93 protein-coding genes (2 of these 93 only partly in view) are annotated in these 115,343 nt (G+C 68.7%); 41 read left to right on the top strand and 52 right to left on the bottom strand.

The features are described 5' to 3' along the window. The 3 genes in view from ACTHN1_RS14905 to ACTHN1_RS14895 are tightly spaced (at most 3 nt apart) and all read left to right on the top strand, a layout consistent with a single transcriptional unit that may run on beyond the window. Positions 1-124, top strand: the 3' end of a protein-coding gene (locus tag ACTHN1_RS14905; RefSeq protein WP_440471749.1) for an alpha,alpha-trehalose-phosphate synthase (UDP-forming). The gene continues 1,304 nt to the left of window position 1, outside the view; 124 of the gene's 1,428 nt are visible here — the last part of the coding sequence; the start codon falls outside the window, past its left edge; its stop codon occupies positions 122-124. Further along, complete coding sequence (locus ACTHN1_RS14900; RefSeq protein WP_440471717.1) at positions 121-1,176, top strand: glycosyltransferase family 4 protein; 1,056 nt, start codon at positions 121-123, stop codon at positions 1,174-1,176. Before ACTHN1_RS14905 ends, ACTHN1_RS14900 begins: the two co-directional genes overlap by 4 nt. A gap of 3 nt (positions 1,177-1,179) precedes the next feature. Next, positions 1,180-3,300, top strand: a complete 2,121-nt coding sequence (locus ACTHN1_RS14895) for an amylo-alpha-1,6-glucosidase (protein WP_440471716.1) — start codon at positions 1,180-1,182, stop codon at positions 3,298-3,300. A 3-nt stretch (positions 3,301-3,303) separates the two neighbouring features. Here the strand turns inward: ACTHN1_RS14895 and ACTHN1_RS14890 are convergent, their stop codons facing one another. After that, positions 3,304-5,271 (bottom strand): mechanosensitive ion channel family protein, encoded by a 1,968-nt coding sequence (locus ACTHN1_RS14890; RefSeq protein WP_440471715.1) that lies wholly within the window; start codon positions 5,269-5,271, stop codon positions 3,304-3,306. 249 nt (positions 5,272-5,520) lie between these two features. Between ACTHN1_RS14890 and ACTHN1_RS14885 the strand changes: the two genes are divergently transcribed. Then, positions 5,521-5,976 (top strand): RES family NAD+ phosphorylase, encoded by a 456-nt coding sequence (locus tag ACTHN1_RS14885; protein WP_440471714.1) that lies wholly within the window; start codon positions 5,521-5,523, stop codon positions 5,974-5,976. Between the two features lie 6 nt (positions 5,977-5,982). Here the strand turns inward: ACTHN1_RS14885 and ACTHN1_RS14880 are convergent, their stop codons facing one another. Then, complete coding sequence (locus ACTHN1_RS14880) at positions 5,983-6,141, bottom strand: hypothetical protein (protein ID WP_440471713.1); 159 nt, start codon at positions 6,139-6,141, stop codon at positions 5,983-5,985. Here ACTHN1_RS14880 and ACTHN1_RS14875 point away from each other — a divergent pair. Both ACTHN1_RS14875 and ACTHN1_RS14870 read left to right on the top strand, forming a co-directional pair. Continuing rightward, positions 6,140-7,465 carry a sigma-54-dependent transcriptional regulator gene (locus ACTHN1_RS14875; protein ID WP_440471712.1) on the top strand — a complete coding sequence of 442 codons (1,326 nt, stop codon included), beginning with the start codon at positions 6,140-6,142 and terminating at the stop codon, positions 7,463-7,465. The genes ACTHN1_RS14880 and ACTHN1_RS14875 overlap by 2 nt on opposite strands. Next, positions 7,458-7,670, top strand: coding sequence for a hypothetical protein (locus tag ACTHN1_RS14870; protein WP_440471711.1), 213 nt, complete (start codon positions 7,458-7,460; stop codon positions 7,668-7,670). Before ACTHN1_RS14875 ends, ACTHN1_RS14870 begins: the two co-directional genes overlap by 8 nt. Positions 7,671-7,704: 34 nt before the next feature. On the opposite strand, the gene ACTHN1_RS14865 is transcribed toward ACTHN1_RS14870, so the two are convergent. Beyond that, on the bottom strand, positions 7,705-8,061 hold the full coding sequence (locus tag ACTHN1_RS14865; protein ID WP_440471710.1) for a KGG domain-containing protein: 357 nt from the start codon (positions 8,059-8,061) through the stop codon (positions 7,705-7,707). 204 nt (positions 8,062-8,265) lie between these two features. Continuing rightward, complete coding sequence (locus tag ACTHN1_RS14860) at positions 8,266-8,547, bottom strand: hypothetical protein (RefSeq protein ID WP_440471709.1); 282 nt, start codon at positions 8,545-8,547, stop codon at positions 8,266-8,268. 234 nt (positions 8,548-8,781) lie between these two features. Between ACTHN1_RS14860 and ACTHN1_RS14855 the strand changes: the two genes are divergently transcribed. The 3 genes from ACTHN1_RS14855 (at position 8,782) to ACTHN1_RS14845 (ending at position 10,844) form a co-directional block, all read left to right on the top strand. Then, positions 8,782-9,918: a BON domain-containing protein gene (locus ACTHN1_RS14855; protein WP_440471708.1), complete on the top strand. Its 1,137-nt coding sequence runs from the start codon at positions 8,782-8,784 to the stop codon at positions 9,916-9,918. A 66-nt stretch (positions 9,919-9,984) separates the two neighbouring features. Beyond that, a complete protein-coding gene (locus tag ACTHN1_RS14850; protein WP_440471707.1) occupies positions 9,985-10,542 on the top strand; it encodes a hypothetical protein in 558 nt (185 codons plus the stop codon). 68 nt (positions 10,543-10,610) lie between these two features. Next, on the top strand, positions 10,611-10,844 hold the full coding sequence (locus ACTHN1_RS14845; RefSeq protein WP_440471706.1) for a hypothetical protein: 234 nt from the start codon (positions 10,611-10,613) through the stop codon (positions 10,842-10,844). Between the two features lie 18 nt (positions 10,845-10,862). Here ACTHN1_RS14845 and ACTHN1_RS14840 read toward each other — a convergent pair whose 3' ends face one another. Continuing rightward, complete coding sequence (locus tag ACTHN1_RS14840) at positions 10,863-11,945, bottom strand: SDR family oxidoreductase (protein ID WP_440471705.1); 1,083 nt, start codon at positions 11,943-11,945, stop codon at positions 10,863-10,865. A 258-nt stretch (positions 11,946-12,203) separates the two neighbouring features. Between ACTHN1_RS14840 and ACTHN1_RS14835 the strand changes: the two genes are divergently transcribed. The 3 genes from ACTHN1_RS14835 (at position 12,204) to ACTHN1_RS14825 (ending at position 13,774) form a co-directional block, all read left to right on the top strand. After that, on the top strand, positions 12,204-12,602 hold the full coding sequence (locus tag ACTHN1_RS14835; protein ID WP_440471704.1) for a hypothetical protein: 399 nt from the start codon (positions 12,204-12,206) through the stop codon (positions 12,600-12,602). Between the two features lie 29 nt (positions 12,603-12,631). After that, the gene (locus ACTHN1_RS14830) at positions 12,632-13,312 is read left to right on the top strand and encodes a UdgX family uracil-DNA binding protein (protein WP_440471703.1); all 681 of its coding nucleotides are present in this window, start codon (positions 12,632-12,634) and stop codon (positions 13,310-13,312) included. 282 nt (positions 13,313-13,594) lie between these two features. After that, positions 13,595-13,774, top strand: coding sequence for a hypothetical protein (locus ACTHN1_RS14825; protein ID WP_440471702.1), 180 nt, complete (start codon positions 13,595-13,597; stop codon positions 13,772-13,774). 14 nt (positions 13,775-13,788) lie between these two features. Here ACTHN1_RS14825 and ACTHN1_RS14820 read toward each other — a convergent pair whose 3' ends face one another. From ACTHN1_RS14820 to ACTHN1_RS14805, 4 genes are all read right to left on the bottom strand, one after another. Continuing rightward, entirely contained in the window at positions 13,789-14,346 is a 558-nt protein-coding gene (locus ACTHN1_RS14820; protein ID WP_440471701.1) for a GIY-YIG nuclease family protein, read from the bottom strand. Between the two features lie 7 nt (positions 14,347-14,353). Continuing rightward, positions 14,354-16,066, bottom strand: coding sequence for an ABC1 kinase family protein (locus ACTHN1_RS14815; RefSeq protein ID WP_440471700.1), 1,713 nt, complete (start codon positions 16,064-16,066; stop codon positions 14,354-14,356). A 69-nt stretch (positions 16,067-16,135) separates the two neighbouring features. Then, entirely contained in the window at positions 16,136-18,940 is a 2,805-nt protein-coding gene (locus ACTHN1_RS14810) for a PAS domain S-box protein (RefSeq protein WP_440471699.1), read from the bottom strand. 71 nt (positions 18,941-19,011) lie between these two features. Beyond that, positions 19,012-19,254 (bottom strand): hypothetical protein, encoded by a 243-nt coding sequence (locus tag ACTHN1_RS14805; RefSeq protein ID WP_440471698.1) that lies wholly within the window; start codon positions 19,252-19,254, stop codon positions 19,012-19,014. Positions 19,255-19,409: 155 nt separating this feature from the next. Here ACTHN1_RS14805 and ACTHN1_RS14800 point away from each other — a divergent pair, with 155 nt between their 5' ends. Further along, positions 19,410-19,559 carry a DUF3149 domain-containing protein gene (locus tag ACTHN1_RS14800; RefSeq protein WP_440471697.1) on the top strand — a complete coding sequence of 50 codons (150 nt, stop codon included), beginning with the start codon at positions 19,410-19,412 and terminating at the stop codon, positions 19,557-19,559. A 46-nt stretch (positions 19,560-19,605) separates the two neighbouring features. Here the strand turns inward: ACTHN1_RS14800 and ACTHN1_RS14795 are convergent, their stop codons facing one another. The 8 genes from ACTHN1_RS14795 to ACTHN1_RS14760 form a co-directional block, all read right to left on the bottom strand. Then, on the bottom strand, positions 19,606-20,205 hold the full coding sequence (locus ACTHN1_RS14795) for a NapC/NirT family cytochrome c (RefSeq protein WP_440471696.1): 600 nt from the start codon (positions 20,203-20,205) through the stop codon (positions 19,606-19,608). Positions 20,206-20,208: 3 nt separating this feature from the next. Next, complete coding sequence (locus tag ACTHN1_RS14790; RefSeq protein ID WP_440471695.1) at positions 20,209-20,793, bottom strand: nitrate reductase cytochrome c-type subunit; 585 nt, start codon at positions 20,791-20,793, stop codon at positions 20,209-20,211. Between the two features lie 10 nt (positions 20,794-20,803). Further along, a complete protein-coding gene (gene napA / locus ACTHN1_RS14785; RefSeq protein ID WP_440471694.1) occupies positions 20,804-23,296 on the bottom strand; it encodes a periplasmic nitrate reductase subunit alpha in 2,493 nt (830 codons plus the stop codon). Next, positions 23,293-23,607: a chaperone NapD gene (locus ACTHN1_RS14780; RefSeq protein WP_440471693.1), complete on the bottom strand. Its 315-nt coding sequence runs from the start codon at positions 23,605-23,607 to the stop codon at positions 23,293-23,295. Before ACTHN1_RS14780 ends, napA begins: the two co-directional genes overlap by 4 nt. Continuing rightward, positions 23,604-24,143: a ferredoxin-type protein NapF gene (locus ACTHN1_RS14775; protein WP_440471692.1), complete on the bottom strand. Its 540-nt coding sequence runs from the start codon at positions 24,141-24,143 to the stop codon at positions 23,604-23,606. The genes ACTHN1_RS14780 and ACTHN1_RS14775 overlap by 4 nt, the downstream gene beginning before the upstream one ends. A gap of 3 nt (positions 24,144-24,146) precedes the next feature. Further along, positions 24,147-24,314, bottom strand: coding sequence for a periplasmic nitrate reductase, NapE protein (gene napE / locus ACTHN1_RS14770; RefSeq protein ID WP_440471691.1), 168 nt, complete (start codon positions 24,312-24,314; stop codon positions 24,147-24,149). An 80-nt stretch (positions 24,315-24,394) separates the two neighbouring features. Continuing rightward, positions 24,395-24,952 (bottom strand): molybdenum cofactor guanylyltransferase, encoded by a 558-nt coding sequence (gene mobA / locus ACTHN1_RS14765; RefSeq protein ID WP_440471690.1) that lies wholly within the window; start codon positions 24,950-24,952, stop codon positions 24,395-24,397. A 10-nt stretch (positions 24,953-24,962) separates the two neighbouring features. After that, complete coding sequence (locus ACTHN1_RS14760) at positions 24,963-26,222, bottom strand: molybdopterin molybdotransferase MoeA (protein ID WP_440471689.1); 1,260 nt, start codon at positions 26,220-26,222, stop codon at positions 24,963-24,965. Between the two features lie 170 nt (positions 26,223-26,392). Here ACTHN1_RS14760 and hemN point away from each other — a divergent pair, with 170 nt between their 5' ends. The 3 genes from hemN (at position 26,393) to ACTHN1_RS14745 (ending at position 30,975) form a co-directional block, all read left to right on the top strand. After that, a complete protein-coding gene (hemN, locus tag ACTHN1_RS14755) occupies positions 26,393-27,793 on the top strand; it encodes an oxygen-independent coproporphyrinogen III oxidase (protein WP_440471688.1) in 1,401 nt (466 codons plus the stop codon). A 19-nt stretch (positions 27,794-27,812) separates the two neighbouring features. Further along, positions 27,813-28,568, top strand: coding sequence for a helix-turn-helix domain-containing protein (locus tag ACTHN1_RS14750; protein WP_440471687.1), 756 nt, complete (start codon positions 27,813-27,815; stop codon positions 28,566-28,568). Positions 28,569-28,701: 133 nt separating this feature from the next. Then, positions 28,702-30,975 carry a nitric-oxide reductase large subunit gene (locus tag ACTHN1_RS14745; protein WP_440471686.1) on the top strand — a complete coding sequence of 758 codons (2,274 nt, stop codon included), beginning with the start codon at positions 28,702-28,704 and terminating at the stop codon, positions 30,973-30,975. A gap of 97 nt (positions 30,976-31,072) precedes the next feature. On the opposite strand, the gene ACTHN1_RS14740 is transcribed toward ACTHN1_RS14745, so the two are convergent. After that, positions 31,073-31,324, bottom strand: a complete 252-nt coding sequence (locus tag ACTHN1_RS14740; RefSeq protein ID WP_440471685.1) for a hypothetical protein — start codon at positions 31,322-31,324, stop codon at positions 31,073-31,075. Positions 31,325-32,043: 719 nt separating this feature from the next. Between ACTHN1_RS14740 and ACTHN1_RS14735 the strand changes: the two genes are divergently transcribed. The 7 genes from ACTHN1_RS14735 (at position 32,044) to ACTHN1_RS14705 (ending at position 38,791) form a co-directional block, all read left to right on the top strand. Beyond that, positions 32,044-33,300 carry an NnrS family protein gene (locus ACTHN1_RS14735; RefSeq protein WP_440471684.1) on the top strand — a complete coding sequence of 419 codons (1,257 nt, stop codon included), beginning with the start codon at positions 32,044-32,046 and terminating at the stop codon, positions 33,298-33,300. Between the two features lie 4 nt (positions 33,301-33,304). Further along, positions 33,305-33,703 carry a SirB2 family protein gene (locus ACTHN1_RS14730; protein WP_440471683.1) on the top strand — a complete coding sequence of 133 codons (399 nt, stop codon included), beginning with the start codon at positions 33,305-33,307 and terminating at the stop codon, positions 33,701-33,703. Positions 33,704-33,838: 135 nt separating this feature from the next. Continuing rightward, on the top strand, positions 33,839-34,093 hold the full coding sequence (locus ACTHN1_RS14725; protein ID WP_440471682.1) for a DUF2249 domain-containing protein: 255 nt from the start codon (positions 33,839-33,841) through the stop codon (positions 34,091-34,093). Then, entirely contained in the window at positions 34,090-35,346 is a 1,257-nt protein-coding gene (locus ACTHN1_RS14720; RefSeq protein WP_440471681.1) for a hypothetical protein, read from the top strand. Before ACTHN1_RS14725 ends, ACTHN1_RS14720 begins: the two co-directional genes overlap by 4 nt. A gap of 138 nt (positions 35,347-35,484) precedes the next feature. Beyond that, complete coding sequence (ubiT, locus tag ACTHN1_RS14715; RefSeq protein ID WP_440471680.1) at positions 35,485-36,330, top strand: ubiquinone anaerobic biosynthesis accessory factor UbiT; 846 nt, start codon at positions 35,485-35,487, stop codon at positions 36,328-36,330. Beyond that, complete coding sequence (gene nadA, locus ACTHN1_RS14710) at positions 36,327-37,343, top strand: quinolinate synthase NadA (protein WP_440471679.1); 1,017 nt, start codon at positions 36,327-36,329, stop codon at positions 37,341-37,343. The genes ubiT and nadA overlap by 4 nt, the downstream gene beginning before the upstream one ends. Beyond that, positions 37,340-38,791 (top strand): L-aspartate oxidase, encoded by a 1,452-nt coding sequence (locus ACTHN1_RS14705; RefSeq protein WP_440471678.1) that lies wholly within the window; start codon positions 37,340-37,342, stop codon positions 38,789-38,791. Before nadA ends, ACTHN1_RS14705 begins: the two co-directional genes overlap by 4 nt. 133 nt (positions 38,792-38,924) lie before the next feature. Here ACTHN1_RS14705 and ACTHN1_RS14700 read toward each other — a convergent pair whose 3' ends face one another. The 5 genes from ACTHN1_RS14700 to ACTHN1_RS14680 all read right to left on the bottom strand — a co-directional run bounded on the left by ACTHN1_RS14700 (position 38,925) and on the right by ACTHN1_RS14680 (position 45,823). Next, the gene (locus ACTHN1_RS14700; RefSeq protein WP_440471677.1) at positions 38,925-39,812 is read right to left on the bottom strand and encodes a U32 family peptidase; all 888 of its coding nucleotides are present in this window, start codon (positions 39,810-39,812) and stop codon (positions 38,925-38,927) included. 3 nt (positions 39,813-39,815) lie between these two features. Beyond that, positions 39,816-40,814 carry a ubiquinone anaerobic biosynthesis protein UbiU gene (gene ubiU / locus ACTHN1_RS14695; protein ID WP_440471676.1) on the bottom strand — a complete coding sequence of 333 codons (999 nt, stop codon included), beginning with the start codon at positions 40,812-40,814 and terminating at the stop codon, positions 39,816-39,818. Continuing rightward, positions 40,814-42,370 (bottom strand): UbiD family decarboxylase, encoded by a 1,557-nt coding sequence (locus ACTHN1_RS14690; RefSeq protein WP_440471675.1) that lies wholly within the window; start codon positions 42,368-42,370, stop codon positions 40,814-40,816. The genes ubiU and ACTHN1_RS14690 overlap by 1 nt, the downstream gene beginning before the upstream one ends. A gap of 83 nt (positions 42,371-42,453) precedes the next feature. Next, on the bottom strand, positions 42,454-43,695 hold the full coding sequence (locus tag ACTHN1_RS14685) for an alginate export family protein (protein ID WP_440471674.1): 1,242 nt from the start codon (positions 43,693-43,695) through the stop codon (positions 42,454-42,456). Positions 43,696-43,735: 40 nt separating this feature from the next. Beyond that, the gene (locus ACTHN1_RS14680; protein WP_440471673.1) at positions 43,736-45,823 is read right to left on the bottom strand and encodes a TonB-dependent copper receptor; all 2,088 of its coding nucleotides are present in this window, start codon (positions 45,821-45,823) and stop codon (positions 43,736-43,738) included. Between ACTHN1_RS14680 and ACTHN1_RS14675 the strand changes: the two genes are divergently transcribed. From ACTHN1_RS14675 to ACTHN1_RS14650, 6 genes are all read left to right on the top strand, one after another. Next, positions 45,822-45,983: a hypothetical protein gene (locus ACTHN1_RS14675; protein ID WP_440471672.1), complete on the top strand. Its 162-nt coding sequence runs from the start codon at positions 45,822-45,824 to the stop codon at positions 45,981-45,983. The genes ACTHN1_RS14680 and ACTHN1_RS14675 overlap by 2 nt on opposite strands. A 76-nt stretch (positions 45,984-46,059) precedes the next feature. Further along, positions 46,060-47,118, top strand: coding sequence for a copper-containing nitrite reductase (gene nirK, locus ACTHN1_RS14670; protein ID WP_440471671.1), 1,059 nt, complete (start codon positions 46,060-46,062; stop codon positions 47,116-47,118). Between the two features lie 23 nt (positions 47,119-47,141). Further along, positions 47,142-47,903, top strand: coding sequence for a formylglycine-generating enzyme family protein (locus ACTHN1_RS14665; RefSeq protein ID WP_440471670.1), 762 nt, complete (start codon positions 47,142-47,144; stop codon positions 47,901-47,903). Further along, positions 47,900-48,484 (top strand): SCO family protein, encoded by a 585-nt coding sequence (locus tag ACTHN1_RS14660; RefSeq protein WP_440471669.1) that lies wholly within the window; start codon positions 47,900-47,902, stop codon positions 48,482-48,484. The genes ACTHN1_RS14665 and ACTHN1_RS14660 overlap by 4 nt, the downstream gene beginning before the upstream one ends. Before the next feature lie 38 nt (positions 48,485-48,522). Then, positions 48,523-48,981 (top strand): azurin, encoded by a 459-nt coding sequence (gene azu / locus ACTHN1_RS14655; protein ID WP_440471668.1) that lies wholly within the window; start codon positions 48,523-48,525, stop codon positions 48,979-48,981. 92 nt (positions 48,982-49,073) lie between these two features. Continuing rightward, positions 49,074-49,313, top strand: coding sequence for a hypothetical protein (locus ACTHN1_RS14650; RefSeq protein WP_141452760.1), 240 nt, complete (start codon positions 49,074-49,076; stop codon positions 49,311-49,313). A 15-nt stretch (positions 49,314-49,328) separates the two neighbouring features. On the opposite strand, the gene ACTHN1_RS14645 is transcribed toward ACTHN1_RS14650, so the two are convergent. From ACTHN1_RS14645 to ACTHN1_RS14555, 19 genes are all read right to left on the bottom strand, one after another. Continuing rightward, positions 49,329-49,763 carry a group III truncated hemoglobin gene (locus ACTHN1_RS14645; RefSeq protein WP_440471667.1) on the bottom strand — a complete coding sequence of 145 codons (435 nt, stop codon included), beginning with the start codon at positions 49,761-49,763 and terminating at the stop codon, positions 49,329-49,331. A 100-nt stretch (positions 49,764-49,863) separates the two neighbouring features. Then, entirely contained in the window at positions 49,864-54,189 is a 4,326-nt protein-coding gene (locus ACTHN1_RS14640) for a DEAD/DEAH box helicase (RefSeq protein WP_440471666.1), read from the bottom strand. Between the two features lie 344 nt (positions 54,190-54,533). Next, entirely contained in the window at positions 54,534-55,925 is a 1,392-nt protein-coding gene (locus ACTHN1_RS14635) for a sensor histidine kinase (RefSeq protein ID WP_440471665.1), read from the bottom strand. A gap of 63 nt (positions 55,926-55,988) precedes the next feature. After that, a complete protein-coding gene (locus tag ACTHN1_RS14630; protein ID WP_440471664.1) occupies positions 55,989-57,005 on the bottom strand; it encodes an OmpA family protein in 1,017 nt (338 codons plus the stop codon). A gap of 10 nt (positions 57,006-57,015) precedes the next feature. Continuing rightward, positions 57,016-60,378, bottom strand: a complete 3,363-nt coding sequence (locus tag ACTHN1_RS14625; RefSeq protein ID WP_440471663.1) for a hypothetical protein — start codon at positions 60,376-60,378, stop codon at positions 57,016-57,018. Positions 60,379-60,422: 44 nt separating this feature from the next. After that, positions 60,423-69,161, bottom strand: a complete 8,739-nt coding sequence (locus ACTHN1_RS14620; protein WP_440471662.1) for an SdrD B-like domain-containing protein — start codon at positions 69,159-69,161, stop codon at positions 60,423-60,425. 393 nt (positions 69,162-69,554) lie between these two features. After that, a complete protein-coding gene (locus tag ACTHN1_RS14615; protein WP_440471661.1) occupies positions 69,555-70,250 on the bottom strand; it encodes a response regulator transcription factor in 696 nt (231 codons plus the stop codon). 268 nt (positions 70,251-70,518) lie between these two features. Then, positions 70,519-72,012 (bottom strand): glycoside hydrolase family 47 protein, encoded by a 1,494-nt coding sequence (locus tag ACTHN1_RS14610; protein WP_440471660.1) that lies wholly within the window; start codon positions 72,010-72,012, stop codon positions 70,519-70,521. 25 nt (positions 72,013-72,037) lie between these two features. Next, positions 72,038-74,710 (bottom strand): beta-mannosidase, encoded by a 2,673-nt coding sequence (locus tag ACTHN1_RS14605; RefSeq protein ID WP_440471659.1) that lies wholly within the window; start codon positions 74,708-74,710, stop codon positions 72,038-72,040. An 80-nt stretch (positions 74,711-74,790) separates the two neighbouring features. Further along, entirely contained in the window at positions 74,791-77,040 is a 2,250-nt protein-coding gene (locus ACTHN1_RS14600) for a family 20 glycosylhydrolase (protein WP_440471658.1), read from the bottom strand. A 70-nt stretch (positions 77,041-77,110) separates the two neighbouring features. Then, on the bottom strand, positions 77,111-78,310 hold the full coding sequence (locus tag ACTHN1_RS14595; protein WP_440471657.1) for an AGE family epimerase/isomerase: 1,200 nt from the start codon (positions 78,308-78,310) through the stop codon (positions 77,111-77,113). Next, positions 78,297-79,298 carry a carbohydrate kinase family protein gene (locus ACTHN1_RS14590; protein WP_440471656.1) on the bottom strand — a complete coding sequence of 334 codons (1,002 nt, stop codon included), beginning with the start codon at positions 79,296-79,298 and terminating at the stop codon, positions 78,297-78,299. The genes ACTHN1_RS14595 and ACTHN1_RS14590 overlap by 14 nt, the downstream gene beginning before the upstream one ends. 7 nt (positions 79,299-79,305) lie before the next feature. Beyond that, the gene (gene fucP, locus ACTHN1_RS14585; RefSeq protein ID WP_440471655.1) at positions 79,306-80,613 is read right to left on the bottom strand and encodes an L-fucose:H+ symporter permease; all 1,308 of its coding nucleotides are present in this window, start codon (positions 80,611-80,613) and stop codon (positions 79,306-79,308) included. A 50-nt stretch (positions 80,614-80,663) separates the two neighbouring features. Continuing rightward, positions 80,664-81,743 (bottom strand): LacI family DNA-binding transcriptional regulator, encoded by a 1,080-nt coding sequence (locus ACTHN1_RS14580; protein WP_440471654.1) that lies wholly within the window; start codon positions 81,741-81,743, stop codon positions 80,664-80,666. A 112-nt stretch (positions 81,744-81,855) separates the two neighbouring features. After that, positions 81,856-84,318, bottom strand: a complete 2,463-nt coding sequence (locus tag ACTHN1_RS14575; protein WP_440471653.1) for a GH92 family glycosyl hydrolase — start codon at positions 84,316-84,318, stop codon at positions 81,856-81,858. Positions 84,319-84,519: 201 nt separating this feature from the next. Beyond that, on the bottom strand, positions 84,520-87,477 hold the full coding sequence (locus ACTHN1_RS14570; RefSeq protein WP_440471652.1) for a TonB-dependent receptor plug domain-containing protein: 2,958 nt from the start codon (positions 87,475-87,477) through the stop codon (positions 84,520-84,522). A 366-nt stretch (positions 87,478-87,843) separates the two neighbouring features. Next, a complete protein-coding gene (locus ACTHN1_RS14565) occupies positions 87,844-88,587 on the bottom strand; it encodes a copper homeostasis protein CutC (RefSeq protein WP_440471651.1) in 744 nt (247 codons plus the stop codon). Continuing rightward, positions 88,584-89,588, bottom strand: a complete 1,005-nt coding sequence (locus ACTHN1_RS14560; RefSeq protein ID WP_440471650.1) for a N(4)-(beta-N-acetylglucosaminyl)-L-asparaginase — start codon at positions 89,586-89,588, stop codon at positions 88,584-88,586. Before ACTHN1_RS14560 ends, ACTHN1_RS14565 begins: the two co-directional genes overlap by 4 nt. A gap of 49 nt (positions 89,589-89,637) precedes the next feature. Beyond that, positions 89,638-90,627, bottom strand: coding sequence for a glucokinase (locus tag ACTHN1_RS14555; RefSeq protein WP_440471649.1), 990 nt, complete (start codon positions 90,625-90,627; stop codon positions 89,638-89,640). A gap of 292 nt (positions 90,628-90,919) precedes the next feature. Between ACTHN1_RS14555 and ACTHN1_RS14550 the strand changes: the two genes are divergently transcribed. From ACTHN1_RS14550 to ACTHN1_RS14530, 5 genes are all read left to right on the top strand, one after another. Further along, on the top strand, positions 90,920-91,351 hold the full coding sequence (locus ACTHN1_RS14550) for a CopL family metal-binding regulatory protein (RefSeq protein ID WP_440471648.1): 432 nt from the start codon (positions 90,920-90,922) through the stop codon (positions 91,349-91,351). Positions 91,352-91,465: 114 nt separating this feature from the next. Beyond that, on the top strand, positions 91,466-93,283 hold the full coding sequence (locus ACTHN1_RS14545) for a copper resistance system multicopper oxidase (protein WP_440471647.1): 1,818 nt from the start codon (positions 91,466-91,468) through the stop codon (positions 93,281-93,283). Next, a complete protein-coding gene (locus ACTHN1_RS14540) occupies positions 93,280-94,326 on the top strand; it encodes a copper resistance protein B (RefSeq protein ID WP_440471646.1) in 1,047 nt (348 codons plus the stop codon). Before ACTHN1_RS14545 ends, ACTHN1_RS14540 begins: the two co-directional genes overlap by 4 nt. A 50-nt stretch (positions 94,327-94,376) precedes the next feature. Next, positions 94,377-94,667, top strand: a complete 291-nt coding sequence (locus ACTHN1_RS14535; RefSeq protein ID WP_440471645.1) for an EF-hand domain-containing protein — start codon at positions 94,377-94,379, stop codon at positions 94,665-94,667. 55 nt (positions 94,668-94,722) lie between these two features. After that, a complete protein-coding gene (locus ACTHN1_RS14530) occupies positions 94,723-95,292 on the top strand; it encodes a DUF411 domain-containing protein (protein ID WP_440471644.1) in 570 nt (189 codons plus the stop codon). A gap of 52 nt (positions 95,293-95,344) precedes the next feature. Here ACTHN1_RS14530 and ACTHN1_RS14525 read toward each other — a convergent pair whose 3' ends face one another. The 4 genes from ACTHN1_RS14525 to ACTHN1_RS14510 all read right to left on the bottom strand — a co-directional run bounded on the left by ACTHN1_RS14525 (position 95,345) and on the right by ACTHN1_RS14510 (position 101,194). Beyond that, positions 95,345-97,174 carry a 2Fe-2S iron-sulfur cluster-binding protein gene (locus ACTHN1_RS14525; protein ID WP_440471643.1) on the bottom strand — a complete coding sequence of 610 codons (1,830 nt, stop codon included), beginning with the start codon at positions 97,172-97,174 and terminating at the stop codon, positions 95,345-95,347. After that, the gene (locus ACTHN1_RS14520) at positions 97,171-97,863 is read right to left on the bottom strand and encodes a PepSY domain-containing protein (RefSeq protein WP_440471642.1); all 693 of its coding nucleotides are present in this window, start codon (positions 97,861-97,863) and stop codon (positions 97,171-97,173) included. Before ACTHN1_RS14520 ends, ACTHN1_RS14525 begins: the two co-directional genes overlap by 4 nt. Before the next feature lie 73 nt (positions 97,864-97,936). Then, complete coding sequence (locus tag ACTHN1_RS14515) at positions 97,937-100,675, bottom strand: TonB-dependent receptor (RefSeq protein ID WP_440471641.1); 2,739 nt, start codon at positions 100,673-100,675, stop codon at positions 97,937-97,939. 99 nt (positions 100,676-100,774) lie between these two features. Continuing rightward, a complete protein-coding gene (locus tag ACTHN1_RS14510) occupies positions 100,775-101,194 on the bottom strand; it encodes a CopL family metal-binding regulatory protein (protein WP_440471640.1) in 420 nt (139 codons plus the stop codon). Positions 101,195-101,323: 129 nt separating this feature from the next. Here ACTHN1_RS14510 and hutC point away from each other — a divergent pair, with 129 nt between their 5' ends. The 7 genes from hutC to ACTHN1_RS14475 all read left to right on the top strand — a co-directional run bounded on the left by hutC (position 101,324) and on the right by ACTHN1_RS14475 (position 110,884). Beyond that, complete coding sequence (hutC, locus tag ACTHN1_RS14505; protein WP_440471639.1) at positions 101,324-102,055, top strand: histidine utilization repressor; 732 nt, start codon at positions 101,324-101,326, stop codon at positions 102,053-102,055. Positions 102,056-102,057: 2 nt separating this feature from the next. Continuing rightward, positions 102,058-103,752, top strand: coding sequence for a urocanate hydratase (hutU, locus tag ACTHN1_RS14500; RefSeq protein ID WP_440471638.1), 1,695 nt, complete (start codon positions 102,058-102,060; stop codon positions 103,750-103,752). A 6-nt stretch (positions 103,753-103,758) separates the two neighbouring features. Beyond that, positions 103,759-105,285 (top strand): histidine ammonia-lyase, encoded by a 1,527-nt coding sequence (hutH, locus tag ACTHN1_RS14495; RefSeq protein ID WP_440471637.1) that lies wholly within the window; start codon positions 103,759-103,761, stop codon positions 105,283-105,285. Next, positions 105,282-106,211 carry a formimidoylglutamase gene (gene hutG / locus ACTHN1_RS14490; RefSeq protein WP_440471636.1) on the top strand — a complete coding sequence of 310 codons (930 nt, stop codon included), beginning with the start codon at positions 105,282-105,284 and terminating at the stop codon, positions 106,209-106,211. The genes hutH and hutG overlap by 4 nt, the downstream gene beginning before the upstream one ends. 80 nt (positions 106,212-106,291) lie before the next feature. Continuing rightward, positions 106,292-106,687, top strand: coding sequence for a heavy metal-responsive transcriptional regulator (locus ACTHN1_RS14485; RefSeq protein ID WP_440471635.1), 396 nt, complete (start codon positions 106,292-106,294; stop codon positions 106,685-106,687). Continuing rightward, positions 106,684-109,425: a heavy metal translocating P-type ATPase gene (locus tag ACTHN1_RS14480; protein ID WP_440471634.1), complete on the top strand. Its 2,742-nt coding sequence runs from the start codon at positions 106,684-106,686 to the stop codon at positions 109,423-109,425. The genes ACTHN1_RS14485 and ACTHN1_RS14480 overlap by 4 nt, the downstream gene beginning before the upstream one ends. Before the next feature lie 79 nt (positions 109,426-109,504). Beyond that, positions 109,505-110,884 (top strand): cation:proton antiporter domain-containing protein, encoded by a 1,380-nt coding sequence (locus ACTHN1_RS14475; protein WP_440471633.1) that lies wholly within the window; start codon positions 109,505-109,507, stop codon positions 110,882-110,884. Between the two features lie 182 nt (positions 110,885-111,066). Here ACTHN1_RS14475 and ACTHN1_RS14470 read toward each other — a convergent pair whose 3' ends face one another. The 6 genes from ACTHN1_RS14470 to ACTHN1_RS14445 all read right to left on the bottom strand — a co-directional run. Beyond that, positions 111,067-111,552, bottom strand: coding sequence for a hypothetical protein (locus ACTHN1_RS14470; protein WP_440471632.1), 486 nt, complete (start codon positions 111,550-111,552; stop codon positions 111,067-111,069). A 735-nt stretch (positions 111,553-112,287) separates the two neighbouring features. After that, on the bottom strand, positions 112,288-112,728 hold the full coding sequence (locus ACTHN1_RS14465) for an excinuclease ATPase subunit (protein ID WP_440471631.1): 441 nt from the start codon (positions 112,726-112,728) through the stop codon (positions 112,288-112,290). 31 nt (positions 112,729-112,759) lie between these two features. Beyond that, positions 112,760-114,001, bottom strand: a complete 1,242-nt coding sequence (locus tag ACTHN1_RS14460) for a beta-ketoacyl-ACP synthase (protein WP_440471630.1) — start codon at positions 113,999-114,001, stop codon at positions 112,760-112,762. Next, positions 113,998-114,732: a 3-ketoacyl-ACP reductase FabG2 gene (locus ACTHN1_RS14455; RefSeq protein WP_141452724.1), complete on the bottom strand. Its 735-nt coding sequence runs from the start codon at positions 114,730-114,732 to the stop codon at positions 113,998-114,000. Before ACTHN1_RS14455 ends, ACTHN1_RS14460 begins: the two co-directional genes overlap by 4 nt. Beyond that, positions 114,729-115,208: an ApeP family dehydratase gene (locus tag ACTHN1_RS14450; protein WP_440471629.1), complete on the bottom strand. Its 480-nt coding sequence runs from the start codon at positions 115,206-115,208 to the stop codon at positions 114,729-114,731. Before ACTHN1_RS14450 ends, ACTHN1_RS14455 begins: the two co-directional genes overlap by 4 nt. Further along, on the bottom strand, positions 115,208-115,343 hold the final stretch of the coding sequence (locus ACTHN1_RS14445) for a beta-ketoacyl-ACP synthase (protein WP_440471628.1). It continues 1,055 nt past the right edge of the window; the window shows 136 of its 1,191 coding nt (coding positions 1,056-1,191); the start codon falls outside the window, past its right edge; it ends in the stop codon at positions 115,208-115,210. Before ACTHN1_RS14445 ends, ACTHN1_RS14450 begins: the two co-directional genes overlap by 1 nt.

Below are 115,343 nucleotides of genomic sequence, written 5' to 3'. Positions count from 1 at the left end.
CCATTGGGCGCGCCGCTTCCTCGAAACCCTGCGTGCCGAACCACGGCTCCGTGGCGGAGGCGCCATGACCACCGCGCTTGCCGGACCGCGTTCCGGGGCGCTCACCGGAGATTCGCTACGATGAGAATTGCGCAGATTTCGCCCTTGCTCGAAGCGGTGCCCCCGCGCCTGTACGGCGGCACCGAACGGGTGGTGTCCTACCTGACCGAAGCGCTGGTGGCCGCCGGCCACGAGGTGACCCTGTTCGCCTCCGGCGATTCGCGCACCTCGGCCACGCTCGTGCCCGGCCGCGACCGCGCGATCCGGCTGGACGATTCGCCGCTGAAGTCGCCGGTGGCCGCGCACCTGGCGATGCTCGCCGACGTGGCGCGGCGCGCGCCGGAATTCGACATCCTGCATTTCCATATCGACCTGTTGCCGTTCCCGCTGTTCGAGCCGTTCGCGGCGCGCACGCTCAGCACGCTGCACGGCCGCCAGGACAAGAAGGATCTGCCGGCCTACTACCGGCGCTGGCCGGAATTCCCGCTGGTGTCGATCTCCGAAAGCCAGCGCAAACCGATTCCGTGGGCCAACTGGCTGGGCACGGTCTACCACGGCCTGCCGGAGGATCTGTACGCGCCGTCGCCGGCCCCGCGCGGGGACTACCTCGCCTTCCTGGGCCGGGTGTCGCGCGAAAAGCGGCTGGATCGGGCGATCGCCATCGCCCGCCGGGTCGGCCTGCCGCTGCGCATCGCGGCCAAGGTGGACACCCACGATCGCGTGTACTTCCGCGAAACCATCCGTCCGCTGCTGGATCAGGACGGGGTCGAATTCATCGGCGAGATCAACGACAGCGAGAAGCCGGCGTTCCTGGGCAACGCGCGTGCGCTGCTGTTCCCGATCGACTGGCCGGAGCCGTTCGGGCTGGTGATGATCGAGGCGATGGCCTGCGGCACCCCGGTCATCGGATGGCGTTGCGGCTCGGTCCCGGAAGTGGTGGACGAAGGCGTCACCGGCCATATCGTCGACTCGATCGCCGCCGCAGCCACCGCGGTGGAACAGGTGGATCGCCTGTCGCGCGCGGGGATCCGGGAAACCTTCGAGCGACGCTTCTCGGCGACCGCGATGGCCAACGACTACATCGCGCTGTACCAGTCCCTGCTCGCGCGTCCGGATCTGCGCATGGCCAAGGGTTGAACGATGGATTCCGCCGCCGACGCCGCCCTGTACACCCGCTATGTACTGAAGGACGGCGACAGTTTCCTGGTCGCCAACAGCTACGGCGACATCGCCGGCCCGGCCGAAGGCCTCTTCATCAGCGACACGCGGGTGCTGTCGGGCTACCACCTGCGGCTCGGCGACGAGGCGCCGACCCTGCTCAGCGCGGCGGTGACCCAGGACAACGTGCTGTTCGTCGCCCATCTCACCAACCGGGCGCTGTCGCCGCTGGACGAGGCCGGCACGCCGCAGGGCCTGATCCACATCAGCCGCAACCGTTTCCTGTGCCAGGAGCGGATGTACGAGCGCATCAGCTGCGTCAACTACGGCGAGCAGCGGGTCACCCTGCCGCTGCGCTTCCGCCTGGCGGCGGACTTCTGGGACATGTTCGAGGTGCGCGGCAGCCGTCGTCCGGCGCGCGGGCGCCTGATGGAACCGGAGCCCGGCGAGATCGGCTACGGCTTCCGCTACCTCGGCCTGGACGACGTGGAGCGCACCGCCTACATCCGTTTCTCGCTGCCGCCGCGATTCTCCGACGCCGGCGAACTGGAGTTTCCGCTGACGCTGGAACCGGACGAAGTCCGCGAGTTCTACATCGAGGCGGGCGCGGATGCCGGGGAACCGCCCTCGCGCGAACGCTATCGCTACCAGGCCGCCCTCGCCCGCCGGCGCATGCGCTCGCGCCAGCGCCGGGGCGCGCGCATCGTCAGCAGCGGGCCGCTGTTCGATCAATGGATGCGCCAGTCGCGTTCGGACCTGGCCCTGCTGACCAGCGATCTGGACACCGGCCCCTATCCGTACGCCGGCATTCCCTGGTTCTCCACGCCGTTCGGGCGCGACGCGGTCATCACCGCGCTGCAGACGCTGTGGGTGGATCCGGGGCTGGCGTGCGGCGTGCTGCGTTTCCTCGCCGCGCACCAGGCCAAGGAGGATGCGCCGTTCCTGGACGCGTCGCCGGGCAAAATCATGCACGAGACCCGCAAGGGCGAAATGTCCAGCCTGCGCGAGCTGCCGTTCGGGCTGTATTACGGCGGCGTCGACACCACGCCGCTGTTCGTGATGCTCGCGCACGCCTATTGGCGCCGCACCGGCGACGACGCGTTCGTGCGCGGACTGTGGCCGTCGCTGACCGCCGCCATCGGCTGGGTGGAACGGGTCTGCGACGGCAATCCGCTCGGCCTGCTGGACTATGCGCGCGGCGAACGCAGCGGCCTGAGCAACCAGGGCTGGAAGGACAGCGGCGACTCGGTCTTCCACGCCGATGGGCGGCTGGCGCCGGGGCCGATCGCGCTGGTCGAAGTGCAAGGCTATGCCTACGCGGCGCTGCGCGGGATGGCGGCGCTGGCGTCCATCGCCGGTGACGACGAGCCGCGCGCGCACGCCTGGGCGGCGCGCGCCGAACGCCTGCGGCGGACGGTGGAGGAACGGTTCTGGGACGAGGAACTGAAGTTCTACGGCCTGGCGATGGATGGCGAAGGACAACTGTGCCGCGTGCGCACCAGCAATCCCGGCCACCTGCTCTACACCGGCCTGGCGGCGCCGGAACGCGCCGCCGGCGTCGCCGCGCAGTTGCTGTCGTCCTCGTTCTTCACCGGCTGGGGCGTGCGCACCGTCGCCCGCGGCGAGGCGCGCTACAACCCCATTTCCTACCACAACGGCTCGGTGTGGCCGCACGACAACGCGATCTGCGCCAGCGGCATCGCCCGCGCCGGTTTCCGCGGCGGCGCGCCGCGCCTGCTGCGGGGCGCGTTCGAGGCGGCGGTGCATTTCGACATGCGCCTGCCCGAACTCTTCTGCGGCTTCTCGCGCACCCAGGGCGCGCCGCCGGTGGCCTATCCGGTGGCGTGCCTGCCGCAGGCGTGGGCCGCCGGCTCGGCGCTGATGCTGCTGCAGGCGTGCCTGGGCATCGAGATCGATGGCCGTCGGGACATCGTGGAGATCAACCAGCCCGAACTGCCGCCGGGCATCGAGGATGTCACGGTCAGCGATCTCCGCCTGGGCGAACGCCGCTTCGACCTGGCGTTCCGCAAGGTCGGCGAACGCATCAGCGTGTTCGCCGAGGGCGAAGGCGCGCCCGGCCTGGCCGTCAGCATCCGCCAGTGACCGTCAGGCCAGCGGCACCCCCGCCGCGGGCAGCCGGCGCAGCAGTTCGTACAACAGCGCGCCGCGCACCGCCGCTACCCGCCGCGGTCCCTCCACATAGACCGACAGATTGAAGAAGATCTTGTTGTCCTTCACCTCCTCCACCAGCACCAGCGGCTCCGGCCGCGGCAGCACGTCCGGATTGGCCTCGATCACCGCGCGCGCGACGGTGACCGCCTTCTCGACGTCGGTGGTGGCCGCCGGCAACGGCAGCAGGATTTTCACCAGCCCTTCGGCGCGGGTCAGCGTGCGGTTGCGCACCACCTTGGTGATCAGCTCCGAATTGGGCACCAGCACGGTGGTGCGGTCGGCCATGGTGATCTCGGTCGCGCGCACGTTGATGCGGCGCACGTCGCCCTCCGCGTCGCCGACCACCACCCAGTCGCCCACCCTGACCGGGCGCTCGGCCAGCAGGATCAGGCCGGAGATGAAGTTCTGCACGATCGCCTGCAGGCCGAAACCGATGCCCACGGTCGCCGCGCTGGCGATCCAGGTGATCTTGTCCAGGCCCACGCCCATCGCCGCCAGCGCCATCGACAGCGCGATCACCACGCCAGCGTAGCGGATCACCGACGCCAGCGAGGCGCGCATGCCCGGATCCAGCCGCGTGGTCGGCAGGTAGCGGCCATCGAACCAGTGTCCGAACAGGCGCGCGCCCAGCATCACCGCAACGAACACCAGCAGCGCCCGCAGGAGATCGCCCGCACCCAGCCGCAGCTGGCCGATCGCGATCACCGCCGAGCCCGGATGCAGGCGGCCGAACAGCTCCGACGGCCCCAGACCGTAGGGCGCCGCCAGCAGCACCAGCGCGCCCAGCAACAGCAGCAGCCGCACCGCGCCGAACACCAGCGCGCCGAACTGGTCGACCTTGCGCGGCTCCAGTCCCAGCCGCCACGCCAACACCCGGCCGGCGCGACCGTTTCCGCCCAGATACGCGTCGATGACATCGCCACTGGCGACCGCGAGCAGATAGACGAACACCAGCACCACGCCGCCCCACAGGGTCTGCCTGATCAGGAACGCGCCGGCCGCGTAATAGCCCGCCAGGGTCGCGGCCAGGCTGCCGAGGATGAGCAGCCAGCCGAGCAGGATCACCGCGCGCAGCAGAACCCGCTGGCGTCCCTGTGGCGCGGCCGCCGGATCGCCGCGCAGCGCCAGCCCCAACCGCGACCACACGCTCGCCAGCACCGCCGACAGGAACACCGTGACGAACGCGCCGCCGAGCTGCGCCGCCTGGCTGCCGGCCGGCAACCAGCGCGCCAGCAGGATGTCCGTCCAGGTCGCCAGCGCGACCGCTCCCGCGAGCAGCCACGGGACATGCCGCATGCGCGCGGCCACGTCGTCGGGAATATCCGGCAGGCGCAGGCCCGCGTCTCCGCAGGACAGCACGTTGCGGCCCAGGCTGAGCATGAACACCGCGAACACGCAGACGCCGGTCAGGGGTCCCAGCAGTCCCGGCAGCGGCGAATCCGCCGGCGCGCCCCAGGCGAGGATCTGCAGCAGCCCGGTCACCGCCACCGCGCTGAGCGCCGTCGCCGCCAACACCCGCAGCAATGCGGTCAGCGAACGCCGGACGCGGCCTTCCGGCAGTCGCGGCGACAGCCTGGCCAGCAGTCGCGGAACCGCCCACAGCGCGACCGCCCACAGCGGCAGCAGCGACAGCGCGAGCACGCCGACAAGTCCATCGGTCTGGCCGCGCAGATCGCGCCATGCGGCGGCGACATCGCGTTCGACCGCCGGCGCCGCCCACGCCCAGTCGCGCACCGCGCCGCGCCACATGCGACGGCTGTACATCGGCGCGCTGTCGCGCTCGCCCACTTGCTCCAGCACCTCGCGCGCGGTGGCCTGCACGGAAGGCGACGATGGCGCGGACTCCGGAAGCGCCGCCGGCGAACGGGCGGAGACCGTCGGGGCGCCGGCCATGAGCAGCATCAAGGCCGCCAGCGCGGCGCCGCGCCATCGGCGGACGAAGCGGGCGGAACACCGGATGCGGGAAGGCGTGGACGTGGTTGTCGGGGATGCGGTGAAGGCGCGCATGGTCGACCGGAGTTGGAGGATTTCGACCCTAACCGAGCCCGCGGACCCGCCATGTGAAAAGCGCGCGGCGATCTCCCGCCGCCATTGCACGCCGTCTTCGCGCCGGGAACACGATGATGGTCACCGCGATCCGGAGCAGATGCCATGTCGAATGACACCATCCCGGCCTTCGTGATGGTGGAGGACACCGTCATCGCCGAAGCGTTCACCGCCAGCGACCGCCCGGGCCGCTGGACCTCCGGCCGCCTGCCGGTGATTTACGCCGCGCGCTCGGCCGCGGCGGCGATGCTGGAGCACCGCGCGCACCTGGAAAGCACGCCGATCAACGATCTGAAGCTGATCGAAGCGCGGTTCCCCGTCGATTCGCTGCATGTCATCGAAGTCGGCGAGGACCTGCCGTGGCGCGAGCGTCCCTATCGCCCGGAAGTCCAGGCGCTGGGTGACGCCTGGCTGGCGGCCGGAAACACGCTGCTCGCGCAGGTGCCCAGCGCGCTGTGTCCGTGCGAACACAACCTGCTGATCAATCCGCGCCATCCCCTGTTCGCGCGGGCCAGCTACCTGCCGGCGCACCATTTCAGGATGGATCAGCGCCTCGCCTGATCGCCTTCACGGCGCCGCGACACGACAACAAGCGCGATCAGCGGTCACCTTCATGAACATCAACATCGCATGCACGCGCGCGGCGCATGTGGCCGCGCCCGCTTCGCGTTGCCCTAACAGCCATTCCGCGATGCTCGGCATCTGACGATCCACGAGAGTGAACATGGCGAATCCATGCTTTGCCATCGTCGACGATGACACCGAGTTCGCGTCGATGACCCTGGACCTGGCCCGGCGCCGCGGCTTCACCGCGCATGCCTTCCATGGCGTCGCCGACGCCGCGTCCTGGCTGGCCCATCATGATCCCGATCTGACTCTGCTCGACATGAACCTGCCGGACGGCACGGGTTTCGACGTGCTCGACCGCATTCCCGTGCAGCATCAGGGCCAGATCGTGTTCGTCAGCGGCAGCAGCGACATCGATCACGCGCGTCGCGCGGTGGCGTCCAGCGCCTCGGCCTATCTGGCCAAGCCGCTGCCGCCCGTCCGCCTGATGGGACTGCTCGACGACGTGCGCCAATCCCACCACGCGCGCGAGGCGGCGCGGCGCGAGGACGGCGCCGATGGCCTGCTCGGCGAGACCGCGGCCATGCACGCGCTGCGCCACGAAATCGCCCGCGCCGCGCCGCACGACGTCAGCGTGCTGCTGTTCGGCGAGACCGGCAGCGGCAAGGAACTGGCCGCGCGCGCCCTGCATGCGCAGAGCGGCCGCGGCGGCCGTTTCGTCGCGGTCAATTGCGGCGCCCTGCCCGCCGAGTTGCTGGCCAGCGAACTGTTCGGCCACGAACGCGGCAGTTTCACCGGCGCGGCCAACCGGCATCTGGGCTTTTTCGAGCAGGCCCAGGGCGGCACGCTGTTCCTCGACGAGATCGGCGACATGCCGCCGGCCCTGCAGGTGTATCTGCTGCGCACGCTGGAGACCGGCGTGGTCCAGCGCATCGGCGGCCAGGGCGAGGTGCCGATCGATGTGCGGGTGATCGCCGCCACCCACCGCTTCTCCGGCAACGGCTGCGCCGATCTGCGCCCCGATCTCTACTTCCGCCTGGCGCGCTATCCGATCGAAGTGCCGCCTCTGCGCGCGCGCCGGGCCGACATCCCGTTGCTGGTCAACGCCTTCATCGACCGGCTCAACCAGCGCAGCGGCCAGGCCAAGCGGCTGGAGGAGCGCTGCCTGCCGGCGCTGATGGCGCACGCCTGGCCCGGCAACGTGCGCGAGCTGGCCAGCGCGGTGGAACTGGCCTACCTGCGCAGCCAGGACGACGGCGTGCGTCCCCTGCCGATGGCGTCCTCCCGGACCGGCCTCGCGGGCGACGACGATCCGGCCGGCGTGCGTTTTCAGGTCGGCATGACCTTCGCCCAGGTGGAGTCGGAAATGCTGCGCAAGACCCTGGCGTTCCATGGCGGCGACAAGACCGCCACCGCCCGCAGCCTCGGCATCAGCGTGCGCACCGTGCACAACCATCTTGCCCGGAAGCGCGACCATGTCTGACTGGCAGCATGAACTGCGCAACGAACTCAACCTGATCCTGTACGCCAACTCCGTCGTGCGCCAGGCGCTCGCGGATGGACAGGCCGAGGATGCGCGCGCGGGACTGGATCGCATCGACGCGGCGGTCGTCCAGTGCGGCGCGCTGCTGGATCGCGCGGGGGCGAATGCGTCGCCGCGCGCGGCGCGCGCCATCCCCGAGAGTTAGGCGGCGCCGCGTTCCGCGCGTTCGCGGGGGTCATTCAATGCGGACGTCGCGCGGACATGCCGGCGTCCTCCGGCTCGGATCCGGCGGCTTCCTCGCCGTCCTTGTCCCCGCTCTGCGCCTGCTGCCGGCGGTTGGCGCCGCGCGCCTCGCCGCCGCGCGCGCCGATCCGCGCCATGTGCGTGCGGTCCTGGCTCACCACTTCACCGCCCTTGCGGCCCGCCTCGCGCGCTTCCTCGGAATCGAATTGATGGGCGTTTCCGCTCCGGTGGGCGGCGCGTCCGCCCTTGCGCGCGATCTCGCGCTGGCGCTCCGGATCCATCGCGGCGAAACCGCGTGGTTCACGGCGGCCGGGAGACGGACCGCGGGGGGAGGATGAAGAAGAAGCGTTCATGGCGTTTGCGTTCATCGCGGAGGGGCTCAATGACAACGGGGAACGGGACATGGGGTCGCCTTCTGTTGGAAAGGAAATGGCGCGCGGCGACCACGCCGCGGCCACAGCGTGCTCCGCAATGTCCGTGCCAACGGCGGAGCCCGCGCAGGGAGCGCTCCGGCGACGACCAGGGCGGAACAAGCTGCACGCCGTGAAATTTGTGCGTCAGGGTGGCGGCGCTCCGCCACGCTCGCGCTGGCCGCGATCGCGGATGCAGTCCGCCAGCTCGTCACCGACCTTGCCGTCGCAGTCCGTCGCCGCGGGCGGTGGCTGGGTCAACTGCACCGGCGCGTCGCGCGTCGCCGCCTTGTCGTCGCCCCCGGGGTCCACCGCCTCGCCCGGTGGCGTGCCGCTGCCGGTGCTGGAGGCGGGCACGTCGGCATCGTCGCGGCGGTCGCACGCCGCCAGGGCCAGCAACAGGCAGGCCAGCAGGCTCCATCGTTTCATCTCGCACCTCGTTTTCGCGTTGGCTCGCGTAGATCCGCGCAAGGCGCGTGCCAGTCGGCGCGCGCACAAACTTCGCGGCGGGGCAAAAGCTGCCTGCGTCGCCGGACGCGGGCGCGCGATGGGCGCGCACGCGCGCGCCCGCCGATGGCATGGCGTTTGCGTGATGGATGCGAAGGAGTCCGTCCAGAGCGCCATCGGCGTGGCGCGGCTCCGAATCCGCACAGGAGCAGGCAGATGGAAGACAACAGGCAAGTGGGCACCGAACTGAAGGCCGCGATAGGCGAACTGCGGCAACTGGCGACGCAGCTGGCGGACGCCAGCCGCGAATGGTGGCAGAACCGGAGACAGGACATGAACCAGTACAACCGGCAATACGGGCGGCAACAGGACGAACGGCATCCGCGGGACGAGCGCGACGCGCGCGGTTATGGCGAGGGTTACGCCACCGCCGGTGTGCAGCCCCGTCCGCGCCCGCGCGATTGGGAGGAAGGCCGATTCGGCGAGGACGAGTACGAACGCTGGGGCCGCGGACGCGAGACCGACGAGGACGTTCGCAGCCAGTACGACGGAGGACGCGGTGGACGCGGCGGCGGACGCGATAGGCACGGCGCCGGCCAGGGCCGTTCGGGCTTCAGCGACTACGGCGCCACCGGCCAGCGCGAATACGGGCGCGGGTTCGACGACAGCGATTTCACCGGCGGCTATCGCCAGGGCGACACCGAAAGCGGCTACTACGCCAATCGCGGCGAGTACAGCCAGGGCTATGGACGCGAGCGCGATCCCGGGCGGGTCTATGGACCGGAAGACTTCAGCCAGCGCTATGCGCAGGGCGACGTGTTCGCGGGCGGCGGTTACGGGCGCGGCGGGCGCCATGCGCGCGGCGCCGGCCTGGGTGACGACGGCCGCTACGGTGGCATGGGGCGCGGGCGGTCGTCATGGCGCGACGACCGCCAGGCCGGCGGCGCCGCCGGATTCGGCGAGTCCAATCAGGGCTTCCGTGGTCGTGGACCGCGTGGCTATACCCGCTCGGACGAACGCATCACCGAGGATCTCAACGAACGCTTCACCGACGATCCGTACCTGGATGCGGACGACGTGCAGGTCAGCGTGAGTGGCGGCGTCGCGACCCTGACCGGAACCGTGGAGCATCGCTGGATGAAGCATCGCGCCGAGGACATCGCCGATGCCTGCAGCGGCGTGAAGGATGTGCGCAACGAGATCCGGGTATCGCCCGCGCTCGGACGGATGCCGGACACGGGGCTGGAAACCCCGTCCGCCACCGGCGAGTCCGCCGGCCGGCGCAGCGGCGCGACGACCCAGCGTTCCAGCACCGGCGGCAACCCCTCGCCGACCGCAGGCAGCACCCACTGACCGCCCGCGCCGGGCGGCACGACAGGCACGGCCGTCCATCCGGGCGGCCGTGCGGAGGCATCCGGCATGAAGCACCGTACTTCGATGATCGCGTGGCTGGCGCTGGTGGCCGGCGCGGTCATGCTGCTGCGCCACCTGCCCCCGCGGCGCAACGACGACGGGGACGACACGCCCGCGGATTTCGACGATGACGCCTTCCTCGAGGCCGCGCTGGCGCTGGGCCTGCGCGAACGACGCCTCGCCGCCGGCATCCTCGAACACGCCGGCGACGAATCGCTGCGCGCCCTGGCGCGCATGATCCTGGCCCAGCACCAGAACGCGGATGGGGTGTGGGCCGGCCATGACACGGCCGGCGCGGGCGATGACGCGTCCACCCGGCTGCCGGGTTTCGATCCGGACGAATACGAGCGCCAAGCCGCGCTGGCGCTGCAATCGGTGCTGGACGAGGCGTGGCCGTTGTTCGACCAGGCGTCGCAGCGCTGCGCCCGCGACGATCTGCGCGACTGGGCCCTGCGCATGCTCGCCTGGCTGGAGGAGTCCGAACAGATCCTCGCGCCCATCCTGGAACAGTTGCCCCCCGAGCCGCCGGGCCGTCCGCAACCCAGTCCCGAGGGCGTCTATTGAGCGACGCAAACCGCCGGGCCCGCACCGCGTGCGGCCCGTTCCTTTTCCCAACCGACGGGAGATGTCCCATGGCCCGCTGCGACGTCTGTGGCAACGAGTACGACAAGAGTTTCACCCTCACCCAGCAGGGACGCACCGGCACCTTCGATGCGTTCGAATGCGCCATCCACGCCTTCGCGCCGCGCTGCGCGCATTGCGGCTGCATGGTCATCGGCCACGGGGTGGAAAGCGAAGGCACCATCTACTGCTGCGCGCACTGCGCCAAGCAGTCGGGTGAAAGCGGCCTGCGCGATCGCGCCTGAGCCGGCGCGGCCAGCCGGCTATCCGTATGGCCCGCCCATCACCGGCAACACCGCGCCGTTGATGTACGAGGCGGTGATCGGCGAGGCCAGGAACACATAGGCCGGCGACAGTTCCTCCGGCTGCGCCGGTCGTCCCATGTCGCTGTCCTTGCCGAACGTGGCCACCTTGTCCGCTTCCCGATCCGCCGGATTCAACGGCGTCCAGACCGGTCCCGGCGCCACCGCGTTGACCCGGATGCCGCGCGGCAACAGGTTGCTGGCCAGCGATTTGGTGAACGCATGGATGGCGCCCTTGGTCGCGGCGTAGTCGAGCAGTTCCTTGCTGCCGAACAATCCGGTTTCCGAACCGCTGTTGATGATGCAGGCGCCTTCCCGCAGGTGCGGCAACGCCGCGCGGGTCATGTTGAAGTAGCCGCCGATGTTGGTCTGCAGGGTTTCGGCCAGCTGCGCGTCGCTGATGTCTTCCAGCCGCTTGACGTGCTGCTGGAAGGCGGCGTTGTTGACCAGGATGTCGAGCCCGCCGAACACCTCCAGCGTGCGCGCCACCGCCTGCGCGCAGAACGCCGGATCGCGCACGTCGCCGCTGATCAACAGGCAGCGCCGTCCTTCGGCCTCGACGTGGCGCGCGGTCTCGCGCGCATCCTCGTGCTCGTCCAGGTAGACGATGGCCACGTCCGCGCCTTCCCGCGCGAACAGCACGGCCACCGCCCGGCCGATGCCGGAGTCGCCGCCGGTGATGAGGGCGCGGCGATCCTGCAGCTTGCCGCTGCCGCGGTAATCGCGGGCGAGGAAACGCGGCGGCACGTCCAGCTCGGATTCGTTGCCCGGCTTGGCCAGGTGCTGGCGGCTCAGCGGTGGCTCGGGCTGTCGCCGGCTGCCCGCCTGCACCGGTTTCTTCCCGGGCGAAGGCGCGCGCGCGTTCTTCTCCATCGCCTCCTCCTGCAGCCGACGCTGGCGTTGCGCGGTGGAGGCGGCCTTCGCGGACGACGAAGCGGAAACACCGCGACTCCTTTTCGTGTCTTTCGTACCGGCGTCTTTCGCGACGGAGGATTTCCTGATGGCGGATTTCTTGACGGAAGACTTCTTGGCGCTGCCTTTCATGTTCACTCCCGGTTACGCCAGCGCAGGGTCGAACGCGGCGTTTCTGCTGAACAAGCACGTTAGGGAGCGGCTCGTGAGCGCCGCGCCAAGGCGCGCTCTTCACGTGCTCTCCACTTCGCCGGAAATTTTTTCCGGCGGATGGAAACGCCTGCGTCCCTGCTTGCGCGATGCACGATCCAGGGTGTTGTTTCCAGTCAGTTTCCGATGGCATGTGATCTGCTATGTAACCGCATCCCCCAAGCAAACAGGATGCATGCCATGACCAAAGCCGTGCCGATGAAGCTTCCTTCGGACTTCACCTGGGTGGAAGCCACCTCCGACGACGCATGGAGCGGCGCGCGCCTGTTGCTCGATGGCTGCAGCGTGCTGGAGATACATCCGTTGCGCGATGGCTGGCTGGTGAGCGTGCAGTTGCACGACCCGCTCAATCCCCAGGCCAACGTCGCGGTGCGTTCGGTGGCGGCCGGCATGCGCTGGTCGGCGCGCTGGGCGCGCAGCCGGATTGCGCGCCTGCGGGTGTTGGCGGCGGCCGAACGCCGGCGCGCGCCCGTGCCGGTCGCGCCCATGGCGCCGCTGCCGCGTCCGCATCGCGAAGCGCCGGCGGTCGCCGTTCCGCAGGCCAGCCGGCACGCGGTGCATGAACTGGCCGACGCCTGAGCCGCGCCCGCGGCCGGCGCGCTGAGTCCATGCCGCGCGCCATCGCGCCGCCCCGGGTGCCGCTGGCCAAGCCGGTGGAGGCCGTTCCGGCCGGCACGCTGCGCCAGTTGCGCCTGCGCGCGGCGGATTGCCGGGCATGCCCGTTGTGGCGGGACGCGACGCAGACGGTCTTCGGCGCCGGTCCCGCGCGGGCCGCGGTCATGCTCATCGGCGAACAGCCCGGCGATCAGGAAGATCGCCAGGGCGAGCCGTTCGTGGGGCCGGCCGGGCAGCTGCTGCGCCAGCTGCTCGCGGAATGCGGGCTGGCCGCAGACGAGGTTTACCTGACCAACACGGTGAAGCACTTCAAGTTCCGCCAACGCGGCAAGCGACGCCTGCACCAGCGCGCCAACGCCGCCGAACAGGCGGCGTGCCGGCCATGGCTGGCCGCCGAGCTGTCGCGCCTGCGTCCGCGCTGGGTGGTCGCACTGGGCGCGATGGCCGCGCAGACGCTGTTCGGCAACGCCTTCCGCCTGACCCGTGAACGCGGCCGCTGGCGCGCGCTCGACGAGCGCACCGACGCCATCGCCAGTTGGCATCCCTCCGCCATCCTGCGCATGCAGGGCGAGCCGCGCGAACAGGCCCTGCGCGACCTGCGCGGCGATCTGCGCAAGGTCGCCGCGCGGGTGGCCGGCGACGTTCCTCCAACCGCATCCGGAGATGCCCCATGAAGCGCAAACCCGCCCCCGCCCCCGCGCGGCAATCCGCAGGGCGACCAGCAGAAAGCCCATACCCCCGATCGCCTGCGCAACGACGATGCGCGCTGGAAGGACCACGACCAGCCGGACGTGCCACGCGGCACCGGTCGCCGCGATCCCGAACGCGATTACCCGGATCCGCTCGGCACCGGCGATCGCAACCGGCGCTGAATCCGATCGCGGGACGTCGCCGGGTTCACGCCGGTACCACCGGCGCGGTTCCACACTGGCCTGGTCCTCCCACTGGAGACCGCCATGAACCGCGACCGCAAGGATCCCCCCGCACCGGAAGAAAACCGCGACGCGCCCGAAACACCGCACGAGGAACGCAGGCGCAAGCATCACGAAAGCGAGAACCAGGACGAGGCGCTGGAGGAAACCTTCCCGGCCAGCGATCCGGTATCGCCGTTCGTCCCGGCCAAGGCGCCGGATTGACCCGTTCAACCACTTCAACCACGAACGTCGCGATACCAGCGCGCCACCGCCGCCGGCATCCGCGTCTCCACCTCCAGCGCGAACGCGGCCTGTTCGTCGCAGGCATCGCGCAGCGAAGGCGCGAGCGGATGCAGCGAGGGATCGATGCCGCTTTCAAGCATGGATTGCCAGAGCGCATCGGCCCAGCCGTAGAGGGAATCGCTGCCGCGCGCCAGCGCCTGGCCCAGCCAGGGCCGGGCCGGATGCAGCGCGAACCCCTGCCCGGCCATCGCATCCATGTAGTCCAGCACCGCCCCGTGCGCGCCACGGAACCATTCGCTGAACCCGCCGGCGGCGCGCACCGACAACAGCGGCGCCGGCGCGTTGTGCGGTTTCAGCGAACGCTTGAGCGCGGTCTCCCACGACTGCGCCTCGGCGATGGCGTCGGCCTGCAGCAGCCAGGCGCGATCCAGGTCGAAGAACTCGAACCAGCGCGGCGCCAGGCTGCGCGCACGCGCGAGCGGATCGCGGGAGATGCCCAGCTTGATCAGGTCCTCGCCCGCGCAGGGCAGCAGGTAAAGGAAGGCGGTCACCGGGGCGTCAGCGCGGGGCGCGCTCCTCGCGCGAACGCGCGGTGCGGTCGCGTCGCAGCGCGCTGATCACGATGCCAACGCCCAGCCCCGCGCCCAGCAGGAACAGCAGCAGCGCCACCGTCGGGTAGCCCCACAGGGTGCTGCGGGTCTCCACCCGCATCATCAACGAGGACGCGACGATCAACGCGGCGGTCACCAGCCCGGCGGAGATCCGGTTGGCGATCTTCTGCAGGTTCTCCATCAGCCGCGATTCCTCCAGGCCCGCCACGCGCAGCTGCAGCTTGTTCTCGGCGATCAGCGACAGCGCGTCGGACAGCTTGCGCGGGCCTTCGCGCAGCAGGGTCTGGATCTCGATCAATTCGCTGGCGATGTTGGGCGAGGACAGCGACTGGCGCAGGCGCGCGCGGATGACGTGCTGAAGATGCCTTTCCACCACCGCCTTGGGATCCATCTCCGGCGCCAGGTGCCGGCAGACCGCATCCAGGTTGAGCAGCGCCTTGCCCAGCAGGCTCAGCTCCGGTGGCGTGCGCAGGCCGCAGGCGGTGGCCACCCGCACCAGTTCCAGCACCACCCGTCCGGACGAGGTGCTGCGCGCATGCGCGGTGTAGTGGCTGACCAGGTGGCCGACCTCGCGCACGAAACGCTCCTCGTCGTAATCCTCCAGCCGCGTGCCCATCGCGATGGCCTCGTCGGCGGCCTGCTCGCCACGGCCGTCGACCGCGGCGAACAGCAGCTTGAGCAGGCAATCGCGTCGCTTGGGCGGGATATTGGCGACCATGCCGAGATCGAACACCGCCAGGCGCCCGTCGCGGGTCACCCGCAGGTTGCCCGGATGCGGATCGGCATGGATTTCGCCGTGCACGAAGATCTGATCCAGATAGCCGCGCAGCAGCGCCGAGGCGAGCGTGTCCATGGCCTGCTCGGTGCGGCGGACGCCGGGAATCTGGTCCACCCGGATGCCTTCCACCAGTTCCATCGTCAGGACCCGGCGCCGGCTCAGATCGGCCACCGGCGCGGGCACCCACAATTCCGGGAACGGCGCCAGGTGCAGGCGGAAGCGGACCAGGTTCTCCGCTTCGGCCTGGTAGTCCAGTTCCGCCAGCAGGGTGCGGCTGAACTCTTCCAGCCAGTCGGCGAAGCGGACCCGCCGGCCGACATCGGTGAAGCGATCCGCGCCGCGGGCGAAGCCGCGCAACAGCTCCAGATCCCCGAGCAGTTGCTGGGCGATGCCGGGCTTCTGCACCTTCACCGCCACCGCCCTGCCGTCGCGCAGCCAGGCGCGGTGCACCTGCGCCAGCGAGGCCGAGCCCAGCGGCCTGGCTTCGAAATCGGAAAAGGCGTGGCTGAGGCGAACGCCCAGTTCGGCCTCCACCACCTCGCGCACCGCCTCGAACGGCACCGGTTCGACCTGTTCCTGCATGCGCTCGAAGGAACTGGCATAGGCCGGCGGCACGATGTCGGGACGGGTGGACAGCATCTGTCCGATCTTCACGAACGCCGGGCCGAGCGCTTCGAGATCATGCGCCAGCTCCTGCGGGGTGCCCTCGGCCGCGTCGGGGTCGGCGTCCTCCAGGCGGGTGTCCAGCCCGGAGAACAGTCCTGAATTCCGGTATCGGAACAGGAAGCGCAGGATCTGGCCGCGCCGCCTGCCCGCGCCCGGCGAAGGGTCGAGTTGCCTGGCCTGGGATTCCATGGGCGGATTCCTTGAACGGGACTCCATTGTCCCGGCCCGATGGCTACGCACGGTGAAAGCCGCCGCCGGCGCCGCCCGCCGCGCCGGGGGACGGACTCACGTGGCCTCCAGATACTCGCTCATCAGGCGGCGCAGCGTGGCCACCTCCACCGGTTTGGCCAGGTGCGCGTCGAAGCCGGCTTCGCGCGAACGGCGCTTGTCGTCCTCGTGGGTCCAGCCGCTCAGCGCCACCAGGGTCAGCGGCGCGTCCTTCCGCAACGCGCGCATGCGCGTGGCGGTTTCATAGCCGCTGAGCCCCGGCATGCCCAGATCCATCAGCACCATTTCCGGCGCGAATCCGACGAAGCGGGCCAACGCGGACTCGCCATCGTAGGCGACCGCCACCTCGTGTCCGGCGAACTCCAGATACTCGGCCACCGCGTCGGCCGCGTCGCGGTTGTCGTCGACCACCATGATCCGGTGCCGGCTGCGTGCTTGCATTTGCGGGTTCGCCATGTCGTCGTCTCCGGGTATGTCCGTCGTGATGAGCGGCAGTTCGACTTCGAACCGGCTGCCCTGCCCGATGCCATCGCTGTGCGCCGTGACCCGTCCGCCGTGCAGTTCGACGATGCTGCGGACCAGGGTCAGGCCGATTCCCAGGCCGCTCAGCATCTGCTGCTTTTCCTGGCGGATCTGCGAGAACAGGTTGAAGATTTCGCCTATGCGCTCGGCCGGCATGCCGACGCCGTTGTCGCTGACGGTCACCCGCACGCGATCCCCGACCCGTTCCGACGCCAGCGCGATCCGGCCGGGCGCGTGGGTGAACTTGGCGGCGTTGTTCAGCAGGTTGGAGAACACCTGCGCCAGCCGCACCGGATCGCCGTCGACCAGGCAACACGGCGGCGGCGACAGCGCGATGTCGAGCGTGTGTCCGGCCTGCTCGATCCACGGGCGGCTGGTGTCGATGGCGACCTTGAGCACCTCGTTGAGATCCAGCGGCTCGCGCCGCAGCTCGATGGTGCCGCGGGTGATGCGCGAGACCTCCAGCAGGTCCTCCACCAGCCGGACCATGTGATCCACCTGCCGCTGCATGCGGGTAAGCGAGCGCGCGAACGGCGCTTCGCCCGCCTCCACCAGCAGTTCCAGGGTGGTCCGCAGCGGCGCGAGCGGATTGCGCAGTTCGTGCGCGAGGATGGCCAGGAACTCGTCCTTGCGTCGGTTCTGCTCGGCCTGCTGTTCCAGCAATTCGCGCTGGCGGGCCTGCAGTTCCTTGAATTGCTGGATGTCGGTGGTGGTGCCCAGCCATTCGACGATGCGGCCCTGCGGATCCCTGAGCGGTCGCGAGCGGGTGGAATGCCAGACGTAGCTGCCGCTGCGGGCGTGACGCACCCGGTGTTCCACCGCCATCACCCCGCCCTCGCCGGCCTGCTCCCACGCCGAGAGGGTGGCGGTGCGATCCTCCGGATGGATCGCTTCCAGCCAGCCCAGCCCGACCGCCGCCGCCGGATCCTGCCCGGTGAACTGTTCCCATTGCGGGCTTGCCCAGGTCCAGTGGCCGCGATCGGAGGAACGCCAGACCAGTTGCGGAATGCCTTCGATGAGCGTGGACAGCCGCCATTCGCTTTCGCGCAACGCGCTTTCCACCCGCCGGCGTTCGGTGATGTCCTGCGCCACCGAAATGCCGCCGATCACCACGCCGTCGCGCCACAGCGGCACCGCCCCGAACACGATCCAGCGCTCCTGCCCGTCCAGGTAGATGTGGAAATCCACCGTAGGCGGCACCGTCTCGCCACGCAGGGCGCGCGAACTGGGATACTCCGCCGGCGACAGCAACCGGCCGTCGGCGTCGTAGGCGCGCCAGCGCGAACGCGGGTCCCGCGACGGCAGCACGTCGCCGACCAGTTCCTGCAACCGCGGGTTGGTCATCAGGTAATGGCCCTGGGTATCGAACAGACCGATGCCGACGGGTACGTGTTCGATCACCGCCGCCAGCTGCACCTGGCTCTCGCGCACCGCCTCGCTGATCCGGCGCCGCTCGCTGATGTCGCTGAACAGCACGCCGACCTGATGGCCGATGTCCTCCAGCGGGAACGCGTACACCTCGAACCAGCGTCCGCCCAGTCCCATCGCCTGCTTCTCGAAGCGTCGCGGCTCTCCAGTCCGCGCGACCTCTCCATACAGTTCGTACCAGGAGGGCTCCAGATCGGCGGCCACTTCGCGCATGCGGCGCCCGGCGACGTCGCTCAGGCCGGAGTGACGGGAAAAAGCGGCGTTGACCTCCATGAACCGGTAGTCATAGGCATGTCCATCGCCGTCGAACGCGACGTCGATGATGCAGAAGCCCTGGTCGATGGATTCGAACAACTGCCGGAACCGGGCCTCGCTGCGGCGCAGTTCCACCGCCACCCGCGTGCGCAGCACCGCCTCCCAGGTGCGGTCGCCGACGTCCCGCACCAGCGCCAGTTCATCGGCGGTCCATGCGCGCGGTTCGGCGTGGTGGACCGCCAGGATGGCCTTGAAATCGCCTTCCCGCACCAGCGGCACGCTGATGTGCGCGCGGATTCCGCTGTCGCGATACGTGCGTCGCTGCACTTCGTTGAGGCCGGCCAGTGCGTGCGTGTCGTCGCAGCTGAGCGATTCGCCGCGACGCATCGCCTCGCCGACCGAATCGCCGAACGCGTCCAGGCGATGCTGGCCGGTCAGCGCCGGCAGGCGCCCGCTGCTGTACTCCACCTGCAAGGCGAAACGCTCGCCGGCCTTGTCCATTTCCGCGTAGCAGACCCGATCGACGCCCAGATGGCGGGCCAGGTGCTCGGCGGCGAAAGCCATCACCTGGCGTGCGTCACGGATGCGGCGGATGCCATCCTCCAGCGCCAGCAGGACGGATTGGCTGCCCGCGTCGGGGCTGCGCGGATCCAGCATGGAACGGTCCCTTGTGCGATCGGTTCCAAGCTGTGGCAAGCCCGGTGAAGGCCATGTAGAGGCCGCTGGCTTCAGCCGCCGGCGGCCAGTCCCGGCCAGTCCGGATGGCCGCTGGAGTCGTACCACTGCTGCGCGCGCCGCAGCGCCTCGGGCTTGCTGAGGGAGGCGTCGGCGTAGAAATACCAGCGCGCCCCGCTGGCCTTCCGCAACTGCTCGTGGACCAGCCGGAAGCCCGCTCCCAGCGTGGCGCCGGCGTCCCCCTGCACCAGTTCGGCGTGCCCGGGCGATATCAGAAGTGAATAGGTGCCGCTCATGCCGTGTTCCTCCGGCGCACCTTATCGCACACCGGCGTCCTCGCCCCGTGCACGCGCTCTTCGCGCGATCCCGGCGGCAAACCCCATTGATTCAAGTCAATGCCGCGCGCCGCCATCCCGTTAACCTGCGCGCAGTCCATCCGGGGAACCGCCACATGCATCCGATCCTTCGCGAAATCCTGCTGGAGCCGGTCGGCTGGCTGGCCATCGGCGGCAGCCTGGTGATGTTCGGCATCGGCCTCTGGGTCAGCCTGTTCCTGCGCAAGAAGATGCGCGAGGAAGAGCGCCGCCGCGGCGGCAGGTAGGACCCGCCCGGCATCGTCTTTGGGGAAGCCGCAGCGGCTGGGGGATTCAGCCCTGCGGCACTCCGGTCATGTCCGGCAGGTGGTGGGCCACGCCCTTGTGGCAATCGATGCAGGTCTTCTTCTGCGTACCCAGCCACAGCTTGTGGGTCTGGGCCGCGCGTGATCCCTGCCGGGTCAGATCCATCGACGAGTAATCGTGGCAGTTGCGGCACTCCAGCGAATCGTTGGCCTTCAGCCGCTCCCATTCGTGCATCGCCAGTTCCAGCCGGTGGTCCAGGAACTTCTCGCGGGTGTCGATGGTGCCGAACACCTTGCCCCAGACTTCCTTCGACGCCTGCATCTTGCGGGCGATCTTGTTGGTCCAGTTGTGCGGCACGTGGCAGTCCGGGCAGGTGGCGCGCACTCCGGAGCGGTTGGAGTAGTGGATGGTCGTCTTCAGCTCCTGGAAAACGTTGTCGCGCATCTCGTGGCAACCGGTGCAGAAGGTCTCGGTGTTGGTCGCTTCCAGCGCGGTGTTGAAGCCGCCCCAGAACACCACGCCGGCGACGAAGCCGGCCACGGTCAGGAAACCCAGGCTGTAGTGCCGGCTGGGGACTCGCAGGGTGCGCCAGATGGGCAGCAGGCGTTGCTTGATCCGTTCCCACATGGCTCATTCGCTCCCCTGCTTGGCCGGCGCGGTCGGCGCGGCGGGGGTGGCCGCGATGACACTGTCGATGTCCTGGAAGTTGTTCGCCACCAGCGGCCTGGCGTCGGTCTGCACCACGTGGCACTGGTTGCAGAAATAGCGTCGCGGCGAAATGGTCGCCAGGAATTGATCGTCGCGGTCCATATAGTGGGTCACGCTCACCGGCGGCGCCTGGAAGGTCGCGGCGTTGGCGCGCGCATGGCACAGCATGCAGCGGTTGCTGTTCTTGTCGACCTGGTAGCCATCGATCGCATGCGGGATGGTCGGCGGCTGCATCGGGTAGGCGCGCACCCGCTTGATGTCGGTGTTCTCCACCCGCGCCATCGGTGGCGGCGCGCCTTCCTGGTCGACCGGCACGCCCCGGCGGAGGGCGTCGATCTGGCCGCCGGGCAGCGGCGCATCGATGGCCGGTCCGGGCACCGCCGGCGTGTCGGCGGTCGCCTGTGGCTCAGATGCGCGATGGCTGCCGAACATCCACCCCGCCACGAACACCAGCACCGCCAGGACCACCGTCAATCCCAAGGCAATCAGCAATGGCTTGTTGCGCATGGCGAATCTCCTAGACGGCCAGCACCTTGACGGCGCATTTCTTGTAGTCGGTCTGCTTGGAAATCGGATCGGTCGCGTCCAGGGTGACCTTGTTGATCAGCTGACCGGCGTCAAACCACGGCACGAAGATCACCCCGGGCGGCATCCGGTTGCGGCCGCGCGTCTCGATCCGCGACAGCATCTCGCCGCGCCGTGACACCACCTTCACCTCGTCGCCGCGCTTGAGCCCGCGATCGCGGGCATCGTCGGGATTCATGAACACCACCGCGGCGGGGAAACTGCGGTACAGCTCGGGCACGCGCATGGTCATCGAACCGGAATGCCAGTGCTCCAGGACCCGCCCGGTGACCAGCCACAGGTTGTACTCCTCGTCCGGCGATTCGGCCGGCGGCTCGTAGGGCAAGGCCCAGATCACCGCCCGGCCATCCGGGTTGCCATAGAACTGGAAGCCGGTGCCCGCCTTGACGTAGGGATCCGCGCCTTCGCGATAACGCCAGCGGGTCTCCTTGCCGTCGACCACCGGCCAGCGCAGGCCGCGCGCTTTGTGATACGCGTCGAACGGGGCCAGATCGTGGCCGTGGCCGCGCCCGAACGCGGCGTATTCTTCGAACAATCCCTTCTGCACGTAGAAGCTGAAGGCGGCCGACTCGTCGTTGGCGTAGCCCGGTTCGATGTCGGTGATTGGAAAGCGGTCCACATTGCCGTTGCGGTACAGCACGTCGAACAGGGTCTTGCCCTTGAACTGCGGATTGGCGGCCAGCAGTTCCGCCGGCCAGCACTCGTCGGTGGTGAAGCGCCTGGAGAATTCCATCAGCTGCCACAGGTCCGAACGCGCCTGCCCCGGCGCCTTCACCAACTGGTGCCAGAATTGCGTGCGCCGCTCGGCGTTGCCGTAGGCGCCCTCCTTTTCCACCCACATCGCCGCCGGCAGGATCAGATCCGCCGCCTGCGCGGTCACCGTCGGATAGGCGTCGGAAACGACGATGAAGTTCTGCGGATTGCGGTAGCCGGGCCAGGTTTCCTCGCGCAGGTTGGCCGCCGCCTGCATGTTGTTGTTGACCATCACCCAGTAGGCGTTGAGCTTGCCGTCCTTCAGGGCGCGGTTCTGTTCGACCGCGTGATAGCCCGGCTTGGGCTTGATGGTGCCGTGCGGCACCTTCCAGATTTCCTCGGCGTGCCTGCGGTGCTCGGGGTTGGTCACCACCATGTCCGCCGGCAGGCGATGGCTGAAGGTGCCGACCTCGCGTGCGGTGCCGCAGGCCGAGGGCTGGCCGGTCAGCGAGAACGGGCTGTTGCCCGGGGTGGCGATCTTGCCGGTCAGCAGATGCAGGTTGTAGACCATGTTGTTGGCCCATACCCCCCGCGTGTGCTGGTTGAAGCCCATCGTCCAGAACGAGGTGACCTTGATCTTCGGATCGGCGTACAGCTCGGCCAGGTGTTCCAGCCAGCCGCGCTCGACCCCGGTCATCTCCACCGCCTTGTCCAGCGTGTACGGCGCGACGAAGCGAGCGAAGGCGTTGAAATCGATGGCTTCGCCGCCGTTCGGGTCCTTGGCGTTCTTTGCCTTGATTTCCAGCGGGTTGTCCGGGCGCAGACCGTAGCCGATGTCGTCGTTGCCGCGCTTGAACGTGGTGTGCTTGTTGACAAAGTCCTGGTTGACTTTGCCGGTGCGGATGATGTGGTTGGCGATGTAGTTGAGGATGACCAGATCGGTCTGCGGTTTGAAAACGATCGGAATGTCGGCCAGTTCGAAGCTGCGGTGTTCGAAGGTCGACAGCACCGCCACCTTGACGTGCGGATGCGAGAGCCTGCGATCGGTCACCCGCGTCCACAGGATCGGATGCATCTCGGCCATGTTCGAGCCCCACAACACGAATGCATCGGCGGCCTCGATGTCGTCGTAGCAGCCCATCGGCTCGTCCATGCCGAAGGTGCGCATGAAGCCCATCACCGCCGAAGCCATGCAGTGGCGGGCGTTGGGATCGATGTGGTTGCTGCGGAAACCGGCCTTCATCAGCTTGTTGGCCGCATATCCCTCGAAGATGGTCCACTGGCCGGAACCGAACATGCCGATCGCGTCGGAGCCCTTCTCCTTGAGCACGCGCTTGAACTGCGCCGCCATCACGTCGAAAGCCTCGTCCCAGCCGACCTGCTCGAACTCGCCGTCCTTGGCGTAGACGCCGTTCTTCTTGCGCAGCAGCGGCATGCCCAGGCGGTCCTGGCCATACAGGATCTTGGACAGGAAATAGCCCTTGACGCAGTTGATGCCGCGGTTGACCTCGGCATGGACGTCGCCGTGGGTGGCGACCACGCGGCCGTCCTTGACCGCCACGTTGACGCCGCAACCGGTGCCGCAATAGCGGCACGGCGCCTTGTCCCATTTCAGCGCGGTCAGGTCACCCTCGGTCACCAGGTTGCTGCCGTCACCCGCCAGGGGCAGGCCGGCGGCGGCCGCGGCGGTGGCGACGGCGCTGTTGCGGATGAATTCCCGGCGGGTGCTCATGGCTGGACTCCGGCAAGGTTCGAATCGGGAGGGGTGTCCATCTCGGCCTCCAGCGCATCGCGCGGCTCGGCGTGGTGATAGACCAGCAATACGTTGAGCACGCCCGGCACCGCGCGCAGCTGATCGACGTGATCCATCACCGCGTAGCGGTCGGCGGATTCGCACAGCACCACGCTGCGGGTATCGCCGGGGATGGCCAGTTCCAGGTCCGCGTGTCCGCCGATCGCGGCCGCCAGCGCGGGCATGGCTTCACGGCGATGCTGGATCACGAAACTTGCGATGTGCAGTTCGTCGTCGCCGGGCGCGCTCATGCCGCAGATTCCTCGGACTGGTGCAGGTGGATGGCGTCGGTCGGGCATACCGCGACGCACGCGCCACAACCGGTGCAGGCATCGGCGTCGATGCAGGCGGCGCCGCGTGCGGCCGGCGGAATCAGGATGGCGGCCGCTGGACAGGCGTCGCGGCAACTGGCGCAGACCACGCCCCGCGCGCCGAGGCAGGCGTCATCGACGACGGCGCGTTGGATCCAGGGTGCGTCCTTGCCTTCATCGCGCAGCGCGCCCGGCGCGCAGGCGTCTACGCAGGCATGGCAGAAGCTGCATTCGCCGCGCTCCGGATCGAACACGGCCTTGCCCTTGCGCAGCACGAGCACCTGTTCGGGGCAGGCGTCGACGCAGGCGACACAGCCGGTGCAGGCGCGGGCGAACGCGCTTCCGGGCAATGCCCAGGGCGGACGCAGCACCAGTGGCGAGGGTACGCGGGCGGCGCCCGGCGTCCGTTCAGAACGGTCATCGCCATCCCGGCCGAACAGCAACGCGCGTCGCGACATCGTCCGTGCCGTGTCCATCGCTCAGGGTCCGGAAGGCGGGCCGGCGAACATCTGGTAGATCCAGACGAGGAATCCGTAGCCGGCGACGATCAGCACCGCCGTCAGCGGAAAAACGACCACGGTCAACAGCAGAAAGGCAAGGCGTTCCCGGGCCTTGCCTGCGACATCCTGGCGGGGCGGATGCTCCATGAGGCTCACCTGGCGGTTGATGGCTGGGCGAACTGCGCAGCGAGCCTAGCACAAACTTTCGCGCCCGAACGTGTCAGTGGTCAGTCTCCGCGGCGCAGCGCGTCCCATTCTTCCGGCGTGTTGCAGTTGATCAATCGCGCGTTCCTTCCCTCGACGTCGATGACGTCGCCCGCCAACGCCTGGTGGATGGCGCGCAGCGAACGCTGCGGCGGCGGCGCGATCGCCAGCGCCGCCAGCACCGCGCGGCTGCGGGGATCCAGCACCAGTCGCATCGGAAGCGGATGCCCGGCGAAGATCGCGCAATCGGCGGACGATGCGGCCAGCACGCCCAGCGTCGACACATCCAGCAACGGCATGTCCACCGGCACCAGCAACCAGACGCCATCGTCGAGCCGCGGCGCCAGTTGCGCGAGCGCGGCCGCCGGACCGCCATCGCGGACGACGTCCGGAATGGCGTCCGGATCCGGATGCGCGCCGCTGATCACCACCCGCGCCGCGCCGGCTTCGCGCAGGCGTTCGCGCATGTGTTCCAGCAACGTCCGGCCCTGCCAGGGCAGCATCGCCTTGTCCCGGCCCATGCGCGACGAGCGTCCGCCGGCCAGTACGACGCCGTTCCAGGGGGAAATCATCGCGTGCATGCCGCGCGGCTCATGCCGTCTGCGTCCAGCCCAGCGCATCGAGGTGGCCGGGCGGATACACCGTCACGATTTCACCGGGCGCGAGGCTGCCGTCATCGCCGTCCGCCGGCGGCAACACCAGCCATGCCTGCGAGACCAGGAACGGCCGCAGGCGGAACGATTCCTGGCGTGGCAACGGATGCACCGTCAGCTGTCCGCGCGCATCGCAGGTCACGCGCGCATGTAGATGCGTGCGCAGTCCGGGCCGCCGCCACGCGGGCCCGGCCAATGGCAGTCGCAGCGGGCGTTCGGCGGGCAGGCCCAGCATCGCCCGCAGCACCGGCTCGACGAAGAAGCGCAATCCCACCGCGCAGGAGGCCGGATTGCCCGGCAGGCCGACATGCAGCGGCCCCTCCGGCAGGCGCGCGGCCAGCAGCGGCTTGCCGGGCCGGATGCCGACGCCATGGAACAGCAGTTCGGCGCCGCGCGCGCGCAGGCTCCCGGGAACGAAATCGAAGCGTCCCTTCGACACCGCGCCGGTGCTGATCACCAGATCGACGCCGCGCTCGCGGATCCGATCCAGCGCGGCCGCGAACGCGACCGGATCATCGGCCACGCGTTCCTCCATCACCACCTCCGCGCCGGCCGCGCGCAGCCGCAGCCGCAGGAACGGCGTATTGCTGTCGTGGATGCCCGCGCCGTCGGCGATGCCGCCATCGACCAGCTCCCGGCCGGTGGCGATCAGCGCCACGCGTGGCCGCCGCACCACGGGCACGCGGGTCACGCCCAGCGCGGCCAGCAGCATGAGGCGGGCGGAATCGAGCCGCTCCGAAGCCTTCAACACCGGTTCGCCCTCGCCGACGTCCTCGCCGCGACGGCGGACGTTGGCGCCGGGCGCGGGGCTTTCACGCAGGCGGATTCCGATCGGCGGCGCCCCGGCGTCCTCGCCGGCGATCGCATCCACCCGCTCGACCGGCACCACCGTGTCCAGTCCCGCGGGCAGCGCCGCGCCGGTCATGATCTCCCACGCCCCGTCGCCGCCTTCTCCCGCCGGGACGCCGGCGGCGATGGCGCCGCGCACCGGCAGCTCGTGTCCGGCGGCAAGCGCGCGTCCGCGCAGGGCCAGGGCGAAGCCGTCCATCGCGGCGTTGTCGAATCGCGGCAGCGCCGCCGGACTGACGATGTCCGCCGCCAGCACGCGGCCATCGGCCTCGGCGGAGGCGACCGTCTCGCTGTCTCCCCTCGCCACCCCGCGCAGGAGGATGGCCAGGGCCTGCTCGTAATCGACCACGCCTGCTCCCTGGAAGATTGCCGTGTCCGTATACCCGTTCCCGGCGACACCACCGGCATCATCCGCGGGCAAGGACGCCGCATCCTCACATAGCTGAAGGGTTCCGGCCAACTGGCCGACGGTTGATTCAGGTCAAGGCGGCGGGGCCCGCCCCTGTCTAGCCTTGTTCCATGCCAGCCCTCTCCGCCCTCTTCGATCCCGAACTGCTCCGGCGCTACGACAAGCCGGGCCCGCGTTACACCTCCTATCCGACCGCGCCGCAATTCTCGGCGCAGTTCCAGGAGGCCGAACTGCGCGACGTGGCGGCCATCACCAACGGCGATCCGATTCCGCGCCCGTTGTCGCTGTACCTGCACATCCCGTTCTGCACCAGTCCGTGCTTCTACTGCGGTTGCAACCGCATCATCACCCGCGAGAAGGCGCGCGGCGACGCCTACCTGACCCGGCTGTACCGCGAAATCGCGCTGGTCTCGCCGCTGTTCGACCGCGACCGCGACGTCAACCAGGTGCACTTCGGCGGCGGCACGCCCAACTTCCTGTCGCCCGACCAGATCACCGAGGTCGTCGACGTCCTGCGCCGCCATTTTTCGTTCGCTTCGGGCACGGGCTTCGACTGCTCGATCGAACTGGACCCGCGCTTCATCAGCCCGGACGAGGTCGGTCAACTGGCCCGCGCCGGCTTCAACCGCGCCAGCCTGGGCGTGCAGGACTTCGACCCCGACGTGCAGCAGGCGGTCAACCGCGTGCAGGGCGTCGACGACACCCTGGCGATCATCGACGCCTGCCGCACCCACGGCATGCGCTCGGTGAATGTCGATCTGATCTACGGCCTGCCCCGGCAGACCCTGGCCGGGTTCTCCCGCACCCTCGACATCACCCTGAAGGCGCGCCCGGACCGGCTGGCGATCTACAGCTATGCACACCTGCCGGCGCTGTTCCGCCCGCAGCAGCGCATCCACGCCGAAGAGCTGCCCTCCCCCGAACAGAAGCTGGACCTGCTGCGTTGCGCGATCGACAAGCTGGGCGAAGCCGGCTATGTCTACATCGGCATGGATCACTTCGCCCTGCCCGGCGACGATCTGGCGCAGGCGCAGCAGCGCGGCGACCTGCACCGCAATTTCATGGGCTATTCGACCCACGCCGAGAGCGACCTGATCGGCCTGGGCGTGAGCGCGATCAGCCACGTGGGCGCCAGCTTCAGCCAGAACCCGCGCGACATCGGCAGCTGGGAACAGGCGATCGACAGCGGCCGCCTGCCGGTCTGGCGCGGCATGCGCCTGGACGAGGACGATCTGCTGCGCGCGGACGTGATCCAGCAGCTGATGTGCCACGGGCGGATCGATTTCGACGCGGTCGAACGCCGCCACGTCATCGACTTCCGCGACTATTTCGCCGACGCCCTGGCCCGCCTGGAGCCGTTGCAGGTCGACGGGCTGGTCGAGGTCGGTCCCCGGGAAGTGTGCGCCACCTCGCGTGGACGCCTGCTGTTGCGTATCATCGCCATGTGCTTCGACCGATACCTGCCCGCCGCCGCGGACACCGCGACCACGCGGTTCTCGCGAACCATCTGACCTCATCCGGGGCGTCCGCATGAGCTCGCCGGTCGTTTTCCCACGCACCGACGCCACCATCCTCTCCGACGACGGCGATTCGCTGACGTTCTGTTCCACCTGCGCGTTCTCCCAGGCCTGCCTCAGCGAGGGCATGGACAAGCGCGCGCTGATGGATCTGCATGTCCTGGTGGAGCATGTCGGCCCGCTGCAACCGGGCGAACACGTATTCCGCGAAGGCGACAGTTTCAGCGCCATCGCCGCGGTACGCGCCGGCACGGTCAAGACCTACCAAGTGGATCGCGATGGCCACGAGCAGGTCCTGGGCTTCCACCTGCCCGGCGAGGTGATCGGCCTCAACGCCATCCACGGCGATCGCTATCCCTGCAACGCGGTGGCGCTGGACACGGTGATGCTCTGCCGGTTCTCGTTTCCCAAGATCGCCCTGCTCGCCACCCGCCTGCCCAACCTGCAGCAGCACCTGTTCCGGCTGATGAGCCATGACATCGGCGTGGCCTCGCTGTTCGCCCGCGACAACAGCGCCGACGAGCGCATGGCCGCGTTTCTCATCGGCCTGTCGCGGCGGCTGGCCGCGCGCGGTTATTCCTCGCGCCGCTTCCAGCTGACCATGTCGCGCACCGATATCGCCAATTACCTGCGCCAGGCGCCGGAAACGGTGAGCCGGGTGCTTCGCCGGTTCGAGCGCGACGGACTGGTCCGCATCAAGCAGCGCGACGTCGAGATCCTCGACCTGGATCGCCTGCACGAACTGGCGTCCATGGTACTGCGCGACTGATACCCGGCGCATCCGGGCATTGATCCCCGCGACGCGCGCCGTCCGCACGCGAATGACATCGGCTTGACGTAGGTCATGGAGGGGATCCGGACGCGGGCGGAACATGCCTGTGGTTCCCACGGAGTCCCGCATCATGAATTCCACACGCAAGCTGTGGGCAGGGTTGGCCGCCCTGCTCATCGCCTCGTTCGCCGTCCTACTCTGGGTCGGCAGCGAAGTCCACCGACAGGCGCCGCCCCTGCCCGAACAGGTGGTCGATGCCGATGGCCAGGTTCTCTACACCCGCCAGGACATCGAGACCGGCCGCCAGGTCTGGCAGTCCATCGGCGGCCAGCAGCTGGGCTCCATCTGGGGCCACGGCGGTTACGTCGCTCCCGACTGGGGCGCGGACTGGCTGCATCGCGAAGCCGAGGCCATCCTCGACATCTGGGCCAGGCGCGAAGCCGGCGTCGCCGGCTACAAGGAGCTGGACGCCCCGACCCAGGCCGCCTACGCCAAGCGCGTGCAGGCGCTGATGCGTCCGAACACCTACGACGCCGCCACCGGCACGGTGACGGTCGATGCCGATCGCGCCGCGGCCATCCGCACCGTCGCCGCGCACTACGAGCAGTTGTTCGGCAAGGACCCGGCGATGGTCAAGCTGCGCGAGGCCTACGCCATGCGCAACGACACCGTGCCCGATGCCGGCCACCGCCGCCAGCTCACCGGTTTCTACTGGTGGGCCGCCTGGTCGTCGGTGACCCTGCGCCCCGGCGCGGAGATCACCTACACCGCCAACTGGCCGGCCGACGAACTGGTCGGCAACACGCCACCGCCCAGCGCGTTCCTGTGGACGGTGTTCAGCGTGCTGTTCCTGATCGCCGGTGTCGCCCTGCTCGGCTGGCACTACGCGGTCAACCATGGCGACGAACTGGCGCACGTGCTGCCCAAGCGGGATCCGCTGGCCGACATCAAGGTCACCCCGTCGATGCGCGCCACGGCCAAGTATTTCTGGGTGGTCATCGCGCTGTTCCTGGTGCAGATCCTGCTCGGCGCGATCACCGCGCATTACCAGGTTGAAGGCCAGGAAGCCTACGGTTTCGCCCTGGCCGACGTGTTGCCGTATTCGCTGACCCGTACCTGGCACACCCAGCTGGCGGTGCTGTGGATCGCCACCGCGTGGCTGGGCATGGGCCTGTACATCGGCCCGGCGATTTCCGGGCACGAACCGAAATTCCAACGCCTTGGCGTGAACTTCCTGTGGGTCTGCCTGTTGATCATCGTGGTCGGCGCGTTCGCCGGACAGTGGTTCGCGGTGATGCAGAAGCTCGGTCTGAAGCACAACTTCTGGTTCGGTCACCAGGGCTGGGAATACGTCGACCTGGGCCGTTTCTGGCAGTGGTTCCTGTTCATCGGCCTGACCCTGTGGCTGGTGCTGGTCGGCCGTGCCCTGTGGCCGGCGATGCGCAACGGCGGCGATTCGCGCTCCATCGTGTCGCTGCTGTTCCTGTCCACCGTGGCCATCGGCCTGTTCTACGCGGCCGGCCTGATGTGGGGCGAGCACACGCACCTGTCGATGGTCGAGTACTGGCGCTGGTGGGTCGTGCACCTGTGGGTGGAAGGCTTCTTCGAGGTCTTCGCGGTGGCGGTCATCGCCTTCCTGTTCACTCGCCTGGGCCTGCTGCAGGTCAAGTCCGCCACGATGGCGGTGCTGTTCGCGACCATCGTGTTCATGGCCGGCGGCGTGCTGGGCACCCTGCACCACCTGTACTTCACCGGCACCCCGACCGCGGTCATCGCCATCGGCGCCAGTTTCTCCGCGCTGGAAGTGGTGCCGCTGGCCTACGTCGGCTTCGAGGCGTACCACAGCTACCGGATGGGCAAGGCCACGCCGTGGATGCAGCGTTATCGCTGGCCGATCCTGTTCTTCATCGCGGTCGCGTTCTGGAACCTCGTCGGCGCCGGCCTGTTCGGCTTCCTGATCAATCCGCCGCTGCCGCTGTACTACATGCAGGGCCTGAACCTGACCCCGACCCACGGCCACACCGCGCTGTTCGGTGTGTACGGCATGCTCGGCATCGGCCTGATGCTGTTCTGCCTGCGCGGCCTCAAGCCGGACGTGGTGTGGAACGAGAAGCTGCTGAGGACCGCGTTCTGGTCGCTCAACATCGGTCTGGCCGGCATGGCCCTGTTCACCCTGCTGCCACTGGGCATCATGCAGCTCAACGCCGCGCTCAAGCACGGTTACTGGTACGCCCGCTCGGCCGAGTTCATGCAGCAGCCGGTCGTGGACATGCTGGTGTGGATGCGGGTGCCGTCGGACACGCTGTTCAGCGTCGGCGCGTTCGCCCTGGCCTGGTTCGTGTTCCGGCTATGGGTGGCGCCGCGCCGGGAAGCGCTGCCGGCGGCGGTGCCGGCGGAGGGCTGACTCACGGCGGTTTTCAAGCGCAATGAAAAAGAGCCGCGAAAGCGGCTCTTTTTTGGCTTATCGTTGCAATCCGACAAGGCGGCGGCGTTCCAACCTCTCAGTTCGAGCAGCCGCAGCCCCCGCAACCGCAGCCGCTCCGACGGGCGTCTTCCGGCACATCCTCGACCTGTTCGCCGACCGTGGACAGGATCTCGCGCACGCGCTCGGGCGAAAGCGTGGTGAGGATCGCCAGGCGCCCGCTGGCGGATTCGAACTGGACCTCCGCGTCGGGATCCCATTCGCGCAGGGCGTGGGTCATGGCACGGGTGCGTTGCTGGAGCGGTTCGTCGGTGTGTTCGGGAGCGGACATGCGGTTTCCTTGCTGAGTGTGGGCCGGGGCGAGCGCCCCGGTGCCGGCAAACGTACGCAGGCCCATGGCACCTGGCATTGACCCGCATCAAGCCGGATCGCCTCTTGCGACGCTCCCCGCCCCCTTCGTCAACTCCGTAGGAGCGACGTGGGTCGCGACCGCTTCCCCTGGACATCCGGGATCCATCCCCAGTCCACGGGCTTCCCAAGTCCACATCCATCCCAACGTCGCTTCAGTGCAAGCAGGAATCCATCGGGATTCCGGGCTGCCGCGAATGCTGGCCGGAGGTCAACATGGGTCCCCGCGTGCGCTGGGACGACGGTGTCGGGGTTCCTTTCCCACTCCATCGTTCCTGTCGTCCTTCCCAACGTCCTTCCCAACGTCATTCCAGCGCAAGCAGGAATCCATCGGGATTCCGGGCTGCCGCGAATGCTGGCCGGAGGTCAACATGGGTCCCCGCGTGCGCTGGGACGACGGCGTCGGGACTCCCTTTCCCATTCCATCGTTCCCGTCGTCATTCCAGCGCAGGCTGGAATCTATTGGGATCCTGAGCTCCCGCGAGCGCTGGCCGAACGTCAACATGGGTCCCCGCGTTAGCCGGGATGACGGTGCCGTACTTCATCGGCGGAACGGTGCCGGTGCGGATCCACCGGCGTTGATCCGCATTCGGCCTGATCCAGGTCAAGGAAGGTCCCGACACCGCGGCGCAGACTGCGGTCATGCGACCGATTCCCGTTTCCAACCATCCTCCGACGCCCGCCGGTCCTTCCGCCGGCATGTCCGCGCGCCAGTTGTTGCAGGCGCCGCATCGGCTGATGTTCTTCATCGGCGCCGGCAACGTGCTGCTGGCGATGCTGTGGTGGGCGGCGTGGCTGGCGTCGCAGTACAGCGGCGGCTGGCGGATGCCGGATACGGCGGTGCCGCCGGGCTGGCTGCATGCGTTCCTGATGCAGTACCTGGTGCTGCCGAGTTTCATCTTCGGTTTCCTGCTCACCGTGTTTCCGCGCTGGATGGGCCTGCCGGATCTGCCGCGCTGGCGGTATGCGCCGGTCGGCGCCGGGCTGATGGGCGGGCAGTTGGCGATCCTGCTGTCCACGCTGGGCTGGGAAGCCGGTTTCACGGTCGGCCTGTGGATGGCGCTGGCCGGCTGGCTGGCCGGGGTCGCCACGCTGGGCCGGTTGCTGCTGCGCGATACCGCGCGCACCTGGCACGCGCGTTCCTGCTTCGCCGCGCTGCTGCTGGGTTGCGCCGGGCTGGCGTGCTTCCAGGTGTTCGTGCTGACCGGCGACGCGTGGTACGCGTTCGCCAGCATCAAGCTCGGCGGCGTGGCGATGCTGCTGCCGATCTACCTGACGGTCGCTCACCGCATGTTTCCGTTCTTCGCCGCCAACGTGGTGCCCGGCTACAAGCCGTGGCGGCCGATGGCGTGGCTGGGGGCGATGTGGGGCTTCCTGCTGCTGCACCTGGTGCTTGAACTGCGGCATGCCTACCCCTGGCTGTGGCTGCCGGACGCGGCGCTGCTGATCGCCAGCGGCGTGGCGCTGTGGCACTGGTGGCCGCGCGGACGCATGCCGGGCCTGCTGGCAGTGCTCTTCATCGGTACCGCGTGGCTGCCCACCACCTTCGCGCTGTACACCGCGCAGAGCGTCATCTACCTGCTCACCGGGGAGTTCGTGCTCGGACGCGCGCCGATGCATGCGATGTTCATCGGATTCTTCGGCAGCGTGCTGGTGGCGATGGTCACCCGGGTGACCCAGGGCCATTCCGGGCGGCCGCTGAAGATGCACGCACTGGCCTGGTTCGCGTTCACCGCGTTGCAGATCGTCGCGGTGATGCGGGTGGTCGCGGAGATCGCGCCGGACGCGCTGTTCTGGCAGGTCGCCTCGGCGGCGGGCTGGTTGATCGCGCTGCTGCCGTGGGTGACCCGCATCGGGCGCATCTACCTGAGTCCGCGCGCCGACGGGCGACCGGGCTGACGCCGTGATCACCTTCTATCCCGACATCAAGCTGGTCCACATCGGCGCCGCGCTCACCAGCGGCACGCTGTTCGCGCTGCGCGGACTGGGGTTGTCGCTGGGCATGCGCTGGCCGCGGGTCGCGCCGTTGCGCTACCTCAGCTACACCGTCGACACCGTGTTGCTGACCGCCGCGATGATGCTGCTGACGATCCTGCCCGCCGGCGTGTTCGCCAATGGCTGGCTGATCGTGAAGGTCGGTTTCATCCTCGCCTATGTCGTGCTGGGCGTGCTCGCCTTCCAGCCGGCGCGCGCAAGGCTGTCCCGCGTCGCGCTGTACGCCGCCGCGCTGCTGTGCTTCCTGCAGGTCTACGGCATCGCGCGCGCCCACCATCCGATGGGCCTGCTGGCCCTGCTGGGGTAGTGCCATGAACGAAGCGTTGCTGCCACCGGATCCCTGCTCGCCCTGCGCGGGCTGGATACGCGAATCCTTCGACGCCGCGGGCGCGAGGTTGGACTGCCCCGCCGGCGAGGACGGCTCCAAGAATGAGGACGCGCCATGCTTCTGACCCGACTCGATCTGCGCGGACTCGCGCCGCCGGAACCGATGCAGCGGATCCTCGCCAGCCTGGAAACCCTGCCGCGCGGCGGGCGACTGGTCGCGTTCACGCCGTTCCGTCCGCTGCCGCTGATGTCCCTGCTCGATGCCTGGGGCTACGCCTATCGCGTGCACGAGTTGCCCGCCGGCGACGCCTGCATCGCCATCTGCCACGGCGACGATCACGCCGCGCTGGAACCGCCGCGGATCGCATGAGCGGGCTGGCGTTCGCCCAGGCGCCGCCTCCCGGCCAACCGCTGCGTTTCCTGCTGTCCTCGCTGGCCTGGGGCGCCGGCGCCGGACTGTGGCTGCTGTGGACCGGCGAAACCGCGCTGCTGACGCGCTGGGCGCCGCACACGCTGGTGTTGGCGCACCTGTTCACCCTCGGCGTGCTGGGCAACGCGATGATCGGCAGCCTGTTCCAGTTCCTGCCGGTGGCCGCCGGATGTCCGTTGTCGCTGCCGCGCCAGGCGAACTGGCTGCACGTCGCGCTCAACGCCGGGTTGCTGCTGTTGCTGTCATCGCTGGTTTTTCCGTCACGTGCGCTCGCCGGCGCTTCGTCGGTGTTGCTGGCGCCGCCGCTGGCCCTGTTCGCCGTCAGCGGATTGATCGCGGTGATGCGGGGAAGCGGCCCGCGCGCGCCGCGCCTGGGTATCGGCATCGCATTGGCGTCGCTGCTGGTCACCATCGCGCTGGGGCTGGCGCTGCTGGCCGCGCTGTCCGGGCTGTGGGCGCTGCCGCTGGACCGCATCGCCAATCTGCATGCCGCGCTCGGACTGGCGGGCTGGGCGCTCGCGCTGCTGGGCGCGGTGGCCAGCATCACCATGCCGATGTTGCAGGGGACGCGGCGGATTCCCGCCCCCTTGCTGCTGGCGTGGCTGTGCACGCTGCTGCTGGCGCTCGCCTGGACCGGTGGCGCGGCGCTGTCCGATCCATCCGGCCTTCCGGCGCGTGCGTTGGCGTTGCCCGGGCTGGTGTTCTGCATCGCCGTGCTGGTTCTGCAGGCGCGCGCGCCGCACCGGCGCAACCCGGTGCTGCGGCGTTTCTGGCAGGCCGGCTGCGTGGCCCTCGCCTTCGCCTGCCTGCTCGGTCTCGCCCCGGCCCTGTCCCCGCGCGGACTGCTCGCGCTCGGCGCGCTGGTGATCGCCATCGGCCTGCCACTGCTGGTGCTGGGCATGCTGCTGGAAATCGTCGGCTTCCTGGCCTGGATCGAACTGCGCCGTCGACATCCGCGCGGCGTGCGCGTCCCCGGCGTGGATCGCCTGCTGGACGATAAGCGCAAGCAGTGGCTGCTGCGCGCCCATCTGGCATCGGCCGGCCTGCTGTTGCTGGCCATCTGGCAACCCACCTTTACCCGCGTCGCGGGCGCCGCGCTTGCCCTGGCCTGGACCGCGAGCGGCGCGGCGGTGCTGGCCTGTTGGCGCGACGCGCTGCGCTTCCGTCCCCGGGAAACGGATCGCTCCACTTGATCTGGGTCAATGGCAGGCCCCGCCGCGCTGCCTAGGATGGGGTCACCGCAGAGGTGAGCCCGCCATGCCGCCGTTTGTCGCACCGACCATGCCGGGCTTGCCCGGTTGCCGCTATTGCCCCGTCGCGGGCGTCGTCCCGTGCTGAGCCGGATGGCCCTGGATGGCACCCGGGCGGCGATCGATCGGGTCGACGACGCCATGATCATCCTGCTGGGCGGGCGCCAGCGGCTGGCCGGGCTGGCGGGTCGGCTCAAGCGCCACGCCGGCATGGCGCAGACCGATCCGCTCCGCGAACAACAGGTCCATCAACGCGCCTGCCGGCTGGCGCGACGCAGCGGCATTCCGCCCGCCAGCGCCGAACGGTTGATGCGCTTGCTGATCGCCGAGGCCCATCGCTGGCAGGCACGTCCTTCCACCTTCACTTCCGAGCCGTTCCCTCCCATGGCAACCACCGGCACGTCGTCATCGCGCGGCGACTCCTCCACTTCCTCCCTGCTCCGCTGGCTTCCGCCGCCGCGACGGCTGCGTCCCTGGTTGTCACGCGTGCCGCGCTCCATGCGCGAACGGCTCCTGCTGCGGTTGCTCGCACCAGCCCTCGCCACACCGCAGGTGCGGCGGATCCTGGATTCCATCAACGGCCGCCGGCTCGGCATCGACGTGCGCGATCTCGATCTGCGCTGGGTGCTGGTGATGGAGGCCGATGGCCTGCGCCTGGCGGATGGCGTCGCCGAGGCCACCGTCAGCGGCAGCGCGACCGATCTGCTGCTGCTCGCCAGCCGGCTGGAGGACGCCGATACGCTGTTCTTCCAGCGCCGGCTGATGTTGACCGGCGACACCGAGCTGGGGCTGACCGTGCGCAACCTGCTGGACCGGCTGCCGTGGGAATCCTTCCCATTGGGTTCGCGCATCCTGCTCCAGCGCGGTGCCCGCGTGGCCCGCGACGCACGCCACGCCTACCGCGTCCATCACGGCGAGGTCGCATGAGCGCCATCTTCCAACCGCGCTGGACGCCGGATCTGGAAACGCGCTACGCGGATCTGACCGCGCGCGTCGGCGACACCGTGCCGTGCCTGGAATGGCCGCTGCACCTGCCATGGATCGACGCCATCCAGGCGCTCAAGCGCGAACGCGGCGCGGTGATCATGGCGCACAGCTACCAGTCGCCGGAGATCTTCCACGGGGTGGCCGACGTCACCGGCGATTCGCTGGCGCTGGCGCAGGCGGCGGCGGACTGCGACGCCGACATCATCGTGCTGTGCGGCGTCCACTTCATGGCCGAGACCGCGAAGCTCCTGGCGCCGCGGCGCACGGTGCTGATTCCGGATCCCGAAGCCGGTTGTTCGCTGGCGTCCTCCATCACCGCCGACGACGTGCGCGCGCTGCGTGCGCGCCATCCCGGCGCGCCGGTGGTCAGCTACGTCAACACCAGCGCGGCGGTGAAGGCCGAATCCGATGCCTGCTGCACCTCGGCCAACGCGGTGCGGGTGGTCGAGGCGATGAACGCCGACAAGGTGATCTTCCTGCCCGATGCCTTCCTTGGCCACCATGTCGCCGCCCGGACCGGGGTCGAACTGGTGTTGTGGGATGGCCGCTGCGAGGTGCACGAACAATTCACCGCGCAACAGGCGCGCCACACCCGCGAGACCTTCGGCGCGCGCCTGCTCGCGCATCCGGAATGTCCACCGGAAGTGCAGCGCGAAGCCGACTTCGTCGGTTCCACCACCGCCATGGGCGCCTGGCTGGAGCGCGAGCGCCCACGCCGCGTGGCCCTGATCACCGAATGCTCGATGGCCGACAACCTGCGCCATCGCTTCCCGGACGTGGACTTCATCAAGCCCTGCAACCTGTGCCCGCACATGAAGCGGATCACCCTGCCGAACATCCACGCCTGCCTGCGCGACCTGCGCCATCCGGTCGAAGTGCCCGCCGACGTGGCCGGACGCGCGCGCGCCGCGCTGGAACGCATGCTCGCCGTGGGCCGGGGCGAACGCGCGTGAGCACCGGCGTGCCGCCGCTGGTGGTGGTGGGCTGCGGCGTCGCCGGCCTGGCCACGGCGCTGTCGGCCGCGCCGCGCAGGGTGCTGCTGATCGGACGCGCGCCCGCCGGCATCGACTGCTGCACCGCGCTGGCGCAGGGTGGCATCGCCGCCGCCCTGGACAGCGGCGACAGCCCCGACGCGCACGCGCACGACACCCTCGCCGCCGGCGCCGATCACAACGACTACGACGCGGTCCGCTATCTGGTCGACAACGCGGTGATGGCGGTGCGCTGGCTGCAGGCGCAGGGCGTACCATTCGACCTGGAAGGCACCCGCTTCCTGCTCGGCCGCGAAGGCGGCCACCGTCGTCACCGCATCGTCCATGCCGGTGGCGATGCCAGCGGCGCGTCGCTGCTGCTGGCGCTGATCCGGGCGGCGCAGAACGCCCCGCACATCGACTGGCGGCCGCCGGCGATGCTGGACGCGCTGCGCGTCGGCGATCACGGCGTCAGCGGCCTGCGCCTGCGCCGGCAGGCGGACGCGCGCCCCGAGGAGATCGACTGCGCCGAGGTGGTGTTGGCCACCGGCGGCTGCGGCGCGCTGTTCGCCGCCAGCACCAATCCTTCCGGCGCCGACGGCAACGGCCTGGCGCTGGCGCTCGCGGCGGGCGCGCAGGCGCGGGACCTGGAGTTCGTCCAGTTCCATCCCACCGCGCTGTCGGTGGCCGTCCATGGCGCCCTGCCGCTGATCACCGAAGCGCTGCGCGGCGCGGGTGCGCGCCTGTTCGACGACGACGGCGCGGCGATCATGACCGGGCAACATCCGCTGGGCGATCTCGCGCCGCGTGACGTCGTCGCGCGCCAGGTGTGGCTGGCGCAGCAGGACGGACGGCGCATCTGGCTGGACGCCACCCACCTGCACGAAACCTGGCTGCTGCAGTTCCCCACCGTGTACGCGCTGTGCCGAGCGCACGGCATCGATCCGCGCGTCCAGCGGATTCCGGTCACGCCGGCCGCGCATTTCCACATGGGTGGCATCGCTGTCGATCTCGATGGCCGCACCTCGGTGGAAGGGCTGTATGCGGTGGGCGAAACCGCCTGCAACGGCGTGCACGGGGCCAACCGGCTGGCCAGCAATTCGCTGCTCGAGGGCGTGGTCTACGGCCGCCGCCTCGGCCAGCATCTGGGCAGCCTGCGCCGGCATGTGCCGGAGGGCGGCGGGCACTGGGTCGAACGGGGCCGTGAAGCGGACGCCGCAGCGCTGATCGGCCTGCGGGCGCTCGCCTGGCGTGCGCTGGGCCCGGTGCGCGAAGGCGCTCTGATGCGTGAAGCGCTGGACGAACTTGCCCGGGATGCCTCCATCGGTGGCAGCTGGCAGGGCCAACTGGTGGGCCGCCTGCTGCGGGCGGCGCTGGCGCGCACGCGCAGCCTCGGCGCGCACTATCGAAGTGACGCGCCAGCGGAGTGAATCCGGCGCGCTGAACGCGATGCGTTGAAGCGGATGCGTTGAACTGGATGCGTCGAGTTGGGGCGCGTTGAATCGGGCGTATCGACTCCCAGGAATCGAGATTGGCGCGCCGGATTCCGCGCCAGTCCCCTGCTCATCCGATCATGGGCGCGGCCAGCGACGCCCGCCCCGGCTTGCCGTGCCAGTAGCCGTTGCGCGCGCCCAGGCGCGGCGGTGGCAGCGGCGCATCCAGCATGCGCCGGAAGTGATCGACCATGTCCGCCATGTCGTCCTGCACCGGCGACAACCGCAGGATGTCCACGCCACAGGCGATCAGCTCGTCGCGTTCCGGCGCCAGATCGACGACTTCCATGCCCTGCACCTGCACGCCGTTGATGACCATGAAGGGCTCGCCCTCGCGGGTGGCCAGCGGCAGGCCGCCGGGGTGCTCGATGCAGCGGAAACCGCAGTCGTCCTTGGACACGTCATAGGCGCGCGCGGTGAAACAGCGCGCCGAATACGCCAGCGGCAGTCGCCCCCAGGCCAGCACTTCCAGCTCGGGCATGGGCGTGCCCTGCTCTGTCATCGCCGCGCGCAGATCCCGCAGCAGCTCGCGTCCCTGTTCCACCCCGGGCACCCAGCGCACCAGCCCATCCTCGATCAGCAGACCCAAGGCAACCTGGTTGTAGACGTTGAGGGTGGGTCCGGCCACGAACGGCAGGCCACGCTCGCGACAGACCTGCACGGCGGAAAGATCGTTGGCTTCCAGCAGGAAACGGCCGTTCTCCGCCAACCGGACGACCGTGGACAGTTCCGACTCGGCTTCGATCAGGGCCAGCGACGACAGCACGATCTGCTTGCCGCTGCCGGCCAGTTCCTCCGCCAGCGCCAGCCAGTCGCGCGTGCGCAGCTCGCGCCGCTTGCTGCACACGGTCTCGCCCAGGTAGAGGATGTCCAGCGGCCATTGCGCGGCCTGCCGGTAGAAAGACAGCACGCGCTCGCGCGGCCAGAAGTACTGCAGGGGTCCAAGACTGAGTTTCATCGTTCAATGCCAGGCGCGGTGGTACGGTCCAAGGGTGGTCTGCTGGCCTTCGGCGTGCGTGGACAGATCCGCCTGCCAGTCCTCGCGCATGCGCCAGTCCTCGCGTTCGCGCGCCTGCGCGTCGATGGCTTCGCGCCAGACCCGGGTCACCGTGCGCACGTAGGCCACGCCACGCTGGCGGCCCTCGATCTTCAGCGCCGCCACGCCGGCCGCGACCAGTCGCGGCAGCAATTCCAGGGTGTTGAGGCTGGTGGGTTCCTCCAGCGCGTGGAAGATTTCGCCGCCGACATCGTAGCGGCCCTTGCACACGGTCGGATAGCCGGCCGGTTCGGTCGCGCCGAAGCGATCGATGAGCATGCCGTTGAGGCGCACGCTGCGGCCCTGGTCGGCATGCTCCTCCCAGCGCACGAAACTGGCCGGCGAACACACGCCATGCCGGTTGGGCGAGGCGCCGGTGACATAGCTGGACAACTGGCAGCGGCCCTCGACCATGATGCACAGGCTGCCGAACGCGAATACTTCCAGCGGCACCGGCGAGGCCTGGCACAACCGCTCGACCTGCTGCACCGACAGCACCCGCGGCAGCACCGCGCGCGAGATGCCGAAGCGTTCATGCGCGTAGCGCAGCGCGGCCGCGGTGGTCGCCGAACCCTGCACGGACAGGTGCCGCGCCAGATCCGGATGACGGACCGAGGCGTAGTGCAGCACCGCCATCTCGGCGGCGATGATGGCGTCGGCGCCGAACGCGGCGGCCTGATCCACCGCGTGCCGCCATTGCGGCAGGCGCGCGCTGTCCGGATAGGTGTTGAGCGCCAGGTACACCTTGCGCCCGCGCGCATGCGCATAGGCGATGCCTTCGCGCATCTCCACGTCGTCGAAGTTCAGCCCCGGGAACGCGCGGGCGTTGGTCTGGTCGCGGAAGCCCGCGTAGACCGCGTCGGCGCCGGCATCGATGGCGGCCTTCAGCGCCGGCAGGTTGCCGGCCGGACATACCAGTTGCATCAGGGGGTTCTCCAGGCGGGGGAATGCCGGCGGCGCGCCGCCCGGGCATCGGGGATTTCCGGTCCGGCACCCTGTGCGGACTCGGCTTCCACGGTCCGGCGGATCTGTCGCCACAGCGTGTCCACGCGCCGCTCGACCTGCGGATCGAGGGTGATCGGCCGGCCCCATTCGCGCGCGCTTTCACCGGTCCATTTGCGGGTGGCGTCCAGGCCGAGCTTGGAACCGACCCCGGACACCGGGGTGGCGAAATCGAGATAGTCGATCGGGGTGTTCTCCACCAGCAGGCTGTCGCGCGCCGGATCCACCCGGGTCGACACCGCCCAGATCACCTGCGACCAGTCGCGCACGTCGATGTCCTCGTCGGTGACGATGACGAACTTGGTGTAGGTGAACTGGCGCAGGTAGGACCAGACGCCCATCATCACCCTGCGCGCGTGTCCCGCGTACTGCTTGTGGATGCTGACCACCGCGACCCGGTACGAGCACGCTTCCGGCGGCAGGTAGAAGTCCACGATTTCCGGGAACACCTTGCGCAGGATCGGCACGAAGATGTCGTTCAGCGCCATCGACAGCACCGAGGGTTCGTCGAACGGCGCCCGCCCCATGTAGCTGCCGTGGTAGATGGCGCCGCCGCGCAGGCGCATGCGCTCGATGGTGAGCACCGGGAAATGCGCCTGCGCGTTGTAGTAGCCGGTGTGATCGCCGAACGGCCCTTCCAGCGCGGTGTCGCCGGGATGGATGAAGCCTTCCAGCAGGATTTCGGCGCCCGCCGGCGCGTCCAGCCCGGTCAGCGCGCTGCGCCAGACCCGCGTGCGTGCGGCCCTCAGCAGGCCGGCGAATTCGTATTCGGACAGCGTGTCCGGCACCGGCGCGACTGCCGCCAGCAGGGTGGCCGGATCCGCGCCGATCGCCACCAGCACCGGAAAGGGCTTGCCGGGATGTGCGGCCTGCCAGCCGGCATAGTCGAGCGCGCCGCCGCGATGCGGAAGCCAGCGCATGATCACGCGGTTGCGGCCGATGACCTGCTGCCGGTAGATCGCCACGTTCTGGCGTTCCTGGCGGGTGCCGCGGGTGATCACGAGGCCGAAGGTGATCAGGCGGTCGATGTCCTCCGGCCAGCAGCGCTGGATCGGCAGCCGCCCCAGATCGACGTCCTCGCCTTCCAGCACCTGCTCTTTGAACGCCGCTTCCTGGACCACGCGCGGGGCCACGTAGGCCAGTTGCGCCAGCCCCGGCCAGTCGGCCAGCGCGCTGCGCAGGTTGCCGGGCCAGCGCGGCTCCTTGATGCAGGCAAGCAGTTCGCCGAGCTCACGCAGCGACGTCAGCGGCCGGCCATCCAGCGCCAGCTCGATGCGGCGGCGATGGCCGAACAGGTTGCCCAGCAGCGGATGTGCGGAACCGGCGTTGTTCATCAGCAACGCCGGCCCGGACTCGCGCAGGGCGCGCAGGCTCAGGGCGGTGCTTTCCAGCTCGGGATCGACCGGCGCGTCGATGCCCATCAGTTCACCCTGCCCGCCCAGATGATCCAGGAACTCGCGCAGATCGTGGAAAGGCATGCCGCGTCCGATGGCGGGAAGGAGGCGGCATTGTCCTCACGCCCCGCCACGGGCCACATTGATCCACGTCAAGCCGGCGCCGCTCAGTAGCTGTACTGCACCTGCACCCAGAACTTGTCGGTATCCACCGTGCGTGCGCCGTCGGCGCTGCGGTAGCTGGCCAGCTTGAGCAGTCCGTCGAGTCCCTTCACGCCGGGAATCGCGTGGCGCCAGGACAGATCCAGTTCGCGCCCGAAGCGGTGGCCGCCGCGATCGCTGCGGAAATCGTGGTACCACGCCTGCCACTCGCCGCCAGCGAGCGGAAGGACGACACCCGCATAGGCATCGCGCAGGCCGTCGGCCGGCGTGGTCAGGAACTGATCCGCCCAGCCCTGGAACGCGTGCTTGGTCGCCAGCGGTGTCTGGAACGCCTGGTTTCCCGCGCCGCCGCGACCGGCGCCCAGCACTTCGTAGCCGGCCTTCCACTGGATGGCCTGCCAGCGATAGCCACCTTCGGCCAGCCAGTAACGGCCATCCAGTTGCCAGGGATTGCCATCGAGCTCGCGCTGGCGCGCATGTTCCAGAACATAAGAGAACGCGCCGGCCTTGCCCTGCAGGCGCAGGCCGGTGGTGCGGCTGGACAGCGTGCCCAGCGGCGCGCCCGTCGCCACCGCGAGATTGTCCAGACCGAGGCGGTAGTGATACCCGATCGCGGTCAGATGGGGCGAGAACGCGTACTGCGCCTGCAACAGATGACTGTGCCCCTCGATGTCGGCGGGCGCGGTGCGGCTGATCGGACGGGTGTCGTCCGGGCCGAACACGCTGTTGATGTTGTCCAGGTAGGCGTAGGTCAGCTTCCAGGCCGGCGCGGGCGTCAATTCGATCATCGCGCCGTCGTAGGTCTGCTCGTTCTGACGCCAACCGACCCCGCCAACGAAACGCTGGTTGGACAGGTTGATGCGCTGCCGCCCCACTTGCACGTTGCCCCAGCCAGCGGTGTACCTCAGCAGTGCCTGGTTGACCTCGGTGCCTTCCGGATCGCCGACGGTGCTGTAGCGGCCGCGACCGTTGCGGGTGTCGTTGAAGCGCTCCGTACCCAGGTGGCGCACGTCGTCGATTTCAAGCAATCCCGACAGCCCGTGCCAGCGCGGCGTGCGATAGCCGATGCGGGTGCGCAGCGTGTGCGCCTTGGCGGTGTCGAGCGCGTTGTCCTGCTCCATCTGCTCGTAGCGGTAGCGCGCGTCCAGGATGACCTTGCCGGCGGCATCGTCCGGTGACGCGGCAAAGGCCGGCAGCGCGATGGCCAGGCAGGGAATGCCGAGCAGGCAGCGGATGTGGTGTTTCATGGAGTCCCCTTGTGGTTTTCGTGCGTGGCCATGGCCACGCTCAGTAGGTGAAATTGAGCTTCAGCCAGGCGGTGCGGCCGGGCTCGTTGATCCGGACCGGATCGGCCGGATAGCCGAAGGCGCTGTTGCCGCCGAGATTCAGGTGTTCGCTGTAGGCGCGGTCGAACAGGTTGTCGATGCCGGCGGTCAGCTGCAGGTGGTCGCTGAAGCGATAGCCGCCGTTGATCGAGAACACCGCGAAGCCCGCGCTGGGGCCGAGATCGCGGCCGACCACGTTGCCCTGGCCCGTGCTGACCCGGTGCTGGGAATCGACCAGGCGCAACAGCGCGCCCCACGACCAGCGTTCGTGCTCGCGACCGGCCGACAGCCGCGCTTCCAGCGGCGTCATCTGCGGCAACGGCGTGCCGCTGGCGCGATCCTCGCCCCAGGCATAGGCCAGCGAGCCGCCGAGCTTCCAGCCCGCGCCGGGACGCCATTCCACCCCGGCCTCGCCACCGCGGATGTCGGCGTCGATATTGCGCGCGCGGGTGGTCGCGCCCATCCCCATCATCCCGGGCAGGTAATCGAACAGGATGTAGTCCTGCATGCGGCCAGCGTAGACCGACACCCACGCATCGAAACGCTCGCCGCGGTATTGCAGGCCCAGATCCAGTTGGGTGGTGCGCTCGGGCTGGATGCCGGCGAAGGCGTTGACCGAACCGGCCGGACCGCGCCTGGGCGAGAACAGTTCCCAATAGTCGGGCATGCGCCGGGTGTGGCCGATGCCGGCGTATGCGCCCAGCTTGCCGGACATGTCGTACTCGTAGCGCACGAAGGCACTGGGCAGGCTTTCGCTGCGCGCCTGCCCGGCGGTGGGATTGGGCATCGGCATCATGCCGCCGGTGCTGCGACGCAGGTCCTCCACCCGCGCGCGATCCACACGCAGGCCGCTCATCACATGGTGCTTGTCGGTCAGATGCCAATGCGATTCGGCGAAGGCGCCGAAGGTGCGGAAGCGCGCATCCACTGTCCACGGTTGCTGCTGATAGGTACCGCGGCCCATGCCGCTGCGCTGGCGATGGCGGCTGTCGCGCAGATCCACGCCGGCGGTGATTTCCCAGTCGTCGCGCTGCCAGGTCGCCGCGACCCGGCCACCCCAGGTGCGGTGGCCGACGTTGCTGGCCATCGGCATGGGCATGCTGCTGGCCGGATCCGGACGCCGCAGCGTGTAATTGTCCATCACGTGGTCGACGTCGTTGAGGTAGAGGTTGGCCTTGACCGCGTCCAGCAGGCCACCGATGTCGCTCTTCTCGAAACGCAGGCCCAGGCTGTCGCGGCGGAAGCGCGAACCGTCCATGCCGCGGCCGGCATAGCGGGCCTGCGCATCGCCGGTACCGGCGCTCAACTCCAGCACGGTGTCCTCGTCCGGCGTCCAGCCCAGCGCGACATCGGTGTTCCACTTGCGCCACGCGGACGGCACTTCGTCGCCGTTGCCATCCTGGTAGTCGTCGGCCTCCGATCGGTTTCCGCCCAGCCGGAGATAGCCGGTGGCGTTGCCGGCGGTGGCGTCCACCACCTGATCGTTGCGGTTGCGGCTGCCGGCCAGCGCGCTGGCATTGACGCGCACGCCGGCGCGATCGAAGTACGGAATCTCGCGCTCGAAGCGCACCGTGCCCGCCGACGCGCCGCCACCCCATAGCACCGTCTGCGGCCCCTTGATGACGATCAGGCGGTCATAGGTTTCCGGCGCGATGTAGGACATGGCGTTGTCCATGCGCGAGGGGCACGCGCCGCTCAGCGCGCCATCGTTGGTCATCAGGTTCAGGCGTGATCCGAACATGCCGCGCAGCACCGGATCGCCGTTGGTGCCACCGCTGCGCAGGGTGGCGAATCCGGGAATCGTCTTCAGGTAGTCCGCGCCATCGCTGGCCGGCACCGGCTGGCGCGGCAGTTTCGGATCGGTGACGAAGGTCGTCGCCAATACCGGTGCCACGCCCACCACCACCACGCCATCGAGCTCGGTCGGCGCGACGGGTCCCGCGCCATGCACATGCTGGCCGACATCGTTGGGCGGCGCCTCGGCGGCCAACACCAGCGACGCCGGTGCGAGCGCGAGGGACAGGGCGACGGCAAGACAATCTCTACGCATGACACGACTCTCCGTATTGGTCGACGCCATTGTCTGGAGCCGCTCCAACGTTGGGATGCGTCAGGTTGTCGCAGGGACGGGTTCGTCGAAAGCGAACTTGATCCATGTCAAGCCGGATGAAGTTGCCGGTGTTTTTCGCCGAATCGAGGGCATCGATTGATGCAAATCAAGGCGACCACGAAGGTGGGACAACTAACGTTCTCCCATCGGCCAAAGGCCATGACAAGGAACGCGCCATGAAGCGCAAGAGCAACTCCCTGCTTTATTACGCCCTCGCCTGCGCGATGGGCGCCACCCTCGCCGGCAACGCCTTCGCGGCCGACAACGGCGCCCCCCAGGGCGAGCCGATCAAGGCGCTCCTGACCGCGCCGCCGATGGTGCCGCCGCCGATCACGCGCAGCGCGCCGGCCAAGGTCATCGTGGATCTGGAAGTGGTCGAGAAGGAGATGAAGATCTCCGACGGCGTGACCTACAACTTCTGGACCTTCGGCGGTTCGGTCCCGGGCAGCTTCATCCGCGTGCGCCAGGGCGACACGGTGGAATTCCACCTGAAGAACCACCACAGCTCGCACATGCCGCACAACATCGACCTGCACGCCGTCACCGGCACGGGCGGCGGCGCCGAGGCCACGTTCACTCTTCCCGGGCACGAAACCCAGTTCACCTTCAAGGCGCTCAATCCCGGCCTGTACGTCTACCACTGCGCGATGCCACCGGTCGGCATGCATATCGCCAACGGCATGTACGGCCTGATCCTGGTCGAGCCGCCGGAGGGCCTGCCGAAGGTGGACAAGGAGTTCTACGTGATGCAGGGCGACTTCTACACCGAAGGCAAGTACGGCGAACCCGGCCTGCAGCCCTTCAGTCTGGAAAAGGCCATCGACGAGCACCCGACCTACGTGGTGTTCAACGGCGCCGAGGGTTCGCTGACCGGCGACAACGCGCTGCAGGCCAAGGCGGGTGAAACCATCCGCATGTTCGTCGGCAACGGCGGCCCCAACCTGGTGTCCAGCTTCCACGTCATCGGCGAGATCTTCGACAAGGTCTACACGGAGGGCGGCAGCAAGTACCAGGAGAACGTGCAGACCACGCTGGTGCCGGCGGGTGGCGCGACCATCGTCGAGTTCAAGGCCGACGTGCCGGGCAACTTCGTGCTGGTCGACCACAGCATCTTCCGCACCTTCCACAAGGGGTCGCTGGGCATCCTGAAGGTGGATGGTGAAGCCAAGCACGACATCTACACCGGCCAGCAGTCCAGCAAGGAGTACCCGCAGGGCCAACCCGCGGGCAAGTGAGCGAAGCCTCAGTAAGGACGTCCATGTACCGGAGACTGCCCGCCTTGTTGCTTGCCTGCCTCGCCGTACCGGCGATGGCGGGTGGTCCCGGCTACGTGGACGTGCCGGGCGGGAGTTTCCGCTCGGCCATCCGCTACGAGGAAAGCGGCGACGCGCGAGCCGTCGCCGCCTTCGCCCTGATGGAACGCGCGGTCAGCAACGCCGACTTCGCCCGCTTCGTCGCGCGGCATCCGCAATGGCGAAGGGACCAGGTACCGGCGCTGTTCGCCGGCCCCGGTTATCTCGGCCACTGGGCAGAGGCCGCGGGCCCGGGCGCGGCGGCCGATGCGGACGCGCCGGTGGTCCAGATCAGCTGGTACGCCGCCGACGCCTACTGTCGCGCCCAGGACGCGCGCCTGCCGACCTTCCTGGAATGGGAATACGCGGCCGCCGCCGACACTCATCGCCGCGATGCCCGTGGCGATCAGGGCTGGCAGGCGCGGTTGCTCAACGACGCCACGGCCCGCGCGATCGATGCCGGCGACGCGCCGCCCAACGCCTACGGCATCCAAGGCCTGCACGGCGTGGCCTGGGAGTGGGTGGACGACTTCGCCACCCTGATGGGCGACAGCGACAAGCGCGGCGCCGACGACGGCGACAAGCTCAAGTACTGCGGCGCGACCGCACTGGCCTTCAACGACCGCCAGCACTATGGGGTGATGAAACGCTTCGCCCTGCTGTCGGCGCTGCAACCCGCCAACACCCTCGGCAATCTCGGATTCCGCTGCGCAAGGAGCCAGCCATGAAGATGCCCCTCTCTTTCCTCCTGCTCGGGCTGGCGCTGTTCCAGCCCGGCGCCCCGGCCGCCGCGCAGGCGTTGCCGGGAGATTCCCTCTACCAGCTCGACGCGAAGGTCACCGACCAGGACGGCAACGCGGGCCAGTGGCGTGATCTGCGCGGCCGCCCGCGCGTCATGTCGATGTTCTATACGAACTGCCACCTGATGTGCCCGCTCATCATCGAGAACGGCAAGGCGGTCCAGAAGCAGTTGACACCCGCCGAGCGTGCGCGCCTGGAGATGGTGATGATCAGCCTGGATCCCGCCCGCGACACGCCGCAGGCCCTGCGCGAGACCGCGCAACGGCACCGGGTGCCGGCGCAGTGGCGATTCCTGCAGCCCGGCGCCAACGACGCCCGCGCGATCGCCAGCGTGCTCGACGTGCGCTACCGCCCCCGCGAGGACGGCAGCATCAACCACACCAGCGTGCTGGTGCTGGTCGACGCGGAAGGCCGCGTGCTCGCCCGTTCCGAGGTCGCCAGCGCGATGCCGGACCCGGCCTTCATCGCCGCCGTCCACACCGCCCTGGCTGCTTCTCCCGCCCCTTGACCCTTCACTCACACCCCGCAACCACACAGGAGTTCTCCATGAAAATCGTTTCCGCTTCCCTGCTCGCCCTCGGCCTGCTGGCCGCCGCCGGCATGGCCCAGGCCGCCAACAACTGCACCGTCAGCCTGAAGGGCGACGACGCGATGAAGTTCGACCTCAAGACGGCGACCGTCTCCGCCAGCTGCGCCACCATCACCATCGAACTGGCCCACACCGGCAAGATGCCGGCCGCCGCGATGGGCCACAACGTGGTCATCGCCGCCGCCAAGGACATGGACGGCATCGCCCGTGACGCCATCAAGGCCGGCGTGACCAACCACTACGTGCCCAAGGGCGACGCCCGCGTGATCGCCTCCACCGCCCTGATCGGCGGCGGCCAGAAAACCCGGATCACCCTGCCCGGCAAGAAGCTGACCGCCGGCGGCGACTACAACTTCTTCTGCAGCTTCCCCGGCCACTCCACCTTGATGAAGGGCAAGCTGGTGGTGACGAAGTAACCCACCGGGGACAGGGGCGCCGGGGCCGGTTTGCCGGCGCTCCTGCTTTCATCGCCGTTCTTTCCTCCCACCCCTGACACTGGTGCCGCCCCATGGAATACCACATCCCCCTGCCCGGCCCGTCCGTGGATCCGATCACCATCGAACGGGTACTGCAGGAATTCGATCCCGCAGGCCTGGTCGACCTGGACGCCAAGGCCGGCAAGCTGCGCATCTCCACCGTGGTGATGGACATCGAACTTGTCTTCATCATGGAACAGGCCGGACATCCGGTGCGACTGACCCAGATCGAACGCATTCCCTCGGTGTGCTGCGGCGGTTGCAGCGGCTGATGGCTTCGCTTCCGCTTACCTATCCGGAAGCGGAGCGGGCTCCCCGGGAGAGATCCCCCGCAACTGATACCGCTGCCAGAAATGATTGGCCATGCGCAGCGCGGCGTCGTCGGCTTCGCGGCGCATCGCTTCGTTGCCGCATTCTGCGGTGGTCCGGCGGAACAGATCGAGCCAGCGCAGGAACGCCTGTTCGGTCAGGCCCGGCAATTCCAGGTGGCGGCTGACCGGAGCGCCGTGGAAGCGTCGCGTCCCCCGCAGCAACGCGGACCAGAACGCCACCAGCAGCGACTGGTGCGCGGCCCAGTCCTTGACGCGGGCATCGAAGATCGGCGCCAGCAGATCGTCCTGGCGCACGCGCGCGTAGAACGTCTCCACCAGCCTGGTCACCTCGGCTTCGCTGCACAGCCACGGCCCCGCGCCGCCGGCGTCCTCGGGGGAAGGAAAACGCATCAAAAGCTTCCTGTTCGGGGATCGTCCGGCACCGTAAGGCATCGCGGCGTCCCGCCCCATGATCCGGATCAATCGAACCGGGTTCGGCGAACGTGGAGGCTCAGGCGATCGCCGGCGGCTCGAACTCGACATGGCCGGGTCGCTGCAGGACGCGGTCGGCGTCCTGCGCTTCGGGCAAAGGCAGCGTTTCCAGGAACTTCACCTCGCCGCCGATCAGCACCGCGATCGCCAGGCCATCGCGATAGAGCACGCGCGAGCCCGGCACGCGCGCCACTTTCTCGCCCGGCAGCAGCGTGCCCAGCAGGTTGGCCGGATCGGTGGCGGCAATCGCCACCCATTTGCCGTCGGCGGGCCGGCGCCGGACCTGCCGCAAGGCCGCGACCGCTTCCGGCAGGGCGAACTGTTCGCCTGGAATTCCGCTGATGAAACGCCCGCCCCGGATCTCCCCGCGCGCTTCCAGGCGCTGGTAGACGCGCGCCAGTTCCCGCCACGGCGGCAACCACGCGGCTTCGCGTTCCAGCAATCGCCAGCAGACAACGCCGTATCGGCGCAGCAGCGTCCGCGCCACGTGCTCCACCGCTTCGGCCTGCGCGCTGCCGCTGCCGGCGGGCGCGCCGGCCCGGATCAGCGCCCAGCGGCCGGCGTCCTGGATGCCGAACATCGGCTTGCGCCGGCGATGGCGGGATCCGCCGTCGCGCTTGGACGCCGGCACCAGCAACGCGCGCAGGCCGCCAAAGCTGTCGCAGTGGACGCGCCCCCGCACGACCAGTTCGGCCAGCGCATCCTCCAGTTCCGTGCGCAGCAGATGCGCGCCGTCGCCGATTTCATCGAAGAACGAAGCGCCGTGCGCGCCCAGATGATCCACCACACGGCGCGCGCGCGAACCGAGATCCTCGTCATCCACCGGCGCCGGCGCCAGGCGCGACCACAGCGGCGCCTGCCGGCGCGGCAGCAGCAGGATCGGGGTGGCGCGCAGCGACACGTTGCCACGGCCACCGCCCTCGCCGGCGGGCGGCCGCAGGCGCGTCCACAGGGTGCGGCCGGCGGTGCACAGATCGTCCAGCCAATGGATGGCGTAGCCGCGCACGCGCGCCGGCAGCAGATCGGCTTCCCAGCTGGCGGCGGGCGCCTCGAATCCTTCCAGTTGCCCCAGCACGCCGGCGAGCGCCTCCGGACCACTGACCCGCTCGGCCTCGCTCAGATGTTGCCAATCGAACAGGAAGCGCTGGAAGTCGCGCGGTTCGACCGGTTCGATCTCGCGCCGCAACTGCTTGAGCGTGTAGCGGTGGATGCGCGCCAGCAGATGGCGCTCGCACCATTCTTCTTCCGTCGCGCCGGGCGTGAAGCGGCCCTGCATGACATAGCCTTCGCTCTGCAGCGCCAGCAGGGCCGGATCCACGTCCGCCGCCGGCAACGCCAGCGAATGCGCGAGCACGGACGCGGGCACCGGCCCCGACGCGGTCAAGCGGGCGCGCAGCAGTTCCCGCATCGCGCTCTCGCGCGGCCACTCCGCCTGGGCGTATTCCTCCGGCGGCTCGACCACCGGCGCGATCGGCGCCTGCGGAAACAGCGCACGCAGCATCGGCAACTGTTCGGTCGCCAGCCACAGGCCGGCATCGCCCGCCTGGAGGCGGGTGGCGCGTCCGTCCGCCGCCAGCGCCTGCAACCATGCCTGCCAACCGGGATTTTCCATCGCTTCGGCGGCGGTCACCACGCCCACGCCGGTCAACGCCTCGTGCATCTCGTCCGGATTGCGCGGCTGCGGCCAGGCTTCCTCGCGCACGGCCTGGATCGCGGCGGGATCCAGCTTGCCGAGATCGTCGGCGGATTCGGCTTCGCGATACAGCCGGCTCTGCACCGCCTGGGTGCGGCGTTCCTCCAGCGGCGCGTCGTCGAGGAAGGCGTACGGACGCGCGTTGAGCACCTCCGCGGCCAGCGGCGACGGCAGCGGCAGATCCCGCGCGACGACTTCGATCCCGCCTGCTTCCAGCCGCCGCAGCAGATCCAGCCAGCCTTCGGCGTCCATGGCTTCGTGCAGGCAATCGTCCAGGGTCTGCGCGACCAGCGGATGATCCGGAATCTCGCGCTCGCCGACGATGTTCTCCAGGCAGGCGACCTGATCCGGAAACACCGTCGCCAGCAGATCCTCGGACTTCATCCGCTGCAATTGTGGCGGCACCTTGCGGCCGCCGACGAAGCGCGGCAGCGCCAGCGCGGTGGTGGCGTTCCAGCGCCAGCGCACGCCGAACAGCGGCGCGTCCAGCAGCGCCTGCACCAGCACGTCCAGCGCCGAGGACGAGTGCAGGTAGCGCGACACCTCGATCAGCGGAAAGCTGTGGCTAGTGGACAGCGACAGGATGATCGCGTCCTCGGTCGCCGCCGCCTGCAGCTCGAAGTTGAACTGGCGGCAGAAGCGCTTGCGCAGGGCCAGGCCCCAGGCGCGGTTGAGGCGGCTGCCGAACGGCGAATGGATGATCAGCTGGGTGCCGCCGGATTCGTCGAAGAACCGTTCCATCACGATGCGCGACTGGGTCGGCAATTCGCCCAGCGCGGCCACGGCCTTGCCCAGGTAATCGACGATCTGGCGCGCGGCCTCCTCGTCGAATCCCATCTCCGCGACCAGCAGGCGCAGGCCTGCCGCCTCGCCGCCTTCGGCCAGCGCCCGCGCCACCTCCTCGCGCAGGCGCGCCACGCCCGAGGACAGTTCGTCGCTGCGGCCCGGCGCCTCGCCCAGCCAGAACGGAATGTTGGGCGGCGCGCCGCGCGCGTCCTCCACCCGCACCCGCCCCGGTTCCACCCGCAGGATGCGATAGCTGGCGTTGCCCAGCTGGAACACGTCGCCGGACAGGCTCTCGACCGCGAAGTCCTCGTTGACCGTGCCGATGGTGTGCGCCTCGGGCTCCAGGATCACCGCGTAGTCGCCGGTGTCCGGAATGGTGCCGCCGGACATCAGCGCGGTCATCCGCGCGCCCTTGCGCTCGCGCAGGCGCCGATGCACGGCGTCGCGATGCAGGTAACCGGCGCGCGGGCCACGACGGGTGCTGAAGCCGTCGGCGAGCATGCGCACCACCGCCGCGTAGTCCTCGCGCGACAACGACGCGTACGGCGCCGCGCGCCGGACCAGCGCATACAGCGCGTCCTCGTCCCATTCGCGGCTGGCGGTCTCGGCCACCAGTTGCTGGGCCAGCACATCCAGCGGCGCCACCGGGATGCGCAGCGCGTCCAGTTCGCCGCGGCGGACGCAATCCAGCAACGCGGCGCATTCGATCAGTTCGTCGCGCGACTGCGGGAACAGGCGCGCCTTCGGCACGCCGCCGACCGCATGGCCGGACCGGCCCGCGCGTTGCAGGAAGGTCGCGATGGATCGTGGCGAGCCCAACTGGCACACCAGATCGACGTCGCCGATGTCCAGGCCCAGTTCCAATGAGGCGGTCGCCACCAGCACCTGCAGATCGCCGCGCTTGAGCCGCTGCTCGGCGTCCAGCCGCGCTTCCCGCGCCAGGCTGCCGTGGTGCGCGGCCACGCCCTGCTTGCCCAGGCGCTCGCCCAGATGACGCGCGGCGCGTTCGGCCATGCGGCGCGTGTTGACGAACACCAGCGTGGTGCGATGCTCGCGCACCAGCGCCGCGACCCGGTCGTAGACCTGTTCCCACTGATCGTTGGACATCACCGCGCCCAAGGGCGTCGGCGGCAGTTCCAGCGCCAGATCGCGCTGCTTGCCGTAGCCGATGTCGACGATCTCGCAGGCGGGCGGTTCCGGTCCCTCGCCCGCGCCCACCAGGAAACGCGCGACCGCCTCGACCGGTTTCTGGGTGGCCGACAGGCCGACCCGCACCGGCGGCTGCGCGCACAGCGCCTGCAATCGTTCCAGCGACAGGGCCAGGTGGCTGCCACGCTTGCTGGCGGCCACCGCGTGGATTTCATCGACGATCACGGTGCGCACGGTGGACAGCATCGCCCGGCCCGAAGCCGAGCCCAGCAGCACGTACAGCGATTCGGGCGTGGTGACCAGCACGTGCGGCGGCGTGCGGAAGACCTTCTGGCGCTCGCCGGCCGGGGTGTCGCCGGTGCGCACGGCGGTGCGGATGTCCACGTCGGGCAGGCCCATCTCCGCCAGTTCCGCGCGGATGCCGGCCAGCGGGGCCTCCAGGTTCAGGTGGATGTCGTTGGACAGCGCCTTCAGCGGCGAGACGTAGACCACCGCGGTTTCATCCGGCAGGCCGCCGGTTTCCAGCCCGCGCCGCACCAGCTCATCCAGCGCGGCCAGGAACGCGGTCAGGGTCTTGCCCGAACCGGTCGGGGCCGCCACCAGGGTGTGGCGGCCGGACTGGATCGCCGGCCACGCGGCGCGCTGGGCCGGCGTGGGGCCCGGGAACGCGCGCCCGAACCAGCGGGCGACGGCGGGATGGAAGGAGTCCAGCGGCATGGCGGCGACGATACCGGGAAATTTCCCGGAAAACGGTGAAAACCGGAGGCTGAGGTGGTGCCGTTCGCAAGGGGATCCAAGCGCGCGGGGTGAATGGATGCCGTCCGATGTTTCGGTTCATCCATTCGGAAAAGCCGGCCAGTTCGCATGTTCCTTCCCCCCTCGGAGCGGGGGAAGGTGCCGAAGGCGGATGGGGGCAAGGGGGCCTGCGAAGAGCGCCCCCATCCGGCGCTGGCGCGCCACCTTCCCCCGCCTTGCGGGGGAAGGTACATGCAATTCCGCGTGCTGGAACGGCAGCTACCGCAGGGGGGAAGGAACTGGCGAGCGGCCTGGCGTCTTGTTGTTCAGTCCGCCGCCGGCAGTTCGATCCGGATCACCGTGCCTTCGCCGATCGCGCTGTCCACGCCGACGCTGCCGCCCGCGCGCTGCACCAGGTCGCGCACCACCGACAGGCCGAGGCCGGTGCCCTCGCCCGCCGGTTTGGTGGTGAAGAAGGGATCGAACACGCGCGCCCGCACTTCCGGGCCCATGCCGGTGCCGGAGTCGCGGAACACGATCGCGATGCGATCCGGTCCGGCGGTTTCCGCGTCCAGCTCGAAACGGCCGCCCTCGGGCATCGCATGATTGGCGTTGGCGGCGATGTTGAGCGTCATCAGTTCGAACTGGGTCCGATCCAGCCGGATCGGCGGCAGCGCCTCGCGCAGCGACAGGCGCACGTCGACCTGTGGATTGAACAGTTGTCGCAGCATCGGTTGCAGTTCGCGCAACGCCTGGCCGGCGTCGAAGGTCTCCGGCGCGGTGCTGTCCTGGCGACTGAAGGTCAGCAGCTTGTGGGTCACCAGGGTGGCGCGGCGCGCCGCCGATTCCACGCCCGACAGCGCCTGTTTGAGTTCCCCGGGATCCTCCGTGCGCCGGCCGCGCCCGGCATAGCCCAGGATCAGGGTCAGCAGGTTGCCGAAATCGTGCGCCACGCCGCTGGCCAGGCGGCCGACCGCTTCGACTTTCTGCGCATGAATCAACTGTTCCTGCGCGCGCTCGCGCTCGCGGCTTTCCTGTTCCAGCCGCCGGTTGCTCTCCACCAGCGCGTCGCCGCGCGCGTTGGCGTCGCGCAGGCTTTCGCGCAGCGCGGCGGAACTGCGGTCCAGCACCACCGCGATCATCAGGAACATCGCCGTGCGCGAAGCCAGATCGACCAGCAGCGCGTGCGCGTCGCCCTGCCGGCCGATGTCCACCCACATGCCGCCGCAGAACGCGATGGCGATGCAGCCGAACATGATCCACAGGGCGCGCCGGCCCACGATCAGGCCGGCGATGGCCATCCACAGCACCAGGATCGGTTGTTCGTACACCTGCGCGGCAAAACCGGTGGACAGGTAGGACGGCACCACGGTGACCGCGAACACTCCCAGCAGCAGGTAGGAAGCGCCGAAGAAGGCGCCGCGCCGCACCAGCCAGAAGCTGACCCCGGCGGCGGCGCTGACCGTCAGGCTGAACACCATGCTGGTGATCTCGCCGGGTCGCCAGGGAATGTCGATCGAGGCGCGGAAGATCCAGGCGACCGGCGGCAGTACCGCCAGCAGCAGCGAGATCACCTGGATCATCGGCGCGTTGCGGCGCGCCACCGGATCGGCGATCGGCACCTCGCGCAGCCATCGCAGGGGCCGCCGGAGCAGCGGGCCCAGCAGGGGAATGCGGCCCAGCAACGGGGGGCTGGCTGCCGATGGCGTGTCGGGCATGGTGATCCTCGTGATTTCCCGCCACGGCGACGCCCCCTGACATCGCCCCGCGGTGTGGCCGGATTATAGGCCGGAGGCGGGCTCCGGTCCGGCGCCGGCATGCAGCTTCACCTCCACCCGGCGGTTCGGGATCAGGCATTCGCGCAAGGCTTCGCGCGGCTTGACCCCGTCGCAGGCCTGCACCTGCTCGGTATCGCCGCGATAGCTGTAGCGGATGGCGTCGGCGGGCACGCCGTGCTCGACCAGCCACGCCTGCACGGTGCGGGCGCGCCGTTCCGACAGCCCCTGGTTGTAGTCGTAGCCGCGGCCCTGCAGGCGATCCGCATGACCGACCAGTTCCACCGATTGCAGGCTCAGGCCCTCCTCGCGCAGCCGCGCCAGTGCGCGTTCCAGGCTTTGCAGGGAATAGGCGCGGATGTCGCGGCGGCCGTCGCGATCGAACTCGAACAGCACGTTGGCGGTCAGCACCGCGTCGCGCGCCGGTTCACCGGCCACCACGCCGCACTGCCGGGACAGCGCTTCGGCGTCGCTGACCATGTCCTCGGCGATCTGGATGTAGGGCTTGGCGTGGCGCCACTGCTGCTGGTTGAACTCGTTGCCGGCGTGGACCAGTTCCACCTCGCCGCAGGCCACCGCCTGCTGCGCGCAGGTGAAACCGGGCGTGCCGTGGATCGCGCCCAGACGCTTCCACAGGTCCTCGCGCAGCCGCGCCGCGCCGTTGACCAGCGGCGTGTCGGTGGGCAGCGGCGAAACGCCCTGCTCCATGCCGACGATCAGCTTCTCCGATTCGGTCAGCGCTTCCTGCGGAAAGGCGCTGCGATCGTTGCGCGTGTATTCGTGGAAGGACACGTCCAGCCAGCATTGGGCCTTGGACAGGTGGTAGTCGCGTACCGGCCGGCCGGCGTCGTTCAACGCCTTGATGCGCAGCTGCGTCGCCTCGTAGCCGGACAGATCGGCATGGATGGCCTCGTCGGTGATGCGATCGCGCTCCGGGGTCAGCCGGGTCTGCTGCGCGCCGGCCGAGCCGGCCAGGGCTGCCAGCACGGCGGCGGTGATGAGTGTGGACTTGGTGATGGTCATATGGGGTTCCTCAGCGCACCGGATCGCGGTAGCGGGCGTCTTCCCTGCGGAAGAGGTCTTCGTCGAACTTGAATCGCAGGCGGATGAACGCGCCCTGCTGGGTGTACTCGTAACCGGTCAGATCCTCGTCGCCGCGGAAGCCCGTGGCGTTGTAGCCCACCGACAGCCACAGGTTCTGCCGCAGCAGGCGCCCGACTTCGACACCGAACGCGTACTGGTTGGCGCCGTACTGGCCGCGGAAAGTCGAGGCCAGCACGCCGATGTCCCAGTTCTCGGTGATGTCGTAGACCACCCGTCCGGACAGCAGCACCGCGTGGAAGTCATCGTTGACCCGCCCGGTGTCGGCGTAGAAGAAGCTGTCCTTCTGCCACTTCGCCGCCACCCGTCCGGTCAGCCACCACGGCCGCGACGGATGCCAGTCGGCGTGCGCGGACACGATGTGCGCGCTGGTGCGGATGTCCTGGCCGGTATCGGAACCGAAACCGGTGCCGTCCATGCCGCTCTCGTCCTTCTCCAGCTTGTACTCGTAGCGCGCCAGCGCGTTGATCCGGTTGGTGTCGGTATCGCGATAGGCCACGCCGACCTGGAAGCGGTCCTGCAGCACGTCGCCACGCGACGCGTACACGGTGCGCAACAGGTAGTTGCGGGCCAGCACGGTCCAGTCGCGATTGAGCTTGCGCGCGGCCAGGAACTGCAGCAGCGTGGTGTGGTAGGCCTCGTCGGTCGGGGTGTCGGCCACGTCGTCGGAGATGCGATGCTCCAGGCGGATGTTGCCGCGCCACAGCGGATTGGCGCTGTAGTCCAGGGCGATGCCCACGCCGGTGGAATCGCCGACATTGCCGGAGATCACGTTGGTGTGCTCCAGCGAGGTGTCCAGCCGCAGTCCTTCGCTCAGATCCCAGCGGTTGCGCATGCCCGACGCGGCCTGGATGTCGCGGCCGGCGATGGCGTCGCGCAACCGGTATTCCGAGAACAGCTGGGTATCGCGCAGGAAGCTGGTGTCCACGCCGACGGCCACGGTGTCGGCCTCGCGGCCGTCCTGGGTCAGCCCGTTGACGCCGCTGATGCCGGTCTGCTTCTCGTAGCGGCCATACAGGCGGCTGCGTTCGCGCAGCTGGTAGTCCAGGCCGAAGGCGACCCGGTTGCGATCCTCGCCGCGGATGTCCTGCTCCACCTCGCCGCCCAGGCTCAGGCGGTCGCTGGCGCGATAGCCCACGCCGAAGCGCAGCATGTCCGAGGACAGCTCGGTGCCGACCGGCAGGCCGCTGGCGACGTCGTTGGGATTGCCGCTGTTGATGATCGGCAGGCCGGTCAGCGGATCCAGCGGTTGCTGTCCGTAGCCCAGCGCGCCGCCGCCGGCGCCGGTGGCGTAGCCGCCGGACAGGCCGCCCAGGTTGCCGTAGCCGCTGTTGGTCGCCCAGGTGTAGTAGGCGCCGACGGTCTCGCGGATCGCGCGATAACCGAAGTCCAGGGTCAGCTTGTCGGTGGCCTTGATGCGCGTGCCGACGCTGCCGGCGTTGCGCTCGCCGCCATCGGGATTGCGATCCTCGCTGCGCAGGCCTTCGGCATACAGCTCGAAGCGCTCGTTCAGGCGGTAGCGCGTGGTCAGGCTGTACTCGCCGCGTCCGCCGTACAGCGGCGAGGACGGGTTGTTGAACTCCGGATCCGACTGGCCGGCGAACAGTTTCAGGTCCGCCTTCTCGCCGGCGTGCCCCAGCTCGACCCGCCAGGCGTTGCCTTCCACCAGTCCGCTCAGTCCCTGCAACGCGGGCGTGCCGTACTGGTTGATGGAGTTGGTGTTGACCTCGCTGCGGGTGCGCGCGGCCTCGGCCACCAGCCAGGTGTTGGCGCCGAAACGGTAGCCGATGTTGGCGCTGCCCATCTCGAAGCTGGCGAACGGATTGCGGTCGTCCACGTAGGAACCGCCGACCTCGCCGTTCTCGCCCAGCCGCAGCTGCGCATCGCCGCCGACCACCCAGAACTTCTCGGTGCCCTGGTCCAGTTCGTAGGTGATGCGCAGCGAGACCGGATTCAGGTCCGCGTCGAAGGACGGCAGGAAGCTGTTGAGCAGGATGCGGCCGGAGAACGGCTCGAAGCTGTAGTCGACCAGCCGGCCCAGCGGACGCACCGAGACGATGCGCGAGGGCTGGTTGCGATCGCGCACCACCACCTCGACCCGCTCGCTGCCTTCCAGCACCGCGTTGTTGCGCAGGCCGTAGGGGCCGCTGCCCTGGCTGGGCAGCTCCTCGATGACCTGGCGCAGCGAGTCCTCGATGGCGAACACGTTGCCGCGCACGCGCTCGTTCTCGAAGTGCCAGCCCAGGCCGGTGGCGGTGCGGTTGTAGGTGCCCAGCACGCGCTGGGACGCGCGCGCGCCGAAGTCCACGCCGGTCTGGGTGGCGATGTTGTCGCCGGTCTGGAAATCGCCGTACAGCAGGTAGCTGCGGCCCTTGTCCACGCGCACGTACAGGCGTTCGGCCGAGCGCGCGTCGAAGCCGCGCAGCGAGGCGTCGCCATAGACCGGATAGAACTCCTCCGGCTGGATGTCGCGGAGCAGGCGCGCGCGCACTTCCTTGTCCGAATCGTAGGCGGCGGTCAGCAGGTACTCGCCCTTGATCCGGCCCTTGACGAAGAACGCGGCGCGCGCGGCGCCGTTGGCCTTGCCGTTGTTGAACTGCTTTTCCCAGCGGCGGATTTCGCGCTCGAAACCATCGCCGCGCTGGCTGCCGTCGATCAGGTTGTCTCCCTTGCGGCGGAAGTTGATCACGCCCTCGATCAGGCCGGTGGCGATCATCTCGCGCATTTCCGGCACGAACCCGACCACGCCTTCGGCGGTCTCCCCGCCCGCGGTCACCCGCAGCAGGACATCCTGCGGATCGTGCGGCGCGAGCAGATCGAATTCGGCGCGGCCATCGCGCACCGGCAACTGCACGCCGGGCGTGACCTTGTCGGCGTCCAGCCGACCGGGGCCGAGTTCGTCGGTGCGGCCATCCGCCAGCTTGATGCGCCCGCCGGAGTTCTCGATGGTGGCGAAGGCTTCGCCGGCCAGCGGCTTGCCGTCGGCGCCATACAGCTGCACGACCACGTGCACCGGCGACTGGCCGTCGGCCGGCACACCGTCGCGGTCCACTTCCACCACCACCCGCTGCACGCCGGTGTTGACCCGGTAGTCGACGTTGCCCGGCTGGGCGAACAGCGGTTGCGAGGCGCCCTGCTGGCTCTGCGGCGACTGCGGGAACAGCGGCGTCGCCTGCCCCAGCACCGGGGTGAAGCGCTGGTCGCCGGAGACGCTCTGCGCCAGCGACACCGCCGGCAACAGCACCAGCGCGAGCGCCAGGCTCAGCGGTTTGCGGGAGAAACGTTCGGGACGCATGGGATTCCTGGCCTGGCGGGCGCGGACGGGACGCGGGGCGCGGTTCATGGCTGCACCTCCGTGCCGGCGGCGGGACTCGGGGCGGTCGCCCTCGGGTCCACGATCGGGCGCTGGTTCGCCGAGTCGGTGCCCTGCTGCGGGCTGCGCGGCGGCTTGCTTTCAAAGCGCAGCGGCGATTGGCCCGGTTCGGTTTCCGGCGCGCGGATCTCGCCCTGGGTGCGCCGCGCCTTGACCTGCTCGATCACCGGGTTGGAGCAGCTGCCCTCGATGAAGTCGGCGCGATGCAGCTCGCCGTTCTTGAGGTCGATGAACAGGCTGTCGGCGTCACCCAGGTTGCGGTTGCTGCTGGTGGTCAGGCGCGAGCCGACCGGCAGCGTGGACGCGTCGACCTTCAGCGTGTGGCTCTTCGGCGGCAGGCCGCAGTAGCTGTACTTGCCTTCCGAATCGCTGATCAGCCAGGTGCCGTCCTCGAAGTACATGCGCACGCCGGGGATGCCCAGTTCTTCCTTGTCCTGCACGTGGTTGACGTTGCAGTCCACGAAGATCTTGCCGAGCACGCAACCCTCGTCGGCGAATACGCCGCCGCTGACGATCACGCGGTACTCGGCCGGGTTCGACGGCACCGTACCGCCATCCGGGTACGGCGCCAGCGTGTTGGGATCCACGCAGCCGCCGGTGATGGAACAGCCCCAGGCGCGCGCGCGGTTGATGCCGTCGCCCTGCTGGCTGCCCACGCCCACGCGGACGCGGTAGCTCAGCACCTTCTGCGCGCCCACCGCCAGCGAACCGACGTCGAACACCAGGGTGGGACCGGGCTTGCCGAGCGGATCGGCGATGCCGTGGCCATCGACGCGGGCGGTGCCGGCGATGAAGGTGAAACCGTGCGGCAGGCGGTCGACCACGTTCACCGTGCCCAGCGCCGCGCCGGCGGTCTGGCGGATGGTGATCGTGTAGACCAGGCTGTCGCCCACTTCCACGGTCTTGCGATCGCCGGTCTTGGTGATGACCAGGCCCGGCGCGACCTGCGGATCCAGCGGGATGTGGTTGTGCACCGGCGCGGCCACGCCCGAACCCAGATTGACTTCCAGGTAGTAGGTGGTGCCGCTGCCCACCGGCGCGGTCGGCGCGGTCGCGTTGCGCTGCACCGGATAGCCCACACCCGGCGTGGACGGCGGCGTCAGCGGCGCGGTTTCCGCCGGAATCATGCCGGACTGGAAGGTGTAGCCGGCCGGCGGCGTTACCGAGATCTGGAACCGGCAGGACGCCGGCGCCGAGGGCGCGAACAGGAACTGGTAGAAGCCTTCCGCACCCACCGTCATCGAGACGCGGTTGCCGTCCACGCTGTAGCCACCGCCCGCGGCGTTGAGCAGATGCGCTTCCGGCGAGTAGCCGGCGCACACGCCCACCGGCGTCAGCGTCACGCGGGAACCCGGCACCGGACTGCGGGTGACGGCGTCATAGACCACGCCGCCCGGATTCAGCGGCAGGCTCTGCTGCGGCAGGTTGGCGCCCGCCGCCAGCACCACCGACAGCTGGGTGGTGCCACCGTTGCTGGTACGGCAGGAACTGGCGGTGCCGTTGGCGATCGCGGTATCGGTGGCGCACGCCGCCGGCGGACCGCCCGCGGTTTCGCCGCTCACCGGCCAACCCCAGATCACGCCCGAGGACGGATCCCGGAAGCGGATCGACAGCGGCGTGCCGGGCACCAGATCCGGCACCGAGTAGCTGCCGTCGGCCGCGGTGTTGGTGGTCGCGACGACGCGACCGTCGGCATCGACCACTTCGACGATCCAGCCGGACAGGCGACGGTCGCCGCCATCGAGCAGGCCGAAGTCGGCGCCCTGGTCGAACCACACCGTGCCGGATACCGACGCGGCCAACTGCACCGGGGTCGGCAGGCGGCAGGCGTTCTGGGTGATCGCCGGATCGCACAGCGGCAGGTCGCCCGGATTGCCTTCGAACGCGTTGCGCTCCTGCGGAGTCGGCGCGCGGTATTCGTTCTCGCCGCCGCCCTCGACCATCACCGCGTTGTCCACCGGCGATGCGTTGGCGGCCGTCGCCGCCACCCGCACGCGCGCGGTGATGGCGTCGGTCAGGGTCGCGCCTGGCACGATGATCGTGCTGGCCACGCAGCGGAAGCGACTGTCGCCGGCCGCGCCGGTGCAGACCCAGCCGTTGCCGGTCGGCGTTTCCGCCAGGGTCAGGCCCGCCGGCAGGCGATCCTGGACCACGTAGTCGCCGCTGCTGGGCTGCTGGCCGATGTTGCGCACGCGCAGCACGTAGGTGCCGATGTTGTTGACGGTGAAGGTCGCCGGGGTGGCGGTCTTGCTGACCACCAGGTCCGGCGAATCGCCGATCTCGCCGAAGTTGTTTTCCACCGACTCGCCGCCGGTCGGCAGCACGATGCCGCTGACCGCCGACGGCACGGTCTCCACCGGCGTGGCGGTGCCGACGCGGCTGCCGTCGATGTTGCCGGCGCTGGTGATGCCGTTGAGGGTATGCGGCGGCTGGACGGGCTCGGTCACCGTGTAGGTGCCCGGGCGCAGATCGTCGAAGCGGTAGCGTCCCTCGGCGTCGGTGGTGACCGTGCGCTGGACCGTCTCGCCCAGATCGTTGGTGCCGGTCAGCACCACGTCGACATTGGCGATGCCCGGTTCATTGGCATCGATCACGCCGTCGTTGTCGGCGTCGTTGTAGACGCGACCGGCGATCGAACCGGCCGGAATCTCGCCGAAGTCGTTGCCGGACACGTCCTGGGCCACGCCCACGGTGATGCCGCTGATGACCGACGGCGCGGTGGTCGGCGCGGTGGCGTTGCCACCGCCGGTACCGGCCACGGTGATGCCGTTGAGCGTGCCCTGCGGCTGCTCCGGTTCGGTGACGGTGTAGGTGCCCGGCGGCAGTTCGGTGAACGCGTAGCTGCCGTCCGGTTGCGTGGTGACCTCGCGGGTCACGCTGTTGCCGGCCAGATCGGTGCCCTGCAGGCGGATGGTCACGCCGCCGATGCCCTGCTCCGTCGGGTCGATGACGCCGTCGTTGTCGTTGTCGCGCCAGACCCGCCCGCGCAGGCTGCTGTTGAGCGGAATCTCGGCGAACAGGTTGTCGACCGAACTGGCGCCCGGAGTGGTCAGATCGATGGTGCCGACGGCGCTGGGCGTGGTGGTGATCGGCGTCGCGGTGCCGGACGGCGTGCCACCCACGTTGCCCGCGGTGGTCTGGCCGTTGCTGGTGCCGGCCGGCTGCTGCGGCTCGGTCACCGTATAGGTGCCCGGGCGCAGGCCGTCGAAACGGAAATCGCCGTTGGCGTCGGTGGTGGTGGTCAGGTTGACCGTCGCGCCGGTGTCGTCGGTGCCGGTCAGCTGGATCGTCACCCCGTCGATGCCGGTCTCGCCGGCGCCGGACTGCACGCCGTCGTTGTTGCCGTCGAAGAACACCCGGCCGGACACCGCCACGCCGAGGATCTCGCCGAAGTCGTTGCGCTGCGAATGGCCACCGGCGGGCAGCACCAGATTGTTCACCGCGCTGGGCACGGTGCCGGTCGTGGTCGCGGTACCGGTGGCGACGCCGCCGACGTTGCCGGCCAAGGTGGTGCCGTTGAGGGTGGTGACGCCGCCGACCACCGGCTGCGCCAGCTGTTCGGTGACGGTGTAGGTCCCCGCCGGCAGATCGATGAAGCGATAGTCGCCGTTGGCGTCGGTGATCGCCTGGGTCACCGGGTTGCCCAGCACGTCCAGGGTGCCGGCCGGCAGCGTGACCACGACGCCGGCGATGCCCGGTTCACCCGCATCGCGCACGCCGTCGTTGTCGGCGTCCAGCCAGACGCTGCCGCTGATGGTGGCGGCCAGTTCGCCGAAGTTGTTGTTGCTGGAGCCGGTCGGCGGCAACTGGGTGATGTTGATGACGTTGCCGGTGTTTTCCTGGCCATTGGCCAGGCCGCCGGGCTGCTGCTCGGTGACGCGGTAGTTCTGTCCGGCGATGGCGTCCGGATACAGATAGCCGCCGTTGGCGTCGGTGGTCAGGGTCTCGCGGGTATCGTCGCCGTTGCCGAACACGCCGTCCGGGCCGGCGCCCTCGATGACGATCTGCACGCCCGGCAGGCCGGGTTCGCCGCCGTCCTGGGTGCCGTCGTCGTCGCGATCCAGGTACACCCGGCCGCTGATCGCCGCGGTGGCCAGTTCACCGAAGTTGAACTGGATGCCGTTGCCGGTCAGCACAATCTCCTCGATGGTGTCGGTGCCGTCGCCGGAAGCGGCGGTGCGTCCCGCGCAACCCGCGCAGGGCGCGCCGCCGACGGTGCCCGGATTGATCGCCAGCGGCTGGTTGCGGTAACCGTTCGGCAGCGGTTCGCGCACGGCGTACCGGCGCGCCGGGCTCAGGCCGGTGAACTGGTAGCTGCCGTCAGCCGCGGTGGTGGTGGTGGCCTCGACCACATAAGCCGAACTCCCCGCGTCCCAGACCAGCAACTGGACCGTGGCGCCCGGAATCGGCGCATCGCTGCCCGCGTCGCGCACGTTGTTGTTGTTGAGATCGACGTAGACGAAACCGGACAGCGAGAACAGGCGCGGCTCCGGGAAATCGAACTCCACGCCGTTGCCGCCGCTGTCCAGGACGATGCCGGAGATCACGCTGTTGCCGGCGGTGTTGCTGGTCGCGTAGTCGGCGCCGGCGGGAGCGACCCCGGTGCTGGTGCCGTTGCGTTGCGGGCGGGGTCGGTTGGGCTGCGGCAGGCCGTTGTCGTAACCGGCCGGCTGGGTCTGGGTGATGGTGTAGCCCGCGGCGTCGGCCGGGGCCAGACCGGTGAACTGGTAGTCGCCGGCGGCATTCGTGGTGACCGAGCGATTGACCGGATTGCCATAGCGATCCGTGCCGGTCAGCACCAGGGTGACGCCGGTGATGCCTTGATCGGCGCCGGCGCCGGTGCCGTCCTGATCGCCGTTGTCGTTGCGATCCAGGAACACGCGGCCACCGATGCGCGCGTTGCGCACCTGCACTTCCGAACTGCCGTTGTTGTTGGCCGGATTGCCGTCGATCGACACGTCGCCGCCGTCCGCGTCCTTGCCCGGCTGGACCTGCGCCTCGTTGGTGCGGTTGGTGTCGAAGGGCGCCGCCGCGGAACCGTCATAGACGCCCGGCACGGCCCGCGCGTACAGGCGCACCGTGACCGTATTGCCCGCGCCGCCCGGGAACTGGCCGCCGAAGTCGCAGGTGATCTGCTGGCGCTGCGCGGGTGCGGTGACGCTGGTCACCCCGTTGGAGATGAAGCAGACGTTGTCGCTGCCCGCCGCCGGCACCGAGGCGGAGACCGCCAGCGGACTAGACAGCGTCGCCGCGCCATTGGCAACCGCGACGGGCGCCTGCGCGCCGCCGGACAGCCACTCGAAGCCGCTGGGCAACATGTCGACCAGGCGCATCTTCTCGACCGTGGCCGCGCCGTTGTTGCGCAGGACGATGCTGTATTCGATCGGCTGGGCGACGTCCACCGGCGACGGCGTCACCGTGGTCTTGCTGACCAGTTCCAGATCCGCGGCCGGGAAGATCGTGCTGTTGACCGAGGCGATGTTGTTGCCGGCCTGGGTGACGTCGTCGGTGCAGCGACCGGAACTTTCGTAGGTGTTGGTCTCGTCGGCGCACACGTAGGCGCGGTTGCCGAACACCACCGGACCGGTGGCGGTGCCGTTCAAGGTCATGACCACTTCGAAGTTCACTTCCTGGCCCGCGTCCAGGAAGCTGTCGGCCGGGGTCGCGCCCAGCCGGCAGACGACGTTGGCGTTGGCCGCGGACTGGCTGCACTGCACCGGCTTGTTGACCAGCGAGTAGCCGGCGCTGGCCGGCGCGGCATTGACGTTGGCCGCGTTGCCGCTCTGCTGGAGGGTGAAGCCCGCCGGCACCGTCAGGATGTCGGTCATCTCCACTTCCTCGGCGCGCGAGGGACCGGCGTTGCGGATGCTGAAGCGGTAGCGCAGCGGGTCGTCCAAGGTGAAGCGGGTCTGCCCGGCCGGATACACCGCCACCTTGCCCTGCTGCAGATCGATGGCCGGCACGGTCACGTCGAAGGTGGCCGTCTTGCTGTTGTTGGAGCGCGCGGCGGCGTCGTTGCAGGCGCCGGACAGCTGCACCGGCGTGGTCGAGGTCTCGGTGCGGTACTCGCAGTAGGCCGGATTGAGCGCCACGCTGGCCGTGTTGGTGGCGTTCGAATACAGCACGCTGCCGGAGGCGCCGGACAGGTTGCCGGGCTTCTTGATGCGCGCGCGGATGGTGATCGTGTGGGTTTCGTACCGCGCCACGACGCCGTCGTTCGTACAGGAGATCGCGCCGGTCGCGTAGTTGCTGGCCGAGCAGTTCATCGCGGCGTTCGCCGTCGTCACCTCGACGATCTCGTAGGCCGGATCGGTCAGGGTCGGCGTGCCGGTGGACAGGTTGTCGGTGACGGTGAGCCCGCCGACCGGGATCGGATCCGGTCCCAGGTTCTGCGCGGTGAGGGTGAAACTCATCACCTGCCCCACCGCCGGCGTCGTCGGATTCGCGACCTTGGTGGTCAGCGCGACGTCCATGCGCGGCGTCACCACGACGCGGGCGTCGTCCTGCAGGGTGCCGCTGAGGATGGCGTTGGGCGAGGTCAGCGTCGCGGTGTTGTCCTGGTTGCCGCTGCCCACCGGGCGCATCACCGCCAACCTCACGACGATGGTCTCGCCCGCCGGCACGTTGCTGAACGTGCAGGCCAGGTTGGGATTGCCCGCGGCGAGCGTGGCCGGGCAACTGCCGGTCGCGCCGCCCGTGACGCTGGTCGTGATCGACACCGCCGGCGTGCGATGCGCCGGGGCCGGCGCGCCGGGACTGTTGAAGTTGATGATGCCGGGCAGGTTGTCGACCAGTCGCAGGGTCGGAATCGTCTGCTGCGACGGGTTCACTGCGGTGGTCGGGGTGGTGATGGTGATGCGCCAGTACAGGGTGTCGGCGTCGCCCGCCAGGGTGGGACCGTCGCCGACTGCGTCGAACCAGGCCGAGCCGTTGACCGAGGATTCCTTGACCACGTTGACCACGGCGCTGCCGCTGATGATCGGTGTGGCGTTCAAGCCGTTGCCGGCGTCCGCGCAATCATTGCCGGTGCGTCCGCCATCGGCGGGACTCGGGCCGGCGCTGGCGCCCAGGCCCAGCGCATCCAATGCGCGCGTGCCGGTGCAGGCGCGGTTGCTCAGCTCGATGGGCGTGCTGCCCAGCGCGCCCACGGTGGTGCGGAACCGCACCTGCGTGCTGTCGCTGCGCGCCAGTACGCCATCCGCCGTGGTCTGGCATTCGATCCGGGTCGTGCGGTTGCTGTCGCCGACGAATGCCGGCGGCGTGACACCCGTTGTCGCCGAGCATGTCCAGCCCGCGGTGAGCGCCGTGACCAGCCCGCCCGCCACTTCCTCCGGTCGCGCGTAGTCGACCACGCGCAGCGGGCTGGCGACCGTGTAGGTGGCATCGTGCGTGCTGCCACTGTCGTTGGTCACCGTCACCGTCGTGGTGATGGTGTCGCCCGGCGCGATCGGACCGCTGCCGGGATTCTTCGCCTTGGTGGCGCGCAGATCGGCGAAGGGCTCGGCGACCTGGAACGGCAGCAGCACGCTGTTGTTGCCGAGATTGGCGTCGCCCATGCCGGCGGGCGGATCGACCACGACCGGGAACTGGCCGTCGGTGGCGCTGGTCGGCATGGTCAACGGCAGCGTGAACGGCTGCGAGCCGTTCACCGCCACCGTGCCGGTGGTGCAGGTCACCCGGGTGCCGGTGTAGGTGTTGCCGCCCACCGTCAGCGACTGGCCGGCCTGCGCGGTGCAGCCGGCCGGCAAGGTGCCGATGACGAATTCGGCCGGAATGATCGTGCTCACGGTACCGCCGGTCGAGGACTGCGGTCCGTTGTTGCGGAAACGGATCACCAGGTTCTGGGTCGCGCCGGTCGCCTGGTAGCTCGCCGGGAAGGTGCCCTGCGCCTGGATGTCGGTGCCCGGCACCGCGGTATAGGGCACGTTGGCGCTGTTGTTGCCGCTGTCGGTGTCCAGGTAACTGGCGTTGGCCGAAGCGATCGACGCTTCGTTGGTGAACGAACCGTTGGTGCCCTGGGTGCCGATCACGGTGATCGTGCTGGCTCCCAGGGCGGCGATCGTGAAGGGACCGCTGTAGGTGCAGGTCAGCCGGCGCGTGCTGTTGGCGTTGGCGACCGAGTTGCAGGTGGGCGTCAGCGGACCGGAGAAGGTCCGGTTGGTGAGATTGAAGTCGGTGCTGGTGCCCGGCAGGTTGTCGGTGACGATGATCGACGCGCCCGCGGGCACATCGGTGCCGCTGCTGATGCCGGGAGTGAGCTGGAACTGCACCTGGCTGCCCGATACCACCGGACCGGCCGCGGGCGTGGTGCGGGTCTTGCCCACCCGCAGATCGCCGCTGTTGCGCACTTCCGCCGACACCGTCGCCGGCGGCGGCGCGGTACCGGTGGCGGTCAGGTTGAAGCCGCCGACGGCCTGTCCGCGTACCTGGAAGGTGATCGTGCCGCTGGCGCCCGTGGTGCCGTTCGGCACCGCGCACACCAGGTTGGGGGCGGTGTAGGTGCAGCCGGCCGGCAGGCTGGCCGGTTCCACCGCGAGCTGGCTGGGAATCAGGATGCTGATGGTGTCGCCGGTCGTGTTCGACGTGCGCGACCAGTGAACGTCGATATCGGCGGTCATGCCCAGGCCGATATCCGGCGGCGACTCGACCGAAGTGGCGACCACCGCGGCCTGCGCCAGCGGTGCGAACAGCAGCGTCGTCAGCAACGCGCCCCAACGGGAAACACATGTCGCACGGCCCGCTGATTTCCGGTTCCGATGCTCCGCACAAAACCCAGCCGCCAGCGACACGCCGCCGGCGTTCGCCTTCTCGTCCTGCTTGTACACGCGTTTCCCCTGTTCCGTTTCGCCGCGTGGGGGCGGCGGTTCCGCCATCGCGAACGGATGCCGCCGCATCGCGCCGGGACGGCCGCAACGGACGACTTGATTCGGATGGTGTTGGCCCACCGATGGCCGGTGGTGCCGGACGGCGCGTGTGAAAAGCATGTGCACGCCGACAGGCGCGCGCAGTCTAGTTTGTGACTAGTATCACCTCAATAACACAACATCACGCACACTTTCGCTGACTCTCGAAGCCTCTCGCCCAGTGCGCGGAACCCGTCAGCCGTTCTCCCCGAGCCACAGGTAACCATTGCCGCGAACGGCCCGCATCGGCAGTTCGCGACCGGTCTGTTTCTTCACCCGCGTGCGCAGGCGATGCAGCAGCACCTCCAGCCGATGCGGATCGAATGCGGCGGGATCGTCGGTGAGCGCCTGGATCAGCGTGTCGCGCTGGATGGTCTGCCCGGGCTGGGCCAGCAGTGGCTGCAGGAACGCGCGTTCCCCTTCGGCCAGCACCAGTTCCACGCCGTCGGGCGTGCGCAGCTTCCAGCCGCCGGAGGTCAGCGACCACGCCGGCACCGGCTCCGAAGGGGCGACCGCGCGGCGCGTCATCGACATTCGGCGCCACAGGCTGTCGATGCCAGCGGCGAGCACGTCCATGTCCAGTGGCTTGACCAGATAGAGATCCGCGCCGGTGCTCAGGCCGCGGGCCATGTCGTCGGCGCCGCCGCGCGCGGTCAGCATCAGGATGCCGACCGAAGCGATCTGCCGCAGGTGGCGCGCCACCGCATAACCATCCTCGCCGGGCAACACCACATCCAGGATCACGATGTCGCAGCGGTGCACCGCCAGATGGCGGTAAAGCGCCTCGGCGTTGGCGAAACCCACGGTCTCGAAACCGCGATCGGCCAGTTCGGTCACGATCAGTTCGCGGAGTTCGTCGTCGTCTTCCGTCACCGCGATGCGGGCGGACATCAAAGGGGCGTCGAGCATGGATTCAAGCGGGTGGGATGCCTGGTCGTGTAATCCGTGTTGCGCCCGCAGCATATCGGATTCATGGTGGAAACGGTTACCCGTTGCCGGACCCGACACCGGGCTCCGCTGCATTGGTGATCAATGCTCACATTGACTCACTTAAACTCTCCCGGTGCATGTCCCCTCCCCGGCCGGCGCCCTGGTCCCTGAAAGAAGAAAGCCCGTCCTGTGGACGGGCTTTCCATGCGGCTCGCGATGTCGCCGCGACTCAATCCTTCCAGGTCTTCCGGATCGGATGGGCCTCGGTGTTGAACACCACCGCGTCGAAGTCCAGCGCGGTCTTCGGCGCGAACAGCAGGTAGTAGTACTTGAAGGTTTCGGCGAACAGGAAGCTCTCCATCGAATCGCTCTTCTCCTTGCTGCGCACATCCTTCAGCGCGGCGAAGCCGTGTTCGGTACGGGTGTTGCTGACGAAATCCTCGAAGAACTCCTTGCCCATGCCGCGATAACGCGCATCGCCGGTGAAGTGATGCAGGTAGTAGGCCGACTCGACGATCTCCGGACGCAGCGGATAGCCCGGCGAGGTCACTTCCATCTTCGCGTAGTCGATGGCTTCCGGTTCGATGCCATGCAGGCGCCACATCTTCAGGCCCGACTCCTGCAAGCGCTTGGCGCGTTCCAGATCGCCGCCGAACGCCAGCAGGCCGGGCATGAACGCATCCAATGCGCCATAGGTGGTCTGGGTGCGCTTGCCGGTGTTCATGTCGGCGTAGCCGTACCACAGCTCGCCTTCGCGCACCTCGTCGGCCAGGTACTGGTTGACCGGTCCGATGCTCTCGTCCCACATGCGCTTGCAGTCGGCGTCGCCGAACAGTTTCCAGCACTTGAACAGGTACTCGTAGTACGAGTCGATGCCGCCGGCGATATGGCTGGTCGGGTTGGTCCACTCGCCGGTCTCGATGTTGATGTTGAGGCCGACCAGGCCGATCCTGGAGCGGCGGTTGAAGGTCTCCACCAGCGCCCGCTTGGCCTTGTCGTAATAGACCGGATTGCCGGTCAGCTTGCTCAGCGCGCCGAACTCGATCAGCAGGGTGCCGGTCTCGGCCGGATTGCTGATGGTGCCGCGGACCTTGCCGGTGCGCAGATTGACGTGGGTGTACGGCAGGCCGGTCTTGCTGTCGAACACCGGCAGCAGGCGCTTGCCCAGATCCTCGGCCAGCTTGAGCAGGCGCTCGTCGCCGCTGAGCTGGTAACCGGAGATCAGGCCGCCCAGCAGGCGGATGGTGATCTCGAAGTTCTGCACGTACATGTCGTGATCGAACGAGAGCCGGCTGGCGATCAGTTCGCGTGCTTCCGCCGCTTCCTTGTCCAGGCCGAGCAGGATCAGGGTATCCAGCGCGTCCACCGGCGACATCAGCAGCGACGTCTCGTACCAGTCGCGCGGCTGGCCGCTGATGGGTTTCAGATCGTCGTGGCCCTTGGCGAACTGCATGTAGCCCTGCCAGGCGTGCCGGGTTTCCGCCTTGACCTGTTCGGCCAGGCGCGCGGCCTCGGCATCGTCCACCACCGGGACCGCCGTCGGCGCGGCCGCCCGGGTCGTGGCGGGGGTCCCGGTCTTGGCGGCCGTGGCGACCTCGGTTGCCGGCTTCTGGCTGCAGGCGGCGCCGGCCACCAGGGTCAACGCCATCACCACCGCGCCGGCCAGGCGCTGGCCACGCAGGGCGCGACGCGGGGAACTCGTCGGAATCATGTCGTCGTGCATGGGAACTCCTCTTTGCGGAAAACGATCAGGGCGCCGGCGCGGACATCGCGTCGGCCAGGGATTGCAGGGTCAGGGCCTTGCGCAGCGCGTCCGCGTCGGCACGGGAACGCACCTGCAGGGTCACCGCTTCGCCGGGCAGCAGATCCAGCGCGTTGTCGGACAGCGTCGCGTCCAGATCGCCGAAGTCCAGCCACAGGGCGCGCACGAACACCGGCGAACGCAGGGTCAGGCGATAGCCGTCACCGCTCGCCGCCAGGTCGGTCTGGATGCGCGGCGCCGGCAGTCGCAGCTGCCTGGGCGCGGTGAAGTAGACCAGTCCGCGTGACACGGCTTGGCCACCGGTGACGAGGTCGAAGACCGCGACGGTGCGCGCGGGATCCGCGCCGCCCAGCAGGTCGGCGTCGGTGAACTCGCCGGCCGGCGTCGCGGCCAGGGCCGCGAGGGCGGCGGGCCGGCGTTGTTCCTTCAGCACACGCCCGTCGAAATCCATCACCCGCAGGCGCCATTCGGCGTCGGTCGACGTGGTCCGATCGGACAGCAGCGACAGGCGGGTCACGCCATCCTTGCGCAGCGCCGCCACCGCCAGCGGGGCGAAGAACCGGCGCGCGTGGAAGTTCAGCGGCTTCCAGCGACCGTAAAAGTCCACGCTCGACCACGACGCGCCCGGCCATACGTCGTTGAGCTGCCAATACAGCGAACCCATCGTGTACGGGCGCGAGGCGCGGTGATGCAACGCGGCCAGTTCGATGCCGTCGGCCTGCATCACCCGGCTCAGATAGACGAAGCCGGCGAAGTCGCGCGGCTTGCCGTACTCGCGCTCGACGTACAGCGACAGGCGGGTATTGCCCTCACCCGCCAGAAATTTCTGGTGCGCCTTGATCACCGGGCTGTCGACCGCCTGCTCTTCCGGCTTGGCGAAGCTGGCGATGGTGCGCGGCTCCGGCCACGCCTGCAGGCCGAACTCGGACATGAAGCGCGGGGTTTCGTCCAGGTAGGCCTGCACCGGTTTGGATCCGGCCCAGACATCCCAGTAGTGCTTGTCGCCCTTGCGCGAGTCGTTGGCCTTCTCGTCCAGATCGTTGCTGGGCGAACTGGACCAGTACGGCACGCCCAGGCCCTGTTCGCTCACCACCTGGCGCAGATCCTGGCCGAACAGCGCCACGTAACCCTGCCAGACCTTGTCGGCGAACACCGGATCCGCGGCGACCAGCTGCTTGCGGTGGCCCCAGTCCTTCCAGGCGGTCTCTTCCTCGTTGTTGCCGCACCACAGGACGATGCTGGGGTGATGGCGCAGCCGGCGGATGTTGTCGCGCGCCTCGGCCACGACGTTGGCGCGGAACGCCGGATCGTAGCCGGGCTGCATGCCGCCGCCGAACATGAAGTCCTGCCACACCAGCAGGCCGAGCTCGTCGGCGATCTCGAAAAAGACATCGTCCTCGTAGTAGCCGCCGCCCCAGTTGCGCAGCATATTCATGTTGGCGTCGCGCGCGGCGGTGAGCGCAACGCGCAGGCGCTTCTCGTCGGCGCGCGGCGGAAACGCATCGAACGGAATGACGTTCGCGCCCTTGCCGAACACCGGCACGCCGTTGATCACGAAGGCGAAGCCCTGGCCCTGCCCGTCCGCATCGACATCACGCTTCAGCTCGACCGTGCGCAGGCCGGTGCGGCGCTCGCCGCGCGCCTGGCCGCCCTTGGCCTTGACCGTGGCGCGGAAGGTGTAGCGCGCCTGTTCGCCGTAGCCGACCGGCCACCAGCGGCGCGGCTTGGGCAGGCTCACGTCCACCGTGACCGGCTGCACGCCGGCGGTGAGCGCGGCCTTGCGGCGCAGTACATCGACCCGGCGGCCTTCCGGATCCAGCACTTCGATTTCCACCTCCGCCGGCGCGGCGCGCGCGGCGTCCACCTCCACCAGCACCGCCAGCCGCGCCTGGTTTTCGTCCAGCGCGTCGGTGCGCACGGCCAGATCGGTGATGCGCAGCGCGTCCCAGCTTTCCAGCCGGATCGGCCGCCAGATGCCGGCGGTCACGTAGCGTGGACCCCAGTCCCAGCCGAAGTGGTAACCGGGCTTGCGCACGAAGTTGCCGACCATCGCGTCCTTCGGCTCGTCGCCATAGGGCGAGGGATAGTTGCCGGCGATCTTGTGCGGCATCGCCTGCACCTTCGGCAGCAGCGTGCGGATGGGCGAGCGGAACACCACCCGCAGTTCGTTGCCGCTGGCTTTCAACCGTCCATCCACGCGTACCCGCCAGGTGCGATGGCTGTTGTCGGCCTTCAGCAGCGGCTGGCCGTTGAGTTCCACCTCGGCGAAGGTATCCAGGCCCTCGAACACCAGCTCCGCGTGCGGCCGCGCCAGGGTGGCCGCGTCGACGTCGAACCGACCCAGGTACTCCCAATCGGCCAGGCCGATCCATTGCAGTCCGGCTTCCGGCGCGCCGACATAGGGATCCGGAATCCGCCCGTTGGCGAACAGATCGGTATGGACGGTGCCGGGCACGCGGGCCTTCGCCCATTCGCCGGCCTGCGGGTGCGCGGCGGCCTGGGCGTCACCGGGCAACAGGCGGAAACGCCAGTCGGCGCCGACCGCCTGCGACTGCGCGGCGGGCTGCGCCATCGCCGTGCCCGCCATCAACAGCCAGCAGGCGCAGACGGCGGCGCGCAGCCAGGCGGGAACGGCGGCGGCAACAATATGGGTGCTCATGGGTTCATTCCTCCTCGTCGGCACGCGCCGTTCCGGCATGCGGCGGGACGTGCGTGGCCAGATCCTGCGCGATTCCCGCGTCAATGCCGCAGTTGCGTCGCGTCCAGCGGTTGCAGCGGCGCATCGCCCTTCGCCCAGCTCAGGCCGAGGCCGATATCGCCCGAGCGCTGGTAGAAGTCCAGTCGCAGCCGATGCCAGCCCGCGCGCAGCGGCGCGCTGCCTTCCACCGGCTGGTCGTAGGTTTCGTTGCGCACGATGGCCTCGTCGTCGATGTACAGCGCCGAGGCATCGTCGGCCTGCGCGCGGAAACGGTACAGACCGTCCTCGGGCACGTGCAGCCAGCCTTCGAACCGCAGGCCGAAATGTTCGTGACGGCCATAGCCGCGCCAATCGAAGGACTTCGCGCTGCCGCTGCGGACCGGCGCCGTGGCTTCCATTTCAGCGAAGCGATCGAAGGTGCCTTCGTAGTAGCGATACGCAACTCCGCTCTCGCGGGCGTTGGCCGGCTCGGGCTGCGCGGGCTGGTAGCGGCGGTTGCGCAGCGTCGCCCGGTGGATGCCGCTCTCGCGTCCGTCGGCGGTGATCGTCAGCGTACGCACCGTGACCGCGCCATCGGCCGGCACGGTGACGCTGACCGGTCCGCCCGCCAGCGGCGAGGCGGTGGTCGGAACGCTGCCGTCCAGCGTGTAGTGGATGCGGCTGTCGGGCACGCGCGGGCGCAGATCCAGGGTGTAGCGGTCCTGCTCCACCGCCATGTCGTCGCGCAGGCCCCACGGCGCCGGGATGCGGAAATCGACGCCGGCTTTGGCCAGGCGCGGATACTGGCCGGACAGGCGCCGGTCGAACGCCTCGAACTCGCGCAGCGCCTGCGGCGTCCACGCGACCTCGGCCAGCGCCAGCAGGCGCGGAAACACCATGTACTCGAGCACTTCCTCGCGCGGAATGCGCTCGGTCCAGACGTTGGCCTGCACGCCGAGGATGTGGTGGCGCTTGCCGGCTTCCAGTTCGGCCGGCACCGGATCGTAGGCGTAGACCGTTTCGATGGGCAGTTCGCCGCCCTTCTGCCACAGCTCGCCGTCCTTCGGTCCCTGGCCGTAGTCGAAGTAGCAGCAGCGGGTCGGGGTCATGATCACGTCGTTGCCGTGGCGCGCGGCGGCGATGCCCCCGGCCTCGCCACGCCACGACATCACGGTGGCGTCGGGCGCCAGCCCGCCTTCGAGGATTTCGTCCCAGCCGATCAGGCGCTTGCCGCGCGAGTGCAGGAAGCGCTCCATCCGGCGGATGAACCAGCTCTGCAGTTCGTGTTCGTCCTTCAGGCCTTCGCGACGGATGACCTCCTGCGCCGCCGCGCTCTGCTGCCAGCGCGTCTTCGGCGCCTCGTCGCCGCCGATGTGGACATACGGCGCGGGAAACAATGGGATGACTTCATCCAGCACGTTCTCCAGGAACGTGAAGGTCGGCTCGGTCGGGCAGAAGATGTCGTCGAACACGCCCCAGGTGGTTCCGGTCTCGAACGGACCGGGCGTGCAGCCCAGCTCCGGATATGCGGCGAGCGCCGCCAGCGCGTGGCCGGGCATCTCGATCTCCGGAATCACCGTGATGTGCAGCTTCGCCGCGTAGGCGACCACCTCGCGCACCTCGTCCTGGGTGTAGAAGCCGCCGTAGGGCTTGCCGTCGCCGTCGGTTTCCCTGCGCTGCCCGCCGACTTCGGTCAGGCGCGGGTAACGCTTGATCTCGATGCGCCAGCCCTGGTCGTCGGTGAGATGCCAGTGGAAGCGGTTGAGCTTGTAGTGCGCCATCCGATCCAGCATCTGCTTGATCAGGGCGACCGGGAACTGGTGGCGGGCCACGTCCAGGTGCATGCCGCGATAGGCGAAGCGCGGTGCGTCCTCGATGTGTTGCGCTTGCAGTTCAAGCCGCTGCGCGCGCTCGATGGGCAGCAGTTGCATCAGCGTCTGCATGCCGTAGAACTGGCCGGCGGCATCGCCGCGCAGGGTCACGCCCTTCGGCTGCACATGCAGCGTGTAGGCCTCCGTCGCGGCGCCCTTGCCCGCGGGCGCCAGCCGCACCACGTCGGCCGCGCTTGCCGCGGCGCCATCGCAGGCCCGCAGCGTCCAGCCCTGTTGCTCGCGCAACCACGCGTTGAACCGATCGGCGTTGGCCTGGGAGGCCTTGCCGTCCGCGCACAACCGGGTGGCGGGCGACAGCACGAAGGTGCCGGCTTCCGGTTTGACCGATGCCGGCAGCGGCACCAGCGAAGGTGCCGACGCCTGCGCGTTCGCGAATCCCGATGCCAGCAGCAACAGGCCCGCCGCCCACCCACCTTGCATCGATCCAAATCTTGACGCGTGTATTCCGTGCAAAGCCCTTCCCTCCTCGCTCGGTGTGTGGCGCCCCGGCTCAGCCGCGCGGGCGCACCACGTTCAGTACCTCATGACAGGCACCCATGGTGTGGTAATCCGTCTTGCCGGCCGGACTCTTCTCGTCGCTGTACTTGCGGTTGTCCGCATCCAAGATGCGATACCACGCGCCGTAGCGATGATCGACGAAATGCTTCCACGAGTAATCCCACAGGCGGTCGTACCACTGCCAGTAGGACGCGTCGCCGGTGCGCTGCGCCAGCAATGCCGCGGCGGCCAGCGACTCGGCCTGCACCCAGAAATACTTGTCGTCGTCGCACACCGTCCCGTCCGGCGCGAAACCGTAGTACAGGCCGCCGCGCGTCTGGTCCCAGGAACGCGCCGCCGCGACATCGAACAGATGGCGCGCGGTCGGCACCAGCCAGTCGGCCTCGACATGCCGATCCAGGATCATCAGCAGCTTGGCCCACTCGGTCTGGTGGCCCGGCTGGAAACCCCAGGGGCGGAACAGGTGCTTGGGATTGTCGCGGTTGTAGTCCCAGTCGATGTTCCACCGGGTGTCGTAGTGTTCCCACACCAGCCCGTCGGCCTTGGCGGCCTGGCGGCGGGTCATGTTGTCGGCCAGTTGCAGGGCGCGCTCGACGTAGCGACGCTCGCCGGTCGCCTCGAATGCCGCCAGCATCGCCTCGCACATATGCATGTTGGCGTTCTGGCCGCGGTAACCGGTGAAGTTCCACCGCGCGTCGGCCTCGTCCTTGTACAGTCCGAACTCCGGTTCCCAGAAGCGCTGTTCCAGCAGGTTCCAGGTTTCGTCCATCCAGCCGCGAGCTTCCTCGACACCCGCTTTGACACCGCAGGAGTACGCCAGCAGCACGAACGCCACGCCGTAGCAGTGGTTCATGTCGTCTTCGACCACGCCGTCGCGCAGCGTCCACGCATAGCCGCCGGTAGCCGGGTTGCGGTGCACCTCGCGCAGATAGCGCAGGCCGTGCTTCACCGCGTCCAGGTACTCCGGGTTGCCGAACTCGCGGAACGCCATCGCGTAATTGAAGACGAAGCGGGTGCTGCTGACCAGGTGGCGATGGCCGGCGTCATAGACGCTGCCGTCGTCGCGGAAGTAGTGGAAGAAGCCGCCGGCGGGATCGATGGCGCGCGGATGGTAGAAGGCCATGGTCTGCGCGATGTGTTCGCGCAGGAACGCGGGCGAACGGAAATCCGGTGCGGGGTCAGGCGTGCTCATGTTGGTCCTGCAGCAGTTGTTGGACTTCGGCCAGGGTCGGCATGGCGGCGAAGGCGCCCTTGCGGGTCACCGCCAGCGCGCCGACCGCGGCGCCGAAGCGGAGGGTGTCCTCGATGGCGGCGCGATCACGGCAGAACGCGGCGAACCCCGCGCCGTCCCCGCCCCGTTCGCCCAGCCGGAACAGCAGGCCGCCGACGAAGGCATCGCCCGCCGCGGTGGTGTCGCGGGTTTCCACCCGGAAACTGGTCACCTGTCCGGACGCCTCGCGGGTGAACCAGCGGATCGGCGCGGCGCCGTCGGTGACGATCAGCAACTGCGCCTGGCCTTCGAACAGGCGCTCGCGCACCCGGGCCTCGCCTTCGGCGCCGCCACCGAACGGCCGCGCCAGATAGTCGAGTTCCTCCTGCGACAGCTTCACCAGATCGGCATTGACCAGCGCCTCCCACAGGCGCGGTGCCGGGTCCACGTTGGCCGGCCACAGCGCGGGACGCAGGTTCAGATCCAGGCTGACCACCGCGCCGGCGGCGCGTGCGCGCAACATGCCGTTGAAGGTGGTCTCGGCGATGGTCGGTTCGGTCAGGCTGTTGGAACAGACGTGGAAACTGCCGGTGCCGTGGAAGCAGTTCGGCTGGAAGTGCTCGGTGCGGAACAGCAGATCCGCCGCCGGCGGACGGTAGAAACTGAAGCTGCGCTCGCCGGTCGCGTCGAGCGCGACGAAGGCCAATGCGGTCTTGGCTTCGCCGGTGCGGACGATGCAGTCGGTGGCCACGCCGGCCGATTCCAGGCTCTCGCGCAGGAAGTCGCCGAACATGTCTTCACCCAGCATGCCGGCGAAATGGGTGTCCGCGCCCAGCCGCGCCGCGGCCACCGCCACGTTGGCCGGCGCGCCGCCGGCGTACTGCAGGAACGCGCGCGGAGTGTCCGGCGTGGCCGGCGGCTGCGCGAGTAGATCGATCAAAACCTCGCCGAAACAGACGATCTTCGACATTTTGGCCTTACGCTCCCTTGACCGCCGAGGCGCTCGGGCGCGAACCCGAGAGGCCATAGAAAATGATGTAGCCGTAGCAGAGCAGCGGCAGGATGAAGGCATGATGCAGACCGATGCTGTCCGCCAACACACCCTGCAGGTACGGAATGATCGCGCCGCCGACGATGGCCATGATCAGCAGGCTCGACGCCTTGCCGGTCAACGGACCCAGGCGTTCGATGCCCAGCGCGAAGATGGTCGGGAACATGATCGAATTGAACAGGCCCGTGGCGACCACGCTATACACCGCGACTTGGCCTTCCGTCAGCATGGTCATCGCCAGCAGCACCACGTTCACCGCCGCGAAGATCGCCAGCAGCTTGCGCGGCGAGAACTTGACCATGATGGCCGAGCCGGCGAAGCGGCCAATCATGGCCATCGTCCAGTAAGCCGACACATAGTGCGTGGCTTCCTGCTCGGTGAAGCCGCCGATGTTCGGCATCGACAGGTAATTGACCAGGAAGCTGCCGATCGCAACTTCGGCGCCCACGTAGAAGAAAATGCCAAGCACGCCGAACAGCACATGGCGATGGCGCAGTGCCTCGCCCAGCGTGTGCTTGACCGGATCCGCCTGCTCGGTGGTCTCGGTCAGCGCCGGCAGGCGGAACAGGAACACGAACACCGCCAGCAGGAACAGCGCGATGCCCAGGCCGACGTACGGGCCCTGCACCGCCTGCGCTTCCTGGGCACGATAGGCCAACTGCTCGGCCGCCGGCAGCGCCGCGATCTGATCGGCGCTCTTCACCGTGTTGCCCAGGATGAGCAGGCCGCCGAAGATCGGTGCGATGGCCGTCCCCAACGAATTCAGCGCCTGCGCCAGCGTCAGTCGGCTGGAGCTGGTCTGCTCAGGTCCCAGCAGCGCGACGTAGGGATTGGCCGCCACCTGCAGCACGGTGATACCCGTGGCCAGCACGAACAGCGCGCCGAGGAAGGCCTCGTAGATGCGCAGTTCGGCCGCCGGCCAGAAGCCCAGCGCGCCGATCCCGGCGATCACCAGGCCCGCCACGATGCCCTTCTTGTAACCCAGGTGCGCGACCAGTCGACCCGCCGGCAGCGACATCAGGAAGTACGCGCCGAAGAAGGTGAACTGCACGAGCATCGCGCGCGCGTAGTTCAACTCGAACACCGCCTTCAGGTGCGGGATCAGGATGTCGTTGAGGCAGGTCAGGAAGCCCCACATGAAGAAGATCGTGGTGACCACGGCCAGGGCTACGCGGGTGTTGACCACGGGGGCGCCGGCGGAGGTCTGGGGCTGGGGTGTCGGAGCAAAGGCCATGCGGGGCTCGCCTCAGGGTGCGGTTGGTGCGGAGAAGAAGCAGGAAGAAATCACGGGCGCGGCGCCCCGCTGCTTTCGCGGATGCGCAGCTCCACCGACGCGGTGGTGCGCTGCGGCGGCGCTTCGGGTTCGCCGAGACGGCGCAGCAGCAGTTCGGCGGCCTGCCGGCCGCGCTCGCGCGGATTCACCGCCAGCGTGGTCAGCGGCGGCGTGGTCACCGCGGCCTCGGAAATATCGTCGAAACCGGTGATCGCGAAATCGCGTCCCGGATGGATGCCGCGCGAGGCCAGGCCCAGCATCAGGCCCAGGGCGACGGTGTCGTTGTAGCAGACGGCTGCGGTCGGGGCCGGTTCGCGCGCGAACAGCTCGCCGGTGCGGGATGCCGCTTCCAGGCGATTGGGCGCCGATTCGATCATGCGGTCGTCTTCGACCTCCAGGCCGGCTTCCTCCAGTGCCTGCGCGTAGCCCGCGCGACGCTGACGGCACGAGGACGAATCGGCGTGGCCGCCAAAGAACGCGATGCGCTTGTGACCGAGCTCGATCAGATGGCGGGTCGCCATGTAGGCGCCGCGCTGGTTGTCCAGGGCCAGGAAATCCCAGTCCGCGCCGTCCAGCTCGCGGTTGAACAGCAGCACGTTGCCGTGCGCGCCGAGCACTTGCCGCAGCTGCGCGCTGTCGCTGCCTTCGGCCGGCGACAGGATCAGGCCCGCGGGCATGTGCTCCATCAGCGTGGACAGCACGGCCTGCTGGCGTTCGGGCGATTCGGCGGTGCTGCCCAGCAGTGTCACGTAGCCGCGCGCGCCGAGCGCCTCGTCCACTCCGGCCGCGAATTCGGCGAAGAACGGGTTGGACAGATCATTGATGACCAGCGCGACGCTGGAGGAGGTCTGCCGGCGCAGATTGGCCGCGCCGCGGTTGTAGACATAGCGCTGGCGCCGCAGTTCGGCCTCGACCCGCGCGCGGGTATCGGCATGCACCAGCGGACTGCCGCGCAGGACCAGCGACACCGTCGCGCGCGAAACCCCGATCGCATTGGCGATGTCGGTGACCGTGACCGCCCGGCGGCCGGTCGTCTTGCGGCCGGTCCCTGCACGGGCGCCCTTCCCTGTCGCGGTGGCTTTGTCTTTCATCTGTTCGTAACGTCCCGGGAAGCCGCAAGCCTAAACGATCACGCGGGGGAAAATGCCATGCCGGCCGCCGGACCGGTGGGAGAGAGCGCCGGGGAGGCGGACATGGCGCAACTCACTGGCCTCCCGCCGACGACACCGCGCAGAACGATGCCGGCAGATCGCCCGCGCGGGTGCCCCAGCCGGTGGTCGGCGCGGTTTCCGTCAGCGCGTACTCGATGCGGCCTCCCCGCTGCAGGCGATTCCAGTCCAGCCAGACCGGCGCATGCGCCTGTCCGTCCACGCGCACGCCATCCACGTACTGCAGCGTGCGGCCGTCGGCGCCGGGCGCGTCGATGCGCAGCGTGCGGCCCTGCCCCAGATCCATCTCGACCCGGCTGAAACGCGGCGCGTGCAGCAGGAACTGGCCGGTACCGGGCACGGCCGGATACAGGCCCATCGCGCTGAACAGGTACCAGGCCGACATGGTGCCGAGGTCATCGTTGCCGGTGACGCCGTTGGGCGCGTTGGTGAACAGCTGCTGGGCCGCGCGCAGCACGGTGGTGGTCTTCCACGGCTGGCCGATCAGCGTGTACATCCACGGCGTGTGCAGGTCGGGTTCGTTGTTGGGGTTGTAGCGGTACTGGTTGTAGTAGCTGTACGGGCCAACCACCCACTCCTTGCGGGCCGCGTGCAGCGGATCCTTCACCAGCGCGTCGTAGGCGAAGAACATGTCCAGGCGCTTGCCGGTCTGCTCGACGCCATGCATCGCCTCGACCAGGCCCGGCACGTCCTGCTGCGCCAGCCACTGGTACTGCCAGGCGGTGCCTTCGTGGAAACCATGGTGCGAGCGCGGGCTGTAGTGGCCATCGGCCGGCACGTACCAGCTGCCGTCCTCCATGCGCGGGCGCGGGAAGCCTTCAAAGCCCGCCTCCTCGTCGCGCACGCCGGCATCCCACACCTTGCGCCAGTTGCGGCCGCGCTCGCGCAGTACCGCCACGTCCTGGCCCAGTCCCAGGCCGTCGGCCATCTGCGCCAGCGAACAATCGGCCAGCGCGTATTCCAGCGTGGCCGAACCGCCGTGATGCGGATCCACGTCCATGCCCTTGGACGGCCAGGCGCGGTCGTACTGGACGAAGCCGTTGGCCAGATAGCTCGCGTTGCCCGAACGGCCGGCGTGTCGCGAATTGGTCGGCGGCATCTCGAACGCGTTCTGGCGCAGCGCCGCGTAGGCCTGCTTCTCCACGCCCTTGAGCGCACCGAAGCGCCACAGGTCGACCATGAACGGGGTGACCGGATCGCCGGTCATCACGTTGGTCTCGAAATTGGCGTAGCCCCAGCGCGGCAGCCAGCCGCCCTGTTCGTGGATCGCCAGCAGCGAACGGCCGATGTCGCGCGCGCGTTCCGGGCGCAGCATCGCCAGCAGCTGGTTCTGCGAACGGTAGGTGTCCCACAGCGAGAAGTACTCGTAGTAGGTCCAGCCGTCGGCGCGGTGGATCTGCTCGTCGTAGCCGCGATAGCGGCCATCGGCGTCGCTGCCGGTCAGCGGCTGCAGCAGCGCGTGGTACAGCGCGGTGTAGAACACCGTGCGATCGTCCTGGTTGCCGCCCTGCACGCGCACGCTGGCCAGTTCCTTGCGCCAGGTGTCCTGCGCCTGCTTGCGCATCTGCTCGAAGCCGAGCAGCTTGCCGCCACGCATGCCGTCGCTGCGCAGGTTGTTGCGCGCGCCCTCGGCGTCGACGTGCGAGATCGCGCTGATCGCGGTGACCGCCTTGCCCTTCGTCGTGTCGAAACTCAGCCAGGCGCCGTTGGGCTTGGCCTCGCCTTCCATGCTGTGGCGCGCGCCCGGCAGGCCGCCGGCCTCGCCCCAGGTGCCGAACGCCTTGAACGGACGATCGAACTCGATGCGGAACCAGGTGGTGTACTGGTGGCCGCCGCAGAAGCTGCGGGTGACCAGCTTGCCTTCCACCACGCGGTCGCCGACCACGTCGATGGTGCTGCCGATCACCGAATGGCGCTCGTTGGCCTGGGCCACGTTGACCAGCACGTGGCCTTCGCTGGCGTTGGCGGAGAAGGTGTAGCGCTCGGCCGCCGCGCGGGTCAGCGCGGTCGCCTCCGCGTCGATGCCGCCGTAGTCGAGCAGGCGCACCTTGTAGTAACCGGCCTGCCCCACTTCACCGTCATGGCTGTAGCGGGAGGCGTAGGTCTTGTGGTTGAAACGCTTGGGATCCTGGGTGTCGAAATCGCCACCCGGCCCGATCGTGCCGGTGACCGGCAGGACCGAGACCTGGCCGCCCTGCTCCCAGCAACCGGCGCCGGACAGGAACGAGTGGCCGAAGCCGCGGATCTTGGGATCGTCGTAACGCCAGCCCGAGTAATGCTCGCCGATGGGGCTGACCTGGATCAGGCCGAACGGCGCCGAAGCGCCCGGGAAAGTGTTGCCGTCGTCCTTGCTGCCGATGAAGGTGTTCACCTCGCGCACCGGATCCACGGCGGGCGCCGCCTGGACCAGGGGAGCCGCCAGCGCCAGCAGGCCCGCGAAGGCCAGCGCTGCGGTGCGGAAACGCGGGGAAGTCGGTACTCGGGACGTCGGTGTCATGCGGTCTGATTACCTGTATGCGTGCGGTCGTCGCGACCGCGGGTTGAAGCTTCCTGGAGTCCGGACGGCATCGCCCTGGGGGATGCCGCCGGATTGTATGACGCGTGTTGCCACTTGCCGGGCGGGAAAAACGGCCCGGCCGAAGCCGGGCCAACCTGCCCCGGGCCGTCCCGGAGGACGGGAGAGAACCCCGGGTTCCGCTTAGAACGTGAACACGTATTCCATCGCCACTTCGCGGCCCACCGCGCTCAACAGGCGGGTCGGTGCGAAGTCATAGTCGAGCTTGTACGGATCCTTGTGGTTCCAGCTGGCCGCGTTGAAGGCGTTGTTCACATAGAAGTTCAGCTTGGCGTGCTCGCTGATGCGATAGCCGACGTTGAAGTTCCAGGTGATGAACGGTCCGACGCGCCCGTAGTAGCGCTTGGTGGACTGACCGGCATTCGGGTTCGGATTCGGCTGACCATTCGGCAGCGTCGCCGGCTCGTGGCAGTTCAACGACGGGTTGTCGCTGGGCACGTAGCCGTCCGCGAACGGCAGGCAGCCGCCGGGATTGCTCAGGCGGTCCGTGCCCCAGTGGTAGCGCACGCCGGGCACCGAACCCACGCGGTCGGCGTAGACGTTGGCGTTCCAGTCGCCACGCTGCCAGGCCACGCTCGCGCGCAGCTTGCTGCGCAGGTCGCGGTCACGACGCTCCGGATTCGGATCGTTCTCGTAGCGCTGTTCCTTGGTCGACAGCTGGTTGGTGTAGTTGAAGCCGAACTGGAAGTTGCCCCAGTTGTCGGTGTCCAGGCGGTAGCGGCCGGTCACGTCCACGCCCTTGACGGTGCGCTGGGCCAGGTTGAACGGACCACGCTCGATCGAGACCAGGCGGCCATCGACGCGCGTCACGCGGTCGTAGATGCCCTGGCAGTACTCGGCGCCGGCCGGATTCGACCACGGGGTACCGTCCATGTTCATGCCGGTCCGGCAGCCCGCTTCGGCCGCCAGGATTTCGTCGGCGCCCACGTCGACGATCATGTCTTCCAGCTTGATCGTCCAGTAGTCCGCCGAGAACGACAGGTTCTGCATCGGATCCCACACGAAGCCGACCGTCCAGGATTCACCGGTTTCCGGCTTCAGGAACGGCGTGCCGCGACGGTTGATGTCGAAGGTGTACCAGACATCCGGATTGCCGACGCCGCAGTTGTTGGTCTGGTAGGCGCCGCTCTGGATGCAGGTCAGGCGGTCGGTGGTGGTCACGGCCGCGCTGCTCGGCTGGCCCAGCAGGTAGTGCATGTCCGGCGCGTGGAAGCTGGTCGCGTAGGAACCGCGCACCAGCAGGTTGTCCAGCGGACGCCACTCCATGCCTAGGTTCCAGGTGGTTTCCTTCTGCGAGCCGATGTCCAGGCCGGCGTCGTTGTTGTAGGCCTTGTAGCTGCCGTAACGGTCGTAGCGCGCCGCCGCGGTGGCGGTCAGCGAACTCAGCAGCGGCACCTTGAACTCGACGCCCGCCGAGTAGCGGGTGCGTTCGCCGCCGCCGCGATCGACATTCTGCAGATCGAAGTCGATGCCGGCGCGGGCGTCCGGGTTCAGCGTGTAGCCCTGCTGCGCCGCTTCAACGACCGCCGCGAATCCGATCGGACCCGCCCAGCCTTCGAACAGATCGCCGGACACGTCGAACGAGGCCTGGTTGACCCAGGAAGCCGCCTTGTTCACCGCGACCGTGCCGAACTGCTGGTACACGCCCGGGGTGATCGGGTTCCACCAGCGCTCTTCGTTCAAGTCGTAGATGGCTTCGCCATCGGCGGTGGTGCCCAGGCGCGGGCCGAGGAAGTAGTCATACGACTTCTGCTCGTCCACCACGTTCTGGCGCTCCTCCACGCGGTAGTAGGAACGGCCGATGGAGGCGTTCCAGTCGAAGCGATCGGCGAAGGAGCCGCGCAGGCCGGCGCTCCAGTCCCACGACAGCTCGCGGTTGGTGTTGCGCAGCGTGTCCAGGCCGCCCACTTCGTTCGGAGTCAGCTGGCGCGAACCAATCAGGGCGCGGCCCGACGGCTGATCGATGAAGTAGCCGTTGGCGTCGTCGACCAGGTACACGCTCGGCGGCGCGGTGCCCCAGAGCGCTTCGGAATGGAACACGGCCAGGTTCGACCAGGCCTGCAGGCCGTTGCCGAAATCCCAGGTGCCATACAGGTTGCCGGAGAGGTTCTCCGAACCGCTGGTGAGCAGCCAGTTGGCGTAGTCGGCGCTCATGCCGCACAGCTGGCCGGTGTTGGTCACCGTGTTGGTGCCGTAGTTGTAGACCAGGCGATCAGCGGTGTAGTACTCGCCGCCGAACTTGTCGCAGGTGCCGGTCGGCGGCGCCAGGCGGGTGCCGCTGCCGGCGTCGATCAGCGCCAGGCCGGTGTTCGGACGGAAGCCGACCTTGCGCTGTTCCATGTTCCAGGAGGAGCGCGGCGCATCGGAGTTGTCGTCCATCGCCGGGCGATCGCGGCCGAACAGCGGATCGCGCTTGTTGTACTGCAGCGCGTAGGTCAGGCTCCACTGCTGGCCGGTCTTGCCGCCCGCCCAGGACAGATCCCAGGTATCGCGGCCACCCTCGGTCGAGGAGCCGCCGCGGATCCGGAACTCGTCGCCGTCGTAGTTCGTCTTCAGGATGATGTTGACCACGCCGGCGATCGCGTCGGAACCGTAGATCGCGGACGCGCCGCCGGTGAGCACTTCCACGCGCTCGACGGCGGCGGCGGGAATGTTGCTGTAGTTGGAGAAGTTGGTTTCGCCGTTGTACGGCAGCGGGTAGTCGGCGACGCGGCGGCCGTTGACCAGCAGCAGCGTGCGGTTCGGGCCCATGCCGCGCAGGTTCAGGCCGCTGGCGTTCGGGGTGTGGGAGCCCCACTGCGAATCGGCTTCGACCGTGCCGGTGGCTTCGGTCAGGGTGGTGAGCACGTCATAGACGGTGACGAAGCCTTCCTTCTTGATCTGGTCGGCACTGATGATGTTGACCGGCGCCGGACCTTCCACCTGGGCGCGCTTGATGCGCGAACCGGTGACGGTGACGGTGTCGAGTTCCTTGGTGGACTCGGAAGCGGCCTCCTGGGCGGCCACGGACAGCGTGGGGAGCATCGCCAGCAGCAGGGCGCTGCTCAGGACATTGCGACGATAGCGGTGGGACTGAGCCATTTTGCGAAGTACTCGGGGTGATTTGTGGTGTGGTTTTTGACTTGCGGTACGGCGGCGTCCAGATTTCTCTCGATCTAACCCTGCATTTGAATCGTTCTAATGACTCAAGTGCCTCTCTCTGGATCGATCCAAATTAAGCATGGGTGAACGTAAGCCGCATTCCGCACCGCAACAATCCGCATCAAGGCGGTTTTTTGAATCGAAATAAAACTTACGAATCAATGCGTTGCGGGACCCGAACCCAAGGCCCTGCCATGGCGACATGACGGACGCATGAAGGAACTGCGCAAAAAGTGATTCAGGGCACGCGCCCCGCCCGTCACCCGACCGGTTACCGGTGGGCGCCGCCCGACCGGTGAGGCCGAACTAACGCCGCGCGAGCGCCTGCCGGAACGCGGCGACGATCGCCGGATCGGTTTCCTGCCGGTCGTATTCCAGCCCGGTCAGCGCCGGGTTGCTGAAAGCCATCGCGGACACGCGCCGCGCCTTCGCCGAGGCATGCACTTCGGTGACGCCGGTGGCGTCGATAAGGCCGGCGACATTGGCCGGCGTCAGTCCCGCGCCGGCGAGGATGGAAAGCCGTCCGGCCGCCTGCCGCACATGGCTGGCGATGGCGGCGGCGCCCTGCACCGCATCGGCCTCTCCGCCGGACGTCAGTACCCGGTGGCAACCCAGCGCGACGATGGATTCCAGCGCCTGCACGGGATCGCGCACCGCGTCGAAAGCGCGGTGAAAGGTCACCTGCATGCCCGACGCCGCGGCCACCAGTTCGCGACACAACGGCAGATCGATATCGCCGACCGGCGTCAGCGCGCCAATCACCACGCCGTCGCAGCCCAGCTGCCGGCAGGCGGCGATGTCGTGCAGCATCACCTCGGCTTCGCGCGCGTCGTAGAGGAAATCACCGGCGCGCGGACGGATCAAAACGAAGATGGGGATCGACAGGCGCTCGCGGGTCATCGCCAGGGTGCCGTAGGAGGGCGTGGTGCCGCCCTCGCCCAGGTTCTCGCACAGCTCGATGCGATCCGCGCCGCCGGCCTGCGCCGCCAGCGCGGACAGATGCGAGTTGGCCGCGATTTCCAGCACGAGGCCGCGAGAAGAACCGCTCATGATTGGGTGGTTGCGTAGATGGAGCCCGACTCGCGCAGATCGTCCTGCCTGCCGGCATCGCAGACGGCATAGACGAAGCCTCGGTGCAGCGCGAACGCGCCGACCTCGCCGTGCTTGTTGAGCGCGAGGAAACAGACCTGCAGGTTCCGGCTGGCCTCGGGGCGCTTGCGCACCACCCGGTCGATCGCCTCCCGGCAGGCCTCCATCGGCGAACGTCCCTGCCGCATCAGCTCCACCACCAGGAAGCTGGCGGCATTGCGGATCATCTCCTCGCCCACGCCCGAGGCGGTGGCGGCGCCGACCTCGTTGTCGACGTACAGGCCCGCGCCGATGATCGGGCTGTCGCCCACCCGGCCGTGCATCTTCCAGGCCATGCCGCTGGTGGTGCAGGCGCCGGCCAGGCGGCCCTGCGCATCGATCGCCAGCATGCCGATGGTGTCGTGGTTGTCCTTGTTGCCGGGCTGGCCGCGCCGCTCGGCGTTGATCTCCGGCTTGTATTCGGCGGTCTTCAGCCATTCGCGCCAGGCCTTCTCCGCCTGCGGCGTGAGCAGGCGCTTCTTCTCGAAGCCTTCGGCCACCGCGAACTGCTGGGCGCCCTCGCCCACCAGCATCACGTGCGGCGTCTTTTCCATCACCCGCCGCGCCACCGAGATCGGATGCAGGATGTCCTCCAGCGCGGCCACCGAACCACAGCGGCCGTCACCGTCCATGATGCTCGCGTCCAGGGTCAGCACGCCGTCGCGATCCGGATTGCCGCAGTGCCCCACGGTGGGGTTGCAGAGATCGCTCTCGGCCCAGCGCGCACCGGTTTCCACCGCGTCCAGCGCGCTGCCGCCACGGGCCAGCACCGGCCACGCGGCCTGGTTGGCCGGGACGCCGAAATCCCAGGTGGAAACCACGCGCGCGCCGGTGGCCCCCGCGGCGCGCGCGCGCGCGACGGGAAGCGACAGGGCGCCGGCGGCCAACAGGCCGGCCTGCAGGAACTGCCTGCGATCAGTCATCGGATCCTCCCTCCGGGTGCGGCGCGTGACGGCGCCGGATGTCAGTCAATCAATCCAGGTGATGCGAGGCGTACCAGGCCGCCGCGCCCATCACGCCCAGCTGGCCGTGATCGACCCGCCAGACCGGAACATGCCGCAGCACATGGCCGAGCACGCCCTTGTTGAGATAACGCTCGCGGAACGCGCCCTTGCGCAGGAACTGCTCGATGTGCCCGGAGATGCCGCCGGCCAGGTACACGGCCTTGGCGCCGAACGCGACCGCCAGATCGCCGGTCAGGCTGCCCAGCCAGCCGCAGAACACCTCCAGGGTTTCCACCGCCAGCGCGTCTTCGCCCGCCTGCGCGGCGGCGATCAGCTGTTCCGGGGTCTGCCAGCGCGGCGTCGCGCCGCGGATGTCGCACAGGCATGGATACAGATTCATCAGGCCGCTGCCGGACAGCACGCGTTCGTTGTCCACGTGCGACCAGCGCTTCATCAGCCGCGCCAGGACTTCCATTTCCAGCGCGTTGCCCGGCGCCAGCGCCGCATGGCCGAACTCGCTGGCCAGCACCGGCCGGGTGCCGCCTTCGAACCGCAGCGCCGCGCCCAGCCCGGTGCCGGGCCCGAGCACCAGCGCCGGCCAATGGAAGGTGTGCGGATGCTCGCCGCTCAAGGGCGACAGGCCGTCGGCGTGCAGATAGGGAATCGCGTAGGCGACCGCCTCGAAATCGTTGATCAGCGCCAGCGAGCCGAGCCCGGACACCTGTCGCGTGCGTTCCAGCGAAACCGGCCACGGCAGATTCGCGTTGACCAGGGTGTCGCCGTCCAGCAGGCCGGCGATCGCCACCACCGCCGCGTCCGTGCCGGCACGCTCGTCCTGGGCGAAGGTGCGCAGGATGGACGCCAGGCCGGGATATTCCGCACAGGCGTACTTCTGGTAGGCCAGGATCCGGGGCGCGTGGCCGGTCGCCACCACCACCCTGGCCACGCGGGCGAACGTTCCGCCGACATCGGCGACGATCAGTTCCCGGCCGGGCGGCGCGTGCGTGGCTTGGGTCATCTGCGGCACTTCAGGATTGGCCGGGTACGGTACCGCAACGTTCACGCGCTAGCCCTAATTTGGATCGATTCAAGCGGGTGGATTCTGTGGCATCGCAAAGCGTTTGGAAAGATGCCGGATCCATACCGGGGCGTACTCCGCAGGGCTCGAAAAAATACCCGTTCACTTTAACAGGCATCCAGCGGCCGTTCGCGACAGGCGGGCTGGACCCGCCTCCAATGCTTATTCCACCGTGTACGACGCGGCCCACCGGTGCACATTCACCGGCGGCGCGGTTAAAGTACCCGCCGTCATGTCCCTTCCCTCGCTGCTGCTGCGGATCCTGTTGAGCGTCGCCCTGCTGGTCTCGGGGACGGGCAATGCCGTGGCCGCGTTGCAGATGCATCTGGCGACCCAGGCGGTCGCCTCCCATCACGGCCACGCGATGGACGACGACGCGGACTGCGCCGCGGCCGAACAGCCCGAACCGGCCGCCTCGGCGCCCTGCCACGACGAGGCCGGGACCCGCGGCGCTCCCGAACCCTTGCAGGCCAACGATCATTGCCAACCCGATGGCTGTGCCAGCGGTCATTGCGATGGTTTCTGCGCCCAGCAGGCGCCCGCCACGGTGCCCTCCATCTGGGTCGGCAACCCGCTCCGCGCCCATGCGGATCTGATCGGCCGGCTCCGCGCCGGCCATCCCGCGCCGCCGCTTCCGTCCCCGCAGCGACCTCCCATCGCCTGATTCCGGCCCCAGGGCCGTGGATATTCTCCGCCGCCGCGCTCTCTCCGTCGCGCCGTGCGTCTTTCCCGCAGTTCCGGCCTCCCGGACTGCCTTCGAATATCGTCAGGAGTTTGCATGTCTTCCGATCATTCCGGTGCGGGATCCGCTTCCGGATTCCAGCTTTCCCGGCGTCGCTTCGTCACCGGCCTGGCCGTCGGCGGTGTCGCCGCCGGTTTCGGCCTCGCGCGCCTGCCCGCCTGGGCCGGCACCGCCCAATCGATGTACCAGGCCCCGGTCCTGAGCGGCACCGATTTCGATCTGGCCATCGGTACCTCGCCGGTCAACTTCACCGGTCGCACCCGTCCGGCCATCACTGTCAACGGCAGCCTGCCGGCGCCGATCCTGCGCTGGCGCGAAGGCGACACCGTCACCCTGCGCGTGGCCAACCGCCTGCCCGACGCGCACAGTTCGATCCATTGGCACGGCATCCTGCTGCCGGCCAACATGGACGGCGTGCCCGGCCTGAGTTTCGACGGCATCGCGCCCGGCGAAACCTACCAGTACCGCTTCCAGCTCAAGCAATCCGGCACCTACTGGTACCACAGCCACTCGATGTTCCAGGAACAGGCCGGCTTGTATGGCGCCCTGGTCATCGACCCGGCCGAACCCGCGCCCTACCGTTTCGATCGCGAGCACGTCGTGCTGCTGTCGGACTGGACGGATCTGGATCCGGCCGCGCTGTACCGGCGCATGAAGAAGATGCCGATGCACGACAACACCTATCAGCGCACGGTCGGCGATTTCGCCCGCGACGTGCGCCGTGACGGCCTGTCGGCGACGCTGGCCGATCGCGGCATGTGGGGAAGGATGCGGATGACGCCGACCGATCTGTCGGACATCAACGCGCACACCTACACCTATCTGATGAACGGCAACGCGCCGGCCGGCAACTGGACCGGCCTGTTCCGCTCCGGCGAGAAGGTGCTGCTGCGCTTCATCAACGGCTCGGCGATGACCTACTTCGACGTGCGCATCCCCGGCCTGAAGATGACCGTGGTCGCCGCCGACGGCCTGTACATCCATCCGGTCACCGTCGACGAATTCCGCATCGCCGTGGCCGAGACCTTCGACGTGCTGGTTGAACCCAGCGGCCAGGACGCCTTCACCATCTTCGCCCAGGACATGGGCCGCACCGGCTACGCGCGCGGCACCCTGGCCGTGCGCCAGGGCCTCGAGGCGCCGGTGCCGGCGCGCGATCCGCGCCCGCTGCTGACCATGTCGGACATGGGCCACGACATGGGCGGCGGCGGCCATGACATGAAGGGCATGGAAGGCGGCTGCGGCGCGAACATGTCCGGGCAGAAGGGCATGGAGGGCGGTTGCGGCGCGAGCATGGGCCACGGTGGTCACGGCGGCGCCGGTGGAAAGGCGCCCGTGCACGCGCCCAGCGAAGCCGGCAATCCGCTGATCGACATGCAGACCGCGGCGACCTCGCCGAAGCTGGACGACCCCGGCATCGGCCTGCGCGACAACGGTCGCAAGGTGCTGACCTACGCCGACATGAAGAGCCTGTTCGATGATCCCGATGGACGCGATCCCGGCCGTGAAGTCGAGCTGCATCTCACCGGCCACATGGAAAAGTTCGCCTGGTCGTTCAACGGCATTCCCTTCGCCGGCGCCGAACCGCTGCGCCTGAACTACGGCGAGCGCATGCGCATCGTGCTGGTCAACGACACGATGATGCAGCACCCGATCCACCTGCACGGCCTGTGGAGCGATCTGGAAGACGAGCAAGGCAACTTCCACCTGCGCAAGCACACCATCGACATGCCGCCCGGCACCCGCCGCACCTATCGCGTGCGTGCCGATGCGCTGGGCCGCTGGGCGTTCCACTGCCATCTGCTGTACCACATGGAAGCCGGCATGATGCGGGAAGTGCGGGTGGAGGAATGAACATGAACCTGTACCTCCCTCTTCCCCTTGGCCTGCTGGCCGCCGCGCTGTCGCTGGCGCTTGCCGGCAACGCCCGGGCCCAGCAGCATGATCACGGCGCGCACGCCTCGCCTGCGAGCACCCAGCAGAAACCGGCAACGCCAGCGCCGGAACCCGCGAAGGCCGACACGCAGACGGACCATTCGACGATGGACCACTCGCGGATGGACGACGCGAAGGTCGATCATTCGAAGATGGACCACTCGAAGTCGGACGCCTCCCCGATGGACCATTCGAAGATGGATCACTCGCGGATGGACCATGGCGCGGCGGGTCGGGCGACCACCGAGCCGCGCGAACCGATTCCCCCGGTCAGCGACGCCGATCGCGCCGCCGCGTTTCCTTCGCTCAAGCCACACGCCATGGAGCACGCCTCCACCTTCCACTCGCTGGTGATGATCAACCGGCTGGAAGCCTGGGATGCCGATCACGGCACCGGACAGGCGTGGGAAGGCAGCGCCTGGTTCGGCAGCGATCTCAACCGGCTATGGCTGCGCAGCGAGGGGGAACGCGAAGGCTCGCGCACGGAGTCGTCCGAACTGGAAGTCCTGTACGGACGCAGCGTTTCGCCCTGGTGGGACCTGGTCGTCGGCGTGAAACAGGATTTCCGTCCGGCCGATTCGCGCACCTGGGCCGCGTTCGGCGTGCAGGGTCTGGCGCCGTACAAGTTCGAGGTCTCGGCCACCGCCTACCTGGGTGAATCCGGACAGGTGATGGCCACCGTGGAAGCCGAGTACGAACTGCTGCTCACCAACCGCCTGATCCTGCAACCGCTGGTCGAAGCCAGTTTCTCGTCCAGGGACGTGCCCGAGTACGGCGAAGGCACCGGCCTCAACAAGGTGGAAGCCGGCCTGCGCCTGCGCTACGAAATCACGCGGCGTTTCGCGCCCTACGTGGGCGTGGTGCACGAGCGCCTGTTCGGCGACACCGCGGACTATCGACGCGGCGAAGGTGGCGACGTCACCGATACCCGCTTCGTCGCCGGCGTCCGCCTGTGGTTCTGATCCCGCGCGACGGCAACGCCGTCGCCCATTCCGATTTGGAGAATGACTCGATGAAGAACATCCCCGCTTCCGCCCTGCTCTTCCTGTCCCTGCTGGCCGCGCCCGCGTTCGTCCAGGATCACGGCAGCCATGCCGGACATGGCGCACAGCCCGCCGCGAAGAAAGCCGATGCCAATACCGATCAGGCGTTCGATCGCCTGGACAGGAACCGCGACGGTTTCGTCAGCAAGGCCGAACTGCCCGAGCGCCACCCGCTGCTGCCGCATTTCGGCATGGGCGACAAGAACCGCGACGGCAAGCTGGACCGCAAGGAATTCGCCAGCGTCATGGCGATGCTGTAATCCCCTCCGGTGGAATCCATCCGGATTCCGCCGGTCTTCCGGAGAAACAATCCCGATGAATCCATTGCTCAGACATCTCGCCGCCACCGCGTTCCTGGCCGGCTCCGGCGCGCTGCTGGTGGCCTGTGGCGCCGCGCCGGGCGCCGCCTCCGCCACCGATCGATTGGCAACCGCGGCGGCCCCTGCGCCGGCCATCATCCCGGCCTCCGCCACGCCGTCTCCTGCCGTCGCCGCGACGCCCGCCACGCTGCCGTTGATCCGCGTGCACAAGAGCGCCAGTTGCGGTTGCTGCGGCGCGTGGGTCGATCACGTCCGCGCCGCCGGTTTTCCGGTCGAGGTCCATGACACCGAGGACATGATGACGGTCAAGGATCGCCTTGGCGTGCCCGAGCCGATGATGTCGTGCCATACCGCCGAAGTGGACGGCTACTTCGTCGAAGGCCACGTCCCGGCCGAAGACATCAAACGCCTGCTTGCGGAAAAGCCCCAGGCCCGCGGCCTCGCCGTGCCGGGCATGCCGCTCGGTTCGCCGGGCATGGAAATGCCCGACGGCCGCACGCAGCCTTACGAGGTCGCCCTGGTCGGCGGCGATGGTTCGGCCGCGACCTTCGCGCTCCATCCCTGAAAGAAACGGTCCCGGCGGATGCGATGTCCGCCGGGACCGGCTCACGCATGGCCTAGATCTTGAAGTCGTCGAAGGCGATCCGCGCCTCGTCGACGCCCAGGCGCTTGAGCAGTTGCCGTGTCGCCATCAGCATGGCCGGCGGCCCGCACAGATAGAAATCGCAGGCGTGCAGGTCCGGATGTTGGCGCAGCAGCGTGTGCTCGGCCACTTCGTGGACCAGCCCGCGCAGCAGGCCGTCGCCGCACGCGGCCTCGTCCGACAGCACCAGATGCCAGCTGAAGTTGCCATGCCGTTCCGCCAGCGCCGCCATCTCCTCGATGTAGGGCGCATCGCGCAGGCTGCGTGCGCCGTACCAGAAGTGGATGCGTTCGCTGGCGCCGCCATCGAGACAGGCGTGGATCATCGCGCGCAGCGGCGCCATGCCCGCGCCACCGCCGATGAACACTTTCTCGCGATGACCCGGCTTGATGGCGAAATCGCCGAACGGCCCGCTAAAGCGCACCCGATCGCCGGGTTTCAGCGAATACAGATAGGTCGAACCCTTCCCGGTCGGCATCCGTTTCCTGCCCTGGGCGCCCGGATTGAAGCGCGCGAGCAGGCTCAGGCGTCCATCCGTGCCCGCCACCGGCAGCGACAGCGAGTAGGAACGCCGCACCGCTTCCTTGTTGACCAGATCGGCGGGCAGTTCCAGCGCACGCCAGTCGTCGCGATGATGATCCGGATGCGACAGATCGTGCGGGCGCAGGCGATAGTCCGGCACATGCACCTGCAGGTAGGCGCCAGGCTGGTATTCGGGTCCCGGCGCGTGGTCCGTCTTCAGCACGATCTCGCGCAGGAACGGCGTCACCGCCTCCACCCGCTCCACCACCGCTTCGTGTTCGGTCCACAGGCGGCTGCCACCGGCGACTTCGATGTGGGTGTCCTTGTCGACCTGAAGATTGCACGCCAGGCGATACCCCAGCTTCAGCCGCGACTCGGGCAGATGCGCGCGATCGGCGGAAGTGGGCGACGGCGGCGTGCCGCGGAAGCGCACCTCGCACAGGCCGCAGCTTTGTCCGCCGCCGCAGTTCGACGGCAGTTGCAGTCCGTTGCGCGCCAGCGCCAGGTAGACATCGTCGCCATCGGCGGCCTCCACCGTGCGCAGGCAGGTGCCATCGGGATCGTGCACGGCCAGTTCATGGCCCCGGCGCCAGCGGCGCGGCACGAATTCGCTCAGGCGGACGCTGGCGAACAGCAGCCAGATGCCGGTCAACGCCATCCACAGGCCGCCGATGCCGGCCGACACCACCAGCGGGTTGTTGAAGTCCACCCGTCCGCTGTAGTCCATGATGTGCAGCATCCAGAACACGTCGAACAGCCGCCAGGTGCGATTGCGATGCTCCAGCACCTGGCCGGTATCCGCCGCCAGGTACACGGTGGTCTCTTCGGCGTCGTCGAAATCCACACGCCACAAGCGACCGGGGTGATCGCGCACCTCCAGCGTGCGTTCCAGCAACCGGGCCGGTGCCGCCCGTCCAGGCCCGGTGTAGGACGCGCGCGCCAGTTGCGCCGCCAGCGTGGCGTCGATGTCCAGGCGCCTACCCGACCGCGCGTCGACCAGGTGGACACGGGTGCCGTCGAACACCTGGTAGACCGGCCGCTCCAGCAACCAGCCGCTGGCGACCGATTGCGCCTGCCCGCCCACCATCGCCAGCGCCTCCGGCGCCGGCCTCGCATCGGCCGGCCACGCACGCGGCGCCGCGGCGTGCGCACGGAACTCGTGCCCCTGCACCTTGTCGTGTTCCAGCCACGCCATCATCAGGCCACTGGCCATCCACAGCACGAACTGCGCGGCGATGAGCAGGCCAAGCCATTTGTGGATCTTCCGCATCCAGGGCGTCATGCGCGGCGCCTCCGGGTGAAGCTGTAGAACAGCAGCCAGGCGCCGCTCAGCGCGAACACCAGCCCGCTCGCGGCGGCCACCCGCAGCAGTGTGTTGTTGACGTCGGTGCGCTTCTCGTAATCCATGATGTGGAACATCCACAGGAAGTCGAACCAGCGCCACAGGCTGTGCCGGCGCGCCAGCAGCTCGCCGGTGTCGGGCGAGAAGTACAGCGTGGTCTGGCCGCGATCGTCGAACCGCACCGCCCACATCGGCACCGGGCGGGTCTGCACTTCGCGCGGCGCGCGGGTGATCCACTCCGCACCGGTGACTTCCGCATCGCCCTGGTAGACCGCCCTGGCCAGCGCGACCACGGTGGTGCGCTCCAGCGGCGTGATGCGCTCGCCGGTGGCGGTGTCGATCAGGGCCGCGCGGTCGCCCTGGCGGATTTCATAGACCTCGCGGTCGAGCAGGCGCTTGATCTTGATCGCGGTGATGCCCGGGTTGCGGGCCATCAGCTGGTCCTGCGCCAGGCGCGGCGCGGTCGCCACCAGCGGCTCGCTGTGGCTGTGCGCCAGGTGATCGCCGTGGATGATGTCGAGCGGCACGACGGTCATGTAGACACCGCTGATCATCCACAGCAGCGCCTGCACACCGACGATCAGCCCGATCCATTTGTGGGCGCGGCGCGCCCAGAAAGCGGGTTTCATGCAAAGGTTCCTGTTGGTTGCGGCGTGGCCGCGATCGCCCCGTCCGCCGGCACGCCGGCGGACGGGTCACGGTTCACCAGCGGTAGCCGAAACGCGCGTACCAGCGCCGGCCCAGCAGGTCGTAGGTCATCGTGTCGGTGTTGCCGTCCGTGTAGCTCTGGATGAACGGCGCCTTCTTGTCCCACAGGTTGTCGATGCCAAACGAGACATCGAACGACTTGCCGACCGGCGCGAACTTCACCTGCGCGTTGTGGTAGGTCAGGCTGGGCGCGTGATCGCCGATGTCGCCCCGCGCCGCGTTGATGTCGTCCGCCTTGCCGATGTACTGAAGGCTGTACGACCCCGACCACGCCTCGCGCGCCAGCGCCAGTGACGCCAGCGACCGCCAGTGCGTGTAGCTGCCGCGGCCACCGGTGATCTTGCCGGCGTAGTCGATGGTGTCCCCTCCCGGATACGGCACGAATTCGTAACGGTCCAGATACGACACGTCCCAGTTCAGGGTGGCCTTCCAGTCCATCAGATCGAACTCGTACAGCACGCCCAGATCGATGCCCGAGATCCGCTCGCTGGCCGCATTCACGGGCTGCGCCGACAGATAGTCGATTTCACCGGTCACCGGATTGCGGGTGAAGTTGGCCGCGCTGCAGAACGGATGCGACAACCCCGGCGTGTTGTAGCAGAGCGCCAGCTTCTCCGAACCGGGCACGCTCTGGATGGCGTTCTCGATCTTGATGTCGTAGTAGTCCAGGGTCAGGGTCAGGCCCGGAGCGAAGCCCGGCGTCCATACCGCTCCCAGGGTCAGGGTGTCGGCGTCTTCGGGTTCCAGTTTCGGATTGCCGCCCACCGTTGTCAGGATCGTGTTGCCGAGCTGGCGATAACCCACCGGCACGCCATCGGCCTGGCAGTTCTGGTAGACCGTCGAGGAAGCCGGCAGCGTGCTCCAGTTGCTGCAGGGATCGGCGGTGGTGAGATTGCCTTCGCTGACGCCGCCGAACAGTTCCGGCACGTTCGGGATGCGGAAGGCGGTGGCGCGGGTGGCGCGCAGCTTCAGCGCGGGCGTGACCTGCCAGTCCAGGCCGACCTTGTAGTTGGTATCGCTGCCGAACAGGTCATAGTCCGAATAGCGCACCGCGGTATTGAAGTACAGCGAGTCGGCGAACGCCTTGCCCTGCAACAACGGCAGCGCCAGCTCCACATACGCTTCCTTGGCGGTGTATTCGCCATCGATGCGCTGCTGGGCGTTGCTGTTGGCGATACCCAGTTGGGTCAGCTGGTCCGGATCGCGCCAGCCACGGTCCTTGCGGATTTCCACGCCGGTGGCGAAGCCCACCCAGCCGGCCGGCATCTCGAACAACTGGCCGGTCAGGTTGGCGTTGAAGCTGCGCTGCTCGTTGCCGCCGGTGTCGCGGGTGGTGAACAGGATGTAGTCCAGCACCTGCTGGGTGATGTCGCCGTACCCAAGGTAGTCGGCGCAGGGGATCGCCGCGCCCGGCGCGTTGCTGCAGATCGCGGTATTCAGCGTCTGGTCCACCCGGTCCAGGTTGGCGACGTTGGTGGAACCGTCGATGCCGGTGTTGCGCCCCCAGTTGACGGCCGCGTTCCACTCCCAGCCCGTGCCGAAGTGCCCTTCCAGTCCCAGCACGGCGCGGAAGGTATCGGTGTCCTGGTAGAACTCGCGCGGACCGGCTTCTTCCAGCCGGCGGCGCTGCAACACCAGATTCTGCCCGGTCGGATTGGTCGGATGGTTGGCGGCGATGTTGATCGCCCGGTACTGGCCGATCGCGCCCGGCGTGGCGATCTGGTTCGACTTGCGGTTGGTGAACATCAGCTCGGTGAACAGGTTCACGTCTTCGGTGAGCTGCAACTGGCCGAAGGTGCTGAAACTCAGGCGCTTGATCGGATTGACCGCGTTGAGCGTGGGATAGGAGTTGTAGTTGTGCTTGGCCGAGTACGGCTCGTAGAAATCGCCGTCGCCGTTGGGATCCTGGTTGAAGTTCACCACGGTGCCGTCGGCCAGGCGCGCGCGCCCGCCGATCGTCGCCGAACTGCCGACGCATTCCAGCTTGCCGTTGACCTCGCCCAGCGCGCAGCGCTGGCGGTCGGCCATGTTGACCGCCTTGCCTTCGGTGTAGCTGAGCGAGGTCATCAGCGAGCCGCGTTCGCCCTGGATGCCCCAGCTGAAGTCGAAGCCGGTTTCCTCGCCATCGCCCTCGAAGGTCTCGCCGTAACGCAGTCCCAGCTGGGCGCCGTCGAACGATTTCTTGGTGATGATGTTGACCACGCCGGCCACGGCGTCGGCGCCATAGATGGCCGAAGCGCCGTCCTTCAGCACTTCGATGCGCTCGATCAGCGCCACCGGGATGACGTTGAGATCGACCGAGCTGTTGGCGCCGGTGCCGCCGTTGACCACGCGTCGGCCGTTGAGCAGCACGAGCGTGCGGTTGATGCCCAGGCCACGCAGGTTGACCTGGGTGGTGCCGTAACCGTTGTTGGCCCAGTAGGCGTTGGTCTGGTTGCCGGCGAAACCGGCCGAGGCCGGCATGCGCTGGAGCAGCGTGTCGATGCTGGTGGCGCCGGAACGGGCGATGGTCTCGGCATCGATGACCGTGACCGGGCCCACGCCCGAAATCTGCGCGCGCTTGATGTGGCTGCCGGTCACCTGGACGGTATCCAGATTGGTGGCCTGCTCCTGGGTGGGCTGCTCCTGGCGGGAGGGGGTGGCGGTGCTGTCCTGCGCATGCAGGGTATGGGCGAAGCCCGCGCACAGCAGTGCGCCGACGGCTGCGGCCAGCGGATTGGGTTTGAAAAACATGGGCTCTCTCCCCGTGTCGGGTGTCTTGTCTGGTTCGGATGGTGTCCCGCGGTAAAAGTCCGGCAGGACGAACTGGCCGCGTGCGCGGCCGTGACAAGCTCAGCCGATCGGAGGTCGGAAGACGCGGGAAACGCCACTGCGGACCGCGGGCAGCAACGGAGGACTCAGATAGGGGGCGTCGAGGGCATGCTGGGCCGCGAACAGCGGCGCGGTGCGCCCCGGGTAGAAGGTGAGCACGCAGCTGCACGCGCAGGTGGTCGCGCTGCCGCAGTCGCAGTCGTCGTGGTGATTGCCGTCCGTCGGATCGCCGGTCAGCCAGCCATCGTCGGCGGTGCAGGCGGGCGCGCCGCGATCCGGTCTGGCCTGTTCATCGTGTTGGCGATGACCGCCCGCCCCGCCGGCGCTTCCGGCTACGGCCAGGTCGTCCACCGCCATCCGGGTCGCCGCCCACGCGCTGGCCGCGCCGTCCAGGCAAAGGACGGTGATCAGGACCAGCCGCAGGAGCAGGCGAATCGACATCGGCGAAGAAGGCACGTCAGGTTGTCTATACGAGAGACTTAACACTTATCGAAATCGAGTGTCAACCGTTTGTGCGCCGCCGCATCGAAATTGCTGGCGGAGGTTGTATAGACATGACATGCTTTTTCCATGGAGACGCCCAAGCCGCACTACCTGAAGCTGAAGCAGTACATCCTCCGCCATATCACCAATGGCGACTGGCCGCCGTTGAGCCGCGTGCCCAGCGAGAACGATCTGGTGGTGAAGTTCGGCGTTTCGCGGATGACCGTCAACCGGGCGTTGCGCGAGCTCAGCGACTCCGGCGTGCTCACCCGCGTGCAGGGCGTCGGCACCTTCGTCGCCGGCCCCAAGGCCGAATCCGCGATGTTCGAGGTGCGCAGCATCCGCGAGGAAATCACCGCGCGCGGACAGCTCCACAGCGTGCAGGTGCTGATCGGCGAATCGGTGGTGGCGCGGCCCAATGTCACCAGCCAGTTCGGCCTGGAATCCGGCGCCGAACTCTTCCATACCCGCCTGCTGCACAAGGCCAACGGCAAACCGCTGCAGCTGGAGGATCGCTTCGTCAATCCGGCCAGCGCGCCGGACTACCTGGGCATCGATTTCCAGACCGAGATTCCGCACCAGTACCTGATGCGGGTCGCGCCGCTGGAGCGCACCGAGCACGTCATCGAGGCCGAGACCGCCAACAAGCGGCTCGCCGCGCAACTGGAAATCGCCGAGGGCGATCCCGTGCTGGTGCTGACCCGTCGCACCTGGTCGCGCGGCCAGGTCGTCACCTGGGTCCGCCTCACCTACCCCGCTTCACGTTACCGGTTCGTCGGCACCTTCCAGGTCGGCGCAACCCTTACTCCAGGAGGATAACCATGACCGTCACCGATCCCTCGCGCACCGCCGGCGCCCGTCCCGTCCGCGCGCCGCGCGGCACCGATCTGCACTGCCGCAGCTGGCTGACCGAAGCCGCCTACCGCATGCTGCAGAACAACCTGGATCCGGAAGTGGCCGAGCGTCCCGAGGAACTGGTGGTCTACGGCGGCATCGGCCGCGCCGCCCGCAACTGGGCCTGCTTCGACAAGATCCTGGAAACCCTGCGCACGCTGGGCGACGACGAATCGCTGCTGATCCAGTCGGGCAAGCCGGTCGGCGTGTTCCGCACCCACGCCGACGCGCCGCGCGTGCTGATCGCCAATTCCAACCTGGTGCCGCACTGGGCCACCTGGGACCACTTCAACGAGCTCGATAAGAAGGGCCTGATGATGTACGGCCAGATGACCGCCGGCAGCTGGATCTACATCGGCAGCCAGGGCATCGTCCAGGGCACCTACGAAACCTTCGTCGAACTGGGACGCCAGCACTACGACGGCGACTGGTCCGGCAAGTGGATCCTGACCGCCGGCCTCGGCGGCATGGGTGGCGCGCAGGCGCTGGCGGCGACGCTGGCCGGCGCCAGCAGCATCGTCATCGAATGCCAGGAGTCGCGCATCGACTTCCGCATGCGCACCCGCTACGTCGACTTCAAGGCCAGGACCATCGACGAGGCGCTGGAGATCATCCGCACCACCGATCGCCCGGTCTCGGTCGGCCTGCTCGGCAACGCGGCGGAACTGCTGCCGAAGTTCGTCGAACTGGCCCGCCAGGGCGTCGCCCGCCCGGACGCGGTCACCGATCAGACCTCGGCGCATGACCTGATCAACGGCTACCTGCCCGCCGGCTGGACGGTCGAACAGTGGATCGCCGCGCGCAACGGCGGCGACGCCGAACGCGCCGCGCTGACCGACGCCGCCGCCGAATCCTGCGCCACCCACGTGCACGCGATGCTCGATTTCCACCACATGGGCGTGCCCACGATCGACTACGGCAACAACATCCGCCAGGTCGCCAAGGACCGCGGCGTCGCCAACGCGTTCGACTTCCCGGGTTTCGTGCCGGCCTGCATCCGCCCGCTGTTCTGCCGCGGCATGGGCCCCTTCCGCTGGGTCGCGCTGAGCGGCGATCCGGAAGACATCTACAAGACCGACGCCAAGGTCAAGGAACTGTTCCCCGACAACGCCCACCTGCACCGCTGGCTGGATCAGGCGCGCGAGCGCATCGCCTTCCAGGGCTTGCCCGCGCGCATCTGCTGGCTGGGACTGGGCGAGCGCCATCGCGCCGCGCTGGCGTTCAACGAGATGGTCCGCAACGGCGAACTGAAGGCGCCGATCGTGATCGGCCGCGATCACCTGGACTGCGGCTCGGTCGCCAGCCCCAACCGCGAAACCGAAGGCATGCGCGACGGCTCCGACGCGGTCTCCGACTGGCCGCTGCTGAACGCGCTGCTGGCCGCTTCCGGGGGCGCCACCTGGGTTAGCCTGCACCACGGCGGCGGCGTCGGCATGGGTTTCTCGCAGCACTCCGGCGTGGTCATCGTCTGCGACGGCAGCGAGGCCGCCGACCAGCGCCTGTCGCGCGTCCTGTTCAATGATCCGGCGATGGGCGTGATGCGCCACGCCGACGCCGGCTACGAGGACGCCCTCGCCTGCGCCCGCGAACACCACCTGCACCTGCCCGCCATCACCGGATAAGCCTCCATGTTGACTCTCGTTCCCGGCCAGCTGACCCTGGCCCAGATCCGCGCCATCGCCACCACCTTCGAGCCGATCCAGCTGGACCCTGCCTGCCTGCCGGCGGTGCGCGCCTCCGCCGAAACGGTGCAGTCGATCGTCGCCGCCGGCGCACCGGCGTACGGCATCAACACCGGCTTCGGCAAACTCGCCAAGGTGCACATTCCGGTCGATCAGCTGGAGCAGTTGCAGACCAACCTGGTGCGTTCGCATGCGGTCGGCATGGGGCCGCTGCTGGACGACGACACCGTCCGCCTGATCCTGGCGCTGAAGATCGCCTCGCTGGCGCGCGGCTTTTCCGGCGTGCGCGAGGAGACCCTGCAGGCGCTGATCGCGCTGTACAACGCGCGGATCTGGCCGTGCATTCCCTCGCAGGGCTCGGTCGGCGCCTCCGGCGATCTGGCGCCGCTCTCGCACCTGAGCCTGGCCGCGATGGGCGAAGGCCAGGTCCGCGTCAACGGTGAACTGCGCGATGCCGGCGAAGCCCTGCGCGCGGCCGGCATCACTCCGATCAAGCTTGCCGCCAAGGAAGGCCTGGCCCTGCTCAACGGCACCCAGGTCTCCACCGGCATCGCCCTGCGCGCCCTGTTCGCCGCCGAGCAGGTCTATTCGGCCGCGGTGCTGGCCGGCGCGCTGAGCGTGGACGCCGCCTGCGGCTCGGACGCGCCGTTCGATCCGCGCATCCACGCCGTGCGTGGCCAGCCCGGCCAGATCGAGGTCGCCGCCGAATACCTGCGCCTGCTCGATGGCAGCGCCATCCGCGAGTCGCATCGCCACAACGACACCCGCGTGCAGGATCCCTACAGCCTGCGCTGCCAGCCGCAGGTGATGGGCGCCTGCCGCGACCAGTTGCAGCAGGCCGCGCGCACGCTGTGGATCGAGGCCAATGCGGTGTCCGACAACCCGCTGGTGTTCACCGACACCGGCGACGTGATCTCCGGCGGCAACTTCCACGCCGAGCCGGTGGCGTTCGCCGCCGATCAGATCGCGATCGCCATCTCCGAGGTGGGCGCGCTGTCCGAACGTCGCATCGCCCTGCTGATCGACGCCAGCATCTCCGGCCTGCCCGCGTTCCTAGTGGCCGAGCCGGGCATCAACTCCGGCTTCATGATCGCCCACGTCACCGCCGCCGCGCTGGCCAGCGAGAACAAGACCCTCGCCCACCCGGCCAGCGTGGACTCGCTGCCGACCTCCGCCAACCAGGAGGATCACGTCAGCATGGCGACCTTCGCCGCGCGCAAGGCCGGCGACGTGGCGACCAACGTGCGCCGCATCGTCGCCATCGAACTGCTCGCCGCCGCCCAGGGCATCGATTTCCGCCGTCCGCTGAAGTCTTCCGAGCGGCTGGAAGCCGCCCACGCCTGCGTGCGCGCCGAAGTCCCCCACTACGGCGAGGACCGCTACCTGGCGCCGGAAATGCAGGCATTGGAAGCACTGGTCGCCAGCGGTACATTGACCGCCTTCGTCGACATGCCGCTCGGGGTATCCGCGTGATTCCAGGCTGGAAAGGCCGTATCGATCCGCCCGGCGACGGCGACACCCGCCGCTGGCACCAGATCGTGGGCCCCCCCGAAGCCGGCGCCCCCGCCGGCGTGGCGCTGGTGGGCTTCGCCTGCGACGAAGGCATCCGTCGCAACAACGGCCGCACCGGCGCGGCGCAGGGCCCGATGGTCCTGCGCGCGGCGCTGTCCAACCTGCCGGTCCGCGACGACACGCCGCTGTACGACGCCGGCGACGTGGTCTGCGAGGGCGAGGATCTGGAAGGCGCGCAGGCGGCGTTCGGCGCCCGCGTCGCCTCGCTGCTGGATGCCGGCCACCTGCCGATCGGCCTGGGCGGCGGCCACGAAATCGCCTTCGCCAGCTACCAGGGCCTGGTCGGTCACCTGGGCGCGCGCCGGCCACGGGTGGGCATCGTCAACTTCGACGCCCATTTCGATCTGCGCCAGCAGGCCACGGGCAGTTCCGGCACGCCGTTCCTGCAGGCACTGGATCACGCCGCCGGCATCGGCCTGGATCTGCAGTACCTGTGCCTGGGCGTCAGCGCCTCGGCCAACACCCGCCAGTTGTTCGAAACCGCGCGCCAGCGCGGCGTGCGCTACCTGCTCGACGACGAGATGGACCAGCGGCGCGTGGATCTGTGCCAGCAACGCGTGGCCGATTGGCTGCGCGGCGTGGATCTGATCTACCTGACCCTCTGCCTGGACGTGCTGCCGCACGCGATGGCGCCCGGCGTGAGCGCCCCCAGCGCCCGCGGCGTGCCGCTGGAGGTGCTGGAGCCGCTGCTGGAAACGGTCGCCGCCACCGGCAAGGTCGCGCTGCTGGACGTGGCCGAGTTGTCGCCGCCGTTCGACCGCGACAACGGCACCGCCCGGGTCGCGGCCCGCCTGATCCACCGCGCGGCCCATGCCATTCGCGGCTGAGGCCGCCAATGTGACACAACCCTTGACTCTTGACCAAGGTCAAGGGTGCAGAATGGCGCCATCCCGAACCGGAGAACGCCATGAACATCGGCCAATTGGCACGCCTGGCGGGCGTGCCCATCGATACCGTCCGCTACTACGAGCGCCAGCAACTGCTGCCGCCGCCCAGCCGCAGCCCGGCCGGTTACCGCCGCTATGAAGGCGCGGACGTCATCCGCCTGACCTTCATCCGCCGCGCCAAGGCGCTGGGTTTCACCCTGGACGAAATCCGCGACCTGCTGGAAATCAGCGCCGGGCGCGAGGACATGGCGCAGATGAAGGCCGCCGCGGCCGCCAAGCTGGCGGTGGTGGAGGAACGCCTGGCCGAGATGACCCGCATGCGCGACGCGCTGCGCAGCCTGGTCGACGCCTGCCCCGGACACGGCGATCTGAGCGACTGCCCGATCGTGGCCGCGCTGGCCGAGGAACCGAGATGAGCGGCTCCCCTCACACGCGCGACGGAGCCGGCGGCAACAAGACCGGCGGTGCGTCCTGCTGCCAGGGCGACGACGGAGCCCGGCGGGACATCGACCCCACGCGCGATCCGGTCTGCGGCATGCGCGTGGATCCGGCCACCACGGCGCATCACGCCGAACATGCCGGCCGGACTTATCACTTCTGCTCGGCCGGCTGCCGCGACAGGTTCGTCGCGGATCCCGCCTGCTTCGTCGGCTCCAACGACGGCAACGCCGCGTCGTCCTGCTGCGGCCCGGCAAAGGGCGAAGCGGCGGATGCGAAAACCTCCGGCGCCTGCTGTTCGGGCGACAAGGCCAGCCACGCGCAGGAACACGGGCAGCCGGATGCCCACCCGCATGCCGGCCACGACCATCTCCATCACGATCATGCCCATCACGGCCAGGTTCACGCTCACGGCCAGGCGCATGCCGGCGGCGCCGCGACCGATCCGGTCTGCGGCATGCGCGTGGATCCGACCACCACCGCGCACCACGCCGAACACGCCGGGCAGACCCATCACTTCTGCTCGGCCGCCTGTCGCGCGAAATTCGTCGCCGATCCGCCGCGCTGGCTCGCGCCGAAGCGCGAACCGGAAGCCGCCGTGCCCGGCGCCCGGTACACCTGCCCGATGCATCCGGAGATCGTCCGCGACGGCCCCGGCACCTGCCCCATCTGCGGCATGGCGCTGGAGCCGATGATGCCGTCGCTGGACGATGGCGAGAATCCGGAACTGACCGATTTCCGCCGCCGCTTCTGGTGGACCCTGCCGCTGAGCGTGGCGACGCTGGCGCTGGCGATGTTCGGCCAGTACTTCCACGCGATGTCGCCGACCACGCGCACCTGGATCGAACTGGCGCTCAGCACGCCGGTGGTGCTGTGGGCGGCCTGGCCGTTCTTCGAGCGCTGGGCGCAGTCCATCCGCAACCGCAGTCCCAACATGTGGACGCTGATCGGCACCGGCGTCGCGGCCGCCTACGTCTACAGCGTGGTGGCGACGGTCGCCCCGGATCTGTTCCCGGCCTCGTTCCGCGAACACGGGCGGGTCGGCGTGTACTTCGAGGCCGCCGCGGTCATCGTCTCGCTGACCCTGCTGGGCCAGCTGCTGGAACTGAAGGCGCGCTCGCAGACCTCGGCCGCCATCAAGGCGCTGCTGGGACTCGCGCCCAAGACCGCGCGCCGCCTGCGCGAGGATGGCCAGGAAGAGGACATCGAACTGTCCCATGTGCACGTGGGCGATCGCCTGCGCGTGCGCCCGGGCGAAAAGGTGCCGGTGGACGGCGTGGTCCTGGAAGGCCGCTCGCACATCGACGAGTCGATGCTGACCGGCGAACCGGTGCCGGTGGCCAAGGCCGATGGCAACAGCGTCATCGGCGCCACCATCAACGGTTCGGGCAGCCTGATCATCCGCGCCGAACGCGTCGGCAGCGACAGCGTGCTGGCGCAGATCGTGCAACTGGTGGCGCAGGCGCAGCGCTCGCGCGCGCCGATGCAGCGATTGGCCGACAAGGTATCGTTCTGGTTCGTGCTGGCGGTGCTGGCCGCCGCAGTGCTGACCCTGCTGGGCTGGGGCCTGTTCGGTCCGGAACCCTCGTGGACCTACGCGGTGCTCAACGCGGTGTCGGTGCTGATCATCGCCTGCCCCTGTGCGCTGGGCCTGGCCACGCCAATGTCGATCATGGTCTCCACCGGCCGCGCCGCGCAGCTGGGCGTGCTGTTCCGCGATGCCGAGGCGATCGAAACCCTGCGCAAGGTCGACACGCTCATCGTCGACAAGACCGGCACCCTCACCGAAGGCCGTCCCGCGTTCCGCACCCTGGTTCCGGCCAGCGGATTCGAGGAGAACGAGGCGCTGCGGCTGGCCGCCAGCCTCGACGCCGGCAGCGAACACCCGCTGGCGCACGCCATCGTCGCCGAGGCGCGCGAACGCGGGATCGTCCTCGCTCCCGCGCAGGATTTCGAATCCTCCAGCGGCATCGGCGTGCGCGGTCGTGTGGATGGCAAGGCGCTGGCGTTGGGCAACACCGCGCTGATGCAGGAAACCGGCGTCGACGTGTCGTCGCTGGACACCGACGCCCGCCGCCTGCGTGCCGAAGGCGCCAGCGTGATGTTCCTGGCCGCGGACGGTCGCGCCGCCGGGCTGATCGCGGTGGCCGATCCGATCAAGGTCACCACCCCGTCGGCGCTGCGGGCGTTGCAGGCCATCGGCGTGCGCATCGTGATGGCGACCGGTGACGGCGAGCGCACCGCGCAGGCGGTGGCCGCGCAGGTCGGCATCGACGAAGTCCACGGCGAGGTCCGCCCGGCCGACAAGGCCGCGCTGGTCGCCCGCCTGAAGGCCGAGGGACGCACGGTGGCGATGGCCGGCGACGGCATCAACGACGCGCCCGCCCTGGCCTCGGCCGACGTCGGCATCGCCATGGGCACCGGCACCGACGTGGCGATGTCCAGCGCGCAGGTCACCCTGGTCAAGGGCGATCTGGGCGGCATCGTGCGCGCCAAGGCGCTGTCGGAAGCCACCGTGCGCAACATGCGCCAGAACCTAGGCTTCGCGTTCTTCTACAACGCGCTGGGCGTGCCGGTGGCGGCGGGCCTGCTGTACCTGTTCGGCGGCCCGCTGTTGTCGCCGATGCTGGCCGCGCTGGCGATGAGTCTGAGCTCGGCTTCGGTGGTCGCCAACGCGCTGCGCCTGCGTCGCCAGAGGCTGCCGATGGCCGCCTGATCCGGCCGATCCCGTGCAACGGATGCGTCGCTAGAATGCGGCGCATCCCCCCACGCGGGACCACGCAGGATCTGGCGGCATGGAAAGTTCGCGACAACGGCCCGGTGCCGCATCCCCCTGGCGGTATCTGCTGCTGGTCGCCATCCCGCTGCTGGCGGCGCTGCTGCTCTCGCGCTGGCCGCTGCCGGTGACGGCGCCCGCGCCGGTGTCCGCCAGCGGCGCGTCGCACGGCGCCGCCGGCACTCCGCTTTCCCTGTTCCTGCTGCAGTTGCTGGTGGTGCTGTCCGCGGCCAAGGCCGCCGGCTGGCTGCTCAAGCGTTTCGGACAACCGGCGGTGATCGGCGAGATGGCCGCCGGCCTGCTGCTGGGCCCGTTGCTGTTCGGCGCGGTGATGCCCGAAACGCAGGCCTGGCTGTTCGCTCCCGCCTCGCTCGGCGCGCTCGGCCTGATCAGCCAGTTGGGCGTGCTCATGTTCCTGTTCGTGGCCGGCGCCGAACTGGAACTGTCCACCCTGCACGGCCGCCGCGCCTTCGCCCTGCTGGTCAGCCACAGCGGCATCGCCCTGCCGTTCCTGTGCGGCGTGCTGTTGGCCTTCGCGCTGTTCAACGCGCATGCGCCGGCCGGCGTCGGTTTCGCCAACTTCGCGCTGTTCATGGGCGTCTCGCTCAGCATCACCGCCTTCCCGGTGCTGCTGCGCATCCTCTCCGATCGCGGCATCACCCATACTCCGCTCGGCCGCATCGCGGTGGCCTGCGCCGCGCTCGGCGATGCCAGCGCATGGTGCCTGCTGGCCGCCATCGTCGCGTCGGTGCAGGCTTCCGGCTGGTCGTCCGCGCTGGTCAGCCTGCTGGGCACGTTGGCGTTCGCGCTGGTGATGATCGCGCTGGTGCGGCCGTGGCTGTCGCGGCACGAGGTCGCGCCCGAACGCGAAGGCCGCCACCTGATTGGCCTGTTGCTGATGGCGCTGGCCGCCGCCCTGGTGACCGAACTGCTGGGCATCCACGCGCTGTTCGGCGCGTTCCTGGCGGGCATCGCCGTCTCCGGCAACACGCGCCTGCGCGAACTGCTGATCCAGAAGGTAGAACCCTTCGCGATCTCGCTGCTGCTGCCGCTGTTCTTCACCATGACCGGCCTGCGCCTGCGCGTGGAAGGCTGGCAGGCCAGCGACCTGCTGCTGTGCGTGGTGGTGATTCTGATCGCCAGCCTCGGCAAGGGCCTGGGCACCTGGCTGGCCGCGCGCAGCGCCGGCATGCCGCAGACCGACGCGCTGCGCCTGGGCGCCTTGATGAACACCCGCGGCCTGATGGAACTGATCGTGCTCAACCTGGGCTACGAGATGGGCCTGATCGGTGATCGCCTGTTCGCGGTGCTGGTGATCATGGCGCTGGTGACCACGGCGATGACCGGCCCGTTGCTCAATCTGATCGAACGTCGCGCGCGGTCGGCTTCGCCCGCATAGCCTGTGCTTCGCCCAGCGGATACCTCACCGGCACACGCAAACCGCCTCCGCCCCAAAAAAGGGGAACACGGCGGGATCTGTCAACAATGCGTACCCGAAACGCGGGCTGTCAGTGCCCGCGTTCTTGAACTTCCATCCAGCATCGAATTCCGTCTGCACTGAATGTCGCTGCGCGAAGGCGACTAACCATGGCGCCCGGAAAAAACGAGGCGGCCAACAGGCTTCTTGTCGGGAGAGATCAGGAATCCATCCAGATAATCCGGGATATACCAGTCGTCCCACGGCGCAAGACCGTAGAATGCATTGGCAAACTCCTCGACAATACCCGAACCGCGAATCTTGGCACCGATGAATCCGGTCGCACGAAGCCTCTCATAAGGTCGCATCTCTCCCGGCATGTCGCTTGCCCGCTCTCCGAGGACTCGCCAATGCCCGGAATCCAACAGTTCCCTGGTGACAAGCACCAGTGAAAAGACAGCTTCCTTCCCAAGGATAGGAACGTCTTTCTCTTCGTCCCAGTGACCTCTGATGTCGAACAACGCGATCGCGACGCTGTTGAGAGCATCCGGCTCGTGGCCAATCACCTGACCCAAGCAGTTCGTTTCGTCCATCAACGGAACAAGAAAAATGCTTCCCTCGCTCCACTTCTGAATTCTTCTACGCGCCATCACTTCTCCGAAACAGAAGAATCAACGAGACACACGCGACCAGCACTATCAAGGCGACACTCAGGAAAACTCCCGCCATCGCCGTCAGATGAATGGGAAACCAGCCCGGGAGCACCCAACAGTCGTAGCCGCATCGGTTCCAGGTGCGAGTCGACCCGACGCAGACCGCGGCCGCCATCGCGATTAGCAGCGCCGGAACCGCCATCTTCTTTCGCATACAGACCTCCACAATGCGTCATAGACTGCCGCCGCACTCCCCGTTCTCATGGGCATCGCCTGGAAGGGGAATCGGCTCCCAGAGACCACGGAAGGGAAAATCAGGCTCCACTAGGCGCCATGCTATCTGAGTCGCCACATCCCGGAACCACCGCCCCCCGTGGACCTCGCCATGCCTATATGAAGGATCCGGTCTGACCTCGATAGCAAGACCCTCGCGAACGCAAGTCTCCAGGTACTGGACCAAGCGTCGATACTCCGATGGCGTTGTGAATCCATGGATGGGATACCAGTTGCTCCGTTTCATGCATTCCTCACCCGGCTCATCCCCCCATTGTCAATGGCGCATCGAGCGCATCCATATCATGCGCAGTTCCAACAGAACCGCAGGCAAAGTCGTACTGATCTCAGGATCTTTCTCATCGTCTTTGGACACCCACGGTGTTTTTTCCTTGCAAACAGATAAAAGGAAAGCCCAGCATTCACCGGGCTTTTCTGAGAGATGCGAAACCCGCGTCCTCACTTCACCTTCGCGTAAGTCCCCTTCAACGCCACGCCCGACATGAGGTTGCCGGCGTAGCATTCGTAGTTGGTCGCGCTCTTGAACTCGTTCTTCTTGAAGTAACTGGTGATGTCGATGACCGCATTGGCGCCGCGCGCCTTGGCGCTTTCCTGGAACGCCTTGAGCACCGACAGCGCGACCCAGCGACAGGATTCGACGTCACTCTTGCCGACGCCGTTGGTCTTCTTGTTGGAGACGTCCTCGCCCATGCGCGAGACCACCGCCGGATGGGCCTGGCCGGCCAGGTAGAAACGCACGCTGCCGTCGATGCCGGCTTCCTTGGCCTGCGGGGAATCAATCAGGTCCTGCAGCGGCAGTTCGACCCGCGTGTCGCCGGCGAAGGCGTTGGGCGCGGCGATGGTCAGCGACAGCACGACGGCGGTGAGAAAGCGTTTCATCTCGGTACTCCTTGTAGTGATAAAGACGGGGTCATTCCTGCCAACGGCGGAAAATCAGCGAGGTGTTGATGCCGCCGAACGCGAAATTGTTGCTCATCACGTGTTCGGCCCGCAGCTCGCGCCCCTCGCCGGTAATGTAGTCCAGTTCGGCGCAGCGCGGGTCGCGGCTGTCGAGGTTGAGCGTGGGGGCGAACCAGCCTTCGCGCATCATCTGCACGGTGGCCCAGGCTTCGTAGGCGCCGCAGGCGCCCAGGGTGTGACCGACATAGCTCTTGAGCGAACTGATGGGAATGCGTGGGCCGAACACCTGCGCGGTCGCGCGGGTCTCGGCGATGTCGCCGTGATCGGTGGCGGTGCCGTGCGCGTTGACGTAGTCGATGGCGTCCGGCGTCAGTCCCGCATCCTCCAACGCCAGTCGCATCGCCTCGGCCATGGTGTCGGCGCTGGGCTGGGTGACGTGCTGCCCGTCGCTGTTGGTGCCGTAGCCCACCACTTCGGCGAGGATGTTCGCGCCGCGCGCGCGGGCGTGTTCCAGTTCCTCCAGAATCAGCGTGCAGGCGCCCTCGCCCAGCACCAGCCCGTCGCGGTCGGCATCGAACGGACGCGGTGTGGTCTGCGGATCGTCGTTGCGCACGCTGGTGGCGAACAGGGTGTCGAACACCGCCGCGGCGGTGGCGTCCAGTTGTTCGGCGCCGCCGGCGACCATCGCCACCTGCTTGCCGAAACGGATGGCCTCGTAGGCGGAGCCGATGCCCTGGCTGCCGGAGGTGCAGGCGCTGGAGGTGGTGATGACGCGGCCGGTCAGGCCGAAGAACACGCCGATGTTCACCGGCGCGGTATGACTCATCATCTTCAGGTAGGTGGTCGCGTTGATGCCTTCGGTGGTGTGCTCGTTGAGCATGCGGCCGAAATCGCCAATCGCGCTGTGGGTGCCGGCCGACGAGCCGTAGGACACGCCGACCTTGCCACTGCGCAGCAGGGGATCGCCGAGCAGGCCGGCCTGCTCCAGCGCCAGTTCGGTCGCCCGCACCGCCATCAACGCGACCCGGCCCATGCTGCGGGTGGTCTTGCGGTTGTAGTGCGGCGGCAGTTCGAACTCGGCCGCGGGCGCGGCGAGTTTGGTGTTCAGTCCTTCGTAGACATCCCATTCGTGCATGTGCCGCACGGCGTTGCGGCACTCGCGCAGGCGCAGGTGCACGCTGGACCAGTCGTTGCCCAGGGGACTGATGGTGCCCGCGCCGGTGACCACCACGCGCTTGAGTTGATGGCTCATCCGATCAGCCCTCCGTTGACCGAGATGACCTGGCGGGTCACATAGGCCGCCGCCGGCGACAGCAGGAAGGCCACCACCGCGGCGACTTCCTCCGGCTGGCCCATGCGACGCATCGGAATCAGCTTGAGCGCTTCCTCGGCCACCTCGCCCGCCACCATCTCGGTGTTGATCAGGCCCGGCGCGACGCAGTTGACGGTGATCTCGCGGCTGGCCAGTTCCAGCGCCAGCGCCTTGGTCGCGCCGATGATGCCGGCCTTGGCGGCGCTGTAGTTGGCCTGCCCGCGATTGCCGACCAGGCCGGACACCGACGACAGGGTGACGATGCGGCCCGGCTTGCGCCGGCGCACCATCGGCATGGTGAGCGGATTGAGTACGTTGTAGAACGCATCCAGGTTGGTGTGGATCACCGCGTCCCAGTCCTCGCCGCTCATCGCCGGGAAGGCGTTGTCGCGGGCGATGCCGGCATTGCAGACCACGCCGTAATACGCGCCGTGCGCGGCCACGTCGGCTTCCAGCGCCTGCGCGGCGGCGGCGCGATCGCCCACGTCGAATCCCATCACCCGCGCCTGCCGGCCAAGCGCGCGGATCTCCGCGGCCACGGCTTCGGCTTCCTCCACCCGGCTGCGGTAATGCACCACCACATCGAACCCGTCCTGCGCGGCGCGCAGCGCGATCGCGCGCCCGATGCCGCGGCTGGCCCCGGTGACCAGGACCGTCGAGTCTCCACTCATGCTTGCTCGTTCTCCAGATAGGCCATCGGGTCCGGTGGTTCGAACACCGACACGTTGGCGCTTGCGATTTCATCCCCGCCCGCCAGGATCCGGCAGGCGAACATCCCCAGGCCATTGTCGCCCAACAGTTCCCGGATCGCCTCCACCCGCAGCAGGGTGCCGGCCGGGAAATGCGGCCAGGCGGACTGGTAGCGGCGCGTGCCCAGCAGGAAGCCGATCTTCGGTTCGCCACCGGCCTGGCGGGCACGGCAGCCGGCCCAGGCGGCGATGGCCTGGGCCATGTACTCCACTCCGACCCACGCCGGCACCCCGGCCTCCTCGCTGAACGGTCCGTCCGCGGGTACCCGGACCTCGACCGCCACGCGGTCCTCGTCCCAGTCCAGCAACCGGTCGATCAGGCGCAGGGTGCCGCGGTGCGGAATCACCCGCTCGATGTCGTACAGCGGCCTCGCGGCGTCGACGTTCCCGGCGTGCATTACCCGGCTCCCAGCAACAGGACGGCATTGCTGCCGCCAAAGGCGAACGAATGGCTGAGCACGTGGCGCAAGGGGCGCGCGGCGTGTTCGCCGGGCGCGGCGAAATGCAGCGGCGGCAGTTCGGGATCGGCCTCG

Source organism: Pseudoxanthomonas sp. (assembly GCF_051953815.1).
In the GTDB taxonomy this organism is placed as follows: Bacteria; Pseudomonadota; Gammaproteobacteria; order Xanthomonadales; family Xanthomonadaceae; genus Pseudoxanthomonas_A.
Note: the sequence above shows the minus strand (reverse complement) of the source record. Positions and strands in the feature narration are given on the sequence as shown.

Coding starts and splice junctions, on each gene's coding strand:
- ACTHN1_RS14900 (WP_440471717.1), top strand. CDS start 121: ATGAGAATTGCGCAGATTTCGCCCTTGCTCGAAGCGGTGCCCCCGCGC.
- ACTHN1_RS14895 (WP_440471716.1), top strand. CDS start 1,180: ATGGATTCCGCCGCCGACGCCGCCCTGTACACCCGCTATGTACTGAAG.
- ACTHN1_RS14890 (WP_440471715.1), bottom strand. CDS start 5,271: ATGCTGCTCATGGCCGGCGCCCCGACGGTCTCCGCCCGTTCGCCGGCG.
- ACTHN1_RS14885 (WP_440471714.1), top strand. CDS start 5,521: ATGTCGAATGACACCATCCCGGCCTTCGTGATGGTGGAGGACACCGTC.
- ACTHN1_RS14875 (WP_440471712.1), top strand. CDS start 6,140: ATGGCGAATCCATGCTTTGCCATCGTCGACGATGACACCGAGTTCGCG.
- ACTHN1_RS14880 (WP_440471713.1), bottom strand. CDS start 6,141: ATGTTCACTCTCGTGGATCGTCAGATGCCGAGCATCGCGGAATGGCTG.
- ACTHN1_RS14870 (WP_440471711.1), top strand. CDS start 7,458: ATGTCTGACTGGCAGCATGAACTGCGCAACGAACTCAACCTGATCCTG.
- ACTHN1_RS14865 (WP_440471710.1), bottom strand. CDS start 8,061: ATGAACGCTTCTTCTTCATCCTCCCCCCGCGGTCCGTCTCCCGGCCGC.
- ACTHN1_RS14860 (WP_440471709.1), bottom strand. CDS start 8,547: ATGAAACGATGGAGCCTGCTGGCCTGCCTGTTGCTGGCCCTGGCGGCG.
- ACTHN1_RS14855 (WP_440471708.1), top strand. CDS start 8,782: ATGGAAGACAACAGGCAAGTGGGCACCGAACTGAAGGCCGCGATAGGC.
- ACTHN1_RS14850 (WP_440471707.1), top strand. CDS start 9,985: ATGAAGCACCGTACTTCGATGATCGCGTGGCTGGCGCTGGTGGCCGGC.
- ACTHN1_RS14845 (WP_440471706.1), top strand. CDS start 10,611: ATGGCCCGCTGCGACGTCTGTGGCAACGAGTACGACAAGAGTTTCACC.
- ACTHN1_RS14840 (WP_440471705.1), bottom strand. CDS start 11,945: ATGAAAGGCAGCGCCAAGAAGTCTTCCGTCAAGAAATCCGCCATCAGG.
- ACTHN1_RS14835 (WP_440471704.1), top strand. CDS start 12,204: ATGACCAAAGCCGTGCCGATGAAGCTTCCTTCGGACTTCACCTGGGTG.
- ACTHN1_RS14830 (WP_440471703.1), top strand. CDS start 12,632: ATGCCGCGCGCCATCGCGCCGCCCCGGGTGCCGCTGGCCAAGCCGGTG.
- ACTHN1_RS14825 (WP_440471702.1), top strand. CDS start 13,595: ATGAACCGCGACCGCAAGGATCCCCCCGCACCGGAAGAAAACCGCGAC.
- ACTHN1_RS14815 (WP_440471700.1), bottom strand. CDS start 16,066: ATGGAGTCCCGTTCAAGGAATCCGCCCATGGAATCCCAGGCCAGGCAA.
- ACTHN1_RS14810 (WP_440471699.1), bottom strand. CDS start 18,940: ATGCTGGATCCGCGCAGCCCCGACGCGGGCAGCCAATCCGTCCTGCTG.
- ACTHN1_RS14805 (WP_440471698.1), bottom strand. CDS start 19,254: ATGAGCGGCACCTATTCACTTCTGATATCGCCCGGGCACGCCGAACTG.
- ACTHN1_RS14800 (WP_440471697.1), top strand. CDS start 19,410: ATGCATCCGATCCTTCGCGAAATCCTGCTGGAGCCGGTCGGCTGGCTG.
- ACTHN1_RS14795 (WP_440471696.1), bottom strand. CDS start 20,205: ATGTGGGAACGGATCAAGCAACGCCTGCTGCCCATCTGGCGCACCCTG.
- ACTHN1_RS14790 (WP_440471695.1), bottom strand. CDS start 20,793: ATGCGCAACAAGCCATTGCTGATTGCCTTGGGATTGACGGTGGTCCTG.
- napA (WP_440471694.1), bottom strand. CDS start 23,296: ATGAGCACCCGCCGGGAATTCATCCGCAACAGCGCCGTCGCCACCGCC.
- ACTHN1_RS14780 (WP_440471693.1), bottom strand. CDS start 23,607: ATGAGCGCGCCCGGCGACGACGAACTGCACATCGCAAGTTTCGTGATC.
- ACTHN1_RS14775 (WP_440471692.1), bottom strand. CDS start 24,143: ATGGACACGGCACGGACGATGTCGCGACGCGCGTTGCTGTTCGGCCGG.
- napE (WP_440471691.1), bottom strand. CDS start 24,314: ATGGAGCATCCGCCCCGCCAGGATGTCGCAGGCAAGGCCCGGGAACGC.
- mobA (WP_440471690.1), bottom strand. CDS start 24,952: ATGCACGCGATGATTTCCCCCTGGAACGGCGTCGTACTGGCCGGCGGA.
- hemN (WP_440471688.1), top strand. CDS start 26,393: ATGCCAGCCCTCTCCGCCCTCTTCGATCCCGAACTGCTCCGGCGCTAC.
- ACTHN1_RS14750 (WP_440471687.1), top strand. CDS start 27,813: ATGAGCTCGCCGGTCGTTTTCCCACGCACCGACGCCACCATCCTCTCC.
- ACTHN1_RS14745 (WP_440471686.1), top strand. CDS start 28,702: ATGAATTCCACACGCAAGCTGTGGGCAGGGTTGGCCGCCCTGCTCATC.
- ACTHN1_RS14740 (WP_440471685.1), bottom strand. CDS start 31,324: ATGTCCGCTCCCGAACACACCGACGAACCGCTCCAGCAACGCACCCGT.
- ACTHN1_RS14735 (WP_440471684.1), top strand. CDS start 32,044: ATGCGACCGATTCCCGTTTCCAACCATCCTCCGACGCCCGCCGGTCCT.
- ACTHN1_RS14725 (WP_440471682.1), top strand. CDS start 33,839: ATGCTTCTGACCCGACTCGATCTGCGCGGACTCGCGCCGCCGGAACCG.
- ACTHN1_RS14720 (WP_440471681.1), top strand. CDS start 34,090: ATGAGCGGGCTGGCGTTCGCCCAGGCGCCGCCTCCCGGCCAACCGCTG.
- nadA (WP_440471679.1), top strand. CDS start 36,327: ATGAGCGCCATCTTCCAACCGCGCTGGACGCCGGATCTGGAAACGCGC.
- ACTHN1_RS14700 (WP_440471677.1), bottom strand. CDS start 39,812: ATGAAACTCAGTCTTGGACCCCTGCAGTACTTCTGGCCGCGCGAGCGC.
- ubiU (WP_440471676.1), bottom strand. CDS start 40,814: ATGCAACTGGTATGTCCGGCCGGCAACCTGCCGGCGCTGAAGGCCGCC.
- ACTHN1_RS14690 (WP_440471675.1), bottom strand. CDS start 42,370: ATGCCTTTCCACGATCTGCGCGAGTTCCTGGATCATCTGGGCGGGCAG.
- ACTHN1_RS14685 (WP_440471674.1), bottom strand. CDS start 43,695: ATGAAACACCACATCCGCTGCCTGCTCGGCATTCCCTGCCTGGCCATC.
- ACTHN1_RS14675 (WP_440471672.1), top strand. CDS start 45,822: ATGACACGACTCTCCGTATTGGTCGACGCCATTGTCTGGAGCCGCTCC.
- ACTHN1_RS14680 (WP_440471673.1), bottom strand. CDS start 45,823: ATGCGTAGAGATTGTCTTGCCGTCGCCCTGTCCCTCGCGCTCGCACCG.
- nirK (WP_440471671.1), top strand. CDS start 46,060: ATGAAGCGCAAGAGCAACTCCCTGCTTTATTACGCCCTCGCCTGCGCG.
- ACTHN1_RS14665 (WP_440471670.1), top strand. CDS start 47,142: ATGTACCGGAGACTGCCCGCCTTGTTGCTTGCCTGCCTCGCCGTACCG.
- ACTHN1_RS14660 (WP_440471669.1), top strand. CDS start 47,900: ATGAAGATGCCCCTCTCTTTCCTCCTGCTCGGGCTGGCGCTGTTCCAG.
- azu (WP_440471668.1), top strand. CDS start 48,523: ATGAAAATCGTTTCCGCTTCCCTGCTCGCCCTCGGCCTGCTGGCCGCC.
- ACTHN1_RS14650 (WP_141452760.1), top strand. CDS start 49,074: ATGGAATACCACATCCCCCTGCCCGGCCCGTCCGTGGATCCGATCACC.
- ACTHN1_RS14645 (WP_440471667.1), bottom strand. CDS start 49,763: ATGCGTTTTCCTTCCCCCGAGGACGCCGGCGGCGCGGGGCCGTGGCTG.
- ACTHN1_RS14640 (WP_440471666.1), bottom strand. CDS start 54,189: ATGCCGCTGGACTCCTTCCATCCCGCCGTCGCCCGCTGGTTCGGGCGC.
- ACTHN1_RS14635 (WP_440471665.1), bottom strand. CDS start 55,925: ATGCCCGACACGCCATCGGCAGCCAGCCCCCCGTTGCTGGGCCGCATT.
- ACTHN1_RS14630 (WP_440471664.1), bottom strand. CDS start 57,005: ATGACCATCACCAAGTCCACACTCATCACCGCCGCCGTGCTGGCAGCC.
- ACTHN1_RS14625 (WP_440471663.1), bottom strand. CDS start 60,378: ATGCGTCCCGAACGTTTCTCCCGCAAACCGCTGAGCCTGGCGCTCGCG.
- ACTHN1_RS14615 (WP_440471661.1), bottom strand. CDS start 70,250: ATGTCCGCCCGCATCGCGGTGACGGAAGACGACGACGAACTCCGCGAA.
- ACTHN1_RS14610 (WP_440471660.1), bottom strand. CDS start 72,012: ATGCACGACGACATGATTCCGACGAGTTCCCCGCGTCGCGCCCTGCGT.
- ACTHN1_RS14605 (WP_440471659.1), bottom strand. CDS start 74,710: ATGAGCACCCATATTGTTGCCGCCGCCGTTCCCGCCTGGCTGCGCGCC.
- ACTHN1_RS14600 (WP_440471658.1), bottom strand. CDS start 77,040: ATGCAAGGTGGGTGGGCGGCGGGCCTGTTGCTGCTGGCATCGGGATTC.
- ACTHN1_RS14595 (WP_440471657.1), bottom strand. CDS start 78,310: ATGAGCACGCCTGACCCCGCACCGGATTTCCGTTCGCCCGCGTTCCTG.
- ACTHN1_RS14590 (WP_440471656.1), bottom strand. CDS start 79,298: ATGTCGAAGATCGTCTGTTTCGGCGAGGTTTTGATCGATCTACTCGCG.
- fucP (WP_440471655.1), bottom strand. CDS start 80,613: ATGGCCTTTGCTCCGACACCCCAGCCCCAGACCTCCGCCGGCGCCCCC.
- ACTHN1_RS14580 (WP_440471654.1), bottom strand. CDS start 81,743: ATGAAAGACAAAGCCACCGCGACAGGGAAGGGCGCCCGTGCAGGGACC.
- ACTHN1_RS14575 (WP_440471653.1), bottom strand. CDS start 84,318: ATGACACCGACGTCCCGAGTACCGACTTCCCCGCGTTTCCGCACCGCA.
- ACTHN1_RS14570 (WP_440471652.1), bottom strand. CDS start 87,477: ATGGCTCAGTCCCACCGCTATCGTCGCAATGTCCTGAGCAGCGCCCTG.
- ACTHN1_RS14565 (WP_440471651.1), bottom strand. CDS start 88,587: ATGAGCGGTTCTTCTCGCGGCCTCGTGCTGGAAATCGCGGCCAACTCG.
- ACTHN1_RS14560 (WP_440471650.1), bottom strand. CDS start 89,588: ATGACTGATCGCAGGCAGTTCCTGCAGGCCGGCCTGTTGGCCGCCGGC.
- ACTHN1_RS14555 (WP_440471649.1), bottom strand. CDS start 90,627: ATGACCCAAGCCACGCACGCGCCGCCCGGCCGGGAACTGATCGTCGCC.
- ACTHN1_RS14550 (WP_440471648.1), top strand. CDS start 90,920: ATGTCCCTTCCCTCGCTGCTGCTGCGGATCCTGTTGAGCGTCGCCCTG.
- ACTHN1_RS14545 (WP_440471647.1), top strand. CDS start 91,466: ATGTCTTCCGATCATTCCGGTGCGGGATCCGCTTCCGGATTCCAGCTT.
- ACTHN1_RS14540 (WP_440471646.1), top strand. CDS start 93,280: ATGAACATGAACCTGTACCTCCCTCTTCCCCTTGGCCTGCTGGCCGCC.
- ACTHN1_RS14535 (WP_440471645.1), top strand. CDS start 94,377: ATGAAGAACATCCCCGCTTCCGCCCTGCTCTTCCTGTCCCTGCTGGCC.
- ACTHN1_RS14530 (WP_440471644.1), top strand. CDS start 94,723: ATGAATCCATTGCTCAGACATCTCGCCGCCACCGCGTTCCTGGCCGGC.
- ACTHN1_RS14525 (WP_440471643.1), bottom strand. CDS start 97,174: ATGACGCCCTGGATGCGGAAGATCCACAAATGGCTTGGCCTGCTCATC.
- ACTHN1_RS14520 (WP_440471642.1), bottom strand. CDS start 97,863: ATGAAACCCGCTTTCTGGGCGCGCCGCGCCCACAAATGGATCGGGCTG.
- ACTHN1_RS14515 (WP_440471641.1), bottom strand. CDS start 100,675: ATGTTTTTCAAACCCAATCCGCTGGCCGCAGCCGTCGGCGCACTGCTG.
- ACTHN1_RS14510 (WP_440471640.1), bottom strand. CDS start 101,194: ATGTCGATTCGCCTGCTCCTGCGGCTGGTCCTGATCACCGTCCTTTGC.
- hutC (WP_440471639.1), top strand. CDS start 101,324: ATGGAGACGCCCAAGCCGCACTACCTGAAGCTGAAGCAGTACATCCTC.
- hutU (WP_440471638.1), top strand. CDS start 102,058: ATGACCGTCACCGATCCCTCGCGCACCGCCGGCGCCCGTCCCGTCCGC.
- hutH (WP_440471637.1), top strand. CDS start 103,759: ATGTTGACTCTCGTTCCCGGCCAGCTGACCCTGGCCCAGATCCGCGCC.
- ACTHN1_RS14485 (WP_440471635.1), top strand. CDS start 106,292: ATGAACATCGGCCAATTGGCACGCCTGGCGGGCGTGCCCATCGATACC.
- ACTHN1_RS14480 (WP_440471634.1), top strand. CDS start 106,684: ATGAGCGGCTCCCCTCACACGCGCGACGGAGCCGGCGGCAACAAGACC.
- ACTHN1_RS14475 (WP_440471633.1), top strand. CDS start 109,505: ATGGAAAGTTCGCGACAACGGCCCGGTGCCGCATCCCCCTGGCGGTAT.
- ACTHN1_RS14470 (WP_440471632.1), bottom strand. CDS start 111,552: ATGGCGCGTAGAAGAATTCAGAAGTGGAGCGAGGGAAGCATTTTTCTT.
- ACTHN1_RS14465 (WP_440471631.1), bottom strand. CDS start 112,728: ATGAAACGCTTTCTCACCGCCGTCGTGCTGTCGCTGACCATCGCCGCG.
- ACTHN1_RS14460 (WP_440471630.1), bottom strand. CDS start 114,001: ATGAGCCATCAACTCAAGCGCGTGGTGGTCACCGGCGCGGGCACCATC.
- ACTHN1_RS14455 (WP_141452724.1), bottom strand. CDS start 114,732: ATGAGTGGAGACTCGACGGTCCTGGTCACCGGGGCCAGCCGCGGCATC.
- ACTHN1_RS14450 (WP_440471629.1), bottom strand. CDS start 115,208: ATGCACGCCGGGAACGTCGACGCCGCGAGGCCGCTGTACGACATCGAG.